The 110,712-nt window shown below is 69.9% G+C and carries 112 protein-coding genes and 1 tRNA gene (2 of these 113 running past the window's edge); 41 read left to right on the forward strand and 72 right to left on the reverse strand.

What is annotated here, in order from left to right:
• From JOD31_RS09890 to JOD31_RS09915, 6 genes are all read left to right on the forward strand, one after another.
• On the forward strand, positions 1-92 hold the final stretch of the coding sequence (locus JOD31_RS09890; protein ID WP_204950154.1) for a CpaE/TadZ family protein. 1,186 nt of this gene lie to the left of the window's left edge; the window shows 92 of its 1,278 coding nt (coding positions 1,187-1,278); its start codon lies beyond the left edge, outside the window; the stop codon is at positions 90-92.
• A gap of 32 nt (positions 93-124) precedes the next feature.
• The gene (locus JOD31_RS09895) at positions 125-1,600 is read left to right on the forward strand and encodes a TadA family conjugal transfer-associated ATPase (RefSeq protein ID WP_204950155.1); all 1,476 of its coding nucleotides are present in this window, start codon (positions 125-127) and stop codon (positions 1,598-1,600) included.
• A gap of 22 nt (positions 1,601-1,622) precedes the next feature.
• Positions 1,623-2,606, forward strand: coding sequence for a type II secretion system F family protein (locus tag JOD31_RS09900; RefSeq protein ID WP_204950156.1), 984 nt, complete (start codon positions 1,623-1,625; stop codon positions 2,604-2,606).
• A 15-nt stretch (positions 2,607-2,621) separates the two neighbouring features.
• Positions 2,622-3,596, forward strand: coding sequence for a type II secretion system F family protein (locus tag JOD31_RS09905; RefSeq protein ID WP_204950157.1), 975 nt, complete (start codon positions 2,622-2,624; stop codon positions 3,594-3,596).
• A 98-nt stretch (positions 3,597-3,694) separates the two neighbouring features.
• Positions 3,695-4,861 (forward strand): homoserine O-acetyltransferase MetX, encoded by a 1,167-nt coding sequence (metX, locus tag JOD31_RS09910; protein WP_204950158.1) that lies wholly within the window; start codon positions 3,695-3,697, stop codon positions 4,859-4,861.
• Positions 4,862-4,925: 64 nt separating this feature from the next.
• A complete protein-coding gene (locus JOD31_RS09915; RefSeq protein ID WP_204950159.1) occupies positions 4,926-5,513 on the forward strand; it encodes a septation protein A in 588 nt (195 codons plus the stop codon).
• A gap of 46 nt (positions 5,514-5,559) precedes the next feature.
• On the opposite strand, the gene mdoH is transcribed toward JOD31_RS09915, so the two are convergent.
• A complete protein-coding gene (gene mdoH / locus JOD31_RS09920; RefSeq protein ID WP_204950160.1) occupies positions 5,560-7,488 on the reverse strand; it encodes a glucans biosynthesis glucosyltransferase MdoH in 1,929 nt (642 codons plus the stop codon).
• Between the two features lie 121 nt (positions 7,489-7,609).
• Between mdoH and JOD31_RS09925 the strand changes: the two genes are divergently transcribed.
• From JOD31_RS09925 to JOD31_RS09940, 4 genes are read left to right on the forward strand one after another with little or no spacing between them, the layout of a single operon-like run.
• A complete protein-coding gene (locus JOD31_RS09925; protein WP_204950161.1) occupies positions 7,610-8,614 on the forward strand; it encodes a zinc-dependent alcohol dehydrogenase in 1,005 nt (334 codons plus the stop codon).
• Between the two features lie 22 nt (positions 8,615-8,636).
• Positions 8,637-9,038 (forward strand): 6-pyruvoyl trahydropterin synthase family protein, encoded by a 402-nt coding sequence (locus tag JOD31_RS09930; protein WP_204950162.1) that lies wholly within the window; start codon positions 8,637-8,639, stop codon positions 9,036-9,038.
• A complete protein-coding gene (locus tag JOD31_RS09935; protein ID WP_204950163.1) occupies positions 9,031-10,077 on the forward strand; it encodes a glycosyltransferase family 4 protein in 1,047 nt (348 codons plus the stop codon). Before JOD31_RS09930 ends, JOD31_RS09935 begins: the two co-directional genes overlap by 8 nt.
• Positions 10,074-10,919: a class I SAM-dependent methyltransferase gene (locus tag JOD31_RS09940; protein WP_204950164.1), complete on the forward strand. Its 846-nt coding sequence runs from the start codon at positions 10,074-10,076 to the stop codon at positions 10,917-10,919. The genes JOD31_RS09935 and JOD31_RS09940 overlap by 4 nt, the downstream gene beginning before the upstream one ends.
• 178 nt (positions 10,920-11,097) lie before the next feature.
• On the opposite strand, the gene JOD31_RS09945 is transcribed toward JOD31_RS09940, so the two are convergent.
• The 9 genes from JOD31_RS09945 to JOD31_RS09985 all read right to left on the reverse strand — a co-directional run bounded on the left by JOD31_RS09945 (position 11,098) and on the right by JOD31_RS09985 (position 19,488).
• Positions 11,098-11,700, reverse strand: coding sequence for a LemA family protein (locus JOD31_RS09945; protein WP_204950165.1), 603 nt, complete (start codon positions 11,698-11,700; stop codon positions 11,098-11,100).
• Positions 11,701-11,813: 113 nt separating this feature from the next.
• Complete coding sequence (locus JOD31_RS09950; protein WP_204950166.1) at positions 11,814-12,008, reverse strand: hypothetical protein; 195 nt, start codon at positions 12,006-12,008, stop codon at positions 11,814-11,816.
• Positions 12,009-12,089: 81 nt separating this feature from the next.
• The gene (locus JOD31_RS09955; protein WP_204950167.1) at positions 12,090-12,971 is read right to left on the reverse strand and encodes a 3-hydroxybutyryl-CoA dehydrogenase; all 882 of its coding nucleotides are present in this window, start codon (positions 12,969-12,971) and stop codon (positions 12,090-12,092) included.
• A gap of 148 nt (positions 12,972-13,119) precedes the next feature.
• On the reverse strand, positions 13,120-14,061 hold the full coding sequence (locus JOD31_RS09960; protein ID WP_204950168.1) for an electron transfer flavoprotein subunit alpha/FixB family protein: 942 nt from the start codon (positions 14,059-14,061) through the stop codon (positions 13,120-13,122).
• Between the two features lie 2 nt (positions 14,062-14,063).
• On the reverse strand, positions 14,064-14,813 hold the full coding sequence (locus JOD31_RS09965; protein WP_204950169.1) for an electron transfer flavoprotein subunit beta/FixA family protein: 750 nt from the start codon (positions 14,811-14,813) through the stop codon (positions 14,064-14,066).
• A gap of 218 nt (positions 14,814-15,031) precedes the next feature.
• Positions 15,032-16,462 (reverse strand): chromosomal replication initiator protein DnaA, encoded by a 1,431-nt coding sequence (gene dnaA, locus JOD31_RS09970; protein WP_204950170.1) that lies wholly within the window; start codon positions 16,460-16,462, stop codon positions 15,032-15,034.
• A gap of 109 nt (positions 16,463-16,571) precedes the next feature.
• Positions 16,572-17,018, reverse strand: coding sequence for a rhodanese-like domain-containing protein (locus JOD31_RS09975; RefSeq protein WP_204950171.1), 447 nt, complete (start codon positions 17,016-17,018; stop codon positions 16,572-16,574).
• Between the two features lie 675 nt (positions 17,019-17,693).
• A complete protein-coding gene (gene rpsT / locus JOD31_RS09980; RefSeq protein WP_204950172.1) occupies positions 17,694-17,960 on the reverse strand; it encodes a 30S ribosomal protein S20 in 267 nt (88 codons plus the stop codon).
• 154 nt (positions 17,961-18,114) lie between these two features.
• On the reverse strand, positions 18,115-19,488 hold the full coding sequence (locus JOD31_RS09985; protein WP_246482411.1) for an ActS/PrrB/RegB family redox-sensitive histidine kinase: 1,374 nt from the start codon (positions 19,486-19,488) through the stop codon (positions 18,115-18,117).
• 78 nt (positions 19,489-19,566) lie between these two features.
• Between JOD31_RS09985 and phaZ the strand changes: the two genes are divergently transcribed.
• From phaZ to JOD31_RS10000, 3 genes are all read left to right on the forward strand, one after another.
• Entirely contained in the window at positions 19,567-21,261 is a 1,695-nt protein-coding gene (gene phaZ, locus JOD31_RS09990) for a polyhydroxyalkanoate depolymerase (protein ID WP_204950174.1), read from the forward strand.
• Positions 21,262-21,412: 151 nt separating this feature from the next.
• A complete protein-coding gene (locus tag JOD31_RS09995) occupies positions 21,413-21,832 on the forward strand; it encodes a CREC-EF hand family protein (protein WP_204950175.1) in 420 nt (139 codons plus the stop codon).
• 165 nt (positions 21,833-21,997) lie between these two features.
• Complete coding sequence (locus JOD31_RS10000; protein ID WP_204950176.1) at positions 21,998-22,744, forward strand: metallophosphoesterase; 747 nt, start codon at positions 21,998-22,000, stop codon at positions 22,742-22,744.
• 58 nt (positions 22,745-22,802) lie between these two features.
• Here the strand turns inward: JOD31_RS10000 and typA are convergent, their stop codons facing one another.
• The 14 genes from typA to JOD31_RS10065 all read right to left on the reverse strand — a co-directional run bounded on the left by typA (position 22,803) and on the right by JOD31_RS10065 (position 40,993).
• Positions 22,803-24,632, reverse strand: a complete 1,830-nt coding sequence (typA, locus tag JOD31_RS10005; protein WP_204950177.1) for a translational GTPase TypA — start codon at positions 24,630-24,632, stop codon at positions 22,803-22,805.
• A gap of 203 nt (positions 24,633-24,835) precedes the next feature.
• A complete protein-coding gene (locus JOD31_RS10010) occupies positions 24,836-26,071 on the reverse strand; it encodes an argininosuccinate synthase (protein WP_204950178.1) in 1,236 nt (411 codons plus the stop codon).
• A 117-nt stretch (positions 26,072-26,188) separates the two neighbouring features.
• Positions 26,189-27,556: an MFS transporter gene (locus JOD31_RS10015; RefSeq protein WP_204950179.1), complete on the reverse strand. Its 1,368-nt coding sequence runs from the start codon at positions 27,554-27,556 to the stop codon at positions 26,189-26,191.
• 37 nt (positions 27,557-27,593) lie between these two features.
• Complete coding sequence (locus JOD31_RS10020) at positions 27,594-32,408, reverse strand: NAD-glutamate dehydrogenase (protein ID WP_204950180.1); 4,815 nt, start codon at positions 32,406-32,408, stop codon at positions 27,594-27,596.
• A gap of 105 nt (positions 32,409-32,513) precedes the next feature.
• A complete protein-coding gene (gene gluQRS, locus JOD31_RS10025) occupies positions 32,514-33,332 on the reverse strand; it encodes a tRNA glutamyl-Q(34) synthetase GluQRS (RefSeq protein ID WP_204950181.1) in 819 nt (272 codons plus the stop codon).
• A 71-nt stretch (positions 33,333-33,403) separates the two neighbouring features.
• On the reverse strand, positions 33,404-34,390 hold the full coding sequence (gene cysK / locus JOD31_RS10030; protein WP_204950182.1) for a cysteine synthase A: 987 nt from the start codon (positions 34,388-34,390) through the stop codon (positions 33,404-33,406).
• Between the two features lie 117 nt (positions 34,391-34,507).
• Positions 34,508-34,975, reverse strand: a complete 468-nt coding sequence (locus JOD31_RS10035; protein WP_204950183.1) for an RrF2 family transcriptional regulator — start codon at positions 34,973-34,975, stop codon at positions 34,508-34,510.
• A gap of 17 nt (positions 34,976-34,992) precedes the next feature.
• A complete protein-coding gene (gene dut / locus JOD31_RS10040; protein ID WP_204950184.1) occupies positions 34,993-35,442 on the reverse strand; it encodes a dUTP diphosphatase in 450 nt (149 codons plus the stop codon).
• On the reverse strand, positions 35,439-36,650 hold the full coding sequence (gene coaBC, locus JOD31_RS10045; protein WP_204950185.1) for a bifunctional phosphopantothenoylcysteine decarboxylase/phosphopantothenate--cysteine ligase CoaBC: 1,212 nt from the start codon (positions 36,648-36,650) through the stop codon (positions 35,439-35,441). The genes dut and coaBC overlap by 4 nt, the downstream gene beginning before the upstream one ends.
• A complete protein-coding gene (locus tag JOD31_RS10050) occupies positions 36,647-37,081 on the reverse strand; it encodes a type II toxin-antitoxin system VapC family toxin (protein WP_204950186.1) in 435 nt (144 codons plus the stop codon). Before JOD31_RS10050 ends, coaBC begins: the two co-directional genes overlap by 4 nt.
• The gene (locus tag JOD31_RS19495) at positions 37,050-37,346 is read right to left on the reverse strand and encodes a FitA-like ribbon-helix-helix domain-containing protein (RefSeq protein ID WP_246482412.1); all 297 of its coding nucleotides are present in this window, start codon (positions 37,344-37,346) and stop codon (positions 37,050-37,052) included. Before JOD31_RS19495 ends, JOD31_RS10050 begins: the two co-directional genes overlap by 32 nt.
• A gap of 73 nt (positions 37,347-37,419) precedes the next feature.
• Positions 37,420-38,991, reverse strand: coding sequence for a 2-polyprenylphenol 6-hydroxylase (ubiB, locus tag JOD31_RS10055; RefSeq protein WP_204950187.1), 1,572 nt, complete (start codon positions 38,989-38,991; stop codon positions 37,420-37,422).
• Positions 38,992-39,055: 64 nt separating this feature from the next.
• A complete protein-coding gene (gene ubiE / locus JOD31_RS10060) occupies positions 39,056-39,829 on the reverse strand; it encodes a bifunctional demethylmenaquinone methyltransferase/2-methoxy-6-polyprenyl-1,4-benzoquinol methylase UbiE (protein WP_204950188.1) in 774 nt (257 codons plus the stop codon).
• A gap of 72 nt (positions 39,830-39,901) precedes the next feature.
• Positions 39,902-40,993 carry a DUF2125 domain-containing protein gene (locus JOD31_RS10065; protein ID WP_204950189.1) on the reverse strand — a complete coding sequence of 364 codons (1,092 nt, stop codon included), beginning with the start codon at positions 40,991-40,993 and terminating at the stop codon, positions 39,902-39,904.
• 130 nt (positions 40,994-41,123) lie between these two features.
• Here JOD31_RS10065 and JOD31_RS10070 point away from each other — a divergent pair, with 130 nt between their 5' ends.
• Positions 41,124-41,666 carry a gamma-glutamylcyclotransferase gene (locus JOD31_RS10070; protein ID WP_204950190.1) on the forward strand — a complete coding sequence of 181 codons (543 nt, stop codon included), beginning with the start codon at positions 41,124-41,126 and terminating at the stop codon, positions 41,664-41,666.
• On the opposite strand, the gene JOD31_RS10075 is transcribed toward JOD31_RS10070, so the two are convergent.
• The 5 genes from JOD31_RS10075 to ftsE all read right to left on the reverse strand — a co-directional run bounded on the left by JOD31_RS10075 (position 41,567) and on the right by ftsE (position 45,382).
• On the reverse strand, positions 41,567-42,070 hold the full coding sequence (locus JOD31_RS10075) for a hypothetical protein (protein ID WP_204950191.1): 504 nt from the start codon (positions 42,068-42,070) through the stop codon (positions 41,567-41,569). The two genes, JOD31_RS10070 and JOD31_RS10075, sit on opposite strands and share 100 nt — an antisense overlap.
• A 60-nt stretch (positions 42,071-42,130) precedes the next feature.
• Entirely contained in the window at positions 42,131-42,907 is a 777-nt protein-coding gene (locus JOD31_RS10080) for a lysophospholipid acyltransferase family protein (RefSeq protein ID WP_271206124.1), read from the reverse strand.
• 58 nt (positions 42,908-42,965) lie between these two features.
• Positions 42,966-43,667 (reverse strand): YdcF family protein, encoded by a 702-nt coding sequence (locus tag JOD31_RS10085; protein ID WP_246482463.1) that lies wholly within the window; start codon positions 43,665-43,667, stop codon positions 42,966-42,968.
• A gap of 63 nt (positions 43,668-43,730) precedes the next feature.
• Positions 43,731-44,726 carry a cell division protein FtsX gene (locus JOD31_RS10090; protein WP_204950194.1) on the reverse strand — a complete coding sequence of 332 codons (996 nt, stop codon included), beginning with the start codon at positions 44,724-44,726 and terminating at the stop codon, positions 43,731-43,733.
• Positions 44,723-45,382, reverse strand: coding sequence for a cell division ATP-binding protein FtsE (ftsE, locus tag JOD31_RS10095; RefSeq protein ID WP_020187318.1), 660 nt, complete (start codon positions 45,380-45,382; stop codon positions 44,723-44,725). The genes JOD31_RS10090 and ftsE overlap by 4 nt, the downstream gene beginning before the upstream one ends.
• Positions 45,383-45,552: 170 nt before the next feature.
• Here ftsE and JOD31_RS10100 point away from each other — a divergent pair, with 170 nt between their 5' ends.
• The 3 genes from JOD31_RS10100 to JOD31_RS10110 are packed head-to-tail and all read left to right on the forward strand — an operon-like array spanning position 45,553 to position 47,419.
• Positions 45,553-46,440: an MJ0042-type zinc finger domain-containing protein gene (locus JOD31_RS10100; RefSeq protein WP_204950195.1), complete on the forward strand. Its 888-nt coding sequence runs from the start codon at positions 45,553-45,555 to the stop codon at positions 46,438-46,440.
• Positions 46,441-46,469: 29 nt separating this feature from the next.
• On the forward strand, positions 46,470-47,018 hold the full coding sequence (gene hpt / locus JOD31_RS10105; protein ID WP_204950196.1) for a hypoxanthine phosphoribosyltransferase: 549 nt from the start codon (positions 46,470-46,472) through the stop codon (positions 47,016-47,018).
• An 11-nt stretch (positions 47,019-47,029) separates the two neighbouring features.
• Positions 47,030-47,419, forward strand: coding sequence for a response regulator (locus JOD31_RS10110; protein ID WP_204950197.1), 390 nt, complete (start codon positions 47,030-47,032; stop codon positions 47,417-47,419).
• Positions 47,420-47,423: 4 nt separating this feature from the next.
• Here JOD31_RS10110 and JOD31_RS10115 read toward each other — a convergent pair whose 3' ends face one another.
• Positions 47,424-48,044, reverse strand: coding sequence for a 2-dehydro-3-deoxy-6-phosphogalactonate aldolase (locus tag JOD31_RS10115; RefSeq protein ID WP_204950198.1), 621 nt, complete (start codon positions 48,042-48,044; stop codon positions 47,424-47,426).
• Complete coding sequence (locus tag JOD31_RS10120; RefSeq protein ID WP_204950199.1) at positions 48,041-48,982, reverse strand: 2-dehydro-3-deoxygalactonokinase; 942 nt, start codon at positions 48,980-48,982, stop codon at positions 48,041-48,043. The genes JOD31_RS10115 and JOD31_RS10120 overlap by 4 nt, the downstream gene beginning before the upstream one ends.
• A gap of 96 nt (positions 48,983-49,078) precedes the next feature.
• Between JOD31_RS10120 and JOD31_RS10125 the strand changes: the two genes are divergently transcribed.
• The 3 genes from JOD31_RS10125 (at position 49,079) to JOD31_RS10135 (ending at position 54,083) form a co-directional block, all read left to right on the forward strand.
• Complete coding sequence (locus JOD31_RS10125; protein ID WP_246482413.1) at positions 49,079-50,329, forward strand: acyl-CoA dehydrogenase; 1,251 nt, start codon at positions 49,079-49,081, stop codon at positions 50,327-50,329.
• Between the two features lie 100 nt (positions 50,330-50,429).
• A complete protein-coding gene (locus JOD31_RS10130) occupies positions 50,430-51,497 on the forward strand; it encodes a polysaccharide pyruvyl transferase family protein (RefSeq protein WP_246482414.1) in 1,068 nt (355 codons plus the stop codon).
• A 24-nt stretch (positions 51,498-51,521) separates the two neighbouring features.
• Entirely contained in the window at positions 51,522-54,083 is a 2,562-nt protein-coding gene (locus JOD31_RS10135; RefSeq protein WP_204950201.1) for a hypothetical protein, read from the forward strand.
• A gap of 197 nt (positions 54,084-54,280) precedes the next feature.
• Here the strand turns inward: JOD31_RS10135 and JOD31_RS10140 are convergent.
• Positions 54,281-54,367: transfer RNA gene (locus JOD31_RS10140), tRNA-Leu, on the reverse strand.
• A gap of 156 nt (positions 54,368-54,523) precedes the next feature.
• Here JOD31_RS10140 and JOD31_RS10145 point away from each other — a divergent pair.
• Positions 54,524-55,105, forward strand: a complete 582-nt coding sequence (locus JOD31_RS10145) for a YqaA family protein (RefSeq protein WP_020187309.1) — start codon at positions 54,524-54,526, stop codon at positions 55,103-55,105.
• 5 nt (positions 55,106-55,110) lie between these two features.
• Positions 55,111-55,653 (forward strand): disulfide bond formation protein B, encoded by a 543-nt coding sequence (locus JOD31_RS10150; RefSeq protein ID WP_204950202.1) that lies wholly within the window; start codon positions 55,111-55,113, stop codon positions 55,651-55,653.
• On the opposite strand, the gene JOD31_RS10155 is transcribed toward JOD31_RS10150, so the two are convergent.
• From JOD31_RS10155 to hisB, 14 genes are all read right to left on the reverse strand, one after another.
• Positions 55,617-56,381 carry a L,D-transpeptidase gene (locus tag JOD31_RS10155; RefSeq protein WP_204950203.1) on the reverse strand — a complete coding sequence of 255 codons (765 nt, stop codon included), beginning with the start codon at positions 56,379-56,381 and terminating at the stop codon, positions 55,617-55,619. The genes JOD31_RS10150 and JOD31_RS10155 overlap by 37 nt on opposite strands.
• A gap of 261 nt (positions 56,382-56,642) precedes the next feature.
• Positions 56,643-57,200, reverse strand: a complete 558-nt coding sequence (locus tag JOD31_RS10160; RefSeq protein WP_024816549.1) for an HNH endonuclease — start codon at positions 57,198-57,200, stop codon at positions 56,643-56,645.
• 65 nt (positions 57,201-57,265) lie between these two features.
• Positions 57,266-57,949 (reverse strand): alpha/beta hydrolase, encoded by a 684-nt coding sequence (locus JOD31_RS10165; RefSeq protein ID WP_204950204.1) that lies wholly within the window; start codon positions 57,947-57,949, stop codon positions 57,266-57,268.
• Positions 57,946-58,506 carry a DNA-3-methyladenine glycosylase family protein gene (locus JOD31_RS10170; RefSeq protein WP_246482415.1) on the reverse strand — a complete coding sequence of 187 codons (561 nt, stop codon included), beginning with the start codon at positions 58,504-58,506 and terminating at the stop codon, positions 57,946-57,948. The genes JOD31_RS10165 and JOD31_RS10170 overlap by 4 nt, the downstream gene beginning before the upstream one ends.
• 119 nt (positions 58,507-58,625) lie before the next feature.
• Positions 58,626-59,582 carry a type I pantothenate kinase gene (gene coaA / locus JOD31_RS10175; protein WP_204950205.1) on the reverse strand — a complete coding sequence of 319 codons (957 nt, stop codon included), beginning with the start codon at positions 59,580-59,582 and terminating at the stop codon, positions 58,626-58,628.
• Positions 59,582-59,905 carry a phosphoribosyl-ATP diphosphatase gene (locus JOD31_RS10180; protein WP_204950206.1) on the reverse strand — a complete coding sequence of 108 codons (324 nt, stop codon included), beginning with the start codon at positions 59,903-59,905 and terminating at the stop codon, positions 59,582-59,584. Before JOD31_RS10180 ends, coaA begins: the two co-directional genes overlap by 1 nt.
• Before the next feature lie 7 nt (positions 59,906-59,912).
• The gene (hisF, locus tag JOD31_RS10185) at positions 59,913-60,695 is read right to left on the reverse strand and encodes an imidazole glycerol phosphate synthase subunit HisF (protein WP_204950207.1); all 783 of its coding nucleotides are present in this window, start codon (positions 60,693-60,695) and stop codon (positions 59,913-59,915) included.
• Positions 60,696-60,780: 85 nt separating this feature from the next.
• On the reverse strand, positions 60,781-61,209 hold the full coding sequence (locus tag JOD31_RS10190; protein WP_204950208.1) for a TA system VapC family ribonuclease toxin: 429 nt from the start codon (positions 61,207-61,209) through the stop codon (positions 60,781-60,783).
• A complete protein-coding gene (locus JOD31_RS10195; protein ID WP_204950209.1) occupies positions 61,206-61,433 on the reverse strand; it encodes a ribbon-helix-helix protein, CopG family in 228 nt (75 codons plus the stop codon). Before JOD31_RS10195 ends, JOD31_RS10190 begins: the two co-directional genes overlap by 4 nt.
• 116 nt (positions 61,434-61,549) lie before the next feature.
• Complete coding sequence (locus JOD31_RS10200) at positions 61,550-62,494, reverse strand: PAS domain-containing sensor histidine kinase (RefSeq protein WP_204950210.1); 945 nt, start codon at positions 62,492-62,494, stop codon at positions 61,550-61,552.
• Between the two features lie 137 nt (positions 62,495-62,631).
• Positions 62,632-63,372, reverse strand: coding sequence for a 1-(5-phosphoribosyl)-5-[(5-phosphoribosylamino)methylideneamino]imidazole-4-carboxamide isomerase (gene hisA / locus JOD31_RS10205; RefSeq protein ID WP_204950211.1), 741 nt, complete (start codon positions 63,370-63,372; stop codon positions 62,632-62,634).
• Positions 63,369-64,004 (reverse strand): imidazole glycerol phosphate synthase subunit HisH, encoded by a 636-nt coding sequence (hisH, locus tag JOD31_RS10210; protein ID WP_204950212.1) that lies wholly within the window; start codon positions 64,002-64,004, stop codon positions 63,369-63,371. The genes hisA and hisH overlap by 4 nt, the downstream gene beginning before the upstream one ends.
• A complete protein-coding gene (locus tag JOD31_RS10215; RefSeq protein ID WP_204950213.1) occupies positions 64,001-64,483 on the reverse strand; it encodes a DUF2628 domain-containing protein in 483 nt (160 codons plus the stop codon). Before JOD31_RS10215 ends, hisH begins: the two co-directional genes overlap by 4 nt.
• 22 nt (positions 64,484-64,505) lie before the next feature.
• Positions 64,506-65,099, reverse strand: a complete 594-nt coding sequence (gene hisB / locus JOD31_RS10220; RefSeq protein WP_204950214.1) for an imidazoleglycerol-phosphate dehydratase HisB — start codon at positions 65,097-65,099, stop codon at positions 64,506-64,508.
• 211 nt (positions 65,100-65,310) lie between these two features.
• Here hisB and JOD31_RS10225 point away from each other — a divergent pair, with 211 nt between their 5' ends.
• The 4 genes from JOD31_RS10225 (at position 65,311) to hslU (ending at position 68,822) form a co-directional block, all read left to right on the forward strand.
• Complete coding sequence (locus JOD31_RS10225) at positions 65,311-65,835, forward strand: Dps family protein (RefSeq protein ID WP_204950215.1); 525 nt, start codon at positions 65,311-65,313, stop codon at positions 65,833-65,835.
• 89 nt (positions 65,836-65,924) lie between these two features.
• Entirely contained in the window at positions 65,925-66,473 is a 549-nt protein-coding gene (gene hslV / locus JOD31_RS10230) for an ATP-dependent protease subunit HslV (RefSeq protein WP_020187291.1), read from the forward strand.
• Entirely contained in the window at positions 66,457-67,509 is a 1,053-nt protein-coding gene (locus tag JOD31_RS10235; RefSeq protein ID WP_204950216.1) for a hypothetical protein, read from the forward strand. The genes hslV and JOD31_RS10235 overlap by 17 nt, the downstream gene beginning before the upstream one ends.
• A 17-nt stretch (positions 67,510-67,526) precedes the next feature.
• A complete protein-coding gene (gene hslU, locus JOD31_RS10240) occupies positions 67,527-68,822 on the forward strand; it encodes an ATP-dependent protease ATPase subunit HslU (protein ID WP_204950217.1) in 1,296 nt (431 codons plus the stop codon).
• 303 nt (positions 68,823-69,125) lie between these two features.
• Here the strand turns inward: hslU and JOD31_RS10245 are convergent, their stop codons facing one another.
• The 3 genes from JOD31_RS10245 to JOD31_RS10255 all read right to left on the reverse strand — a co-directional run bounded on the left by JOD31_RS10245 (position 69,126) and on the right by JOD31_RS10255 (position 71,719).
• Entirely contained in the window at positions 69,126-69,695 is a 570-nt protein-coding gene (locus JOD31_RS10245; RefSeq protein WP_146035717.1) for an ActR/PrrA/RegA family redox response regulator transcription factor, read from the reverse strand.
• Between the two features lie 172 nt (positions 69,696-69,867).
• Entirely contained in the window at positions 69,868-70,407 is a 540-nt protein-coding gene (gene infC / locus JOD31_RS10250) for a translation initiation factor IF-3 (RefSeq protein ID WP_197027221.1), read from the reverse strand.
• A 139-nt stretch (positions 70,408-70,546) separates the two neighbouring features.
• Complete coding sequence (locus JOD31_RS10255) at positions 70,547-71,719, reverse strand: glycosyltransferase (protein WP_204950218.1); 1,173 nt, start codon at positions 71,717-71,719, stop codon at positions 70,547-70,549.
• A gap of 76 nt (positions 71,720-71,795) precedes the next feature.
• Between JOD31_RS10255 and JOD31_RS10260 the strand changes: the two genes are divergently transcribed.
• Complete coding sequence (locus tag JOD31_RS10260) at positions 71,796-72,290, forward strand: YaiI/YqxD family protein (RefSeq protein WP_204950219.1); 495 nt, start codon at positions 71,796-71,798, stop codon at positions 72,288-72,290.
• Positions 72,287-73,357, forward strand: a complete 1,071-nt coding sequence (locus JOD31_RS10265) for an MBL fold metallo-hydrolase (RefSeq protein WP_204950220.1) — start codon at positions 72,287-72,289, stop codon at positions 73,355-73,357. The genes JOD31_RS10260 and JOD31_RS10265 overlap by 4 nt, the downstream gene beginning before the upstream one ends.
• Before the next feature lie 4 nt (positions 73,358-73,361).
• Here JOD31_RS10265 and JOD31_RS10270 read toward each other — a convergent pair whose 3' ends face one another.
• Positions 73,362-74,144, reverse strand: coding sequence for a lipo-like protein (locus JOD31_RS10270; protein ID WP_204950221.1), 783 nt, complete (start codon positions 74,142-74,144; stop codon positions 73,362-73,364).
• Positions 74,145-74,567: 423 nt separating this feature from the next.
• Here JOD31_RS10270 and JOD31_RS10275 point away from each other — a divergent pair, with 423 nt between their 5' ends.
• On the forward strand, positions 74,568-75,800 hold the full coding sequence (locus tag JOD31_RS10275) for a L,D-transpeptidase family protein (RefSeq protein ID WP_204950222.1): 1,233 nt from the start codon (positions 74,568-74,570) through the stop codon (positions 75,798-75,800).
• A gap of 188 nt (positions 75,801-75,988) precedes the next feature.
• Positions 75,989-77,020 (forward strand): DNA polymerase III subunit delta, encoded by a 1,032-nt coding sequence (gene holA / locus JOD31_RS10280; protein WP_210341394.1) that lies wholly within the window; start codon positions 75,989-75,991, stop codon positions 77,018-77,020.
• Positions 77,021-77,331: 311 nt separating this feature from the next.
• On the opposite strand, the gene JOD31_RS10285 is transcribed toward holA, so the two are convergent.
• The 5 genes from JOD31_RS10285 to mnmE all read right to left on the reverse strand — a co-directional run bounded on the left by JOD31_RS10285 (position 77,332) and on the right by mnmE (position 83,110).
• Positions 77,332-78,204 (reverse strand): ParB/RepB/Spo0J family partition protein, encoded by an 873-nt coding sequence (locus JOD31_RS10285; RefSeq protein ID WP_204950223.1) that lies wholly within the window; start codon positions 78,202-78,204, stop codon positions 77,332-77,334.
• A 22-nt stretch (positions 78,205-78,226) separates the two neighbouring features.
• Positions 78,227-79,051 (reverse strand): ParA family protein, encoded by an 825-nt coding sequence (locus tag JOD31_RS10290; RefSeq protein WP_020187280.1) that lies wholly within the window; start codon positions 79,049-79,051, stop codon positions 78,227-78,229.
• 32 nt (positions 79,052-79,083) lie between these two features.
• Positions 79,084-79,641 (reverse strand): 16S rRNA (guanine(527)-N(7))-methyltransferase RsmG, encoded by a 558-nt coding sequence (gene rsmG / locus JOD31_RS10295; protein WP_246482466.1) that lies wholly within the window; start codon positions 79,639-79,641, stop codon positions 79,084-79,086.
• A gap of 162 nt (positions 79,642-79,803) precedes the next feature.
• Complete coding sequence (gene mnmG / locus JOD31_RS10300) at positions 79,804-81,654, reverse strand: tRNA uridine-5-carboxymethylaminomethyl(34) synthesis enzyme MnmG (protein ID WP_204950225.1); 1,851 nt, start codon at positions 81,652-81,654, stop codon at positions 79,804-79,806.
• Positions 81,655-81,769: 115 nt separating this feature from the next.
• A complete protein-coding gene (mnmE, locus tag JOD31_RS10305) occupies positions 81,770-83,110 on the reverse strand; it encodes a tRNA uridine-5-carboxymethylaminomethyl(34) synthesis GTPase MnmE (protein ID WP_271206125.1) in 1,341 nt (446 codons plus the stop codon).
• A gap of 32 nt (positions 83,111-83,142) precedes the next feature.
• Between mnmE and JOD31_RS10310 the strand changes: the two genes are divergently transcribed.
• Positions 83,143-85,146: a thioredoxin domain-containing protein gene (locus tag JOD31_RS10310; protein ID WP_204950226.1), complete on the forward strand. Its 2,004-nt coding sequence runs from the start codon at positions 83,143-83,145 to the stop codon at positions 85,144-85,146.
• A 275-nt stretch (positions 85,147-85,421) separates the two neighbouring features.
• On the opposite strand, the gene JOD31_RS10315 is transcribed toward JOD31_RS10310, so the two are convergent.
• Positions 85,422-85,868 carry an aspartate 1-decarboxylase gene (locus JOD31_RS10315; RefSeq protein WP_204950227.1) on the reverse strand — a complete coding sequence of 149 codons (447 nt, stop codon included), beginning with the start codon at positions 85,866-85,868 and terminating at the stop codon, positions 85,422-85,424.
• 97 nt (positions 85,869-85,965) lie between these two features.
• On the reverse strand, positions 85,966-87,246 hold the full coding sequence (gene ccrA, locus JOD31_RS10320) for a crotonyl-CoA carboxylase/reductase (RefSeq protein WP_204950228.1): 1,281 nt from the start codon (positions 87,244-87,246) through the stop codon (positions 85,966-85,968).
• A 179-nt stretch (positions 87,247-87,425) separates the two neighbouring features.
• Between ccrA and JOD31_RS10325 the strand changes: the two genes are divergently transcribed.
• From JOD31_RS10325 to JOD31_RS10335, 3 genes are all read left to right on the forward strand, one after another.
• Positions 87,426-87,689 carry a GlsB/YeaQ/YmgE family stress response membrane protein gene (locus JOD31_RS10325; RefSeq protein ID WP_020187273.1) on the forward strand — a complete coding sequence of 88 codons (264 nt, stop codon included), beginning with the start codon at positions 87,426-87,428 and terminating at the stop codon, positions 87,687-87,689.
• Between the two features lie 225 nt (positions 87,690-87,914).
• The gene (locus JOD31_RS10330) at positions 87,915-89,885 is read left to right on the forward strand and encodes a protein meaA (protein WP_204950229.1); all 1,971 of its coding nucleotides are present in this window, start codon (positions 87,915-87,917) and stop codon (positions 89,883-89,885) included.
• 2 nt (positions 89,886-89,887) lie between these two features.
• Positions 89,888-90,307 carry a hypothetical protein gene (locus JOD31_RS10335; RefSeq protein WP_204950230.1) on the forward strand — a complete coding sequence of 140 codons (420 nt, stop codon included), beginning with the start codon at positions 89,888-89,890 and terminating at the stop codon, positions 90,305-90,307.
• A gap of 5 nt (positions 90,308-90,312) precedes the next feature.
• Here the strand turns inward: JOD31_RS10335 and JOD31_RS10340 are convergent, their stop codons facing one another.
• The 4 genes from JOD31_RS10340 to JOD31_RS10355 form a co-directional block, all read right to left on the reverse strand.
• On the reverse strand, positions 90,313-90,699 hold the full coding sequence (locus JOD31_RS10340; RefSeq protein WP_204950231.1) for an acyl-CoA thioesterase: 387 nt from the start codon (positions 90,697-90,699) through the stop codon (positions 90,313-90,315).
• A gap of 68 nt (positions 90,700-90,767) precedes the next feature.
• Positions 90,768-91,367, reverse strand: a complete 600-nt coding sequence (locus JOD31_RS10345; protein WP_204950232.1) for a Smr/MutS family protein — start codon at positions 91,365-91,367, stop codon at positions 90,768-90,770.
• Positions 91,364-92,539: a murein transglycosylase A gene (gene mltA / locus JOD31_RS10350; protein ID WP_246482416.1), complete on the reverse strand. Its 1,176-nt coding sequence runs from the start codon at positions 92,537-92,539 to the stop codon at positions 91,364-91,366. Before mltA ends, JOD31_RS10345 begins: the two co-directional genes overlap by 4 nt.
• Positions 92,540-92,557: 18 nt before the next feature.
• Complete coding sequence (locus JOD31_RS10355) at positions 92,558-93,283, reverse strand: Tim44/TimA family putative adaptor protein (RefSeq protein WP_204950234.1); 726 nt, start codon at positions 93,281-93,283, stop codon at positions 92,558-92,560.
• Positions 93,284-93,530: 247 nt separating this feature from the next.
• Here JOD31_RS10355 and JOD31_RS10360 point away from each other — a divergent pair, with 247 nt between their 5' ends.
• The 4 genes from JOD31_RS10360 (at position 93,531) to lptE (ending at position 98,070) form a co-directional block, all read left to right on the forward strand.
• On the forward strand, positions 93,531-93,983 hold the full coding sequence (locus JOD31_RS10360) for an FxsA family protein (RefSeq protein ID WP_204950235.1): 453 nt from the start codon (positions 93,531-93,533) through the stop codon (positions 93,981-93,983).
• Positions 93,984-94,114: 131 nt separating this feature from the next.
• Positions 94,115-94,594 (forward strand): protein-export chaperone SecB, encoded by a 480-nt coding sequence (gene secB, locus JOD31_RS10365; protein ID WP_103121717.1) that lies wholly within the window; start codon positions 94,115-94,117, stop codon positions 94,592-94,594.
• Between the two features lie 301 nt (positions 94,595-94,895).
• A complete protein-coding gene (gene leuS / locus JOD31_RS10370) occupies positions 94,896-97,520 on the forward strand; it encodes a leucine--tRNA ligase (RefSeq protein WP_204950236.1) in 2,625 nt (874 codons plus the stop codon).
• A complete protein-coding gene (lptE, locus tag JOD31_RS10375; RefSeq protein WP_204950237.1) occupies positions 97,507-98,070 on the forward strand; it encodes an LPS assembly lipoprotein LptE in 564 nt (187 codons plus the stop codon). The genes leuS and lptE overlap by 14 nt, the downstream gene beginning before the upstream one ends.
• 179 nt (positions 98,071-98,249) lie before the next feature.
• Here the strand turns inward: lptE and JOD31_RS10380 are convergent, their stop codons facing one another.
• The 5 genes from JOD31_RS10380 to def all read right to left on the reverse strand — a co-directional run bounded on the left by JOD31_RS10380 (position 98,250) and on the right by def (position 101,710).
• Positions 98,250-98,951 carry an orotate phosphoribosyltransferase gene (locus JOD31_RS10380; RefSeq protein ID WP_020187262.1) on the reverse strand — a complete coding sequence of 234 codons (702 nt, stop codon included), beginning with the start codon at positions 98,949-98,951 and terminating at the stop codon, positions 98,250-98,252.
• A gap of 111 nt (positions 98,952-99,062) precedes the next feature.
• Positions 99,063-99,392: a heme-degrading protein HmuQ gene (gene hmuQ / locus JOD31_RS10385; RefSeq protein WP_204950238.1), complete on the reverse strand. Its 330-nt coding sequence runs from the start codon at positions 99,390-99,392 to the stop codon at positions 99,063-99,065.
• Between the two features lie 35 nt (positions 99,393-99,427).
• Positions 99,428-100,180: a tRNA pseudouridine(38-40) synthase TruA gene (gene truA, locus JOD31_RS10390; RefSeq protein WP_204950239.1), complete on the reverse strand. Its 753-nt coding sequence runs from the start codon at positions 100,178-100,180 to the stop codon at positions 99,428-99,430.
• A gap of 1 nt (position 100,181) precedes the next feature.
• Complete coding sequence (gene fmt / locus JOD31_RS10395) at positions 100,182-101,114, reverse strand: methionyl-tRNA formyltransferase (protein WP_204950240.1); 933 nt, start codon at positions 101,112-101,114, stop codon at positions 100,182-100,184.
• Positions 101,115-101,137: 23 nt separating this feature from the next.
• Positions 101,138-101,710 (reverse strand): peptide deformylase, encoded by a 573-nt coding sequence (def, locus tag JOD31_RS10400; protein ID WP_204950241.1) that lies wholly within the window; start codon positions 101,708-101,710, stop codon positions 101,138-101,140.
• A 133-nt stretch (positions 101,711-101,843) separates the two neighbouring features.
• Between def and JOD31_RS10405 the strand changes: the two genes are divergently transcribed.
• Positions 101,844-103,019 (forward strand): DNA recombination protein RmuC, encoded by a 1,176-nt coding sequence (locus JOD31_RS10405; protein ID WP_204950242.1) that lies wholly within the window; start codon positions 101,844-101,846, stop codon positions 103,017-103,019.
• A 277-nt stretch (positions 103,020-103,296) separates the two neighbouring features.
• On the opposite strand, the gene JOD31_RS10410 is transcribed toward JOD31_RS10405, so the two are convergent.
• Positions 103,297-104,400 (reverse strand): response regulator, encoded by a 1,104-nt coding sequence (locus tag JOD31_RS10410; RefSeq protein ID WP_204950243.1) that lies wholly within the window; start codon positions 104,398-104,400, stop codon positions 103,297-103,299.
• Between the two features lie 150 nt (positions 104,401-104,550).
• On the opposite strand from JOD31_RS10410, the gene JOD31_RS10415 reads away from it, so the two are divergent.
• Positions 104,551-105,486, forward strand: a complete 936-nt coding sequence (locus JOD31_RS10415) for an AEC family transporter (RefSeq protein WP_204950244.1) — start codon at positions 104,551-104,553, stop codon at positions 105,484-105,486.
• Between the two features lie 4 nt (positions 105,487-105,490).
• On the opposite strand, the gene JOD31_RS10420 is transcribed toward JOD31_RS10415, so the two are convergent.
• The 5 genes from JOD31_RS10420 to hemE form a co-directional block, all read right to left on the reverse strand.
• Positions 105,491-106,099, reverse strand: a complete 609-nt coding sequence (locus JOD31_RS10420) for a TPM domain-containing protein (protein ID WP_204950245.1) — start codon at positions 106,097-106,099, stop codon at positions 105,491-105,493.
• Between the two features lie 20 nt (positions 106,100-106,119).
• The gene (locus tag JOD31_RS10425; protein WP_204950246.1) at positions 106,120-106,887 is read right to left on the reverse strand and encodes a TPM domain-containing protein; all 768 of its coding nucleotides are present in this window, start codon (positions 106,885-106,887) and stop codon (positions 106,120-106,122) included.
• A 97-nt stretch (positions 106,888-106,984) separates the two neighbouring features.
• On the reverse strand, positions 106,985-108,250 hold the full coding sequence (gene rho, locus JOD31_RS10430) for a transcription termination factor Rho (protein ID WP_020187252.1): 1,266 nt from the start codon (positions 108,248-108,250) through the stop codon (positions 106,985-106,987).
• A 286-nt stretch (positions 108,251-108,536) separates the two neighbouring features.
• Positions 108,537-108,965 (reverse strand): protoporphyrinogen oxidase HemJ, encoded by a 429-nt coding sequence (gene hemJ / locus JOD31_RS10435; protein ID WP_204950247.1) that lies wholly within the window; start codon positions 108,963-108,965, stop codon positions 108,537-108,539.
• Positions 108,966-109,024: 59 nt separating this feature from the next.
• On the reverse strand, positions 109,025-110,068 hold the full coding sequence (gene hemE, locus JOD31_RS10440; RefSeq protein ID WP_204950442.1) for a uroporphyrinogen decarboxylase: 1,044 nt from the start codon (positions 110,066-110,068) through the stop codon (positions 109,025-109,027).
• 427 nt (positions 110,069-110,495) lie between these two features.
• Here hemE and JOD31_RS10445 point away from each other — a divergent pair, with 427 nt between their 5' ends.
• Positions 110,496-110,712 carry the beginning of a pyruvate, water dikinase regulatory protein gene (locus tag JOD31_RS10445; protein WP_204950248.1) on the forward strand. The gene runs 650 nt beyond the window's last position, so only the first 217 of its 867 coding nucleotides appear in the window; the start codon lies at positions 110,496-110,498; its stop codon lies off the right edge, out of view.

Genomic DNA, 110,712 nt, shown 5'->3' on the forward strand with positions numbered 1-110,712 from the left:
AGCGCCTGACGGGCAGGACGGAGGCCCGCAAGGTCAACCGCTCGCTGCTGGAGCCGCTGATGGCCCGGATCAATCGGAAGAAAGCCGGCTGAGCCGGGGGGATCGGACGGGGAGAAGCGCCACGATGTTCGGAAAACGCGGAACGCCGGCCACGCCGGCCACGACGGCCGGTTTCGCGCGCCGCTCCACGGCCGCGAGCGAGTTCGGCGCGCCGCTGATCACCGTGGCGCCGATCGGCGCCCCTGCGGCGTCGCCGCAGTCCGACCCTCGCCCGGTCGCGCCGCCGCCGATCGACACCCGCCGCAACGACGAGTATTTCCAGACCAAGAGCCGGATCTTCGGCGCCCTGATCGAGGCGATCGACCTCGCGCAGCTCGCCCGCCTCGACACCGAGAGCGCGCGCGAGGAAATCCGCGACATCGTCAACGAGATCATCGCGATCCGGAACGTCGTGATGTCGATCGCCGAGCAGGAGGAGCTGCTCGACGACATCTGCAACGACGTGCTCGGCTACGGCCCGCTCGAGCCGCTGCTCGCGCGGGATGACATTTCCGACATCATGGTCAACGGCGCCGAGCGGACCTACATCGAGGTCGCCGGCAAGGTGCAGCAGACCCCGATCCGCTTCCGGGACAACGCGCAGCTCCTCAACATCTGCCAGCGCATCGTCAGCCAGGTCGGCCGCCGCGTCGACGAGAGCTCGCCGATCTGCGACGCGCGCCTTCCCGACGGCTCGCGCGTCAACGTCATCGTCGCGCCGCTGGCGCTCGACGGCCCGACGCTGACTATCCGCAAGTTCAAGAAGGACAAGCTGACGCTCGACCAGCTGGTCCGGTTCGGCTCGATCAGCCCGGAGGGCGCCGAGATCCTCAAGATCATCGGCCGCGTCCGCTGCAACGTCCTGATCTCCGGCGGCACGGGCTCGGGCAAGACGACGCTGCTCAACTGCCTCACGCGCTACATCGACGAGGACGAGCGCATCATCACCTGCGAGGACGCGGCCGAACTGCAGCTGCAGCAGCCGCACGTCGTGCGCCTCGAGACGCGTCCGCCGAACCTCGAAGGCGAGGGCACGGTGACCATGCGCGACCTGGTCAAGAACTGCCTGCGCATGCGCCCCGAGCGGATCATCGTCGGCGAGGTCCGCGGACCGGAGGCCTTCGACCTGCTCCAGGCGATGAACACCGGCCACGACGGCTCGATGGGCACGCTGCACGCGAACTCGCCGCGCGAGGCCCTGTCCCGTCTGGAGTCGATGATCACGATGGGCGGCTTCACCCTGCCGTCGAAGACCATCAAGGAGATGGTCTGCACCTCGGTCGACGTCATCGTGCAGGCGTCGCGCCTGCGCGACGGCTCCCGCCGCATCACCCACATCACCGAGGTGATGGGGATGGAGGGCGACGTCGTCATCACCCAGGACATCTTCCTCTACGACATCCTCGGGGAGGACGCGAACAAGCGCCTGATCGGACGCCACCGCTCGACGGGCATCGGCCGCCCCCGCTTCTGGGAGCGGGCCCGCTACTTCGGCGAGGAGAACCGGCTCGCGGCCGCGCTCGACGCCGCGGAGAGCAACAACGAAAGCCGCGTCGCGTGACCCCGGCGAGCGGAGACCGCGCATGATCGACATGGACCGGCTTCCCGTCATCCTGCTCGCGACCGTCGCGGCCGGCGGCGCGGCCTATGCGCTGCTCTACCCGTTGCTGTCCGGCGAAAAGCGCGTGGAGGAGCGGAAAAAGCTCGCCGGCGTGGGCCTCGATCGCCGACGCGTGGTCACCCAGGCGACGCAGGAGACCCTGAGGCGCGGGCATGTCGCCGACAGCCTGAAGGCGCTCGACGAGCGGCAGAAGCGCATCAACCGCCCGTCGCTCAGCATGCGGATCGAACAGGCCGGGCTGAGCTGGTCGAAAGACCGATTCTACGCGATCAGCGCGGCCGTCGCGGCCGCCCTCGGCTTCGCCGCGCTCGTCCTGAGCGGCGACATGCGCATCAGCCTGCTCGCGGCGTTCGTCGGCGGCCTCGGCCTGCCGCGCTGGGCGCTCGCCTTCCTGCGGAAGCGCCGCATCGCCCGATTCCTCAACGAGCTTCCGAACGCCGTGGAAGTCATCCTCCGCGGCCTCAAGGCCGGTCTTCCACTCGGCGACTGCATCCGCATCGTCGCCAATGAGACCCAGGAGCCGGTGAAGTCGGAGTTCCGCACGATCGTAGAGGAGCAGGCCATCGGCATTCCGCTCGCCGAAGCGGTCGCCAAGCTCTACGAGCGGATGCCGGTGACCGAGGCGAACTTCCTCGGCATCGTCATCGCGATCCAGTCCAAGGCCGGCGGCAGCCTGTCCGACGCCCTCGGCAACCTCGCCCGGGTGCTGCGCGACCGCAAGAAGATGAAGGCGAAGATCCAGGCGATGAGCATGGAGGCCAAGGCTTCGGCCGCCATCATCGGCTCGCTTCCGATCCTCACGATCGCGATCATCTCGGTGACAAGTCCCGACTACATGTCGCTGATGTGGACGACGGACCTCGGCCGCGTCCTCCTCGTCGGCGGCGGATGTCTGATGCTGACGGGCGTGCTGGTCATGAAGAAGATGATCAGCTTCGACTTCTAAAGACGGGAACGTCGCGTGATCGACCAGATCTTTCGCACCATCAACGATCCGCACGCCATGGCGATGCTGCTCGCCGCGATCGCGGCCGTCGCGACCGTCGTGACCTTCGCCATGCCGCTGCTGGCGGGCGATCAGCTCGAGAAGCGCATGAAGTCGGTCGCGATCGAGCGGTCGCGCATTCGCGCCCGCGAGCGCGAGCGGCTCGCGCGCAACGACCGGAGAGGCCTGAAGCGCGAGCCCAAGGCCTACATGCAGAACATCGTCAGCCAGTTCAATCTGGCCAAGCATCTCGGCACCGCCGACGCCAAGGAGCGCCTGCTGATGGCGGGCTACCGCGGGCCGGGAGCCATGACGGCGTTTCTGTTTTTCCGGCTCGTCGCGCCGCTCGCCTTCATGGCGGTTTCGCTCAGCTACCTCTTCCTGATCAACGATTTCGGCAAGCCGCCGCTCATGCGGTTCGCCGCCGTAGTGTTCGCCACCTACCTCGGCATCAAGGCTCCGGAGCTGTTCCTCCGGAACCAGACGCAGAAGAGGCAGCTCTCGATGAAGCGCGCGTTTCCCGACGCGCTCGATCTGATGCTGATCTGCGTCGAGGCCGGCATGTCGGTCGAGGCCGCCTTCCGCAAGGTCGCGGACGAGATCGGCTCCCAATCGATCCCCCTCGCCGAAGAGCTGACGCTCACCATGGCGGAGATGTCCTACCTGCAGGACCGCCGCCTGGCCTATGAGAACTTCGGCATGCGCACCGGGCTGGAATCGGTGAAGTCGGTGGCGACCGCGCTGATCCAGGCCGACAAGTACGGTACGCCCGTGAGCCAGGCGCTGCGCGTGCTCGGGCAGGAAAGCCGCGACATGCGGATGGCGGACGCCGAGAAGAAGGCCGCCGCCCTGCCCCCGAAGCTGACGGTGCCAATGATCGTGTTCTTCCTGCCGGTGATCTTCATCGTGATCCTCGGCCCGGCCGTCATCCAGGTGATGGCCGTCAAATAGCGTTCGGCGACGCGGCCATTGACACGAGGCGGCGTCGGCGCTTCACCTCGCCGCCGGACAAAACGCCTACGCCTCGAGAGGATCGCTTGGGCGGAATCATGGAGCGGACGACGAACGAGGCGGCGCGGTCGGAAGCCGACGCGCCCCATAGCCTCGTCGCGCGCATCGCCTCTCCCCTGACGCTCGAGTCCGGCAAGGCGCTGGCGCCGCTCAACATCGCCTACCAGACCTACGGCGAACTGAACGCCGACCGGTCCAACGCCGTGCTCGTCTGCCATGCGCTGACGGGCGACCAGCACGTCGCCAACGCGCATCCCGTCACGGGCAAGCCCGGCTGGTGGTCGACCATGGTCGGCCCCGGCCGGCCGGTCGACACCGATCGCTTCTTCGTCATCTGCTCGAACGTCGTCGGCGGCTGCCTCGGCACCACCGGCCCGGCCTCGACCAACCCGGCGACCGGCGAGCCCTACGGCCTCGACCTCCCGCTCGTCACGATCCGCGACATGGTGGCGGCTCAGGCCATGCTGATCGACCATCTCGGAATTCCCGACCTGTTCGCCGTGGTCGGCGGCTCCATGGGCGGCATGCAGGTGCTGGAATGGGCCGCGAGCTATCCCGACCGGGTGTTCGCCGCGCTGCCGATCGCGACCGCGGCCAAGCATTCGGCCCAGAACATCGCCTTCCACGAGGTCGGCCGACAGGCCATCACCGCCGATCCCGACTGGCGGAACGGGCGCTACCTGATGGAGGGCGCGGTTCCCCGCAAGGGGCTCGCGGTCGCGCGCATGGCCGCGCACATCACCTATCTGTCGGAGCCCGCGCTCCAGACCAAGTTCGGCCGCAATCTGCAGGACCGCGACGCGCGGACCTTCGGCTTCGACGCCGATTTCCAGATCGAGAGCTACCTCCGCCACCAGGGCGCGAGCTTCGTCGAGCGCTTCGACGCCAACAGCTACCTCTACGTCACGCGCGCCATGGACTATTTCGACCTGGCGGCCGACCACGGCGGCGTGCTTGCGAAAGCGTTCCAGGGCACCCGGACCCGGTTTTGCGTCGCTTCCTTCACGTCGGACTGGCTGTTTCCGACCGAAGGCGCGCGCCAGATCGTGCATGCGCTGAACGCCGCGGCGGCGAACGTCAGCTTCGTGGAGATCGCGACCGACAAGGGCCACGACGCCTTCCTGCTCGACGTGCCGGAGCTGTTCGCGACCACGTGGGGCTTCATCGACGCCGCCGCGAAGGTGCGTGGGCTGCCGTCTCCTTAAAACGCAGACGGAAGGCGTTTCTTTCGCCTTGATCCCGCCGCGGGGCGGAGGCAGAGCTTGAGCCATGACGACGCAACCGCCGAAATCGGCCCCCAAGGCCGTCAATCCCTTCCTTAAGCTCGGGCTCGAGCTCGGGCCGCTCGTGGTGTTCTTCATCGCGAACAACCGGACCGACCTGTTCACCGCCACCGCCGCCTTCATGGTCGCGACGGTCGTGTCTCTGGTCCTGTCATGGACGCTGATGCGCCGGCTGCCGATCATGCCGCTGGTGTCGGGCGCCGTGGTGCTGATCTTCGGCGGGCTGACGCTCTTCCTCCAGGACGAGCTGTTCATCAAGCTGAAGCCGACGATCGTGAACCTGCTGTTCGCCGGCGCGCTGTTTGCAGGTCTCGCCATGGGCAAGCCGCTGCTCGCCATCGTGTTCGATCAGGCCTTCCGCCTGACGCACGAGGGCTGGACCAAGCTGACCTGGCGCTGGGCGTTCTTCTTCGTGGTCCTCGCGGTGATCAACGAGGTGGTGTGGCGGACCCAGACGACGGATTTCTGGGTGGCCTTCAAGGTCTGGGGCGTCATGCCGCTGACCATGGTCTTCGCCGTCGCCCAGACGCCGCTGCTCCAGCGCTACGCCACGACCGACGCGCCGGCGGAATAAAAAAGGGCGCCGCAAACGACGCCCTTTTCGTCTCGATCAGCAGCCCTCAGCCCGCCGCCTTCTCCGCAGCGCGGAGCGCCGCCGCTTCGCCGCCGTCCAGGCGGAATGGCGACATCGGGAGAGCGTAGCGCGCGGCGACGAGGTCGTCGCTGACGGCGCGCACCTCCAACGGCGGGCGCACCTCCTCCGGCGTCGCGCCGAGGCCCGCGCGGGCGGTGAGCGCGCCGAGCGTCTCCGTCGAGGTTAGCACCGTGAAGGGAATGGCCAGCAGGAAGCTCGCGAGAACCGGCGCCGCCCAGAACAGCACGTAGGGGGCGGAGACGGCGAAGGCGACGGTGAGCGCCGCGCCGAACAGGGTGGCCGGCCAGAGCTTGCGCGTCGCCTCGCCCCAGCCGATGCGGTGAGCGTCGCGGTCCTGCGCCTCCCAGCCGACCGACTTGCCGAAGACGAACAGCACGAACAGGAAGGTCGTGACCGAGAAGCTGATGAGCGGCGCCAGAAGGAAGCCGAACAGCACCTCGGCCAGCGCGCCGAGAGTGAAGAGCTGCGGCCCGCCGTAGCGGTCCATCTCGTTCCGCTGCAGCGCCACGTCGAGGTAGCCCATCAGCTTCGGCGTGAAGGTGATGGTCAGCATCGTCATGAGCAGGCCGATGGAGAGCCCGACGGGGAAGGAGCCGGGCGGGTCGAGCTCGCCGATGACGGACGGCGGCATGAAGGCCTGCGCCGCGCCGGCGATCATGAAGCCGATCCAGGCGGGCGCGCCGACATACATCAGGATCGCGAGCAGCAGCTGCACCCGGCTGATGAGCTTGAGGCCGGGCATGCCGAGCAGCTTCACGTACTGCATGTTGCCCTGGCACCAGCGCAGGTTGCGCCGCATGAACTCCGGCAGCGACGGCGGGTTGTCCTCCCACGAGCCGCCTTCTTCCGGCAGCACGCAGACCTCGTAACCGGCGCGTCGGACCAGCACCGCCTCGACCTGGTCGTGGCTGAGGATGACCCCGCCGAGCGGGGGCTTGCCCGACAGCGTCGGCAGTTCGGCGTGATCGCGGAAGGGCGCCACGCGGATCGCGGCGTTGTGGCCCCAGTACGGCCCGCAGTCGCCGCTCCACCAGGCCGCGCCCATGGTGTAGCTGCGCATGCCGGCGCGCATGCCGAACTGGAAGATGCGCGCGAAGGCCGTGCGGGCGGGAAGCCCGACCACGAGGCTCTGCAGGATGCCGAGCTTCGGATTCGCCTGCATGACGCGGACGAGGCGCAGGATGGTCTCGCCGGACATCACGCTGTCGGCGTCGAGCGTGATCATCAGCTCGTAGTCGTCGCCGCGCTCCAGCAGGAACTCGCGGATGTTGCCCGCCTTGAAGCCGGCGTTGACGGCGCGGCGGCGGTAGACGACGCGGTCCGGGTCCGCGAGGCGCGCGCGCCAGGTCTCGATCGTCGCGCGCTCCTCGGCCGCCAGGTCGTCCTGCGTCGAGTCGCTCAGGATGAAGAGGTCGAACGCCCGGCCCTCGCGGGTGGCGTCGACGCTGCGCAGGATGGCGTCGAGGCGCCGCACGACGCGCTCGGGATTCTCATGGCGGATGCACATGACGATCGCGGTGCGCGCCGTGATCGGATCGGTCGCGCCGGCGTAGGCCGCGCAGGGGGTCACGATGTCGAGCGGGTCGCGCGCGAGGCGCAGCAGCAGCAGGCCGATCACCCCGTTCCAGAATCCGATCACGATCCACGGCAGCGAGACGACGAAGCAGACGTACATGACCATCTCGGGGATCGACCAGCCGTCGACCGCCATCACCGTCCAGAAGGCCCAGCTGAGCCCCACCATCGTGCCCAGCACGAGACCCGCCATCGTCAGCCGTCGGGCGGCGAGCGCGGCGGTCGACTGGGCGCCGGTCGGCGTGGTCCCCCGGAACAGGCCCCGCAGCCAGGAGGGACGGGAGGCGGCGACCGGGGAGCTGTCGATCGTGGAACTCATCTGACGCTTTCGATGGCGAGGACGCGGCGGCGGGCTGGTCGTTCGCGCGCAGCCGGATATAACCTCCGTCGCGGGCGAGCGTCCGCATCCTCTGGAACGAACTGGCGGGCAATTAGGGTCGATGCGGCGAGCCGACAACTCCCCCGCCGCGGACCGGCCGAGAGCGCTGTGGTATCTCGGCGACAGCCGGATCGAGATTCGCGAAGCCGCAGCGCCGCCTCCCCCGCGTAGCGGAGAGGCGCTGGTGCGCGCAAGCTTCTCCGGCGTCAGCCGCGGCACCGAGCGACTGGTTTTCCAGGGCCGCGTGCCCGAAAGCGAATGGGAGAGGATGCGCGCCCCGCGCCAGGAGGGCGGCTTTCCCGGTCCGGTGAAGTACGGCTACTGCGCGGTCGGGGCGGTGCTCGAGGGCCCGTCGGACCTGATCGGCCGGGCGGTGTTTTGCCTGAACCCCCACGAAAGTCTGTTCCTCGCGCCGGTCGGGATGCTCACGCCCTTGCCCGCCGCGCTGCCGCCGAAGCGCGCGACCTTGGCGGCCAACATGGAGACGGCGCTGAACGCCCTCTGGGATTCCGGCGCGGGCCCCTGCGACCGGATCGTGGTGGTGGGCGCAGGCGTGGTCGGCCTGCTGGTCGCCGCCCTCGCCGCGCGGCTGCCGGGGGCCGAGGTCACGGCGGTGGACGTCGACCCCAGGCGCCGGCCCGTCGCGGAGGCGCTCGGAGCCCGATTTGCGACGCCGAACGACGCGCCGGGCGAGGCCGACGTCGTGCTCCACGCCAGCGCGACCGCCGCCGGCCTCAACCTCGCGCTGTCGCTCGCCGGCGACGAGGCGACCGTGGTGGAGATGAGCTGGCACGGCGCGGGCGAGACGCCGGTCGCGCTCGGCGGCGCATTCCATGTGCGGCGGCTGAAGCTGGTCTCCTCGCAGGTGGGTCAGGTCTCGCCGGGGCGGCGGCCGCGCTGGAGCCACGCGCGCCGGCTGGCTGCGGCGTTGGAGCTGCTTGCGCACGATGAGCGGTTCGACCTCCTGATCGGCCGCGAGATCGCGTTCGAGGACGCGCCCCGGCTGCTGCCGGACATCTTCGCGCCCGGCGCGGACGCCCTCGGCGTCGCGCTGGCTTACGCCTGACCCCGCTTCTGGAGCGCCCCGCATGTACGCCGTCGAAGTCCGCGACCACATCATGATCGCCCACAGCCTGAAGGGCGAGACCTTCGGCCCCGCCCAGGCGCTGCACGGGGCGACCTTCGTGGTCGACGTCGCCTTCTTCCGCGAGGAGCTCGACGCCGACGACATCGTGGTCGACATCGGCCGGGCGACGGACGCGCTGAAGGCCGCGCTCGCGCCGATCAACTACGCCAACCTCGACGAAACGCTGCCGGGCAAGCGCACCACCACGGAGTTTCTGGCGAAGCACATCTTCGACGCCATGGCGGAGGCTGCGCGGACCGGCGCGCTCGGGCCGAACGCCGCCGGCCTGACCCGTATCCGCGTCACGCTGAACGAGAGCCACGTGGCCCGCGCCTGGTACGAAGGCGCGCTCGGCCATGGCTGACATCGTCCTCGCGGTTCCGGGCGATCTGCAGATCCGCACCGGCGGTTACGTCTACGACTCCCATGTGCTGGCGGAACTCGCCGGTCGGCGGCGGGGCGCGGTCGCGCTCGGCCTGCCGGCTGCGCTTCCCTTCGGCACGGACGGCGATCTCACGGAGGCCCTGCGCCGCCTGGCGGCCGTGCCGAAGGAGTCGGCGCTGTTCGTGGACGGGCTCGCCTACGCCGTGCTGCCGCCGGAACGCATCCGCGCGCTCGGCCGGCCGGTGATCGCGCTCTGTCACCACCCGCTGGCGCTCGAGGGCAATCTGGCGTTCAACGTCGCGGCCCGGCTCGAAGCGTCCGAGCGCGCTGCGCTGACCGCCGTGGCCCATGTCGTCGCGACCAGCGAGACCACAGCCGCGACCCTGCGCGAGCGCTTCGGCGTCTCGCCCGAGAGACTTTCGGTCGCCGAGCCCGGCGTCGCCCCAGCGGAGCGCGCGCGCGGAGCGGACAACGGGCCGCCGACGCTGCTCACGGTCGCGACCGTCACCCCCCGCAAGAACCACATCGCCGTCGCCCGCGCGCTCGCGCGCATGACCGATCTCGACTGGCGTTGGCGGATCGCCGGGAGCGTCGCGCGGGACGCCGCGACGGTCGAGGCGCTGACGGCCGAGATCGCGGCCGCCGGGATCGGCCACCGCGTCGAGCTGCTGGGCGAGCTGTCGCATGAGGCGATCGAGCAGGAGTACGCGGGCGCGGACGTCTTCGTGCTGGCCTCGCGCTACGAGGGCTACGGCATGGCCTACACCGAAGCGCTGGCGCGCGGCCTGCCGGTGATCGCCGGCCGCGGCGGGGCCTCGGAGACGACCGTGCCGGCGGACGCCGGCGCGATCGTCGATCCCGAGGACGTGGCGGGCCTCGAGGCCGCGCTCCGCCGGCTCGTCGGCGACGCCGATGCGCGCGGGGCCGCCGCCGACGCGGCCTGGGCCCATGCCGAGCGCCTGCCGCGCTGGTCGGATACGGCGGACGTGTTCGAGCGCGTCGCGGCGCTCGTGCGATGAGCGGCTTCGATCCCGCCTGGCTCGACCTGCGCGAGCCCGCCGACCATGCCGCCCGCTCGGCCGAGGTTCTGGCGGCCGTCGCCTCGGATTTCGCTGGCTCGGAGGAGGTCGTCGTCGCCGATCTCGGCTGCGGATCCGGCTCGACGCTGCGCGCGGTCGCGCCACATCTGGGGCCGCGGCAGCGCTGGCGGCTGATCGATCACGACCCCGCCCTGCTGGCGCACGCCCGCGCCCGGCTGTCCGCCTGGGCGGACGCGGCGACGGACGACGGCGGCGTGCTGCGCCTGGTCCGTGAGGGACAGGAGATCGCGGTCGAGACCTTCGCTCTCGATCTCTCCACCGACCCGCTGCCGGAGGCCGCGCGCTCCGCCGACCTCGTCACGGCGTCCGCCCTGTTCGATCTGGTCGGCGAGGACTGGCTCCGAGGGTTCGTCGACGCGCTGGCTGCGGCGCGACGGCCGCTCTACGCCGCGCTGAGCTATGACGGCGCAACGCGGTTCACGCCCGCGCATCCGAGCGACCTCGCCGTCGTCGCGGCCTTCAATCGCCACCAGCAGACCGACAAGGGTTTCGGGCCGGGGCTCGGGCCCGCCGCCGCCGAGACGCTGACGCGGCTTTTGCAGGCGCAGGGGCGGCAAACCGTGGCCGCGGCGAGCCCGTGGCGGCTCGGCTGGGCCGAGACCGAGCTCACGAGTGAGCTTGTGGCGGGCATGGCCCGCGCGGTCGCCGAACGTCCCGACGCGCCGGCCGGCCTCGATGGATGGCTCGCGTTCCGGACCGAGTTCGCGGGCGTCCGCGCTGAGGTCGGACACCTCGACCTCTACGCACGGCCGCCTCGGTGAGGGCGATCAGCGAAGTCGCCGGGCGGCGGCCGTGTGAGGCTCTCAGACAAAAGCCTGATCGTTGAAGTTGGAGCGCCTACAGTCCCGAAAGTTCACCGTCGCCGAGCCGCGCTCTCTCCCCTCCCCCTTGCGGGGAGGGGGACAAAAGTGGGCGCGTCTGTTTGAAACGATCAGCCGCTCAGAACGACACCTTCGGCGGCGCCTGGTTTTCCGGCGTCGCGGTGAAGGCCGCCATGGGCTTGGCGTCGGGATAGAGCCAGCCGGCGATCCAGCGGCCGGGCACGGTGCGCAACTCGGTGTTGTAGGCCTGGACGGACTCGATGTAGTCGCGCCGCGCGACGGCGATGCGGTTCTCGGTGCCTTCAAGCTGGGATTGCAGCGCGAGGAAGTTCTGGTTGGATTTGAGGTCGGGGTAGCGCTCGGACACCGCGAGCAGCCGGCCGAGGGCGCCCGACAGCTGGGCCTGCGCGTCCTGGAAGGCTTTCACGGCCGCGGGATCGGTGAGCTTGCTGGCGTCGATCGTGACCTGCGTCGCCTTGGCGCGCGCCTCGACGACCGCGGTCAGCACCTCCTGCTCCTGCCGCGCGAAACCCTTCACTGTCTCCACGAGATTGGGAATCAGATCGGCGCGGCGCTGGTACTGGTTCTGCACCTCGCTCCAGCTGGCCTTGGCCTTCTCCTCGAGCGTCGGCACATTGTTCACGCCGCAGCCGACGAGCGTGACGGCGAGCGCGAGAACGGCGGCGGCGCGGCCGATGGCGGCGACAAGCGTGCGGGCCATCGCGGGCTCCTTCGAATGTGGGTCCTGCGAGCACGAAGTCGCGACGGCGCGGCCCGAGTCAAGCCGGCGTACGACGGCGAACGCCGAGGAGGTGTTTGGGTATGGATCGATGGTCAGGCGGAAACGTCGAGCGTCGTTCCCACGCCGGCTTCGGTCAGCGCCTTGCTGTCTGCGGCCGTCTGCGCGACGAGGTCGGCCATCGCCTGCTGCTGCTCGTTCGCGATCTTGAGCGCGGCAACGGTGAAGCCGTCCCGGGTCTGCTGCGCCTGAGTGGCCACGGCGCCCGCCGCTAGCGAACCGATGTCCATGGGCGATCTCCCCGCATGGTGCAAAAATCCACCATGGCGGAGCGGCTTTAACGAGCGATTAAACCGCCCGGGACAGATCGGTCAGCGCGTCGGGACCGGGTGTTCGCCGCGGTAGTCGTAGAAGCCGCGCTGGGTCTTGCGGCCGAGCCAGCCCGCTTCGACGTACTTCACAAGCAGCGGGCACGGGCGGTACTTCGAGTCCGCCAGGCCCTCGTAGAGCACCTGCATGATGGACAGGCAGGTGTCGAGGCCGATGAAGTCCGCGAGCTGCAGCGGCCCCATGGGGTGGTTGGCGCCGAGCTTCATGGCGGTGTCGATGGCGTCGACCGAGCCCACGCCCTCGTACAGCGTGTAGATCGCCTCGTTGATCATCGGCAGCAGGATGCGGTTGACCATGAAGGCGGGGAAGTCCTCGGAGACCGCGACGGTCTTACCGAGCCGGTCGATCAGCGCCTTGGAGCTTTCGAAGGTCTCGTCTTCGGTGGCGATGCCGCGGATCAGCTCCACGAGCTGCATCAACGGCACCGGATTCATGAAATGAATGCCGATGAACCGCTCCGGCCGATCGGTCGAGGCGGCGAGCCGCGTGATCGAGATCGACGAGGTGTTGCTCGCCACCATCGTGCCCGGCTGCAGCTGCGGGCAGAGCTCCGAAAAGATCTTGCGCTTGACCTGCTCGTCCTCGGTCGCGGCTTCGATCACGAGATCGCAGTCGGCGAGGCCGGCGTAGCTGTCGACCGGCCGGATGCGCGACAGGCCCTCGGTCCGCTCGGTCTCCGCGATGGCGCCCTTGGCGACCTGGCGCTGCATGTTGCCGTCGATGCGGCCGATCGCGGCCGCCAGCCGGTCGGACGAGATGTCGTTGAAGGCGACGTCCAGTCCGGCGAGCGCGCAGACGTGAGCGATGCCGCTGCCCATCTGGCCTGCGCCGATCACGCCGATCTTGCGAATGTCCACCGCCATCGAACCTGCCTGGCCAGTCTGCTGCGCCGCCGCCCCGGGAGAGGCACTGTCGCGGCGGACTATAATTGGTGCGCCGCACAATGCCAGCGCCGCACGCTCATTTTAAGCAGAATGGCGCGCCGGCGACCATCGCCTGCGCGCCAAAGCGTCATTTCGACTTGGCGAGTTCCGCCTGAAGCTCCGGCGCCGCGACGAACAGGTCCGCGACGAGGCCGTAGTCCGCGACCTGGAAGATTGGCGCCTCGTCGTCCTTGTTGATCGCGACGATGACCTTCGAGTCCTTCATGCCGGCGAGATGCTGGATCGCGCCGGAGATGCCGAGGGCGACGTAGAGGTCCGGCGCCACGATCTTGCCGGTCTGTCCGACCTGCTGGTCGTTCGGGGCGTAGCCGGCGTCGACCGCGGCGCGGCTCGCGCCGATCGCGGCCCCGAAGGCGTCGGCCAGCGGCTCGATCACCTGCTCGAACTTCTCCTTGGAGCCAAGCGCGCGGCCGCCGGAGACGATGATCTTGGCGGAGCCGAGCTCCGGTCGGTCGGACTGGGTGAGGTCCTCGCCGACGAAGCTCGACAGCGCCGGGTCGGAGGCCGCGGCGACATCCTCGATCGCGGCGGAGCCGCCCTCGCCGGTCGCGGCGAAGGCCGCCGTGCGCACCGTGATGACCTTCTTCGGGTCCGAGCTCGTCACCGTCTGCAGCGCGTTGCCGGCGTAGATCGGCCGCTCGAAGGTGTCCGGGCTTTCGACCTTCACGATGTCGGAGATCTGCATGACGTCGAGCTTGGCGGCGACGCGGGGCAGCACGTTCTTGCCCGTGGTGGACGACGAGGCGACCAGCGCGTCGTAGTTCGCCATCAGGCCGACGATGAGCTCCGCGAAGGGCTCGGCCAGGCCGTGGGCGTAGATCTCGGCGCTCGCGACGAGCACCTTCTCGACGCCGTCGAGCTTGGCCGCGGCTTCGGCCGCGCCCTTCGGCGACTGGCCGGCGACGAGCACGTGCACCGGAGCGCCAAGCGCCTTGGCGGCGGTGAGCGCCTTGGCCGTGGCGTCGCCGAGGCTGTCTTCGTGGTGGTCGGCGAGAAGCAGGGTCGCCATGATCAGATCACTCCCGCTTCGGTCTTGAGCTTCTGGACGAGCTCCGCGACGGAGCCGACCTTCACGCCAGCCTGACGCTTCGGCGGCTCGGAGGTCTTCAGCACCTGGAGTCGCGGCGCGACGTCGACGCCGAGATCGGCCGCCGACGTCTCGTCGATCGGCTTCTTCTTCGCCTTCATGATGTTCGGCAGCGAGGCGTAGCGCGGCTCGTTGAGGCGCAGGTCCGTCGTCACGATCGCCGGAAGCTTCAGCTTCACCGTCTGGAGGCCGCCGTCGACCTCCCGGGTGACGGAGACGCCGTCGGCGTCGGGGGCGACCTTGGAGGCGAAGGTGCCCTGGGGCCAGCCGAGCAGCGCGGCCAGCATCTGGCCGGTCTGGTTGCAGTCGTCGTCGATGGCCTGCTTGCCCATGATCACAAGGCCGGGCTGCTCCTTCTCGACGAGCTTGACCAGGATCTTCGCGACGGCGAGCGGCTCGACCGGGCCGTCGACCTTCACGAGGATGCCGCGGTCGCCGCCCATGGCGAGGCCGGTGCGGATCGTCTCGGCGGCCTGAGCGGGTCCGATCGACACCACCACGACCTCGGTCGCGGTCCCGGCTTCCTTGAGGCGAAGCGCTTCCTCGACCGCGATCTCGTCGAAGGGGTTCATCGACATCTTGACGTTGGCGAGCTCGACGCCCGACCCATCCGGTTTCACCCGGATCTTCACGTTGTAGTCGACCACTCTCTTGACGGGAACGAGAACCTTCATCGCGGCGGTCACCTCAAGGGTTCGCCGCGGGCCCGGGCGATCGCCTCGGGCCGAGCGGCGCGGCAGGACTTGGCGCGCCGGCAGGCAGATCCGGTCGCGAGCGGGGCGGACAGTAGGGTTGCCGCAGGTGCGAAGTCAACGCTCGCAGGGGCCGCTCGCGCCCTTCAAAAGTCTAGGGGCGGACCCCTGCGCCGCATGGGCTCCGGACCCGCTCCCGGTCACTCCAGGAGCATGCGCCGGATCAGTTCGATCTCGTCGGAGAGGGTCTGGTCGCGCTTCGCCAGATCGTCGATCTTGCGCACCGCGTGCAGCACCGTGGTGTGGTCCCGCCCCCCGAAGCGGCGGCCGATCTCGGGAAGCGACCGCAGGGTCATCTGCTTCGACAGATACATCGCCACCTGGCGCGGGCGGACCACCGTCTGGGTGCGGCGGGACGACAGCACGTCCGCGCGGCTGACGTTGTAGTGCTTGGCGACGATGCGCTGAATGTCCTCGATCTTGACGCGTTTCGGCTCGACCTGGCGCACGAGGTCGCGCAGCGCCGTCTCCGCCATCTCGACCGTAATCGGCGCGCCCGTCAGCGTGTTGTGCGCAAGCAGGCGGTTCACCGCGCCGTCGAGATCGCGGCCGTTCGCCGTGATGATCTTCGCCACATAGGCGATCACCTCGGACGGCACGTCGAACTTCGCGTGCACGGCGCGGGCGGCGGCGACGCGCTCCACCAGGATCTTGGCGCGCAGCTCCTCGTCGAGCGAGCCCATCTCGAGCGTCAGGCCGCCGGCGAGACGCGAGCGCAGCCGCTCGTCGACGCCCTCGAGTTCGGACGGCGCGCGGTCGGCGGCGACGATCACCTGCTGGCGCCCGTCGAGCAGCGCGTTCAGCGTGTGGCCGAACTCCTGCTGCACCACCTTGCCCTGCAGGAACTGCAGGTCGTCGATCACCAGCAGGTCGATCGCCCGCAGCTTCTCCTTGAAGGCGAGCGCGGTCTGGCCCTTCAGCGACGCCACGAAGTCGAACATGAACTTCTCGGCGGTGAGGTACATGACGCGCCGGCCGGAGGCCTCGACGGCGTGCGCCGTCGCCTGCAGCAGGTGGGTCTTCCCGAGCCCGACGGCGGCGTGGATCACCAGCGGGTTGAAAGTCACGGGGTCGCCGGCCTTGGCGTTCGCCACCTGAAGCGCCGCCGCGTAGGCGAGCTGGTTGGCGCGGCCGACGAGGAAGGTGTCGAAGGTCAGCCGCCGGTCGAGCGGCGAGCCGGGAAGGCGCTGATGGTCAGACGTACGGTTGGAGCCGGAATGCGACGCAGGGGCCGCCCCCGCCTGGGCGGCGCGGTCCAGGAAGGGCTCGCGCGGGGCGGGCGACGTCACCACGTCGCCGCCGTTGGTCGCAAGCTTCGGCGCCGCGACCCGCAGGCCGAGAGCGATGCGGGTGACGTCCGAGCGCTCCTCGCCGAACACCGCCGCGATGCGATCGGCGTAGTGCGACTGGATCCAGCTCTTGAGGAAGCGCGTCGGCACCGTCAGGTGCGCCACGCCGTCCTCGATCCGGTCGAGCACCAGACGCGCGAACCAGCTGGCGTAGACGTCGTCCCCGAATTCGGCGCGCAGCCTTTCGCTGGCCTTCCGCCACGCGGCCTCCCCCTCGGTCATCTCGCCGGCCGCCGGAGTCGCGGGGAAAAGTCGTTCGGGTTGCGCTGAAGGCATAGGGACCACTCCGGGGAAAGCTGATGCGGCGGTCGAAAGGATGGGCGGAGACGGATCAGCTCTGGATCCAGGGAAGGCCTTCGGCCTTCCAGCCCGCGGCGGCGCCGCGGTGGCGGTCCTGATCGAGGGGACCCTCGAAGCCGCCGGCCACATTGTAGCAGCGGGTCCAGCCCGCCGCGGCCATCGCGGCCGCCGCAGCCTGGCTCCGCGCGCCGCTGCGGCAGAGAAAGAACACGGGAGCGTCCTTGGTCGCGCCGGCCGCGGCGAGCGCGCCTTCGACCTTCGCGGGGAAATCGGGCTCGACCTGCATGGTCGGGAACGTCTGCCACTCCTGAAGCACCGCGCGCTTCGACAGCGGCGAGAGATCGGGAACGCCGACGAAGGTCCACTCGACGCTGGTGCGCACATCCACCATCGCCGCCGCCCCGTCGCTCTCGAGCGCCGCCCAAGCCTCGGTGGGCGTCACGTCGCCAGCGTAGGGATGCCCTTTCGTCTGAGACATAGACTAGCCTTCGCCGGGCTCGCCCGACGCTCCCATTTGACGTTGTCACGACTCGCCGCACAGCGAGGCTCCCTAGTCGGGAACGTCTCGCCGGCTCACGGCTTTAAATATCCTGGAACACTAACTCAGGTGATAAGCAGCCAGCGCACACAAAAAATACTTTGGAGGACTGGAGGTTATCTCCGGATGATCCGCTTTTATGTTTCTGTGGAAGAAAGATATTTGCGGCGTCTCCATGGGGTCAGACGATACACAGCGGCCTAAAACGGCGCAATGCCGACTCCCAAACGAATCGATTCATATCGCCGCAGCGCCTTACGGCCGAGACGCCTCCAAATCCGCAAAACCTTGGGTAGCCAGCAAAATCGCTGCGCGGCGGGAGGTCGTCCAAAAACGACTCCGGCGAGTCGAATCTTGGTCTTCGCCCCTGTGCGACTCCCCCATGACGGGGCGGATTCCGGGTCCCCCCTGGGGTCCTGCTTCTAAGGCATTGAAATACATCTATTTTTCGTGCTCGCCTACGGCGGATGGACTCTATCTGTTGCGAATCCTTCACAAATCCGAGTCAAGCGCTGAATTCCGGCAGCCGCACGTTCACGGAGCCCGTCGCGCAGGCGCCACAAACGAAAAAACCCGGCCGCGAGGCCGGGTTTCGATGCGTCTTGAAACCGTCGTTCAGGCGCTGAGGGCGCGCACGCGAGCGGCGAGGCGCGAGACCTTCCGGGAGGCGGTGTTCTTGTGCAGCACGCCCTTCTGGGCGGCGCGCATGATCTCCGGCTCGGCGGCGCGGAGCGCGCTGCGGGCGTCGTCCGCCTGACCGGAGGCGAGCGCCTCTTCGACCTTGCGCAGGAAGGTGCGCACGCGGCTGCGACGAGCGCCGTTCACGAGCGTGCGGCGAGCGATCTTACGGGCGGCCTTTTTGGCCGACGGCGTGTTGGCCATGGGCGTCTCGTTCCTTGATCCGATGCGCCGCGAGCGTCGAGCGCAGGGGCGGCGATAAAACGACGAGCGGCGAGCTCAGGCCCGCCGCGAGTGGCGGTCTCCTAGCAACGAAGCGGCCGCGCGTCAACGCCGGAGCGCATGCCCACGACGCGGATCAGCCGAACAGGCCGCGTTCCTGAGCTTCGAAACGCCCGCGCGGCCAGGCGACGCGCACCACCGCGCCCTCCTCCGGCGCCGCGGCGTTGCCGATCTCGATCGTCGCCCCCGACCGCTCCAGCAGGGTCTTGGCGATGAAGACGCCGAGACCGAGACCGCCGGCCTCCTGGTCGTGGCCGCGGTCGTCCGAGCGGGTGGAGACATAGGGTTCGCCCACCTTGGCGAGGATCTCGGGCGCGAAGCCCGGGCCGTCGTCAGCGATCTCCAGGGTCACGCGCGCCGCGTCCCACCCGGCTGTCACGCGCACGCTCGACCGGGCGAAGTCGACCGCGTTCTCCACGATGTTGCCGAGGCCATAGAGAACGCTCGGGTTGCGGCGCCAGTGGGGCTCGGTCGCCCGGTCGCCGATCAGCGCCACCTGCAGCGCCACGCCAAAGTTGCGGTGCGGCTCCACGACGTCCTCGATCAGGTGGCCCATGGCCATGATGTCGAAGGGCGCGCCGTGCTCGTCGAGCGAGGTCAGCTTCTTGAGAATGTCGCGGCAGCGGTCGACCTGCTCGCGCAGCAGCACGATGTCGTCGCGCTGGGGGCCCGCCTCCATCCCCCGCTCGAGCTCCTTGGCCACGAGCGCGATGGTGGCGAGCGGCGTACCAAGTTCGTGGGCGGCCGCGGCCGCCAGTCCGTCGAGCGCGGACAGGTGCTGCTCGCGGGCGAGCACCAGCTCGGTCGCGGCCAGCGCCTGGCCGAGCTCCCGGCTCTCGGCCGCGACGCGCCACGCGTAGACGCCGATGAAGCAGAGCGCCAGCAGCAGGGCGCACCAGATGCCCGCCACATAAAGGAACGGCATGTCGACGGGCTCGGCCCCCGACCAGGGCAGCGGGCGATGGGCCAGGCCGAGCAGGGTCGCGCAGGTGACGACGAGGGCTGCGAGCGACAACGTGGCCTTCGGCGGCAGCGCTGTCGCCGAGATCATGACCGGCGCGAGGAACAGCACGGAGAAGGGGTTCTCCAGCCCGCCCGTCAGATAGAGCAGCGCCGCAAGCTGCAGCACGTCGTAGCCGAGCAGGGCGGCGGCGGCCTGCGGCGCGAGCCGGTGCGTCACCGGAAACCGCAGGCGCAGCAGGACGTTCAACCCGGCGGAGAGCGCGATGACCAGGAAGCAGGCGGCGAGCGGCAGGGGAAAGCCAAGCGCCGCGTGCACCAGCACCACCGCCGCGCTCTGCCCCGCGACCGCGAGCCACCGCAAGCGGACGAGCGTGTCGAGCCGCAGGCGGTGCTGGACGAAGAACAGGCGCTCGCGGGCGTGGGAGATGTCGAGGGTCACGGCGACCACCTTACACGCGCTTCGCCCGCGGCGGAGAGCCGGCGCCATCGGATGGATTGACGCCGCGGCGGAAGCGCGGAATCGTCTGGCGAGTTGTGCGACGCAGCATATCCGGAAGGATGAGCGATGCCGAGAGACATCAAGAGCGCGGGTATCGGCGAGTTTGGCGGGGCGCCCGCCACCGCCGATTGGGGCGGCTCTCTGACGACGATGCCCTTGTACTGGATGTACGAGGCGGCGCAATCCTCGCTCGGACCGGCCCGCGCGTTGGCGGACGCCGGTCGGCTCTATTTCAAGAACCCCGCGAACCCCGCCTCCCACACCGACTGGGGCCGGAAGATGGGGGCGATGTGCGAGGTGTTCGAGCGCGCGACGCGCCGCTACGGCAAGCCCGAGTTCGGCCTCGCCACCACGCTCGTGAACGGCGAGCGGCTGGCGGTGACCGAAAAAGTGGTCTGGAGCCGACCGTTCTGCGACCTCATCCATTTCCAGCGCGCGATGCGGCCCGGCGCCCGCAAGCAGCCCAAGCTGCTGATCGTGGCCCCGATGTCCGGCCACTACGCCACGCTGCTGCGCGGCACCGTCGAGGCCATGCTGCCGGACCACGACCTCTTCATCACCGACTGGACCGACGCCCGTCTTGTCCCGGTCACGGACGGCTCCTTCGACCTCGACGACTACATCGACTACCTCATCTCGATCTTCCGCTTCATGAAGGGCGACGTGCACGTGATGGCGGTGTGCCAGCCCGCCGTGCCGGTGCTCGCCGCGGTCGCGCGCATGGAAGCGGAGGACGACCCCTTCGTGCCGCACTCCATGACCCTGATGGGCGGCCCGATCGACACGCGCGAGAACCCGACCGCCGTCAACCAGGTCGCCATCGACCGCGGCACCGAGTGGTTCCAGCGCAACGTGGTGACCATGGTGCCGTGGCCGCACCCCGGCGCGATGCGTCAGGTCTACCCCGGCTTCCTGCAGCTGACCGGCTTCGTGTCGATGAACCTCGACCGGCACGTCGAGGCCCACAAGGAGTTCTTCAATCACCTCGTGGACGGCGACGGCGACAGCGCCGAGAAGCACCGCGAGTTCTACGACGAGTACCTCGCGGTGATGGACCTGACCGCGGAGTTCTACCTCCAGACGGTCGACACCGTGTTCGTGCGCCAGTCGCTGCCGAAGGGCGAGATGACCCATCGCGGCAAGCCGGTGGACTGCTCGAAGATCACCCGCTGCGCGCTGATGACGGTGGAGGGCGAGCGCGACGACATCTCGGGCGTCGGCCAGACCAAGGCCGCGCACACGCTCTGCTCGAACCTCTCGGACGACAAGCGCGTGCACTATCTGCAGGACAAGGTCGGCCACTACGGCGTGTTCAACGGGTCGCGGTTCCGGTCGCAGATCGCCCCGCGCATCCATGATTTCATCCTGTCGAACCAGCCGCGCGCCGCAGCGGCGTCGAAGCCCTCCGCTCCCGCCGAGGCCCCACGGAAGGCGGAGCCCGCCGAAGTCGGCGCCGAGCCGAAGACCGCAGCGGGCGCGGAGGCCGCCGTCAGGGCTCCCGCCACAGGCAAGCGCGCGAAGTCGAACGGCGCGACCCGTCTGGCCGAGCCGCAGGGCCCGGCCGACGACCTCACCCGGATCACGGGCGTCGGGCCGAAGCTGCAGGCCGTGCTCAACGAGGCGGGGATCTTCCATTATTGGCAGATCGCCCGGATGACCGAGGACGAGCGGAAGTCGCTGGACGCCAAGATGACGCCGCCCGGCCGGATCGCGCGCGACAAGTGGGTGGAACAGGCGGCCCGCCTCGTCGACGCGGGCTGAGTTTGGCGGTTTTTGCGCACTCGGCTCTGGTCGGCGCTTATAAAACGCTTATAAGGAGCCAACGCAGCGTAGTTCCGCAGGGTTTGTTGTCGAACGCGGAGCCGCCGCTGCCGATTGCTCCGTTTAAACTTATTATTATCAGGAAAACACCATGAGCGTGTTCACTCATCGTCTTGGCGCCGCCGCGGCGGCGCTTGTCCTCGTGGCGGCTCCGCTCGTGGCGCAGGCCGCGACGACCATGACCGGCGCCGAAGTTCTGGCGAAGTACAACAAGGACGGCGATCAGACCATCGAGCTGCCCGAGGCTCTGATGCTGGCCGCCGACACCTACCAGGCGATCAATCCGGACGGCGACAAGACCCTCGAGCCGAACGAGACCGAAGGCCGCCTGACGGCGAAGGACTGGGAGCGCGCCAACAAGGACGGCGACAAGACGCTCGAGCTCGACGAGTGGCTGAGCATCGCGCGCAAGCGCTTCAAGGGCGCCGACGCCGACAAGGACGGCAAGCTGACCGCCGCCGAGCTCGACTCCAAGCGCGGCCAGCTGTTCGTCGCGATGATCGCGCACTGATCCAGCGGATGGACGGGCCGCGTTCGCCGGCCTGTTCGTGACGTTTCTGACGGCCCGCGGGGGACACCCCTCGCGGGCCGTCCGCGTTTTCGCCCCGGCGCGTCCCGAACCGCGCGCGGCGCGCTATGTCACGGATCGCGTCCGCTCCCCAATCATCGAGCCGCCATGACCGCCGTCACCGTTCTGCGCCATGAGTGGCGTCCCGCCATCCGCCCCGCGCCGCCCGGCGTCGCGATCGCGGCCGTCGGCGACGTCCATGGCCAGATCGACCTGTTCGCGGCCCTGCGCGACGCGCTGGCGGAGGAGATCGCGTCGGCGCCGGAGCGGATCTTCGTCAGCGTCGGCGACCTGGTGGACCGTGGGCCGGGGAGCCTCGCCGCGCTACGGCTCGCGCGCGCCGCCCCGCAGGGCGCGACCGCGATCACCTTGCGGGGCAATCACGAGGACGTCCTGCTCGACGTGCTGGCCGAGCCTCGACCCGAGGTCGTCGCGCACTGGCTGGAGTTCGGCGGCGGGGACGTGGCGGGCGAGGCGGGCGTGCGCGTCGGCGAGAGCGGCTGGACGGACGCCCTGAAGGCGGCGATCGGCCCGGACCTGCTGGAATGGCTCGACGCGCGGCCGACGCTGTGGCGGATCGGCGATCTTGTCTTCGTCCACGCCGGGCTGGACCCGCAGACGTCGCTCGCGGCGCAGACCGACCGGACCCTGATGTGGATCCGCCGGCCCTGGCTGGAGAGCGCGGGCCCCTACGCCGAGAACGTCGCCGTGATCCACGGCCACACGCCCCAGCGCGGCGTGGATCTCGACCATCCGCACCGGATCAACCTGGACACCGGCGCCTACCGCTCGGGCCTGTTGTCGGGGCTCGTGATCCTCGGAGACAGGATGCGCCTGGTGCAGGCGGCGCGATGAAAAAAGGGCGGCTCGCCCGGCTCATGGAGCCCGGACGACGCCGCCCTTTCGTCAAGCCTTACGCGACTTCGGCTTCGCCCTTGCGGCTGTCGCGCTTGCGGGCGTTCGGGTCGAGCAGGCGCTTGCGCAGTCGGATCGACTTCGGGGTCACCTCGACGAGTTCGTCGTCCTGGATCCACGCCAGCGAGCGCTCGAGCGTCATCCGGATCGGAGGCGTGAGGCGAACGGCCTCGTCCTTCGACTGGGTGCGGATGTTGGTGAGCTTCTTGCCCTTGAGGACGTTGACCTCAAGGTCGTTGTCCCGGCTGTGGATGCCGATCAGCATGCCCTGATAGACCTTCCAGCCCGGCTCGATGATCATCGGGCCGCGGTCTTCGAGGTTCCAGAGCGCGTAGGCCACCGCCTCGCCGGCCTCGTTCGCGATCAGCACTCCGTTGTTGCGGCCGGCGATCTCGCCCTTGAAGGGGCCGTAGGCGTGGAACAGGCGGTTCATGATCGCCGTGCCCTTGGTGTCCGTCAGCAGCTCGCCCTGGTAGCCGATGAGGCCGCGGGTCGGCGCGTGGAACATCAGCCGCAGACGATTGCCGCCGGACGGGCGCATCTCGAGCATGTCGGCCTTGCGCTCCGACATCTTCTGCACGACGACGCCGGAATGCTCCTCGTCGACGTCGATCACGACCTCTTCGATCGGCTCGACGATCTCGCCGGTCGCCTCGTCGCGCTGCAGCACGACGCGCGGACGCGACACGCCGATCTCGAAGCCCTCACGGCGCATCTGCTCGATCAGGATCGCAAGCTGCAGTTCGCCGCGGCCGGACACGATGAACGAGTCCTTGTCGGCGGCTTCCTCGACCTTGAGCGCGACGTTACCCTCGGCCTCCTTCAGCAGCCGGTCGCGGATGACGCGGCTCGTGACCTTGTCGCCTTCGGTGCCGGCGAGCGGGCTGTCGTTGACTAGGAAGCTCATCGACACGGTGGGGGGGTCGATCGGCTGCGCCTGGATCGGCTCGGTCACCTGCGGATCGCAGAACGTGTCAGCGACGGACGCCTTCACCAGACCTGCGATCGAGACGATGTCGCCGGCCTCGCCGACGTCGATCGCCGTGCGCTCGATGCCGCGGAAGGCCAGGATCTTGGAGACGCGGCCGTTCTCGACCAGCTGGCCGTCGCGCGACAGCACCTTGACGGTCTGGTTCGGCCGAACCTGGCCGGAGATGACCCGGCCGGTGATGATGCGACCGAGGAACTGGTTCGCCTCGAGCAGCGTCCCGAGCATGCGGAACGGGCCGGGCTCGGTCTTGGCCTCAGGCACATGCTTGAGGATCAGGTCGAACAGCGGCGCCAGGCCCTCGTCCTTGGGGCCTTCGGGCGAGGGCGCGAGCCAGCCGTCGCGGCCGGATCCGTAGAGGATCGGGAAGTCGAGCTGCTCGTCGGTCGCGTCGAGCGCCGCGAACAGGTCGAACACCTCGTTGATGACTTCCGAGGCGCGGGCGTCGGGGCGGTCGACCTTGTTGATCGCGACGATCGGGCGAAGGCCGATCTTCAGCGCCTTCGACACCACGAACTTGGTCTGCGGCATCGGGCCTTCGGCCGCGTCCACCAGCACGATCACGCCGTCGACCATCGACAGGATGCGCTCGACCTCGCCGCCGAAGTCGGCGTGGCCCGGCGTGTCGACGATGTTGATGCGGGTGTCCTTCCACACGATCGACGTCGCCTTGGCGAGAATCGTGATGCCGCGTTCCTTCTCGAGGTCGTTCGAGTCCATCACGCGCTCGGCGACGCGCTGGTTCTCGCGGAACGATCCGGACTGGGACAGCATCTTGTCGACCAGCGTGGTCTTGCCGTGGTCGACGTGCGCGATGATCGCGACATTGTGGAGTATCATGGGCTCTCGCTTCAGGGCCGCCCGCGCGGCCCCGCCTGTTCGCTTCTTCTATCTCGTGTGCGGCGCACACATGCGCGAAATGCGCTCGAAACGCAAGGGCGGGCCGGCCGCGCGACCGCGCGCGCTCGCGGACGAGCCTCAGTCCCGGCCTAAAACGCGCGCCGAAACGCGCTCATGCTCGCGCGGCCCGAGGAGCCGGTCGCTCAGTTTTCCGCGCGGTTCTTCCGGGCGGCGAGCGTCCGCAGGCGCAGGGCGTTGAGCTTGATGAAGCCCGCCGCGTCGCGGTGGTCGTAGGCGACCGCGCCGTCCTCGAAGGTGACGAGCTCCTGATTGTAGAGCGAGTTCGGGCTCTCGCGGCCGGTGACGATGACGTTGCCCTTGTAGAGCTTCAGCCGCACGCGGCCGGACACCTCCTTCTGGGACAGGTCGATCGCCGCCTGCAGCATCTCGCGCTCCGGCGAGAACCAGAAGCCGTTGTAGATGAGCTCCGCATAGCGCGGCATCAGCTCGTCCTTGAGATGCGCGGCGCCGCGGTCGAGCGTGATCGACTCGATCGCGCGGTGGGCGGCGAGCAGGATCGTGCCGCCCGGCGTCTCGTAGACGCCGCGGGACTTCATGCCCACGAAGCGGTTCTCGACCAGGTCGAGGCGGCCGATGCCGTTGGCCTTGCCCAGCTCGTTGAGCCTGGTCAGGATCGACGCCGGCGACAGCGCCTCGCCGTCGATCGCGACCGCGTCGCCCTTCTCAAAGTCGATCGACATCAGCGTCGGCTGGTCCGGCGCCTCTTCGGGCGAGATCGTGCGCATGTGCACGTCCTCGGGGGCCGCGAGGCTCGGGTCCTCGAGCACCTTGCCCTCGGACGAGGAGTGCAGAAGGTTGGCGTCGACCGAGAACGGGGCCTCGCCGCGCTTGTCCTTCGAGATCGGGATCTGGTGCGCTTCCGCGAACTCGATCAGCCGGGTGCGGGAGGTCAGGTCCCACTCCCGCCACGGCGCGATGACCTTCACTTCCGGCTCCAGCGCGTAGTAGGCGAGCTCGAAGCGGACCTGATCGTTGCCCTTGCCGGTGGCGCCGTGGCAGACGGCGTCGGCCCCGGTCGCGCGCAGAATGTCGATCTGGCGCTTGGCGATCAGCGGCCGCGCGATCGAGGTGCCGAGCAGGTACTGCCCCTCGTAAACCGCGTTCGCCCGGAACATCGGGAACACGAAGTCCCGGACGAACTCCTCGCGCAGGTCCTCGATGAAGATGTTGTCGGGCTTGATGCCGAGCAGCTCCGCCTTCTTGCGCGCGGGCTCCAGCTCCTCGCCCTGGCCGAGGTCGGCGGTGAAGGTCACCACTTCGCACTGGTAAGTGGTCTGCAGCCACTTGAGGATCACGGAGGTGTCGAGGCCGCCGGAGTAGGCGAGAACGACCTTCTTCACGGAGGCGGCGTCTGACATGCGAGAGGGTCCTGAGGGTCTTGGAGCGCAAGGGTCTTGGAGCGCGGCGCACTCTAGCCATCGCCGCGCGCGGCGCAACCCGTGAGCGGCAAGGCCGCACCCTGAGGCGGGAGGCCGCTAGTCCCGCGCGTCGGGCACGCGGACGGCGCCGAGCAGAGCGGCCCCGCCCAGGAAGAAGGCGATCAGCACCGAGACGCCAACCCGCTGGCTGTCGGTCAGCGCGGTCACGGCCGCCACCGCGAACGGCCCGAGGAAGGACGTGACCTTCCCCGACAGCGCGAACAGGCCGAAGGCCTGCGTGAGCTTTTCCTTCGGCGCGAGGCGCACCAACAGCGAGCGCGAGGACGCCTGGAGTGGCCCTGAGGCCGCGCCGAGCACCAGGGCGAGGCCGATGAACAGCCGCTCGGGAGCGGATGAGAACAGGGCGTCATCGGGCACCGGCGGCGTCACCGGCACCACGAACAGGATGCGCGCGCGGTCGATCGAGGCGATCGCCACCGCGGCGGCGGTCAGAAGTCCAAGCGACCACGCGACCACGCGCTCGGGGCCCACGCGGTCGTCGAGCCAGCCGCCGACCAGCGATCCGACGATCCCGGAGACGATGACGAGCACGCCGAAGACGCCGGTTTCGATCGGCCCCCAGCCGAGAGCGCCCGCCCCGTAGATGCCGCCGAAGGCGAACAGCGCCGTCAGCCCGTCCACGTAGAGCATGTGAGCCGCGAGGAAGAGCGCGAGGTCCGGCGAACGTCGCAGGCTCTTCAGCGTCCGCCAGAGGTCCCTTAAACCCGCCGTGACCGCGCCGCGCGGAGATCCGGCCGTCACGTCCGGCGTGAACAGGAACAGCGGGGCGGCGAAGACGAGGTACCACAGCGCCGAGAAGGGTCCCGCCGCGCGATCCCCCTCGGAGGTCGCGGGATCGAGCCCGAGGATCGGCGCGATCCCGGCGAGCGTCAGCCCGTCCTCCGGATCGGCGGAGAACAGCAGCAGCGCGATCGCCAGGGCGATCAGGCCGCCGACGTAGCCGGTCGCCCAGCCCAGGCCGGACAGGCGGCCGATCCGCTCCGGCGGCGCCAGCGTCGGCATCATGGCGTTGGTGAAGGCCGTGGCGCATTCCGCCCCCACGGTCGCGACCACAAACCCGCCGAGCGCGATCGGAACCGCGTAGGCCGACCCGGGGACCGCGAACCACAGGGCCGAGGCGCCAAGGACGATCAGGAGCGAGAACCCCGCGATCCAAAGCTTGCGGCCGCCGGTCCGGTCCGCGATCGCGCCGAGCGGGGGCGTGGCGAGGCCGACGATCAGTCCCGCGGTTCCCGCCGCGACGCCCCACAGCGCCTGCCCTTCCGCGGGATCGTCCATCAGCCGCGAGACGAAGAACGGCGCGAACACGAAGGTCGCGAGCAAGGTGAACACGGGCTGCGTCGCCGCGTCGTAGAGCGCCCACGCGGCGACCGCGCGGCGGGAGACGGTTCGGTGCTGCGGCATGGGGCTCGCGTAACGCAGGCGTGGCGGGACGCGCAGTCTACGCCACGTCCCGCGCCAAATCTCCGAGCAGGCTGGAGGCCACCGTCAGCCGCGCGAGCGTGAGCCCGCCGCCGGCTATCTCGCCGACCGCGCGGCGCACGCGGGCGACGTCCGCCGCGTTCTCCGACCAGGCGGACACCGCCGGCCACCCGTCGAGGCCGGGCTCGGCGACAAGCGCCGCGACCGCCATAGCCCGCGCGGCGACGCCGATCTGATCCAGCGCGCGGTCGAGCGCGAGGCGGTCGTAATAGTCCGCCACGCCGATCGCCTGCGCCGACCGCACCATGCGGGCGAGCTGGAACTCGTCGGCGACCGCGAACAGCGCCGCCGCGGCGACGTCGATCGGACGGCCGGTCTTCTCGGCGATCAGCACCGCGTCGGTCGCGCCCTCCATGGCGAGAAGCGCCGAGAACCGCACCGCGAGCGGCCCCGGCAGGCCGGCGCGCACGAGCTCCGTCGCGCGGGCGGAGCGGCGGCCCGCCGCGTCGGGCCCGAGCGCCTCGTCGAGCCCGGCGGCGACCGCGTCCACGCCGGTCTGGAACCGTGCGACGACGCCGTCGAGCCCTCCGTCAAGATCGACGTTGCGCAGGAACCAGACCATGCGGTGGAGCAACAACTCGCGCATGCCGGCGTAGAGATCGAGCTGGAGGGCGCCGGGAATCTTCGTATCCAGCGCGTCGATCTCGTCGTGCACCTCGTCCATGCGGAAGGCGTCGCGCGCCACCGCGAAGGCGGCCGCGATGCGGGACGGCGGCGCTCCGGTCTGGTCCATCAGCCGGACCACGAGCGCCGGCCCGCCGCGGTTGATCATGGCGTTCGCGAGCATGGTCGCGATAATCTCCCGCCGCAGCCGGTGGCCGGCGATCGCCTCCGCGAAGCGCTCGCGCATCAGCGTCGGGAAATAGCGGACCAGCTCCTTCGCGAGGTAAGGATCGTCCGGCGTGCCGGAGGCCAGCAGGTCGTCGTAGAGCGCGATCTTGGACCAGGCCAGCAGCACGGCGATCTCGGGCCGCTCCAGCGGATCGCCGACGCGCACGCGTTCGGCGAGCGTGGCGTCGTCCGGCAGGGTCTCGACCGCGCGGTCGAGCAGGCCGCGGACCTCGAGCGCCTGCATCAGCCGCGACAGGAAGCCCGCCTCGTCGACGCCCGCACGCTGGCTGAGCGAGATCGCGAGGGTCTGGTCGTAGTTGTTGGCGAGCACGAGGCGACCGACCTCGTCTGTCATTTCGCTCAGGATGCGGTTGCGCTCGTCGAGCGCGAGCGTCCCGTCGCGCACCGGGCCGGCGAAGGCGATCTTGATGTTCACCTCGACGTCCGAGGTGTTGACGCCCGCGGAATTGTCGATGGCGTCGGAGTTGATGCGCACGCCCCTGGCCGCCGCCTCGATGCGGGCCTTCTGGGTGACGCCGAGGTTGGCGCCCTCGCCCACCACCTTCACCCGGAGATCCGGCGCGGCGACGCGGATCGCGTCGTTGGCGCGGTCGCCGGCCTGCTCGTCGGTCTCGCTCGTGGCCCGCACATAGGTGCCGATGCCGCCGAACCAGAGCAGGTCCGCCGGCGTCTTCAGGATCGCGCTCATCAGCTCCTGCGGCGTCGCGCTGGCCTTGTCGAAGCCGAGAGCGGCGCGCACGGGCTCAGAGAGCGGGATCGTCTTCAGGCTGCGCGCGAACACGCCGCCTCCCGCCGAGATCTTGGCGGCGTCGTAGTCCTTCCAACTCGAGCGCGGCACGGCGAACAGACGCTTGCGCTCCTCGAACGAGACGGCGGGGTCCGGATCGGGATCGAGGAAGATGTCACGATGATCGAAGGCCGCGAGGAGCTTGATCGCAGGCGACAGCAGCATGCCGTTGCCGAAGACGTCGCCCGACATGTCGCCGACGCCCACCACCGTGAAGGGCGTGGTCTGGATGTCGACGTCCATCTCGCGGAAATGCCGCTTCACCGCCTCCCACGCTCCCCGCGCGGTGATGCCCATGGCCTTGTGGTCGTAGCCGACGGAGCCGCCCGAGGCGAAGGCGTCGCCTAGCCAGAAGCCGCGGCCCTCGGCGATGCCGTTCGCGGTGTCGGAGAAGGTGGCGGTGCCCTTGTCCGCCGCGACCACCAGATAGGGGTCGTCGCCGTCGTGGCGGACAACCGCCTCGGGCGGGACAAGGTCGTCGCCCTTCAGGTCGTCGGTCACGTCCAGCAGGGCGTTGATGAAGATCTTGTAGGCCTCGGTTCCTTCCGCGAACCAGGCGTCGCGGGGCCCCGCGGGCAGCTGCTTCGGCACGAAGCCGCCCTTGGCGCCCACCGGCACGATGACCGCGTTCTTCACCTGCTGTGCCTTCACCAGGCCCAGCACCTCGGTGCGGAAATCCTGCGGCCGATCGGACCAGCGCAGACCGCCGCGCGCGACCTTGCCGAAGCGGAGATGCACGCCCTCCACGCGGGGCGAATAGACCGAGATTTCGTAGAGCGGCCGCGGGGCGGGCAGGCCGTCGACCTTCGCGCTCTCCAGCTTGAAGGCGAAGGTGCGCTTGAGCCCTCCCGCCGCGTCGTCCTGGAAGAAGTTGGTGCGCTGGCAGGCCTGCACGAAGTTCTCGAACCGGCGCAGGATGCGGTCTTCGTCGAGGCTGTCGACGGCGACGAGCGCCTCCTCGATGCGGGCGACGATCCCCGCCTCGCGCTCGACGCGGTCGCCGGACCCGCCCGGCGCAAAGCGGACGTGGAACAGCTCGACGATCATCGCGGCGACGCCCGCATGCTTCGTCAGCGTGGTCCACATGTAGTCCTGGTCATAGGGAACCCGCGCCTGCCGGAGGTAGCGCGAGAGCGCGCGCACCAGCGCGATGTCGCGCCAGCCGAGACCGCCTTCGAGCGTGAGCGCGTTGTACCCGTCGCTCTCCGCGTCGCCGTTCAGCACCGCGATGAGCAGCGCCTCGAGCTGGGCGTCGAGCGCGTGCGTCAGCTCGAACGCGCCGCCGCTGGCGCGCTCAAGCGCCATGTCGTGGATGAAGACATGGGCCTCCGCCCCGAGACCCGCGGGCTCCGCGCGGTAGCTGCGCTCCTCGATCACCCGGAATCCCATGTTCTCGAGCATGGGGACGCGGCGCGACAGCGGGATCGGCGCCCCGCGCGAGAACACCTTCAGGCGGATCTCCGGCTCGCCGGCGCGGCGGAAGAAGTCGATCGCGAAGCTCGCCTCGGCGGAGAGCCGCTCGATGTGGCCGAGGTCGACCACCGCCTCCGCCGGCGAGGTGCGCGACTCGTAGGCGCGACCGAACGCCTGGCCGTAGCGCTGCGCCAGCCGGCGGGCCTCGGCGCCCGTGCGGCTGGTCGAAAGCTCGGTCCGGAGCAGATCGCCCCAGGTCGCCGCCTGCTGAGCGATCTCCTCGTCGAGCGCCGCAGGGTCGACCTCCGGCGCGGGTCCGTCGAGGCCGATGACGAACTGCACCCGGGCGAGCGGGCCCTCGGGGAAGGCGGGATAGTAGGCGCTTACGCGGCCGCCGAGCCGTTGCGCGAGCCGCTGGCCGATGCGCGTGCGCACGGCGGAATCGTAGCGCTCGCGCGGAACGTAGACGAGCGCCGAGGCGAAACGCTCGAACCGGTCGAGGCGCAGCAGGACCTTCACGCGCGGGCGTTCGTAGAGCGCGAGGATCTCCATCGCGGTGTCGAACAGCGCGTCGGCGTCGACCTGGAACAGCTCGTCGCGCGGGTGGGTCTCCAGCACGGTCGCAAGCGCCTTGCCGGAGTGGCTGTCCGGATCGAAGCCCGCGCGCCGGATGACCTGATCGATCTTGCGGCGGACCACCGGAAGGCTGCGGGCCGGCCGGGTGTAGGCCGAGGCGGTGAACAGGCCCACGATGCGGAGTTCGCCGACGAGGCGGCCGTCGCCATCGAACCGCTTCACGCCGACGTAGTCCATGTGCCGCCGCCGAAAGACCTTTGCGTGGACGCTGGCCTTGGTGACGATCAGCGGCTTCGGCTCGTGCAGGAAGGCCCGGATCTCAGGCGTAAGATTGACCAGCTGGCCGCCGCGACGCAGCACGCGTGCGGCGGGATCGCGCAACGCGCCGAGGCCCGTCTCGGACAGCTGCTCCAGCCGCTCGTCGTCGCCCTCCCCCTTCAAGGCGTACTCGCGGGCGCCGAGGAAGATGAACTCGTCGCCGTCGAGCCATTGCAGGAACTGGATCGCCTCGGCGATCTCGGCGACCTCGAGCGGCGGCGGCGTCTCCTTGAACGCCGCGACCTGCGCCTGCACGAGGGACCGCATGGCTTCGTAGTCTTCGGTCGTCTTCCGGACCTCGGCCAGCACGTCCTCGAGCGCCGCGACCAGGTCGGCGCGGGCCGCCTCGTCGTCGATCCGGTCGACATGCAGATGGATCAGGCTCTCGCGCGGCGTGTCCTCCACCTCCGCGCGGTTTGCGTCGCCGAGGAAGCGGGCGAGCCTGCCGTCGGCGTCCCGCTCCACGGCGATGATGGGATGGGCCACGAGCCCTGCCGTCATCGCGCGCTCGCCGAGCTCAGCCAGCACGCTGTCGAGCAGGAACGGCATGTCGTCGTTGACGATCTCGATCACGGTCGTCTCGGCCCGGCCCCCAAGCTCGGGGTCGATCAGCCGAATGTCGGCCTTCCCCGGCGCCCGGCGCGCCAGATGCCGCCACGCGTCGCTGGCGAGGGTCGCGAGCGCCGCCGGCTGAAGAGGTTCGAGATCGTCCAGCGCGGTGCGCGCGAACAGCGCCTCGACGAAGGCCGCCGGCGGTCCGCCCGCCCGCCCGGCCCGCTCCGCGGCGTCGTCGATGAGCCTGGTGCGGATGGCGTCGCCCTGCAGCATGATCGTCTCCTGGCATGCGCGGCGGCGGCCTCGACGGCCGGCCGTCGAGGTGAACCTAGGTCGCAAAGCGCGACGGGTCGATAACGCTTATGCGACGAGGCCCGCTCAGGCCGCCCCGACCGCGCGCAGGACGTCCTCCCGCGACCACCCCTCCGCCCGCAGTGACCGCAGCGACGGCGAGCCGCGGCGCTTCGCCAGCTTCTCGCCGTCGGGCGCGAGCAGGAGCGGGTGGTGGCGGTAAGCGGGTTCCGGCAGATCGAGCAGGCGCTGGAGCAGCCGGTGGACGGCCGTCGCATCATAGAGGTCGCGCCCGCGCACCACGTGGGTGACGCCCTGCGCCGCGTCGTCCACGACAACGGCGAGGTGGTAGCTCGTCGGCGTCTCCTTGCGCGCGAGCACGACGTCGCCCCAGAGCTCGGGCCGGGCCTCGATCGCGCCGACGCCCTCCTCCCGCCAGGTCAGCGGATCGCCGCCGAGCGTCGCGAGCGCCTTCGCCATGCGCAGGCGACGCGCAGGGGGGCCGTCGGGATCCGAGGGCCGGGCCCCCGCGAGCGGCAGACGCACGGCGCCGTCCGGATCGCGCGCGGCGTCCGGCGCCGCGGCGGCGGCGATATCCGTCCGCGACAGGCGGCAGGGATAAAGCAGGCCTTGCGCATCCAGCTTCGCGATGGCTGCAGCGTAGAGATCGAGGCGTTCGGACTGGCGAACGACGGGGCCGTCCCAGCGGAAGCCCAGCCAGGCGAGGTCCTCTTCGATCGCGGCGGCGAACTCCGGCTTCGACCGGACCGGATCGATGTCCTCGATCCGCAGCAGGACGCGCCCGCCGGCGGCCTCCGCCCCGCGCCAGACCGCAGCGGCCGACGCGGCGTGCCCGAGATGGAGCAGCCCGGTCGGCGACGGTGCGAAGCGGAAGACGGAGGTCATGTCAGATGGTCATGCCGGACCGACGTCGGCATGACCATCCCGACGTCGGCGAGATACGGAAGCGACGGCCCTCAGAGGCCCTCGAACAGGGCGGTCGAGAGATAGCGCTCGGCGAAGCTCGGGATGATGATCACGATGTTCTTGCCCGCCGCCTCCGGCCGGGCGCCGATCTCGAGAGCTGCGGCGATCGCGGCGCCCGAGGAGATGCCGACCGGAACGCCCTCGAGCCGGGCGACGAGCCGCGCCGTCTCGAACGAGGTCTGGTTGCCGACGGTCACGACCTCGTCGATGACCGAGCGGTCGAGCACGCCCGGCACGAAACCGGCGCCGATGCCCTGGATCTTGTGCGGACCGGGCTGACCGCCGGACAGCACGGGCGAGTCTTCGGGCTCCACCGCGACGACCTTCAGCGTGCTCTTGCGCGGCTTCAGCGCGGAGCCGACGCCGGTAATGGTGCCCCCCGTTCCGACGCCGGACACCAGATAGTCCACCTCGCCGTTGGTGTCGTTCCAGATCTCCTCCGCCGTGGTGCGGCGGTGGATCTCCGGGTTCGCCGGGTTCTCGAACTGCTGCGGGATGATCGCGTTCGGGATCTCCTGCACCAGCTCCTGGGCGCGGGCGACGGCGCCCTTCATGCCCTTCGGCCCCTCGGTGAGCACCAGCTCCGCGCCGAGCAGCGCCAGCATCTTGCGGCGCTCGATCGACATGGTCTCGGGCATCACGAGGATGAGGCGGTAGCCGCGGGCGGCGGCCGTGAAGGCGAGCGCGATGCCGGTGTTTCCGGAGGTCGGCTCCACGAGCACGCTGTCGGGCTTCAGCACGCCGTCGCGCTCCAGCGCGTCGATCATGGCGACGCCGATGCGGTCCTTCACGCTCGAGATCGGATTGAAGAACTCCAGCTTCGCCAGCAGGTTGGCCTTCACGCCCTTGTGCTTGGCGAGACGGTCCAACCGCACGAGCGGGGTGTCGCCGATCGTATCGGTGATGCTGTCGTAGATGCGGCCCCGGCCCGGGGCGCGCTCGGGGGCCGCTTCAGTCTTGAACGCGGGCTGGCTCATGGGACCTCTCCTAGGAGACCTGTTTCTCAGGCCCTCGCCGCTGCGCGCAGGGCCATTTTCTCACCGGAGACTACCAAACCCACAGACCATTGTCGATAAAATCGATATTATGCGTCTTTATATTGTGAAATCGTAGGTCTGCCGGCTGTCGCCGAACACGCGACGGCGTTCGGCCTCCTGACACAGGTCCTCGACGTTGATCTCGTCGAGCCGTTCGAGAAAGCTCTCGGACGCCGAACGGATCATCGGCTTCACCACCTCGGCCACCAAGGCGGAGCCGCCCTCGCGGACCTCGCGCGCGGCGAGCGCGTCGACGTCCTCCTCCTCGCCCATGGCGGCGCGGACGATGTCCCCGATCGAGATGCGCCGGCGCTCGCGCGCAAGCTCGTATCCGCCGCGCGGTCCGCGCACGCCCTTGAGGATGCCGGTGCGCACGAGCACCTGCAGCAGCGTTTCGAGATGCCGCGGGGGCAGGCCATGGCGGGCGGCGAGAGTCTTGGCGGCGATCGGCGTGGGACGCGCGTGGTAGGCGATGTCCACGACCGCCGCCACGGCGAGCAGGCTGCGGCGCGGCAGCAAATTCATGACCTCTCCTTCCGACCTCACCGTCCCGTGGAGCCGAAGCCGCCCTCCCCGCGCCCGCTGGGATCGACCGCCTCCGCTTCGACGACCGTGGCGCGCGCGACCGACGCCAGCACCAGCTGGGCGATCCGCGCTCCACGAGCCACCGCAAAGGGTTCGTCCCCGTGATTCACGAGAAGAACCTTCAGCTCGCCGCGATAGTCCGCGTCGATCGTCCCCGGCGCGTTCAGCACCGTCACCCCGTGACGAAGCGCGAGGCCCGAACGCGGCCTGACTTGGGCTTCGAACCCCGTGGGCAATTGGAGCACCAGACCTGTCGGGACAAGAGCGCGAGCGCCGGGCGCGATCACGATCGGCGCATCCTCGGGCACGGCCGCCGGCAGATCGAGGCCGGCGGCCGCCGAGGTCTCATAGGCCGGGGTCGGAAGCCCCTCGCCGTGAGGGAGGCGCAGGATCCGGAGTTCGGTCACGGCCGTGGCCTCAGGGCGGCTGCGAAGCGCGCCACAAGCGCCTCCGCGACGGCTTCCTTGGTCATCGTCTCCCAGGATTCGACGCCGCCGCTGCCGACGAGATGCACGGTGTTGCGCGCGCCACCCATCACCCCGCCGCCCCCGGGCGAGACGTCGTTCGCCACGATCAGGTCGCAGCCCTTGCGGGCCAGCTTGGCGCGCGCGTTGTCGAGCACGTTCTCGGTCTCCGCCGCGAAGCCCACCACCAGCTCCGGCCGCCCCTCCGTCCTGCGGGCGACGCTCGCCAGGATGTCGGGGTTCTCGACCAGCGTCAGGACCGGAGGGCCGCCTGCGCCCTTCTTGATCTTCTGGACGGCGTCCTCGGCCACCCGCCAGTCGGCCACCGCGGCGGCGAACACCGCCACGTCGGCCGGCGGCGCGGCCTCCACGGCGGCGAGCATCTCCCGAGCGCTCTCCACATGGACCGTCGTCACGCCGGCGGGATCGGGCAGGGCCACGGGGCCGGACACGAGCGTAACCTCCGCGCCCGCCCGAGCCGCGGCGGCGGCGATGGCGTGGCCCTGCCGGCCCGACGAGCGGTTCGCCAGCACGCGCACGGGATCGATCGGCTCATGTGTGGGACCCGACGTCACCAGCACCCGCCGCCCCGCCAGCGCGCCGGAGGCAGGCTGCAGCCGCGCTTCGACGGCGGCCACGATCGCGAGCGGCTCGCTCATCCGCCCGAGCCCGCTCTCGCCGCGCTCGGCCATGAGGCCCTCCTCGGGGCCGACGAAGGCGACGCCCTGCGCCTCGAGCCAGGCCACGTTCCGACGCGTCGCGGGATGCGCCCACATCGTCGGGTTCATGGCCGGGGCCGCGAGCACCGGCGCGGTGGTGGCCAACAGCGCGGTCGAGGCGAGGTCGTTGGCGAGGCCGTTCGCCATCTTGGCGAGCAGGTCGGCCGTCGCCGGCGCCACCACCACCAGATCGGCGTCGCGGGCGAGCCGGATGTGGCCCACGTCCTGCTCCTGCGTCAGGTCGAACAGCTCCTGGAACACCGGCTCGGCCGTGAGCGTCCCGACCGACAGCGGCGTCACGAACTCCGCCGCGGCCTTGGTGAGGATCGCGCGGACGGAGAAGCCGCGCTCCTTCAGACGGCGGATCAGGTCGAGCGTCTTGTAGGCGGCGATGCCGCCGCCGATGACGAGCAGGATGCGGGAGGAGCTCACGGGGCGGGGTGGTTCCAGGGGTTGATCAACTTGACGCCCACGTCGTCGAAATCACCCATGTTTCGGGTCGCGATCGCGTATCGCCGGCTCGCGGCTATCGCAAGGATCTGGAAGTCGAATGTGTGAAAGTGTCGGCCTTTCTGACGTCGCTCCGCCAGCAAAGGACCGAAGTGTTCTGCTGCGAGAACATCGAATGGAAGTATCCGATCCACGAACAGCGTCGTGAACAGACGTCGGGCGCCGTCCTCAAGATCGCGGCGTCGGCGACCTATGGGCATTTTGTGCACGCCTACGGCGATCTCGGCCACCGATATCGATGTCGTCATGAGGTTGGCTGGGTCCTGCGAGCGGAGCCAGCCGTAGACAACGGTAGACCGGTCGGCGGCCGGTCTCATGATTTCAGACAGAACGTTCGTGTCGAGGATGATCATAGGCGTCGGAGTCTGGCCCGCTGAAATCGGGAGGCTCCCTCATGGGCTCGCGCGGCGGAATATCGAGTTCAACGCCGCCAAGTGGGTCGAAGATTGCTGCGATTGCATCCGCAAGGTTGCCCTGCCGTGGGGCGATGTCCCCGGAGAGCGATGAGTTGAGGATGCGACGCGCTTCGTCCTCCATCGATCGTCCGTGTGTCGCGGCTCGAACGCGGAGCGCCGCTTTGGTCGCCTCGTCCAAATTCCTGATCGTCAAGCTGGCCATGAGCGGTGACCTCCCATCGGCGCAAGTGTCCTTGAAGGATGGCGCCAAAGTGATTGCGTTGCAATCAACGCAATCACCGGAACAGGTAGACCACCAGACCCACCGCGATCGCGCCGAGCGCCAGATTGCTCCACAGCGCCGCGCGGCGGACGCCGCCGACGATCGCCTGGATGCTTTCGTCGGAATAGCTCAAGCCGCCACGGACGACCTCCTCCAGCTCGATCGAGGTGCGCTCGATCCGCAGCAGAAGCTCCGGCACGGCGCCGAGGCCCCGCACGAGCTGGCGGAGCTCCTCGACGGCCGTCTCGGCGATCCCGATCGGCCCAAGGTTGCGCTCGAGCCATTCGCGGACCACGGGGGCCGCCGTCGCCCACATGTCGAGCTTTGGGTCGAGCGACCGCGCGACGCCCTCCACAACCACCATGGTCTTCTGCAGCATCAGCAGCTCGGGCCGCGTCTGCATCTGGAACAGCTCCGTCACCTCGAACAGCAGCGTGAGCAGCTTGGCCATCGAGATCTGGTCGGCGGTGCGGGAATGGATCGGCTCGCCGATGGCGCGGAGCGCGCGGGCGAACTCGTCGACCGACTGGTCGGCCGGAACATAGCCGGCTTCAAAATGCACCTCGGCGATCCGCTTGTAGTCGCGGGTGATGAAGCCGTGAAGGATCTCGGCGAGGAAGCGGCGCTCCTTCTTGCCGAGCCGGCCGGTCAGGCCGAAGTCGACCGCGATCAGGCCGCCGCCCGCGTCCACGAACAGGTTTCCGGGATGCATGTCGGCGTGGAAGAAGCCGTCGCGCATGGCGTGACGCAGGAAGGTCTGCATCACCAGCTGGCCGAGCGCCGGCAGGTCGAGCCCCGCCGCGATCAAGCCCTCGCGGTCCGAGAGCTTGATCGCCTCGATCCACTCCATGGTGAGCACGCCGCGCGCGGTGCGCTCCCAGTCGACCTCCGGCACGCGGAAACCGGGATCCGCAGCGGTGTTCTCGGCGATCTCCGACAGGGCGGCCGCCTCGAGCCGCAGGTCCATCTCGATCGCGACCGAGCGCGCCAGCGTCTCCACCACCACGACGGGCTTCAGGCGCCGGGCCTTCGGGACCCAGCGCTCGATCATGCGCGCGATCGCGAGGAAGGCATCGAGATCCCGCCCGATCCGATGCGCGACGCCGGGGCGCAGCACCTTGACCGCGACCACGCGCTCGCCGAAGGCGTCGCGCACGGTCGCCTGATGCACCTGGGCGATCGAGGCTGCCGCGACCGCAGGCCCGAGCGCGACGAAACGGGCCGCGAGCGGCGCCGCCAGTGCCTCCTCGATCGCGGCTTCGGCCTGGTCTTGGGGGAAGGGGTCGACGCGGTCCTGCAGGCGTTCGAGGTCGCGCGCGGTCCGCAGGCCTACCACGTCGGGCCGGGTGGCGAGGAACTGGCCGAGCTTGACGTAGGACGGCCCAAGGCGCTGGAGCGCACGAGCGAGGCCGTCGGCGCCGTCGGTCGCGCCGCGGCGCTCGATCAGGCGGCCGAGCCGGATCAGCGTGCGGACATGGGGGGGCAGGTCGATCGGGTCCGCGAGCCGAAGCGCGCCCTCGCGCGCCATCACGAAGCCGCCGCGCGCGAGACGCAGCAGGTTCGGCGCGACGCTCAGGACGGACATGACGCCGCCCGCGCAGGTCGGCCGTGGGCGGGCCCAGCGTGGGCGCGCGGGATCGACGCTCCGCTCAAATCCGGAAGCCCAGGTGCAGCGCGGCGACGCCGCCGGTCATGGGCGTCGCGGTCACCTGCTCGAAGCCCGCCTCGCGCATCATTTCGGCGAAGGTCGCCGCGTCGGGGAAGCGGCGGATCGACTCGACCAGATACTGGTAGGGCTCGGCGTCGCCGGCCACGAGCTTGCCGAGCTGGGGGATCACCCGGAACGAGAACGCGTCGTAGACCTTGTCGAGACCCGGCACGTCGACGGTCGAGAACTCCAGCACCAGCGCCCGCCCTCCCGGCTTAAGCACGCGCTGCATCTCCAGCAGCGCCTTGGGGATGCGCGGAACGTTGCGGATGCCGAAGGCGATCGTGACCGCGTCGAACGAGCGGTCCGGGAACGGCAGCTCCTCGGCGTTGCCCTGCACGAACTCGACCCGTTGGCCGAGCCGGCGCGCGGCCGCGCGCTCCTTGCCGACGGCCAGCATGGCGCCGTTGATGTCGAGCACAGTGACGTCGACGCCGGCGCCGCCCTGCTTCAGCGCGCGGAAGGCGATGTCGCCGGTGCCGCCGGCCACGTCCAGCATCCTGAACGGCCGCGCCGCTTTCGGGAGGGCGATCGCCGTCACCATCGCGGCTTTCCAGGCGCGGTGCAGGCCGCAGGACATCAGGTCGTTCATTAGGTCGTAGCGCGAGGCGACCTTGTGGAAGACGTCGTCGACCAGCCCCTGCTTCTCCGTCGTGCGCACCTCGGAAAAGCCGAAATGCGTGTCTTCGTCGTGCGTTGGGTCAGGTCGGTCCATGGCGTCCTCGGGAGGCGGAACGCTCCGCCTCGGGCGGCTGGACCCTACCGCGGCGGCCCGCGCCGCGCCAGATCAGAACAGGGGCGGCGACCGCCAGAGCTTCACGGGACCGACGGAAAGCCGCCCGTTCGCGATCCGGACAGGGTAGGCGGTGGCGGGCCGGTCGTCGAGGGTGGCCGGCGATCCCAGCATCTTGGCGCCGGCGCCGAGCAGCGACGACAGCAGGTCCTTCTTGCCATTGCCCTCTTCGCCTGCCCCGAACAGGCTCTGCACGAGCTGATCGACGCCGCGGGCGGTGAGGGTGAGCTTTCCCTCGGGCCGGCCCTCGATGTTGAGCGCGAGGTCGCCCTTGGCCTCGGCCGCCACGTCGCCGCGGGTGACGCGCGCCAGCGCGACATGCAGGCGTCCGCCGGCCTCGGCGAAGGCCCGCAGCCGCTCGGAGGTCGGCTGCGGCGCGAGGTCGCCGACCCCGCGCGCCTCGATCTGCAGTTCGCCCGACAGCGGGCCGGCGCCGACCGGCACCAGCGCGAGCGCCGGCGAGGTCGCCTCCTCGACGCGCGCGGCCAGATCGTAAACGCCGTCGGAGCCGTCCGGCGCCCGGCGCAGGTGAAGCTCCAGATGCTTCGCTGCGCCGATCTCGTCGGCGCCCGCCACCAGACGCGGCGCCGTCAGCGCGATCGAGGTGCGGTCGAACCGGCGATCCGACGAGACCGCGACGCTCGCCTGCGCGGTGGCGAACGACAGGGTGGCCTTGCGGCCGCTGGCGTCCGTCACCTCGATCGGCCCGCGGACGTCGCCGATCAGCCGGCGCGGATCGTAGATCTGGGCGACCGCGACAAAGCGCGGCGCGGTCGCGACGATCGGGCCGCCGTCCGCCGGCAGGCTCGCCGTGGCGCCGGTGCAGGACAGCTCGATCCGGAACGGAAAACCGGACGTGTCGCGTTCGGCGCAGGCGTAGGTTCGCCCGCGCTTGGCCTCGCGCGCGATCCAGGCGTCGGCCGCTTCGGTCGCCTTGCCCGCCGCCACGAACCAGAAGACGGACCAGCCGGCCGCCAGCACGACGAGAAGGATCACGGGCAGGAACACGCCCCAGCGCGACAGGCCGCGGGAGGGTGGCGGCGTCTCGGGGGAGCGGCTCGGGAGCGGCGACATCGGGGGCGTCATGGGCGGTCTCATTCTCTGCGCAGGCAGGACGCGACGCGCCGTCGTCTTGCCGCGGCGGCGCAGGGCTGGTACCCGAAACGGACGCCGCCTCTCCTGTCAATCGCTAGGGCCGGTCCTCGACCGCGACGGGATGATTCCGACCGACGTCGACCTATGGGTGTTCGCCTACGGCTCCCTCATGTGGCGGCCGGGGTTCACGTTCGTCGAGCAATCGCCGGCGACCGTCGACGGCTATCATCGCGCGCTCTGCATCGCCTCCCATCGCCACCGCGGCACGCCCGAGCGGCCGGGGCTCGTGCTCGGGCTCGACGAGGGCGGCTCGTGCCAGGGCATCGCCTTCCGGGTCGACGCCGCGCATGTGCCGGACGCTCTCGCCTATCTGCGCGAGCGCGAACTCGTGACCCACGTCTACCGCGAGACGCTGCTGCCGACGCGGCTCGACGGCGACCGCACCGTGCAGGCGCTCGCCTATGTCGTGGACCAGGAGCATCCCCAGTACGTGGGACTGCTGCCTCCGGAAGAGACCCTGGCGCGCGTCCGCTGCAGCGTCGGCGCGGCGGGCCCGAATCCGGATTACGTCCTGAACACCGTGCGGGAGTTGGAGCGGCTCGGCGTGACCGACCCGACGCTCGCCTGGCTCGCATCCGCGCTCACGCTCAGCACCGACGAGTAGGACTGCGCGCCATCCGCGAGGTCGTCGATCGCCGCCTGGCGCTTCTTCGCGCTGAGCGCGATCAGATGCACGTGAGCTTCGACGCGCAGACCCGGTTCGAGACGCAGGCCCGGAAGTCCCGCGCCGCTCTCGCCGGCCCACACGACGCGGCGCGAGCCGTCCGCTTCGACCGCAACCACGAGGACGACGCCGTTTTCGATGCGGATCGCCTCTCCGAGCGGCATCACGGTGACAAGGTAACGCGCGCCGGACCGCCCGCGCCACACCCGGTAGCGGTCGTCGAACGAGCCTTCCTGCGCAACGCGCGCCAGCCCTTGGTCGGCGGCGTTGGCCGTCGCCTCCGACGACATGGCCGCTGCGATTTGTGCAATGACGTCCGCAGCGCGTTCGGCCGAATCAGTCATGAAGCCCTCCGCCGCAACCCTACCATGGTAAGGGTTTCGGCGGAGGGTCAGGCAGACTCGTCAATCGATGATTTGCGCGCCGAGAGGATTTCCCCCGGAATCCACAGGAGACGAGGGCTCCACGCCGAGCGACTCCGCCGCAAGCGCCGCGCTTCGCCCTTCGATGCGTTCCTGCAGCATTCGTTCGAAGGTCGCGCGATCGAGACCGGGGGGAATCGGCTCGAGAAACTCGATGACCGTCCGGCCGGGACGTCTCCGCCACGTGCTGCGTGGCCAGAACGCGCCGGTGTCCATCGCGACCGGCGTCACCGGAAGGTCGAGCTCGCGATAGAGATGCGACACCCCGTGCTTGTAGCGCGGGGGGGCGCCGATCGGGCGACGGGTGCCTTCGGGAAAGATGATGATCTGCCGATCTTCGGCGGCGACGATCTTCGCCTGCGCGAGTATCTGCGCCAGGGCGTCGGAGCCCGCCGACCGGTTGATCGCGATCATGCGCAGCCGCATCAGGAACCAGCCGAAGAACGGGATCCAGGTGAGTTCGCGCTTCAGCACGAACAGGGGATCGCGGATCGCCGGCACCATGGCGAAGGTCTCGAGCTCAGACTGGTGCTTCGCGGCGACGATGGCGGCGCCGGTGGGGATGTGCTCGTGGCCGCGGATTTCGACCTCGATGCCCAGGATCCCGCGGGTGAGGGCGACGCTGCGCCGGCACCAGAATTTCGCGACGGCGAGGACGTGGCGCCGCGGCAGGAACAGCACGATCGGAAGGCTCGCTGCCGCGATCGCGACTGTCTGCAGCGCGAAGGCGACCGTGAAGCCGATGGAGCGCCAGAACACGGCAACGCCGGCGCGGCGCGGGAGATGTGTCTCTGTCACGGGCAGGCTGTCGCGGACGTCAGGAGCAGCAGGCCGCGGGCGACGGGCGCCCCTTGGCGGCCGTCTCGGTCTCGGCGAGGCGCGGCGCGAGGCGGACGCGCACCAGGGCCGCGACGTATTTCACGTACTCGCCGGCCAGCAGCTTCGCCGTCGCCCAATCGCCCCACCACGGCTCTTCGCGCAGGCGCTCGGTGACGACGGCGTAGGGGATCAGTTCGATGTTCGGCATCTGCCGCGCAAGCTCCATCATCGTGCGTGGCATGTGATAGCCCGAGGTGACGACGACGAGCGAGCGAAACCCGTGGCGTTCGGCCCACCGCCGCGTCTCGATCGCGTTGCCCGCGGTGTTGAGCGCGCGGCGGCCGAGATCGACGCAGCAGCGCGCGAACTGGGCGTAGTCCGGCTGCGCGCGGGCGAGCTCCTGCTCGGTGGTCGAAGGATGCACGCCGGAAATGAGCAGACGTCGGCCGCTCCCGGACGACAGCAGACGAAGCGCGTCCGCCAGGCGCTCGGCGCCGCCGGTGAGCGCCACGATGCCGTCGCCGTGGACGCAGACCGGCGGCTCGGCCCGCGGCACGCGCGTGAGGAAGACCGCGAACCCGGCCCCGCCCAGGGCGCCCGCCGCCAGGGCGACGACGAGCAGCAACCGGGCCGCGCGCCAGAACGCGCCGCCCGGCGGCGTCGCCGCTCCGCTGGTTCGCACCTGCGCCTGCCCGTCCATGCTGGTCACGCCGTCCTCATCATCCAAAGTGCGCCTCGGCGCGCGCCCTCGCAAGCCGCCCCGTCAATCCAGGGCGCGCAGCGTCCGGAACACGGTGACGCGCGAAGTCACGGCGGTGAGGACCGAGATCAGCACGACGATGGCCACGACGCCCGCGTAGGCGGTGGGCCCGACCTGAAACCTGCCGAACAGGGCGTCCATCTGGTCGACGGCGGCGCTGCCGACGCCCTGCTCGGCCGTCAGTTCGGCGAGCAGGAAGGTCGCGATCGCGGCGAGGCCGCCCGCAAGCCCTCCCTTGAGGCCGAGCCTCAGGAAGCGGCGCTGGAACTGGCCGGCGATGTAGCCGTCCTTGGCGCCGACGAAGTGCAGCACCTGGACGATGTCGCGATTCCCGGCCATCGCCCCGCGCGTGGCGAAGACGACCGACAGCACGGTCGCGGCCAGCACCAGCGCCAGCACGCCGAGGCCGAGCGCGACCAGCGTGCGCGCCATGGCGACGAGGCGGTCGAGGAAGCGCCGGTGATCGTCGAGCGAGGCGCCCGGCGCCTCCCGCTCGAGCGCCGCCTTCAAGGCGGCGGGATCGAAGCGTCCGTCGTCCGACAGGCGCAGCACCACCAGCCGCGGGATCGGCAGATCCGAGAACGACAGGCCAGCGCCGAGCCAGGGCTCCAGCAGGCGGGCGGTCTCGGCCTCGCTGTAGGGGCGCACCTCGACGACGCCGGGCGCGGCGCGGGCGATCTCGGCGACGCGCGCGACCGCCGCGTTCATGTCGCGGCCGTCGGCGGGGCGGATCTGGACGGTCGTCTCGCGCACGATGTCTCGCTCCCACCCCGCCGCGGTGGCGCGCACGAGGTCGACCCCGCCCGCGGTCAGGGCGGCGAGATAGGTCATGATCGCGATGACCATCACGAGGGTGTGGCCCGAGACCGAGGAGGCGGGAACGATCGGCCCCTGCCGGCGCGCCCTGGGGGCTCCGGAGGTCTTCGGCTTCGGCTTGGAGCCGGTCTTCGGGGCCGGACGACCCTTGGGCTCCGGGGCTGCGGCGGCGTTGGCGCTCATTCGTAGATGTGCAGCCGGCCGTCGTGCAGCACGAGGCGGCGCGCGTCGTAGAGATCCATGAGGGCGATGTCGTGGGTGGCGATCACGACCGAGGTTCCGGATTTGTGAAGCTCAACGAAGAGCCGGAGGATGCGGCGCGCGAGCTGCGGGTCGACGTTGCCGGTGGGCTCGTCGGCGAGCAGCAGCTCGGGCCGCGCGACCAGCGCCCGGGCGATGGCCGCGCGCTGCTTTTCGCCGCCCGAGAGCACGGGCGGCAGGGCGTCGAGACGCTCTCCGAGTCCGACCCAGCCGAGCAGCTCGACGACTTCGGCACGATACGAACTCTCGTCGCGCCCCGCCACCCTGAGCGGCAGCGCGACGTTCTCATAGGTCGTCATGTGGTCCAGCAGCCGGAAGTCCTGGAACACGACGCCGATCCGCCGGCGCAGGCCCGGCAGGTCCTTCTTCGGCAGCGTGGCCATGTCCCGGCCGAAGATATTGACGAGGCCGCGCGTGGGCTTCAGCGCCAGGAACAGGAGGCGCAGCAGTGAGGTCTTGCCCGCCCCCGACGGACCCGTCAGGAACTGGAACGAATTGGATTCGATCTCGAACGTCAGGTCGCGCAGCACCTCGGGCCCGGGCCCGTAGCGCAGACCGACGTTTTCGAAACGCAGCATAGGCGGGAAATCCTGGTCCTTCGGGGGCGCAATTCGGAGCCGGCCCCCGTTGTCGCGCCGCACGTTTTAACGATCCATTAACGATAAAGTGGCGAGGTCGTGGTGAGACCCGGCGCCTCGACGCCGCGCCCGGTGCGCGGCCGCGGGCGGCCTGGGCGTCTGGACCCGCGATGCTGATCGTCTGCCCCGCCTGCTCAGCTTCCTATCGGCTCGCTCCGCAAGCGCTGGGCGCCGGCCGCAAGGTGCGATGCGCGCGCTGTCGGACGGAGTGGTACGCCGACGCGCCGCTGGACGCCAACCCCCTCCTCGAAGGCGAAGGCCTTCCCCGAGCCGGCGACCCCTTCGCCGCGTCAAACGCCCGGCGGAACCCCGAACCGCAGCCGGCGGACGAACCGGATTGGACTCTGGGGGCGGACGAGCTCGAGCGCGCGAAATCGTCCGAGCTCCCGTCGATCGCCGGCTTCGACGAGGTCGACCCCGTCGACATGATGGGCCAAGCGCAGGACGAGCTGGACCCCGACGCGCTCGCCGGCCGACGCCGCGCAGGCGCGCGGCAGCCGCGCGCCGCCCGCAATGGAGCGCCGCCGCGGCGCCGGGCGCTCGTCAACGCCCTTGCGAAGCGCCCCGCCCTCGCCGCCGCGGCGTTGGGCGTGGCCGCCCTGTTCGTGGCGATCCTCATGCGCGCCGATCTGGTCGAGGCGGCGCCGTCGCTGGCCTCGCTCTACGCCCGGATCGGGATGCCGGTGAACGTACGCGGTCTCGAGATCTCCGGCGTGCGCTCCGTCGAGGAGATCGAAGAGGGCGCGCCCATGCTGCTCGTGACCGGCACGATCGCGAACGTCGCGCAGGGACCGCGCGACGTTCCCCGCCTGCGGCTAGCCGTCGTCGCCGACGACGGGCGCGAGGTCTACTCCTGGACGACCGTCGCCGGGCGCACGAAGATCGGCGTCGGAGAGACCACCCAGTTCAAGGCGCGCCTGGCCTCCCCGCCCGCCGAGGGGCGGCGGATCGTCGTGCGCTTCCTCGCTCGGCAAGACCTCGCGACGCACCCGCGCTAGACATCCGGGCGCCTCTCGAAAGGAACGACATGATCCGTCGCCTGAACGTCCTGTTCGACGCCTCCACGATCGCCGAGCGCAACGCGGAGCTGGCCGCCGCCATCGCTGCGGCCGGAACGGAGCGGCTGCTCGTGATCGCCGTGCTGAAGGGCAGCTTCGTCTTCGCGGCGGATCTGATCCGCGCCCTGCACGCGGCGGGTCTCTCGCCCGAGGTCGAGTTTATCTCGCTCTCGAGCTACCGCGAGGCCACCGTGTCGTCCGGAGCGGTGAAGATCGTCCACGACATCGAAAGCGAGGTCGCCGGCCGCGACGTGCTGCTGGTGGACGACATCCTGGAATCAGGCCGCACCCTCGCCTACGCCAAGGACCTGATGGCGGCGCGCGGCGCGCGGCGGGTGCTCACCTGCGTGCTGCTCGAGAAGCCGCACAAGCGCGCGGTGGTGATCGACGCCGATTTCGTCGGCTTCAAATGTCCCGACCATTTCGTGGTGGGCTACGGCATGGACGTGGCCCACGCCTACCGCGAGCTTCCATTCGTCGGCGTCGTCGAGGTCGACGCCGACGACGGTCCGACCTGAGGAGACCCGTCATGGCCCGCATCCTGCTGACCGACGACGAAGAGGCCGTGCGCGGCTTCGTGCAGCGCGCGCTCGAGATGGACGGCCACCACGTGGCGCAGGCCTTCGACGGCGCCGACGCGCTGGAGAAGCTCGGCGCCGCGTCCGAGGGCTTCGACCTGCTGCTGACCGACATCCGGATGCCGATGATGGACGGCATCGCCCTCGCGCTCGCGGCTGCGCGCGACCATCCCGACACCATGATCCTGCTGATGACCGGCTACGCCGACCAGCGCGAGCGGGCGACCGGCCTCGAGGCGCTGATCCACGACGTCGTCACGAAGCCGTTCTCGCTGGCGCAGATCCGCTCCGTCGTGGCCGACGCCTTGGCGGCCCGCGACGCGCAGCGCCTGTCGGCCTGACGTCTCAGCCGAGCGCGGCCACGGCCGCACGGAAGGCGGCCGCGTTGACGGCCACGCGCTCCGCCGACATGCCGGGCGCATAGAGCGCCGAGCCGAGGCCGAATCCCCGCGCTCCCGCGGCCCAGTAGCCCGCGAGGCTCTGGGGCGTGACGCCACCGACAGGAAGGAGCGTCGCCGCCGGCGGCAGCACCGCGCGCCAGGCCTTGACCACGGCCGGCGGCATCATCTCGGCCGGGAATAGCTTGAGCGCCGTCGCGCCGTTCGCGAGCGCCGCGAAGCCCTCTGTGGGCGTCGCCACCCCCGGCACGCAGGCGAGCCCGAGCGAGGCCGCTCGACGCACGACCGCCGGATCGCTGTGCGGCATCAGGATGAGGTCGCCCCCGGCGTCGCGAACGCGGTCGACGTCGGCGGGATCGAGCACGGTGCCCGCGCCGATCATGACGTCCGGGAAGCGCCGCGCCAGCCGCGCCACGCTGTCGAGCGGCTCCGGCGAGTTCATCGGAATCTCGACGATCCCGAAGCCGGCCTCGACCAGCGCCCCGGCGAGGCTCTCGACCTCGTCCGGCCGGACCCCGCGCAAGATCGCGATCAGCGGAAACGCCGTCAGGCGGTCGTGGAAGCTCATCGCTCGTCCTCCATGCGCGTCAGCTCCCCGGCGAGGGCGTGCAGCCCCCGGAAGGCCAGATCCTCGCCCGCGGAGACCGTCTCGATCCCGAACAGGCCGAGCGCCAGGGCGTACCGCTCCGCGAGATCGCCTCGGCCGACGAGCCGCGCGGGCCCGCAGGGCGCGCCCATCAGCGCGAGCGCCTCGCGCGCCTCCTCGCCGATCAGCAGACCCGACATGTAGCTCGGCAGGGCCGCGGCCGCGAGCCGGTCGAACAGGCCATGGGTGCGGACCGCGAACAGCTCGTGCAGCGGCGCGCCAGAGCGCTGCGCCGCCGCGCAGCCCTGTGCGAAGGCGTCGGCGTCGAGCGCCTCCTCCTCGCCCTCCTCGGGCATCAGCCGCCCGAGGATCGAATGGCGGCGCAGCACGCCGTAGAGCTCCCCGGTCATGAAGGTATGGAAGCCGACGATCCGACCGCCGACGACGCGCGCCCATTTGCTGTGGGTGCCGGGCAGCACGAACACGGCGTCCGAGACGTCGGCGGACGCGATCGCGCCGAAGATCTCGACCTCCTCCCCGCGCATGACGTCCGCCGTCCCATGGGCGTGCTCAGCCCGGACGCCGGGCGCGAAGCCCACGCGGACGCCGCGCGCCGTGGTCGTCCAGGCCATCGCCCGGGCGAGGTCGGCGAAGCCCGCCGGGCAGGCAGCGTAGGGCGCCTCGACCCAACCCTGCCGGCTGCCGATCATGCCCGATGCAAGCACGCGGGGCGGCGGCCGTCGCGCGAGCCAGGGCGAGATCAGCGTCTCGAAGATGCTGTCGAAGCTGCGGCCATTGGCGAACATGATCCCGTCCGGCGACGACAGCCGATCCTCGATCGTTCCGTCCGGCGCAATCAGCGCGGCGCGGAGGGAGGAGGTGCCCCAGTCGAGGGCGATGAGGTCGCGATCGGCGGTCATGCGGCGTTCCGGATCCGGCGCGTGCGCGCCGTTCCGAGCTAGACGAGCCGAGTGAAGAAGGACAGGCCTTTCTGACGCCGCATGGGCTGCCTATGGATGGGCGCGACCAAGATCGCCGGAGACAGTCCCTTGACCGACGCCCCCGCCCGCGACGTCCACGCGCCCTCGAGCGCCGCCTTCGACTGGTCCGATCCGTTCGACCTCGAGTCTCAGCTCTCGGAGGAGGAACGGCTCGTGCGGGACACCGCGCGGGATTACGCCCAGGAGCGGCTGTTTCCCCGCGTCCGCGACGCCTACCGCACCGAGACCTTCGATCCCGCGATCATGGCGGAGATGGGCGCGCTCGGGCTTCTGGGCCCGACCCTGCCGGAGACCTATGGCGGCGCGGGTCTCGGCTACGTCGCCTATGGGCTTGCGGCGCGCGAGATCGAGCGGGTGGACTCCGGCTACCGCTCGGCGATGAGCGTCCAGTCGTCGCTCGTGATGTATCCGATCTGGGCCTACGGTTCGGAGGAGCAGCGCCGGCGCTTCCTCCCGCGCCTCGCCCGCGGCGAAGCCATCGGCTGCTTCGGGTTGACCGAACCGGACGCGGGCTCCGACCCCGCCGCGATGCGGACGCGCGCGGCACGGATCGACGGCGGCTACCGGCTCTCGGGCGCGAAGACCTGGATCACCAACGCGCCGATCGCCGACCTCTTCGTGGTCTGGGCCAAATCCGACGCGCACGACGGCGCGATCCGCGGCTTCCTGCTCGAGAAGGGCGCCAGGGGCCTGTCCGCGCCGAAGATCGAGGGCAAGCTCTCGCTTCGCGCCTCCGTCACCGGCGAGATCGTGATGGACGGCGTCGAGGTCTGGGAGGACGCGCTTCTGCCGAACGTCTCGGGCCTCAAGGGCCCGTTCGGCTGCCTCAACCGCGCGCGCTACGGGATCGCCTGGGGGGCGATCGGCGCGGCCGAGTTCTGCTGGCATGCGGCGCGCCGCTACGCTCTCGACCGCATCCAGTTCGGCCGCCCGCTCGCCCAGACGCAGCTCGTGCAGAAGAAGCTCGCCGACATGCAGACCGAGATCGCGCTGGGCCTCCAGATCGCGCTGCGCGCCGGCCGCCTGTTCGACGAGGGCGGGCTCGCGCCGGAGGCGATCTCGCTGATCAAGCGCAACGCCTGCGGCAAAGCGCTCGAGATCGCCCGGATGGCGCGCGACATCCATGGCGGAAACGGCATATCGGACGAGTACCACGTCATGCGCGTGTCCCAGAACCTCGAGGCGGTGAACACCTACGAGGGCGCCCACGACGTCCACGCTCTCATTCTGGGACGCGCCCAGACCGGGCTGCAGGCGTTTTTTTGAGAAAGGGCCGTTCGTCTTGAACCTTTGGCGTGGGCATGCGACCGTTCGCGCCGGGAACAATCAAAAAACAAGAATGCCTGCGTCAAAGGAGCTCGCGTCGATGGCACGCGCGCGATCATTGGTTGTTCGAGGTTACTATGGCAACGGCAACTGCGGCGATGAGGCGCTGCTTGCGACGCTACTCCAGTACTTCTCACCGGCTTACAAGTTCATCGTTTCAGTCAACGACGCTGGCCGCGTCGCCGCAAACCTGAAGAAGAAAAAGATCGGCGTCTACGCCGACGTCAAAGTGGTGTGGAGCTTGGACCGCGGCGTCGTGACGAGGCGCGACGTGGCGGGCTTCCTGCTCGGGGGCGGAGGGCTTGGATTGGGTTTCGGATGGGACCAGTACATGTTCGCCTGGCGCAAGGGAAAGAAGATCATTCACACGGGCGTTCACGTCACGGAAGAGTACGTCTCGCCGACGCCGGACGCTTTCAACGACGTGACCCGCGCGTTGCTGGGGTCGGCGCATTTCTTCAGCGTGAGGCATCGTCTCTCGGTTGAGACCGCCGCGCGGCTCGGCGTCCGAGCCGCCTACGTTCCCGATTGGGCGTTCGCGCTCCATGCGGAGCCAGGCCCCACCCCCGCCCGTGACTACGTCGTCGTCACGATCCGGGCCGACGCCCACCAGCGCAATCCCCACACGCTTCGCTGCCTGCAGAGCATCGCCGCCTTCGCCGAAGCGGAAGGCCTCGACGTCGTGCTGCTGCCCTTCGACATCAGTGATCAGCGGCTGACCAGGCGGTTGAAGGTCGCGGGCCAGATGCTCGGCGGACTGTTCTATCGACCCGCCTACGTGAAACACCTGATTGCGCACGCAAAGGTCGCCTTCTCTCTTGGCCGCTATCATCCGATCGTCTTCGCCATGGCGTCGGATGTTCCAGTCTTCAGCGTGGACGCAGTGCGACGCGGCCGTTCGGACGACAAGACATGCCTGCAGCTTGTCGAGGAAGGTCTCGACGATTTCCATTTCCCGATTGACCGTCTCGACGCTTTCACGCCTGCGGAGATCAGTCGCCTCGTGCGCCGCTACGCCGTCTCCGGAACGTATTCAAAGAGCTTTATGAACAACGCCGCTCTCGTGGACGCCGCAGCTGGGCGGATCCACGAGATTCTCAAATCCTGATCGAAGTCTTGGTACGGTGGCACGATGAACGTCATTCAGCTCTGCGGTTCGTTCGGCGAACGGTGCGGCATCGCGCGGTACACGCAGTATGTCGCGGACACCCTGTCGCTCCTCGGCGTCAACAACCGCATCGTCCGGTCGTGCGGGCAACTCGACGCGCTGCTGCGCGCCGACGAGGCGGCAGGGCAGGCTGAGCCGACGCTCGTGCTCGTTCAGCACGAGTACGGCATCTACGACATGCTGGGCGAGCTCTCCTCGGGCGACTCGACCGGCAACATCATCGCGACGCTGACCGAGCTTTCGACGCGCGGCCGCATCCGCGCCGCGGCCTTCATCATGCACACCATCGTCGCGCGCGATCATGTGCTGAGCTTCGCGAACAAGCAGCTGTTCACCAGCCGGTTCCCGGTGTTCCACCTGAACCGCCTCGGCGCGGCCCAGGGCGGCGTCGAGTTTCTGGAGCACGGCGTCTACCGCATGCCCGGCTCCAACCTCGATCGGATGCTCAAGGGCGAGATGGACATCGACGCCTTCGCCGAGCGCCAGCTCGCGACGAAGTCGGTCGGCACCTTCGGCCTGCTGTCTCCCAACAAGATGCCGCGGCGGATCATCGAGCTTGCCGGCGCCCACAACCTCGAGCTCAAGGCCAACTTCGCGAGCCGCTCCAAGGTCGACCCCAAGCGGCTGCTCCGGTTCCTCGACGAGGCGCACGTCACCGGCACGATCGGCTTCGACTTCCTCTCGGAGGAGGACCTTCTCAGGACGATCGAGACGGCCAGCTTCGTCGGCAGCTTCCAGGAGGACTTCAACCACTACGCGACCAGTGGCTCCACCCGTTTCCTGCTGAACTCAGGCGTGCCGCTGATCGTGAACAGCGTCACCTGTTTCATGGATCTCAGCGAAGTCGCGGTGTTCGTGGATGACTCCCGAAGCGAACTGCTCGCACGGATGATGGTCGACCGCGATCTCTACAAGTCGAAGATCGACGACGTGGTGCGCTTCAGCCGCGACAACACCATGGAGCGGGTCTACGAGCGCCTGCTGAACGATGCCGTGTATCACTTCGACCAGAAGAAAGACGGGAAGCAACGCTACGTCTACTACCATCAGAACCTCATGAGCACGCCGTCGCTGAAGGACGCCGTGCGCTATTTCGGCATCGATGAGCCGGACATGACGGCGACAGGCATCGTGAGCGCCGTCAACCGGCGGTTCAGCGCCGTCGCGCCGAAGGCGGTCTGGGAGAGTTACCTCGACACGTCCAAGAGCATCTCGGATCCCGAACTGCTCGACGAATTCGATCCCAAGTTCGACCCGAAGGCGCAACCGGTCTGGGAGCGGGAGAGCGACGAGCCGCGGCCGGCCGACGCCACAGCCGCCCTCCGCGCCGCGAACAGCGCCCTGATCGCCTGGACGCCGCCGACGCTCAGCCGTCTCGCCATGATCCCGCCCTCGCGCTGGCGCGACTACCTGAGCCGAGCGGGTGGAATCGCCGACCAGAACGCCCTCCAGACCATCGGCTCGATCGACCCGGCCGCGACGGTCGGCGAGCGTCTGCGCATCGCGACGGACGCCCTTGGCGGGCACCAGATGCGGACCCTGGGCCACGGCGCGCACCTCATCGACGACGCGCTCGCACGCACCGTGTTCTACTCCTCCGAAATCGACTCGCTGCCGAGCGCCGAGCGCGCCTACTGCGTCGCTCTTCTGCTCGACCGGCAGCCGCCGGACGAAGGCCGCTTGAAGCTCTTCAAGCACCTGTTCGACAACGGCGCCTCGATCGCCGATTTCGTCGGGACCTCGGAGTTTGAGAACTCCCTGATCGACCTCGCCGACGGCGGCGCCAGCACGCGCTTCGGCAAGGCGACCTTCGGGCCGGCCTTTACCACCACGCTCGAAGGCAGATCCTCACGCGTGGCGTTCTGGCGGCAGTTCATCCGGCGCCGCTTCAACCTCCCGGCTTCGGCGGGCGAGTTCGACATCCACAACGCGGGCGACATCCTGGACGTGCGTCCGGGCGAGCCCGACCGCGCGGGCTGGACCGAGTTCGCGACGACGATGCGCAACCAGCGGTTCCGTTTCCCCGTCGCCGCCATGGAGCCCTTCGCCGGACTCGCCGGCGATCGTCCGTGGTTCGAGATCGCGCTCTACGCGCTCTCGCTCAAGAACGCCCGCATCGTGACCTCGCACAAGGAGTTCATATCCCCCTGGACCCGGGCGCAGCAGGTGTTCAGCCAGGACGAGGAGCTTCCCGACTTCGACTTCTTCCTCCTGCACAAGGACGCCGCCCGCGCCTTCATTCCTCTGCTCGAGCGCCGGCAACCGACGCCCTGCCTCGCCTTCGCGAACGAGGTGTTCTTCGTGGTCTCCGACCTCAGCAAGATCGCGCGCTATTACGACGGCGTCCACGGCGGCGGCTTCATCGCCCCGCCGACTGATCCGATCCCGGCGCCCGCGCCCGCCGCCGCGGCGCCCACGGCTGCGGCTGCGGCTCTGCCGACCGTGGCTGCGCCTCCGCCCTCGGCCGAAGTCGACCCGGCCACCGCCGCTGCGGTGGCGGCCCATCCCCAGCCTTGGGAGGTGTGAAGGGCCAGCGCCTGACGCGGTTCGACGACAGCGGAAGCGAGTTGCGGAGGGACGGGTCACTGAGCCGGCTCTCCGCAGCCCTCCCCCGCCGCAACTGCGGCGGCTGACGCGCCCGGCGGCGGGACGATCTCGAAAGGCGTGAAGCCGCCTGAGGCGAGGGCGGCCTTTGGCTCTGCCGAACGGGCCGAGCGAGGCCGTGGTGCGGGTGGTCGGACTCGAACCGACACTCTGTCGCCAGAAACGGATTTTGAGTCCGTCGCGTCTACCGGTTCCGCCACACCCGCACGAGGGCCTTCGCCGAAGCGGCGCCACGATGTCGACAGAGCGTCGCACTGTCAATTCATCCTGTTACGCCGATAAAGCCCTTCCGCTCTTGCGGCCGTAGCCGACAGCTTCTACGGGAAATGCATCCGCCGACGCACCGGCGCCAAAGGCCCCCCATGCTGAGACGCCTCTACGACTGGATGCTCTCCCTCGCCGCCGGTCCCCGCGCAAAGCTCGCACTGTTCGGGGTCTCATTCGCCGAAGCCTCGTTCTTCCCGCTGCCGCCGGACATCCTGCTGGTGCCGATGACGATCGCGCGCCCGCACGACGCCTACAGGCTGGCGCTGCTGACGGGCCTCGGCTCGACGCTCGGCGGCGCGCTCGGCTACGCCATCGGCTCGCTGCTCTACGACAGCGTCGGGCTCTGGATCATCCATCTCTATGGCTACGGCGATAAGATGGACGCCTTCCGGGAAACCTACGCCCATTACGGGTTGTGGATCATCCTGCTGAAGGGCCTGACGCCGATCCCCTACAAGCTGGTGACCATCACCTCTGGCTTCGCAGGCTACAATTTCTTCCTCTTCATGCTCCTGACCGTCATCTCGCGCACGCTGCGATTCCTGGCGGTGGCCTGGATCCTCAAGCGCTATGGCGAGCCGGTACGCGAGTTTATCGAGCGGAAGCTGGCGCTGTCCGCCTTTATCCTCCTGTTCTTCGTCGTCGGCGGCTTCGTTCTGGTGAAGTACGTGGTGTGACGGCTATGGCGACCTCCCCTCTCCGCTCACCCGCAGCCGCCGGCCTCGCGATCGCGATCGTCGCCGCGGCGACCGTCGGCGGCGCGCTCGTGTTCGAGCACGGCTTCGGCTACGTGCCCTGCATGCTGTGCCTGTGGGAGCGCTGGCCCTATTACCTCGGCGCGCCGCTGGCGCTCCTCGCCGGCCTGCTCGCGCTGCGCGGCCACGCCGCGTCGAAGCTCCTGTTCGCCGGCCTCGCCGTGCTGTTCCTCGGCGGAGCCGTTCTCGGCGCCTACCACGCCGGCGTCGAGTGGGGGTTCTGGCCGGGCCCGACGAGTTGCGCCGGCGCGAACGCCGCGCCGACCTCGGCCGGCGGGCTGCTCGCCCAGATGAAGACGACGCGGATCGTCCCCTGCGACCGGGCGGCCTGGCGCCTCTTGGGCGTTTCCCTGGCCGGCTACAGCGCCCTGATCTCGTTGGGTCTCGCGGCGGTCGCGGCTCTGGCGACGCGGCGGCCGAGCCGCGCCGCCGCTCACCACCGCGCCGGCTCGGCTTCCCAGCGGTCATAGTCGCCGCCTGCGCGCGCCGGATAGGGCGCCGCGGCGATCTCCGGCGCCGGCCGCTGATCGATCTCGCCGTCCTGGATCACGACCACCGGCGTGTCGGTCGGCACGCGATCGTAAAGGTCGATGATGTCCTGGCTGAACAGGCGGATGCAGCCGCTCGACACCGCGCGGCCGATCGTGTGTGGCTCGGTGGTGCCGTGAATGCGGAACAGCGTGTCGCGATTCCCCTGGAAGAGGTACAGCGCGCGCGGACCAAGCGGGTTGTCCAAGCCCGGCGCCATGCCGCCGGCGTAGGGGCCGTACCGCTCGGGCTCGCGGGCGATCATGTCGGGCGTCGGCGTCCAGCGCGGCCACTTCGCTTTGCGGCCGACGCGCGCGGAGCCCTCGAAGGCGAGCCCCTCCTTGCCCACGCCGACGCCGTAGCGCAACGCCGCCCCACCTTCCTGCACCAGGTAGAGGAACCGCGCCTGGGTGTCGATGACGATGGTTCCCGGCGTCTCGTATCCGTCATAGGCGACCGCCTGCCGGAGCCATTTCCGGTTCACGCGCGAAATGTCGGTGGCGGGCAGCGGATAGAGTTCGTCCGGCCGCGCGCCGTACCGCGCGACGTCCGCCGGATGATGCCCGCCGCCGACGTCGAGCGCCGGTGTTTTGATCGATCCGCAGCCCGCGAGCGCGCCCGCGCCCAGCAGGACGCCGCAGAACGATCGGCGGTTGATGTTCGACGTCATTTGATTTCACCCCACAAGGACCTGCGCCAGCGCGGCGCGGGAGTCCGTCCGGTCTCCGGGCAGGGGATGGCGCCCGTCAGGGTAAAATCGAGCGAAAAAAGGGCGGCCGCGGGATGTCGCCCATCGGCCACAGTCGGAGGCGCGGCTTGAAAACCAAGCGCTTCGCCTCTCGCCCGCGGCCCGGAAACGCTGGCCGTCACGGGCTTTTGAGTGCCCATTGCGCGACTCAGGCCACGCTCAAGCTGCCGCCGTCCGCTGGCGCTACGGCTCGAGCTCGCTGTCCCAGTAGAGGTAATCGAGCCAGCTGTCGTGGAGGTAGTTCGGCGGAAAGGCGCGGCCGTTCTGGTGCAGGTCGTGCACCGAGGGCTGGAACGGGGTCTGCGCCGGGTACATCCCGCAGTCGGCCGGCATCTGACCGCCCTTCCGAAGGTTGCAGGGCGAGCAGGCCGCGCAGACGTTCTCCCAGGTGGTCTGGCCGCCGCGGGAGCGCGGTATGACGTGATCGAAGGTCAGGTCTTCGCGCGTCCCGCAGTACTGGCAGGAGAAGCGGTCGCGCAGGAACACGTTGAACCGGGTGAACGCAGGGTTGCGCGCCGGCTTCACGTAGGTTTTCAGGCACACCACCGAAGGCAGCTTCATCTCGAAGCTGGGGCTGTGCACTTCGCGGTCGTAGTGGGAGATCACGTTCACGCGGTCCAGAAAGATCGCCTTGATGGCGTCCTGCCAGGACCACAGCGACAACGGATAGTAGCTGAGCGGACGGTAGTCCGCGTTCAACACCAAGGCCGGGCACGCGTCAGGTGAAACGGCGACCGTCACCGAGCACTCCTTGCATGAGCGCCGGCGCGCCGGCCGACGCTTGGTGATACTCTACATGTCGTGTGTCAGCCTTGTGAAGCCATACGAGCGAATGTTTTTCGAGGGGCGAAGGCGCTCGCCAGGAAGGCCGCGCCCTGGCGCAGACCCTCCCCGTCGATGCCGTGCCCGAGGCCGGGCGAGAGGTGCCATTCGCAGGGAATCTCCGCCGCTCCGAGGCCGTCCGTCGCGGCGAACAGCGCGTCGATCGGAATGACCTCGTCGCGGTCGCCGTGGATCAGCAGGATCGGCGGCTTTCCCGTCGCCTCGTCCTTCAGGACCTCCGGCGACACCAGCATGCCGGAGTAGCCGAGGATCGCCGCGGGCGGGACCTTGCGGCGCAGGCCGACGTGCAGCGCCATCATCGTGCCCTGGCTGAAACCGATCAGCGCCAGCCTGTCAGGCGCGACGCCGGTGCGCACGAGTTCGGCGTCGAGGAAAGCGTCGAGGTCGGGACGGGCGGCGATCACGCCTCGGCGGCGCTCGTCGGGGTCGCGGAACGTCAGCGGAAACCACTGCCGGCCCATGGGCGAGCCCGGAAGCAGGGAGGGCGCGTGCGGCGCGACGAAGGCCGCGTCCGGCAGCAGCAGCTGCCACTCCCGGCCGATCGCGATCAGGTCGTTTCCGTCCGCCCCGTAGCCGTGCAGGAAAACGACGAGCGCTTTGGCTTGGCCGGACGCGGGGGCGAGGCGGGGTCCGTCGATCGCGGTCATCGAAGCTCCTCGGCAGTCTCGGGTCGGTGCGGGGTCGGCGCGCCGTCGCGGCCGCCGCGGCGCTTCAGGTAATAGGCCCAGAGCAGCTGCGCCGCCACTCCCCGCAGCGGCCGCCAGCCCTCGGCCAACGCTTCGGCGGCCCGCCGGTCCGGCCGCGCCGGCAGGCCGAACGCCTCCTTCAGCGCGGCCTGCACCGCGATGTCCCCGCCGGGGAAGGCGTCGGGGCGGCCGTGGGCGAACAGCAGAAAGACGTCCGCCGTCCAGGGGCCGACGCCGGACACGCGCAGCAGCGCCGCGCGCGCTTCCGCCTCCTCCATCTGCTTCAAGGCCTCGAGGTCGAGGCCGTTCTCAACCGCGTCGCAAAGGGCCCGAACCGTCCTCAGCTTCGGGCGCGAAAGGCCTGCGGCCCGAAAGACCCCGTCCGGCGCGGCGGTGAGCGTCGCGAGGTCGAGCCGCCCCAGCGCCGCTTCCAGCCGGCCGTGGATCGCCTTCGCGGCCGCGACGGAGATGAGCTGCGAGTTGACGATCCACACCAGCCCCGCGAGATCGGGCGTCAACGTCCGGAGCGACGGCGGGTCGCAGACCGCGCGGACGGCGTCCAGCCGCGGGTCGAGCGCGCAGAGCCGGTCCAGCGCGGCGTCGAGCTGCGGCCGCGTGAGGATGCGGTCCGAGGCGATCAGATCTTCCGCAGCCGGACCTCGTCGATCCGGTGGCTGCGGCCCTTCTTCAGGATCAGGTCGGCGCGCGGCCGGGTGGGGCGGATGTTCTCGCGCAGGTTCGGTAGGTTGATGTCGGCCCAGAGCTTTTCCGCCTGCTCCATCGCCTCGGTCTTCGACACCTGGGCGTATTTGCGGAAGTAGGACTGCGGGTCGCGGAACGCGGTTTCGCGCAGCCGCATGAAGCGCTCCACGTACCAGCGGTGGAGCAGCGGCTCGTCTGCGTCGAGGAAGATGCCGAAGTCGATGAAGTCCGACACGAAGGGCGTGACGCGGCCGTTCTGGGGCTTGTCCCCGGTCTGGAGGACGTTCAGCCCCTCGATGATGACGATGTCCGGGCGGTCGATGACCAGCTGCTCACCGCGCACCACGTCGTAGACCAGATGACTGTAGACCGGAGCGGTGACCTCGCGCTTGCCGGCCTTGATGTCGGAGATGAAGCGGATCAGCGCCTGGACGTCGTAGCTTTCCGGAAAGCCCTTGCGGTTCATCAGGCCTTCGCGCTGGAGCACCGCGTTGGGCAGCAAGAAGCCGTCGGTGGTGACGAGGTCGACCTTCGGGGTCGCCGGCCAGCGGGCGAGCAGCGCGCGCAGCACGCGTGCGGTGGTGGACTTGCCGACCGCGACCGACCCCGCCACCGCGATCACATAGGGCACCCGCGTCTCGCCGTGGCCCAGGAAGCGCTGGGTGGCGCGGAACAGCTGCTGGCGCGCGGTGACGTAGAACGCGAGCAGGCGCGAGATCGGCAGATAGATCTGCTCGACCTCGTTCACGTCGATCGGGTCGTTGAGAGAGCTCAGGCGATCGAGATCGGCGGCGTCGAGGGTCAGCGGGGTGTCGGCGCGGAGCTTCGCCCAGTCCTGCCGGGTGAAGGTGGCGTAAGGCGAGGGATTTCGGATCCGCGGCCGGTCGTCCATCAGCGCTCCCGGGAGGCCTTTTCCGCGTGGCCCGACTGCACGGTGCGGCGCTCGAGTTCGGCCATGACCTCGACGAGGTCGACCTCTCGTACCCGGAGAGCCACCAACAGGTGGTAAAGCACGTCCGCGGCCTCGGCCACGAGCTCGACCTTCGTTCCCGAGGCGGTGGCGAGCGCGGCCTCGACGCCCTCCTCCCCCAGCTTCTTGGCGCAGCGGGCGGGGCCAGCCTCCACAAGCGAGCGGGTGTAGGACTTTTCGGCCGTGGAGGCGTCGGCGCGCTGGGCGACGATGCGGGCGAGGTCGTCGAGGGTGAAGCCGGTCATCGCGCCCTCACGCCGCCGGGTCGAGCCGGACCGGCAGGCCGGCGGCGGCCATGGCGGCCTTGGTCTCGCCGATCGTGTATTCGCCGAAGTGGAAGATCGACGCGGCGAGCACCGCGCTCGCCCCGCCCTTGGTGACGCCTTCGACCATGTGGGCCGGCGTGCCGACGCCGCCGGAGGCCACCACCGGCACCGGCACCGCGTCCACCACCGCGCGCACCAGCGCCAGGTCGTAGCCGTGCTTGGCCCCGTCCTGGTCCATGGAGGTCAGCAGGATCTCGCCCGCGCCGAGGCTCGCGACCTCGGCGGCGTAGGCCACGGCGTCGAGGCCGGTCGGGCGGCGGCCGCCGTGGGTGAAGACCTCCCAGCGGTCGGGTTCGCCGGGCTGCGAGACCTTCTTGGCGTCGACCGCGACCACGATCGCCTGCGCGCCGAACTTTTCGGCCGCCCGCGCGACGACGGACCGGTCGTTCACCGCGGCCGACATGATGGAGACCTTGTCGGCGCCGGCGAGCATCAGCGCGCGCACGTCCGCCACCGAGCGCACGCCGCCGCCGACCGTCACCGGCATGAAGCAGTTTTCCGCCGTACGGGCGACCACGTCGAGCAGGATCGCCCGCTCCTCGTGGCTCGCGGTGATGTCGAGGAAGCAGAGCTCGTCGGCGCCCGCGGCGTCGTAGGCGATCGCGGCCTCCACCGGATCGCCGGCGTCGCGCAGGTCGACGAACTGGACGCCCTTGACCACGCGGCCGTCCTTGACGTCGAGGCAGGGGATGACGCGAATCTTCAGCATGCTTCAACGCCTTGTCGGTTCGCGCCCGCTCTGTCGCTCGCCTCGACGGCGCCGCGCTGACCGCCGCACACGGCTCCTTGCGCTGTCATAACACGACCAAAGCCTCGCGCCCGCCGGATACGGCGTCCGTCGCGAGGCGGCGATCGAGGGTCGCCAGACGGCCGCCGTGCTTGACCGCGAGCGCTAAGAGATAGGTGTCGGTGATCTGCTTCGACCTGAGGAGCCGTCTGCGATCGATGCCCGCGTCCGTCAGCAGGCTGACGTCGTCCGGCCAGAATTCATGTCCCGGCCAGCGCAGCGCGGCGGCCACGGTCTCGGCGACGATCGCGGGCGCGCCGGGCGAGTTCGGGTAGCTGGAATGTCCGACGATCCGGATCACGCCGTTCTGCGTCAAAGGGCAGGTCGCCCAACCGTCGGACGAGACATGGTCGAACCAGTCGTGGGCCATGGCGTGATCGACATGCTTGGTGTCGATCAGCGCGATCAGCACGTTGACGTCGAGCAGATGGATCACTCGAGCTCTTCACGCAGTTGGTTCACGATCTCGGTCGTGACCACCGCGTCAGGATTGCTGACCGGCAACACCGGAAACCCCGTCCGAGCGGGTGTCTGCGGTCGGTTCGTCAGGGAGCGCCGCGCGAGATCGGACAGCACCTCCCCGAGGCTCCGCCGCTCCCGTTCCGCAAGCGCTCTCACTGCGGAGAGAATGTCGTCGTCGATGGTCAACGTGGTGCGCATGCGGGGACCTCTAACGCATCATGCATCACGCATCAACTGAGCGGCATGTTTCGCCGGAGTCTCTGCCCGACGCACATCTCGCGTCCACGCGCGCGGCGACTGACGAACCCCGCCGCTCAGTTGCCGGCGAGCAGGGCGCACACCGGCGCGGCCAGCGTGACCACCACCCCTTCGGGCCGATAGTCGATCTTGGCCTCGCCGCTGAGGTAGCCCGACAGCGCCCGCTCGATGACGTGCGATCCGAAGCCGCGGCGTGTGGGCGGCGAGACCGGAGGTCCGCCCGACTCGCGCCATTCGAACCGCAGCAGACCGTCTTCGAACCTCCACGTGATCTCCACGCGTCCGGACTCGGTCGACAGGGCGCCGTATTTGGTGGCGTTCGTGGCCAGTTCATGAACCGCGAGGGCGAAAGCCATCGCCGCGCGGTCGGCGAGCCGCACAGGCGGTCCCTCCACGCGGACGCGCTCCTCCAGGCCATGGGGCATCAGCACGCTGCGCGCCAGCGCGTCGAGGTCGGCCTCGGCGGACGTCGTCTTCATCAGGCTGTCCTGCGCCTTGGCGAGCGCGACGAGCCGTTCTGAAATCTGCGCGTGGAAGGCCCGGGCGGCGTCGCCGCCCGCGCGCAGGGTCTGGCCGACAATCGCCTGGACGAGCGTGAGCAGGTTCTTGATGCGATGGTTGAGCTCGGCCGCGAGCAGCTTGTGCCGCTCCTCGCTGTCCTTGAGCGCCGTGATGTCGCGCGACACCGACAGGATCGACTCCGGGCGGCCGTCGCGGCCGATGATCGGGCTGACCTGCACGTCCCAGTGCCGGGAATTCCCCTTGGCGGTGTTCGCAATCTCCTGAAAGCGATAGCTGCGGCCGGCCTGCGCGGCGGCGATCGCGGCCCTGGCGTGGTCGTTGCCGCCCCCGGTCCACATGTCCGGCCAGTTGCAGCCCGCCAGCTTGCTGAAATCCTCGACCTCCATGACGCGCTGTCCGCCCTCGCTCATGAAGACGAGCCGGCCGTCGAGATCGATGATCTTGATGCAGTCGTCGGAGGCGGCGAGGACGCTGCGCATGAAGCGCGCATCCCGATCGGCTGGCGTGGTCATCGGGTTGCAATTCCGGCAGGCGCAACACGCGCCGCGCCCCTTCTACAAGAGCGTCAGGCCCTGCGCTGCACTTAAAAGATCCGCGCGGACCCCCGCCGCCCCTCTCAGAGGGGCGCCTTCGCCCCCTGCACGAGCGCCAGCGCCTCCCGGCCGTTCAGCCGGCCGTCGTAGAGCGCCCTGCCGGTGATGGCGCCGGCGATGGCGGCGTTCTCGGGCGCGAGCAGGCGGCGGACGTCCTCGATGTCGGCGAGGCCGCCGGAGGCGATCACAGGGATCGCGACGGCCTGGGCCAATTCGCGGGTGGACTCGAGGTTGAGACCGCCGAGCAGACCGTCGCGCGCGATGTCGGTGTAGATGATCGCGGCGACGCCGGCGTCCTCGAACCGGCGGGCGAGGTCGAGCGCCGTGGTGTCCGACAGTTCGGCCCAGCCCTGTACCGCCACGCGCCCGTCGCGGGCGTCGACGCCGACCGCGACCTTGCCCGGATGGGCCTTGGCGGCCGCCTTCACGAACTCGGGGTCGCGCACCGCCGCTGTGCCGATGATCACGCGGGCGACGCCGCGCTTCAGCCAGGCGTCGACCGCCTTCATGTCTCGGATGCCGCCGCCAAGCTGCACGGGGACATGCGCCTGGTCGAGGATGGAGTCGACGGCCGCGGCGTTGACGCTGGCGCCGGCGAAGGCCCCGTCGAGATCGACCACATGGATCCACTCGAAACCCTCGGCCGCGAAGGTCGCGGCCTGCGCGCCGGGATCGCGGCCGTAGACGGTCGCCTGGTCCATGTCGCCCTGGCGCAGCCGGACGACCGAGCCGCCCTTGAGGTCGATCGCGGGGTAAAGGATCACGGACGCCACCTGACGAAGTTCGCGAGCAGAGCGAGGCCGAGGGTCTGGCTCTTCTCGGGATGGAACTGGACGCCGGCGACGTTGCCGCGCGCCACCACCGCCGTCACCTCGCCGCCGTAGGTCGCGGAGGCGACGACGTCGTCCGGGTCGTTCGGCGTGAGGTGGTAGGCGTGCAGGAAATAGGCGTGCAGACCGCCCTGCCCCAGCGCCAGCCCGTCGAGCAGGGCGTGATCGCGGTGCGGGTTGAGCGTGTTCCAGCCCATGTGCGGCACCTTCAGCCGTGCGTCGCCGGGCTCGATCCGGCGGACCCGGCCGGGAATCCAGTCGAGGCCCGGCGTCTCCTCATACTCTTCGCCTGTGGTGGCGAGCAGCTGCATGCCGATGCAGATGCCGAGAAAAGGCCGCCCGCGGCGCGTCACGACCTCATCCAGCGCCTCGCCGAGGCCGGAGGCCTGGCCGAGCGCCGTGCGGCAGTCCGGGAAGGCGCCGTCGCCGGGCAGGACCACGCGGTCGGCGGAGGCCACCTGCGCGGGATCGCTCGTCACGACCACGCCCACGCCGCCGGCCCGTACCAGAGCCTTCTCGACCGAGCGGAGATTGCCGGCGCCGTAGTCGACGACCGCGATTGTCACCGCGCCGCTCCGGGCTGCGGAAAGAAGCTGAACGCCGGCTGCGCCGGGCGATAGGGCGCCGCGGACGGCTGCGGGCGCGCCGTCTCGCGCGGCTGGTCGGCGAGCCAGTCGGTGAAGAAGTGCGCCTCCGCCTCCTCCCGGCCGCGGGCGAAGACGCTGGCGGCATAGGAATAGCCGCGCCGCTCCAGAGCGCGGGCGCGCAGCCACGACGCCTCGAAGCCGACCGCGAGGTTCGGCAGCAGCGCGAAGACGAGCGCCGATCCGCCGCGAAGCTCCAGCCCCTGCGCGATCAGCGCGAGGACGATCTCCGCCGCGATGTAGAGAGCCAGCGCCATCCAGCAGCGGCGGTAGATCAGCCAGATCGCGGGCGCGAGGAAGGCGAGCTTATGAAAACCTTCGCGCAGCACGACGAAGCGTTCGGCGTCGTCGAGCGTGCGCGCGGCGCCGCCGGGAGGTTCGTAGATCAGCCAGGTCTGCAAAGTGGTCAGCCTTTGAAAGACGTCAGTCGCCGATGCGGCCCTTGGTCGAGGGCAGCCGGTCGCCGGCGCGCGGATCGAGCGCGAACGCCGTCTTCAGGACGCGCGCGAGCCCCTTGAAGCAGGACTCGGCGATGTGATGGGAGTTCGCGCCGTAGAGCGTCTCCACGTGCAGCGTCACCGCCGCGTGGGTCGCGAACGCCTGGAAGAACTCCCGCACCAGCTCGGTGTCGAACTCGCCGACCTTCTGGGTCGGAAACGCCGTGCGCCAGACCAGGAACGGCCGGCCCGAAACGTCGATCGCGACGCGGGTCAGGGTCTCGTCCATCGGCATGTGCACGTCAGCGTAGCGGGTGAGGCCCTTCATCTCGCCGAGCGCCTTGCGCACGGCCTGCCCCAACGCGATGCCGACGTCTTCCGTGACGTGGTGGAAGTCGACATGCACGTCGCCCTTCGCCCTGATCTCCATGTCGATCATGGCGTGGCGCGACAGCAGCTCCAGCATGTGGTCCAGGAAGCCGACGCCGGTCGAGATCGTCGACGCGCCCGAGCCGTCGAGGGCGACGGAGAGCGCGATGTCGGTTTCGGCGGTCGTCCGGGTCACCTCGGCGCGGCGCATGAAAGCCTCTTGAACGCCGCGAACGCAGTCGCGGATCTGTCATGGGAACGCGGGGTCGATAGCACGGCGGCGCGCCCAAGGCCAACGGGCCTCTCCCACAAGACGGCATAGCGCATGTGCGGCGCCCGCGGACGCATATCGACGGCGTCGACTTGCCCTCTACTTGGGTCCTCACCGGCGCTTCGTCCGGTTTCATCCCGAGGTGACTGCCATGGCCAAGAAACCCACCGAAGAGGTCCGGGCGCGCAAGAAGGCGGCGCTCGCAACCCCGACCGACCTCGGATCGAACGCGATCCGCGATCTCGAGGGGGCGCTGAACGCCATCCTCGCCGACACCTACGCGCTCTACCTGAAGACCAAGAATTTCCACTGGCACATGAGCGGGCCGCATTTCCGCGACTACCACCTGCTGCTCGACGAGCAGGCCGCCGAGATTCTGGCGACGACCGACGACATCGCCGAGCGCGTGCGGAAGATCGGCGGCACGACGCTGCGCTCGATCGGACACATCTCGCGCCTGCAGCGCGTCAAGGACAACAACGCCGACTTCGTGACGCCTCAGGACATGCTGGCCGAGCTCCGGGAGGACAACCGCGACCACGTCAAACGGCTGCGCGAAGTCCACGACCTCGCCGACGAACACGAGGACGTCGCGACCGCGAGCCTGATCGAGAACTGGATCGACGAGACGGAGAAACGCGCCTGGTTCCTGTTCGAGACCAGCCGCGGCGGCTGACGCCGGCGCAAGCAGCGGCGGCGACGCCCTTTTCGCCGCCGCGAGGAATGCCTACCTGTGCTCCCACGACAGTCCCTGCGGGAGCCTCCATGTCCGAGATCATTCTTCACGGGACGACGATCGTGCTCGTCCGCAAGGGCGGGCGCGTCGTCATCGGGGGCGACGGCCAGGTCAGCCTCGGCCAGACGGTGATGAAGGCGACCGCCAAGAAGGTCCGGCGTATCGCCAAGGGGCAGGTCATCGCCGGCTTCGCGGGCGCGACCGCCGACGCCTTCACGCTGTTCGAGCGGCTCGAGGCCAAGCTCGAGCAACATCCCGGCCAGCTGCTGCGCGCGGCGGTGGAGCTCGCCAAGGACTGGCGCCTCGATCGTTACCTCCGCCGGCTCGAGGCGATGATGCTGGTCGCCGACAAGAACGTGGCGCTCGTCATCACGGGGACCGGCGACGTGCTGGAGCCGGAGGACGGGATCGCCGCGATCGGCTCCGGCGGCAACTACGCGCTCGCAGCGGCGCGCGCGCTGTCGGACACCGACGCGGACGCCGAGGCGATCGTGCGCAAGGCGATGAAGATCGCGGCCGAGATCTGCGTCTACACCAACGGCAACGTGACGGTTGAGAGTCTTGAGACCGTCGGCTGACGACCTCGCCGCGGCGGTCGCGGCGGGCGTCATCGACCAGGCCGCGGCCGACCGGCTGCGCGCCTTCCTGACGCGCGACGACGAGGGGCCCTCCCCGCTCGGCGCGGCCGACCGCGAGGACGTGCGCTTCGTGCGCGGCTTCCACGACGTGTTCATGAGCTTCGGGCTGGCGGCCCTTCTGATCGGCTTCCGGCTGGCCGTCATGGCCGTGATCCCGGGAAGCGCGCACGCCGCCGCCTTCGCGCTCGGCGCGAGCGCGATCTGGGCGCTGGCCGAAATCTTCGCCCGCCGCCAGCGGCTGGTGCTCCCGAGCATCGTGCTCGCGCTCGGCTTCGTCACCTATGTCGCGACGGCGGCGACGTTCGTGTTCGGGGCGTTCGAATACGCTCCCGGCACGGCGCCGGACGCGGCTCCGTTCTTTGCGGTGGCCGGCGCCGCCCTCGCCGCCGCGATTGCGTTCAGGCTGCGCTTCCGCCTGCCGTTCTCGAGCCTGCTGATCGCGGGTGGTGTGATCGGCCTCGGGCTCGCCGCTCTCGAGACCGTCGCGCCCGGGGCTGTGGAAGCCCATTGGGACGGGGTGCTGCTCGGGCTGGGGCTTGCGGTGTTCGCCGTCGCCATGCGGTACGACCTGAAGGACCCCGGACGGGTGACCCTCGCCGCGGACCACGCCTTCTGGCTGCACCTGCTCGCCGCGCCGATGATCGTGCACGCGCTGCTCGCCTTCGCGGTCGCGAAGCCGGACGCGCCGACCGGCCCCGAGGCGGGTCTGGTCGTCGCGATCATGCTTGCGCTCGCCCTGATCGCGCTCGCGATCGACCGGCGCGCCCTGCTGATGTCCGGGCTGATCTACTTCGGCGCAGCCATCGGCGTTCTCGTCGCACAGACCGACATCGACCCCGGCGCGATCTTCGCGCTGACGCTGGTGCTGCTTGGCGGCTTCGTCGTCACGCTCGGGGCGGGCTGGCGGCCGGCGCGCCGCCTCGTGCTCGCGGGCGTTCCCTCCGCCGCCCGCCGCGCCCTTCCTCCCGTTCGGTAGAGTTTCCGAGGCCCGCCATGACCGACCTCTCCCCCCGCGAAATCGTTTCCGAGCTCGATCGGCACATCGTCGGCCAGCGCGACGCCAAGCGCGCGGTCGCGATCGCGCTTCGGAACCGTTGGCGCCGCCTGCAGCTCACCGGCCACCTGCGCGAGGAGGTGCAGCCGAAGAACATCCTGATGATCGGGCCGACCGGCGTGGGCAAGACCGAGATCTCACGCCGGCTGGCGCGGCTCGCCAACGCCCCGTTCCTGAAGGTCGAGGCGACCAAGTTCACCGAGGTCGGCTACGTCGGCCGCGACGTGGAGCAGATCATCCGCGACCTGGTCGAGGTCGCGATCGGCCTGACGCGCGAGACCAAGCGCAAGGACGTCTCCGCCAAGGCCCACATGGCGGCGGAGGAGCGGGTGGTCACCGCGCTGGTCGGCGCGACCGCGAGCCCGGCGACCCGCGAGAGCTTCCGCAAGAAGCTGCGCGACGGCGAAATGGATGAGAAGGAGATCGAAATCGAGGTCGCCTCGTCGGGCGCGCCGATGATGGAGATTCCGGGCATGCCGGGCCAGGTCGGCATGATCTCGCTCGGAGACATCTTCGGGAAGGGCATGCCCGGCCAGAAGAAGACCCGCCGCGTGCTGGTGAAGGACAGCCACGAGGCGTTGATCGCGGAGGAGTCCGACAAGCTGCTCGACCAGGAGCAGCTCGTCGCCGAGGCCATCAAGGCGGTCGAGAACGCCGGCATCGTGTTCCTGGACGAGATCGACAAGATCTGCGCCCGCGAGGGCCGCGCCGGCGACGTCTCCCGCGAGGGCGTGCAGCGCGACCTGCTGCCGCTGATCGAGGGCACCACCGTCGCGACCAAGCACGGGCCGGTGAAGACCGACCACATCCTGTTCATCGCCTCGGGCGCGTTCCATGTGGCGAAGCCCTCGGACCTCCTGCCGGAGCTGCAAGGCCGCCTCCCGATCCGCGTCGAGCTTTCGGCGCTCGATCGGGAGGACTTCGTGCGCATCCTCACCGACACCGAAGCCAGTCTCGTCAAGCAGTACGTGGCGCTGCTTGCGACCGAGAACGTGACCCTCGACATCACCGCGGACGGCGTCGACGCGCTGGCGGACATCGCCGTCGAGGTGAACTCCAGCGTCGAGAACATCGGCGCGCGGCGGCTGCAGACGGTGATGGAGCGGGTGCTCGACGAGATCAGCTTCACCGCCGCCGACCGCAGCGGCGAGACGGTGACGGTCGACGGCGACTACGTGCGCAAGTACGTCGGCGACCTCGCGAAGAACGCGGACCTGAGCCAGTTCATTCTGTAAGGCGCGCGCTTTACAGCTGTCTCAGGAGATGACGCGGGACATCCCTCCTCACGCGAAGCCTGGGGAGGGTGCCCTCGGCGCAGCCGAGGTCGGAATGGGGGTCTTGGGCGTCGAGCGCAAGGGCGTGGCGTCCGGCCCGTTCGGCGAGCCTCGTCAGGCCCGCACCCCACCCCGGCCGGGCTACGCCCGTCCACCCTCCCCTCTATCGAGGGAGGGATACCCGCGCTTCGTTCTCTCGACCGCGGGCTTATGGGCCCCGGGACAAGCCCGGGGCGACCACGGAGCGTGGGACGTCCCCAGACCTCAGCGCGGAGCGCGCTTGGCGAGGATCCGCTGAAGCGTGCGACGGTGCATGTTCAGCCGGCGCGCGGTCTCGGAGACGTTCCGGCCGCAGAGCTCGTAGACCCGCTGGATGTGCTCCCAACGCACCCGGTCCGCCGACATCGGGTTCTCGGGCGGCTCCGGCTTGTGGTCGCCGGCGCTCAGCGCGCTGTGGATCTCGTCGGCGTCGGCGGGCTTCGCGAGGTAGTCGACCGCGCCCATCTTCACCGCGGTGACCGCGGTCGCGATGTTGCCGTAGCCGGTGAGCACGACGCCCCGGGCGTCCGCCCGACGCGACTTCAGCGCCGAGATCACGTCGAGACCGGACCCGTCGCCGAGCCGCATATCGACCACCGCGAAAGCGGGGGGTGCGCGTTCGACGGCGTCGAGACCTTCGCGGACGCTCTCCGCGACCGTGACGGCGTAGCCGCGGGCTTCCATGGCGCGGCCGAGCCGCTGCACGAAGGACTTGTCGTCGTCCACGATGAGCAGCGTCATCTCGGACGCAGCTCCCACGCGAGCGTCCGCTCCGCTCGCGGCTTCGGCCGTCATCTGCATCGACATTCCAGACTTGCTCACATCGCCGCGACCTCTGCCGCGACCGATCGAAGCACTATAGGCGATGACACGGCTCCGCAACCACCGTTCACGTCAGACGGCGATCGTTCATCTTTGCTGAACGTTGAGCACAGAACGGCTATGGCGCCCGGAGCGCCGCGCGGGATCAGCGCGGCGCGAGCACCATCGTCATCTGCCGGCCTTCGAGCGACGGATCGCTCTCGACCTTGGCGATCGGGGAAACCTCCTCGCGCACCTTGATCAGCAGCTTCAGGCCCAGGTCCTGATGCGCCATCTCGCGGCCGCGGAACCGCAGGGTCACCTTGACCTTGTCGCCCTCTTCGAAGAACCGGCGCATCGCCTTCATCTTCACTTCGTAGTCATGATCATCGATGTTGGGACGCATCTTGATTTCTTTGACTTCGACGATCTTCTGATTCTTGCGAGCCTCGGCGGCCTTCTTCTGCGACTGGTACTTGTACTTGCCGTAGTCAAGAAGCTTACAGACAGGCGGAACAGAGTTCGGCGCGATCTCGACGAGATCGAGCCCCGAATCCTCCGCGGCCTGGAGCGCGTCATTGATCTTCGTAGGGCCGAGATTCTGCCCGCTCGCGTCGATGAGCTGAACCTCGAGGACGCGGATCTCCTTGTTGACGCGAGGTCCGTCTTTTTGAACCGGCGCGACTGGCCTCATGGGACGACGAATGGCTGCAATCTCCTCTTAACATTGCGGTGCGCCGAGATCTGCTCCAACGCGGAAAGCCCCGTGTTCTGACACGAGGCGCGCGCCAAAGCGGCGAACGTCGCCGACGGCGAGCCAAAGATCGTGACAAAGGGCCGGGAAGTCAACGCCCGGCTTCGTCGAGCAGCCGAACGTAGGCCTCCAGCGTCGCGCGCGTCATCGCCTCGAGGCCGTAATGCGCCGTCACTCGCCCCCTTGCGCGGGAGGCGAGGGCGGCGCGGTCGTCGGGACCGAGCGCAAGCGCCGCCGTCAAACCCTCGGCCAGCGCCTCGGGATCTCCGGGCGCCACGAGCCATCCGGTGCGGGCGTCGTCCGTAACCGCCGGCGGCGCGATCACCGTCTCCGCCACCGCGCCGTGGGCGGAGGCGACGACCGGTACGCCCATGGCCTGCGCCTCCGTCGCGCCGCGTCCGAAGGCCTCGGGCTCGGTCGAGGGCACAGCCGCAACGTCCGCCGCGACGAGCGCCGCCGGCACGTCCGCGACGTGGCCGGGCAGACGCAGACGGTCGGCGAGCCCGAGCGCTTCGGCCTGCGCGACCAGCCCGTCGCGGTAGCGGTCCCGCCCCTGCGCGTCGCCGGCGAGGACGACGACGACGTCCGCGCGCCCGAGCCTGGCGACGGCGTCGAGCAGAACGGACTGCCCCTTCCACGAGGTCAGCCGCGCAGCGAGCAGCACCACTTTCGCGGCCGCGGGAACCGCCCAGGCCGCGCGCACGGCGGCCACGCGCGCGGGGTCCACCGCCGCCGGATCGAAGGCCGCGAGATCGACGCCGCGGGGGATCACCACGAGCCGGCCCTTCGGCGCGCCGTGCTGTCGCGTGATGTGCGCCGCGGTGAAGCCGGAGTTCGCAATCACCAGATCGCCGCGCGCCATCACCGAATTGTAGAACCGCTTCGCCGCCGAGGCCCCGGAATGGATGCCGGCGGCGGTGGTGACGAAGGGAACGCCCGCCAGCCGGGCCGCGCCGAACGCGCTCCAGGCCGGAGCGCGGGAGCGGGCGTGGAGGATGTCGGCCCCCTCGGCGCGCACGAGCCGCGCGAGCCGTCCGACGTTCGCCGCCATCGTCAGCGGGTTCTTGCTGGCCGCGGGAAAGGCCACGTGGCGCGCGCCGGCCGCCTCGAGCGCCGCGACCCCGCGGCCGCCTTCGCTCGCGACCACCGCTCGCGCGCCGACGGCGACCAGCGCCTGCGCGACGTCGACGGCCGTGCGCTCCACGCCGCCGGCGTCCAGCGCGGGCAGGATCTGGAGCACGGTGCGGCCGGCGAGGGGATGCACGGGAGAGGGACAGCCTTGCGCGAGGGGGACGGCGCGGCTCTCCCGCGCGGGCTCGCGCCGTGGTACCTCAACGGCGATGACGTCGCCAGAGAGCCACCCGCGTCCCGCCGTCTTCATCGACGCCGACGCCTGCCCCGTCAAAGACGAGATCTACAAGGTCGCCGCCCGTCACGGGCTGGACGTCACCGTCGTCGCGAACCGCTTCATGGTCACGCCGCGGGAGGCCTTCGTCCGCCTGCAGGTCGTGCCCGAAGGCCCGGACGTCGCCGACGACTGGATCGCGGAGCACTGCGTCGCCCACGACATCGTGGTGACGGCGGACATCCCGCTCGCCGCCCGCTGCCTCGCCAAGGGCGCGGCCGCCATCGGCACCACCGGCAAGCCTTTCACCGAGAGCTCGATCGGCTCGGCGCTCGCGACCCGCGAGCTGATGAGCCACCTCCGCGAGATCGGCGAGATCACCGGCGGCCCCCGTCCCTTCGCGGCGCGGGACCGCTCGAATTTCCTTCAGGCGCTGGAGCTCGCCGTGACCCGTTCGAAACGCGCGCTCGCCGAGGCGGCCCGGCCGTGACGCGCCGCGGCGTGATCAGGCTCGGCGCCCTGCTTGCTGCGAGCGCCGCGGCCGGCGGCTGGTCCTGGCTGGCGTCCGTCCGGGACAAGAACCCCTATTACGCCGGCGCGCCGACCGACCATTTCGACGGCGTCCGCTTCTTCAACCCCGATCATCAGTGGTCGAAGTCGTTCGGCGACGCCCTGCGCGGCGTCTGGTTCGCGGACAAGGCGAAGTGGCCGGACAGCTTCCCGAGCCCGTTCGACGCGCAACCGCCCGCCAAGGTCGAGGGCGACCGGCTGCGCGTCACCCTCGTCGGCCACGCCTCGCACCTGATCCAGACGCAGGGCTTGAACATCCTGATCGATCCGGTGTGGTCCGAGCGGTGCTCGCCGGTCTCCTTCGCCGGGCCGAAGCGGGTCAACCCGCCGGGGATCGCCTTCGACGCGCTGCCGAAGATCGACGCGGTGCTGATCACCCACAACCACTACGACCATCTCGATCTCGACACCCTGTCGCGCCTCGCCGCCCGGGACCGGCCGCGGGTGATCGTGCCGCTCGGCAACGACGCGATCCTCAAGGCGCACGACCCGGCGATCCGGCGGGAGGCCTACGACTGGGGCGCGCGCGTGCCGCTGTCGGAGACGGTCGTCGTCAACATCGTGCCGTCCTACCACTGGTCGGCTCGCGGGGTGTTCGACCGGCGCAAGGCGCTGTGGTGCGGCTTCGCGATCGACGCGGGCGGGGCCGGCAAGCTCTACGCCGCGGGCGACACGGCGCTTGGGCCCCGCAACATCTTCCGGGCGATCCGCGCCGCACACGGCCCGTTCAAGCTCGCGATCCTGCCGATCGGCGCCTACGAGCCGCGCTGGTTCATGAAGGACCAGCACGTCAACGCGGCCGAAGCGGTCGAGATCATGGGTCTGGTCGGCGCCGAGAACGCCGTGGGCTGCCACTGGGGCACGTTCCAGCTGACGGCCGAGGCGATCGAAGCCCCGGCCGAGGCGCTGGCCGCCGCGCTGGCGGAACAGACGATCCCCGCGGATCGCTTCCGGGCGCTGCGCCCCGGCGAGGTGTGGGAAGGCTGACGCCTCACTCCGCCGGCTGCGATTGGGCGCCCCGCGCCTGGGCGCGGCGCTCGGCCCACTCCACCTTGCGATAGTCGAAGCCGCGGACCAGCGCCGGCTTCACGATCTCGAAGTAGGGCGAGATGTCGAAGTCCCGCGGCATGTAGAGCGAGTCGTGGCGGATGTGCAGGATCTCATGCCGTTCGCCACGATCGGCGATGGTCTCGACCCGCGGCAGGATCGGATAGCGCACTCGCTCGAAGGCGCGGGCAATCAGGGACGAACAGATCGCGCGCGTCGGCAGGCCCGAACCAAGCGACAGCATCCGCCGACGCAGGCGCGCCGACACCAGCGGGATCGGCGTGCAGTAGCGGAGCAGGTCGAGCACGTTCTTGACGTCGTACTCGTAGCCAAGACGCAGGATGCAGAACCGCGCGACCTGCTCGCGTTCGCACAGGTCGAGGTCGAACGGGCGGCAGATGCGAATATGCTCCATCGCGTATTTCGACAGCGGCGCCGAGGCGCAGCCAATGCCGAGCTCCATCTCCACCAGCGTGTGGCGCTCGCCGTCGGGCCCATGGACGTCGAGCATGTCGCCGACATAGAGCACCGCGTGCGACCACACTGACGAGGTCATGCGGCGGATCACTCCGGAGACGCGGCTTCGGCCGGCGATCAGGATCACGTCGCCGACCTCCAGCGTCTCCCGCAGGCGCGCCGGATCGTAGGCCGTCTCGGGCCGGTCCCGGATCTCCTCCGTGAGATAGGTCACCAGACGCCGGCCGACGGCGTTGCCGATCCAATCCATGACGCGGCCCCCCCGTCGACGACGCCACCGCTTTCCGCGCGGCCCTCTGGAACCTCCAGTGTCGTCGCAGACGCTGGCCTAAGACTGAAAGGCTCCGGTTCCTGAAGCGGTTTTGATTTTTATAGTTAATGAAATCTTGCCGTTCTCGGTAATTGGTCAGAGACCATCGGAACGAATCAGGAAGCTGGCGCAAGTCATCGATTCGTTCTCCGTGAACGAATCGCGATTTACTGGCAAATCCTGATTCGTTCTTTTGACCGACGATCATCCTTCCGCAGTATTATGCTTAACCAAACGTTTCCAACGACCGTCTTGATCGCATAATTGCTGCTCTCTGGCGGTAGCGAGCGACGATTTGTTTACCCTAACGGAGGATCGTAACGACGCGCCGGCGTGTCCGGCGACTTACGAAGAGAGGGCCCCGTGGCTCACACCTCGCTTAAGGCGGCGACCGTCATCGCCCTCGCGCTCGTGGCGACCGCCACGCAGGCGACGGAGCGCGACGCCATCGCCGGCATGATCGCGCAAAACTCCGCGTTCGAGCCGCCGCTTGCGGCTCCGCCTCCTGTCATGGAGCCCTCGGCTCCCGCCGTCGCGCCTGCGCCGCGCGCCGCGCGGCCCGCCGCTCCCCGCGCCGCCGCGACCCCGATCGACAGCTACCCCGTGGACCTGCTGATCGCGCTCGCGAACGATGCGGTGTTCACCAGCGATCCCTACCCGCGGGGACAGCACTCCGATCCGCGGATGATCAAGCTGCAGGTGCTGCTCGACCGCGCGCACGCCTCCCCCGGCGTCATCGACGGCATCAACGGCGGCAACGTCGCCAAGGCGATCGCGGCCTTCGAGATGATGGTGGGCCATCCCATCGACGGGGTGATGGACGCCGAGCTCTGGGCGAAGCTCGAGGCCACCTCGACCGAACCGGTGCTGGTCCCCTATGTCATCACCGACAAGGACGTCGCCGGCCCCTTCGTGCCGGTAATGCCGGACGACTACGCCGAGCAGGCGCTGCTCCCAGGCTCGTCCTATCGCGATCCGGCCGAGATGCTCGCTGAGCGCTTCCACATGGACGAAAACTTCCTTCGCCGGCTAAATCCGGGCGTCGACTTCTTCGCCGTAGGCTCGGAGATCATGGTCGCCAACCCCGGCCGCAAGCAGACCGTGAAGGTCGCGAGCATCGTCGCCGACAAGGGCCGCAAGCAGCTCTTCGGCTTCGACGCCGACGGCAAGATCGTCGTGGCCTACCCCGCCACGATCGGCAGCTCGGATCTGCCGTCGCCGACTGGCGTTCACGCCGTGAAGGCGATCGCGATCAATCCCGAGTACTGGTACCGCCCGAAAGTGAACTTCCAGCAGGGCAACAACACCAAAGCGCTGCGCCTGCCGCCCGGCCCTAACGCGCCTGTCGGCGCGGTCTGGATCGGCCTGGACAAGCCGACCTACGGCCTGCATGGCACGCCGGAGCCCTCGCGCATCGACAAGACCAACAGCCATGGCTGCGTGCGCCTGACCAACTGGGACGCCGACGAGCTGGCGCATCTGGTCGCGCCGGGCGTGGTGGTGGACTTCCGAGAGCCCGAACTTGCGCCGGCCCAGACGGCGGAGTCGGAGCCGCTGACCACGGGGACGACGCCGGCAAGGACCGTGCCGTACTGAGCGAGCGCTTGTCCCGGCCTTGAGCCGGGACCCATAACCACCATGCTTGCCCCAGAAGACGCGACGACCGACGCGCCAAGCTTCCAACGCGCGAGGTTCTAGGTCCCGGCTCGAGGCCGGGACAAGAAGGTCGCGTCCGACCCCCGATCGACGTTGACCCCGCGCGCGCCTCCCGCGACAACTCCGGGATGGTCGCCATCAAAGCCTCGGGCGTCGACGCCTTTCTCGCAAAACCGCACGCGGACGTGTTCGCCGTGCTGATCTACGGCCCCGACGCCGGCCTCGTGGCCGAACGGGCGGAGCGACTGGCCGCGAAGGTGCTCGAGGGCTCCGACGACCCCTTCGGCCTGGTGCGCCTCGACGGCGACGAGCTCGCCTCCGATCCCGGCCGGCTGGCGGACGAGGCGCGCACCATCGCGCTGTTCGGCGGCCAGCGGGCGATTCGCGTGAAGGTCGGGGGCAGGGCGATCGTGACCGCGGTCGAGGCCCTGCTCGGCGGTCCTATTCCTGAATCCCTCACCGTGATCGAGGCCGGCGACCTCAAGAAGAACGCGCCGTTGCGGACGCTCTGCGAGAAAAGCCCCCGCGCCGCGGCGTTGCCCTGCTACCCCGACGAGGCCGGCGCCCGCGATCGTCTGATCGACGAGGAGACCCGCCTGTCCGGCCTTTCGATCACGCCGGACGCGCGGGCGCTGCTAAGCGCGTCGCTCGGACCGGATCGGCTCGCCGCCCGGGGCGAGGTGCAGAAGCTCTGCCTCTACGCCCATGGGCGCGGCCGCATCGACGTCGACGACGTGACCGCCGTGATCGCGGACGCCGGCGACGTCGGCATGGACGTCGCGGTCGATGCGGCCTTTGCCGGCAAAGCAGGGGAGGCGGCCTCCGCGCTTCGGTCCCTGCGTTCCAGCGGCACGCCGGCGTCCGTCGTCGTCGGCGCCGCGCTCCGCCACGCCATTACGCTGCATCGCCTGCGCGGCGACGTCGACTCCGGTCGCAGCGCGCGCGCCGTGATGGAAGCCAACGGCTTCCTCTTCCACTTCCGCCGGAAGGACTCCGTCGAACGCGCGCTCGGCGCCTGGAGCGGTCCGCGGCTCACAGAGATCGTGGCGAAGCTCGCCGAGGCAGTCGCGACCGGGCGCAAGGCCGCGGGCGTGGGAGAGGCGGTCGCCGAGCGCGCCCTGCTCGCCATTGCGATCGAGGCGGCCCGACGGGCTCGCTGAGCTCGCATTCGCGTCTCGGTTGCACAGAGCCGTCAGATTCGCGACTCAATAGGAGAGTCGCTGGCGGCGATTTCATGGGCGGCCGGGGTGATTGGACGTCTGGAGCGCGCCGGCCGCCAGCGGGCTTCTAATAGGCGGGGACGGTCTCGGGGGCAATTTCGGACCCGGCGGCGCTCAAAAACCTCGGGTCATGCCCCGAGCACCGTCATCCTCCGGCTTGACCGGAGGACCCATCGCAGACGGCGTGCTCGACGCGAGACATGGATGGTCCGGTCGAAGCCGGGCCATAGCGCCTGGAGCGCCACCCCATTTCACCCCTTCAGCCGCGCCGCGACCATATCCAGCTGCTCGAGATCCGTGTAGCGGATGACGAGCTCGCCGCCCTGGCCCTTGGGCTTCAGCGTCACGGCGAGACCTAGCGCTTCGGAGAGCGCCTCCTCCAGCGCGCGGGCGTCGGCGTCTTTCTCAGGTCTCGCGCGACGGGCGCCGTCGACCGACTTGGTCTCGGGCGCGCGCGCCATGGCCTCGACCTCGCGGACCGACAGACCCTTGGCCACCGCCTTTTCCGCCGCGGAGGAGGGGTCGTCGAGCGCGAGCAGCGCGCGGGCGTGACCGGCGGTGAGCGCGCCGTTCAGCACATGGGTCTTCACGCTCTCCGGCAGCTTGGTCAGCCGCAGCGTGTTGGCGATGTGGCTGCGGCTCTTGCCGATAACGCGGGCGAGGTCCTCCTGCCGATAGGAGAACTGCGTCATCAGCTGCTCGTAGCCGACCGCCTCGTCGATGGCGTTGAGGTCCGCGCGCTGGACGTTCTCGACGATCGCGATCTCCAGCGCCTCGCGCTCGGTGACGTCGAGGATGACGATCGGCGCGTCATGGACCCCGGCGCGCTGCGCCGCGCGCCAGCGCCGCTCGCCCGCGATGATCTCGAACTGCTCCGTTCCGCTCGCAGCCCGCCGCACGAGGATCGGCTGCAGCACGCCCTTCTCGCGCACCGAAGCCGCGAGATCGTCGAGGTCGGCTTCGTTGAAATGGCGGCGCGGGTTGGCCGGGTTCGGCCTGAGGTGTGCGATCGGCGCGCGACGCTGGCCGCGGGACCGCTCGATCACCGCGCCTTCGTCGGCGACGTCGCCGATCAGCGCCGCGAGGCCGCGACCGAGACGCGACCGGGAGGGCTCGTCCGCCATGCTCATCCTTTCAAAGGCTCCGTCAGGCCGCGCGCAGCGTGCGTTCGCGCTGGATCACCTCGGAGGCGAGGCGCAGATAGGCCTGCGAGCCGTTGCACTTCAGGTCGTAGAGCAGCACCGGCTTGCCGTGGGAGGGCGCCTCGGAGACGCGCACGTTCCGCGGGATCATGGTGTCGTAGACCTTGTCGCCCATGAACTGGCGCACGTCCGCCACCACCTGGCCGGACAGGTTGTTGCGCGGGTCGAACATGGTGAGCACGACCCCATGGATCGACAGGTTCGGGTTCAGCGAGCCTCGCACCTGTTCGACCGTCTTCAGCAACTGGCTCAAGCCTTCCAGGGCGAAGAACTCGCACTGCAGCGGCACCACGATCGCGTTGGCCGCGGTCATGGCGTTGATGGTGAGCAGGTTGAGCGAGGGCGGGCAGTCGACCAGCACATAGGTGTAGCGCCGGTCGGCCGTCGCGCCCTCGTGCAGCGCGCGCACCGCGTCGCGCAGCCGGAAGGCGCGGTCGCGCTCGGAGGCGATCTCCAGCTCGACGCCCAGCAGGTCCATGGTGGACGGCGCGAGGTGCAGCCGCGGCACGGCGGTCTCGTGGATGGTTTCCGCAAGCGTCGCCTCGCCGACAAGCACGTCGTAGGTCGACAGCCGGCGCGCCCGGTGGTCGATGCCGAGCCCGGTGGAGGCGTTGCCCTGCGGATCGAGGTCGACGATCAGCACGCTTTCGCCGATGGCGGCGAGCGCCGTGCCCAGGTTGATCGCCGTCGTCGTCTTGCCGACGCCGCCCTTCTGGTTCGCGAGCGTCAGCACGCGAGGCGCGCCGGCAGGGAAATGCGAGGACAACATCTGGGCGGCTCCGGCGTCGAACGCGCGTGGCTCTAGGCGTTCGACCGGAGCTCCTGAAGACCTTCGATGCGCACGATGCGCGCGGCGGGGTCGGTGCGGCTCGGGTGAAACGATGTCTTAACTTTCCAGGATTCCGAGGCCTGGGTCAATTCAAGCTCGGCCTTCTCCCCCTTGGGAAACAGTCCGATCGCCCCGCTTTTCAACAGCGGCGCCGCCAGCGTGAGAAGTTCGGTCAACGAGGCCAGGGCGCGGGCGCTAACGACGTCGGCCTGCGGGACGACGGAGCCCACCACCGCCTCCGCCCGAACGGCGTGGACGGTGACCGCCACGCCCATGGCGCGAGCTGTCTCGCGCAGGAACGCCGCCTTCTTCAGATTGCTTTCGACGAGATGGACATGGGCCTTGCCTGCCAGCAACGCGGCGACGACGAGGCCGGGAAAGCCCGCGCCCGACCCGAGATCGACCCAGACCTTCACGTCCTTCGGGGCCAGCGCGACGAGCTGCGCGCCATCGGCCACATGGCGCGTCCACACCTCGGCGAGAGTGTTCGGAGCGACGAGGTTCATCGTGCCCTGCCACCGGTCGAGCATCGACACCAACTGGCCCAGACGCGCCCATGTTTCACGTGAAACATCGACGAGGGCTTGGGCGTTCGCCCGGTCCGCGGCGCGGACCTTGGGATCAACGGGCGGCATGACGAAACTCCGGTGGAATGACGCCGGCGCCGCCCGGCACGGCGACGCGCGCCATGGTCACGCCGCCCGCCGGGCGCGCGCCGCGATCAGCGTAAGCGCCGCGGGGGTCATGCCTTCGATGCGCCCCGCCTGACCCAGCGTTCTCGGGGCGACGGCCACAAGCTTGTCGCGCAGCTCCGCCGACAGGCCGGGGAGGGCGGCGTAGTCGATGTCGCCCGGGATCGCCGCCTGCTCCTCCGCGCGGAAGCGGCGAATGTCGGCCTCCTGACGGTCGAGGTACACCGCGTAAGACGCCTCGATCTCGAGCTGGGCGAAGGTCGTGGGCTCGATCGCCGCGATTTCCGGCCACAGCCGCGTCAGCTCCTCATGCCCGACCTCGGGAAGCGACAGCAGCTCGAAGGCAGTGCGGCGACGGCCGTCATGGTTCACGTGCACGCCATGGCGCGCGGCTTCCGTGGGCGTTATGGCGAGCCCCCGGGTCAGCGCCTCGGCGGCGGCGAGAGCGCCGGCCTTCGCGGCGAACGCGCTGGAGCGCGCCGCGCCCACGCAGCCCAGCGCCTCGCCCCGCGCGGTCAGCCGCAGGTCAGCGTTGTCGGCGCGCAGGCTCAGGCGATACTCGGCGCGCGAGGTGAACATGCGGTAGGGCTCGGTCACGCCGCGGGTGACGAGGTCATCCACCATGACGCCGAGATAGGCCTCGGACCGGTCGAAGGTGACGCCGTCCTGCCCACCCGCGACACGCGCAGCGTTGAGGCCTGCCAGCAGGCCCTGCGCCGCCGCCTCCTCATAGCCCGTAGTGCCGTTGATCTGACCCGCGAGATAGAGGCCGGGAAGCCGCTTGACCTCCAGCGTCGGATCGAGCTCACGCGGGTCGACGTGGTCGTACTCGATCGCGTAGCCCGGCCGCAGGATCTCGACCCGCTCCAGCCCCGGGATCGAACGCACCAGCGCCAACTGCACGTCCTCCGGCAGCGAGGTCGAGATGCCGTTGGGATAGACCATCGGGTCGTCGAGGCCTTCCGGCTCCAAGAAGATCTGGTGGCTCTCCCGGTCGCCGAAGCGCACCACCTTGTCCTCGATCGAGGGGCAGTAGCGCGGGCCGCGGCTCTCGATCTGGCCGGAGTACATCGGCGACCGCGCGATGTTGGCGCGGATGATCGCATGGGTCTCCGCCGTGGTGCGGGTGACATGGCACACGGTCTGCGGCGTGGTGATCGCCGACGTCAGCGTGGAAAACGGCTCGGGCGGGGCGTCGCCGGGCTGCTCCTCAAGCGCCGCGAAATCGATGGTGCGGCCATCCAGACGGGGAGGGGTGCCGGTCTTCAACCGGCCGAGCGCGAGACCCGCTGCGGCCAGCCGCTTCGACAATCCAAGCGCCGGCGCCTCGCCGACGCGGCCCGCCGGGATCGTGCGCTCGCCGATGTGGATCAGGCCGCGGAGAAACGTGCCCGTGGTCAGCACCACGGCGCCAGCGGCGATCCGCCGGCCGTCGCCCGTGACGACGCCGGCGACGCGGCCGCCTTCCACCATCAGGTCGTCGACTTCGGCCTCGACGATGGTCAGGTTCGGTTGCGCTGCAAGCGCCGCCTGCATGGCGGCGGCGTAGAGCTTGCGGTCGGCCTGGGCGCGAGGTCCGCGGACGGCGGGCCCCTTCCGCCGGTTCAGCACGCGGAACTGGATGCCGCCAGCGTCGGCCACACGGCCCATCAGGCCGTCGAGTGCGTCGATCTCGCGGACGAGATGGCCCTTGCCAAGCCCGCCGATCGCCGGATTGCACGACATGGCGCCGATGGTGTCGGCGCGATGGGTCACTAGCGCGGTCGCCGCCCCGAGGCGTGCCGAAGCCGCCGCCGCCTCGCAGCCGGCGTGGCCGCCGCCCACCACGATGACGTCGAGGGACGTCCGCATGTCTTCCGATCCCGCCGTTGTGACTGCTCGCCCGACGCATAGCCCTGTGAGCCCTCGGCCGCAACGACGCTCAATGTTTCACGTGAAACATTCATCCTGCCCGAGACCCCAACCCTCACTTCCCGATGCAGAAGCTCGCGAAAAGGCGGTCGAGCACGTCCTCGACGCCGACCCGGCCTGCGATGCGGCCAAGTTCGGTCGCCGCGCGGCGGAGACGTTCCGCAAGAAACTCGTCGGGCAGCGCCTCCCACTGGTCGAGCGCAGCTCGCAGTTCAACCCCGGCCGCCCGGATGGCGTCGCGATGGCGCGCGCGCGTAAGCCCCACGTGGTCATCGTCGCCAAGGCCGCTCCGCGCCGCCTCGCCCAAGGCCGCGACGAGATCGTCGAGGCCGGCGCCCGTGCGGGTCGAGATCGACCGATCCGCCCACTCCAGCAAGGCGGGCGTAAGGTCCGCCTTGCTGGCGATCGTCCAGAGCGCGCCGCCTGTCAAAGGCGCGGCCATGCCGTCCGGTGAGGCCGGATCCCGCAGCCACAGCACCAGGTCGGCGTCCGCGGCCTGGGCGGTCGCGCGACGCACGCCCTCGCGCTCCACCGCGTCGTCGGTGGCGCGCAGGCCGGCGGTGTCGGCGACGATCGCGGGGTAGCCGTCGAGATCGAGATGGACCTCGACGACGTCCCGCGTCGTGCCGGGGCCGTCGGCGACGATCGCGGCCTCCCGGCGGGCGAGCGCGTTCAGCAGCGACGACTTGCCGGCGTTCGGCGCGCCGACGATGGCGATCCGAAAGCCCTCGCGCAGCCGCTCGGCGCGGGTGTCCGCCAGCGCGGCGTCGAGATCTCGCGCGAGCAGCGCGATCTCGCTCCTGGCCTGCGCCCGCGCGGCCGCCGGCACGTCGTCCTCGTCGGAAAAGTCGATGCCGGCCTCCACCAGCGCCATGGCCGCGATCAGCCGGTCGCGCCAGCCGTCGACGATCGCGGAAAGCGCCCCTTCGCTCTGGCGAATGGCCTGACGGCGCTGGGCCTGGGTCTCGGCGTCGATCAGGTCGGCGAGGCCTTCGGTTTCGGCGAGGTCGAGCTTGCCCGCGAGAAACGCACGCCGCGTGAACTCGCCCGGCTCGGCAGCCCGTACGCCCTCCACCGCGAGCACGGCCTCGAGCACGGCGGCGACGACCGCGCGCCCGCCGTGAAGGTGCAGCTCCGCGGCGTCCTCGCCGGTGGCGCTGGCGGGGCCGGGGAACCACAGCGCAAGCCCGCGATCGAGCAGCTCGCCGGTCTCAGGGTAGCGCAGGGCGCGAAAGGAGGCGACGCGCGGCTCCGGGCGGCCGCCTGCGATACGGTCCAGCACGGCGCCAGCGGCCGATCCCGAAATGCGCAGCACCGCGATCGCCGCCCGCCCCGGCGCGGTGCTGATGGCCGCGATGGTGTCGCGCGCCTCAAGAGCCCTAGGTTCGTTAATCACGCCGCGCCTCTCGCGATGCCTGGGATCTTCATGTGACCAACCGTCTCTCAGACTCCGCCAGCCCCTATCTTCTCCAGCACGCGGACAACCCCGTCCACTGGTGGGAATGGAGCCCCGAAGCCTTTGCGGAAGCGAGGCGCACCAACCGGCCGGTGCTGCTGTCGATCGGCTACGCCGCCTGCCACTGGTGCCACGTCATGGCGCACGAGAGCTTCGAGGACGAGGCCGTCGCCGCGGTGATGAACGAGCATGTGGTCGCGATCAAGGTCGACCGCGAAGAGCGGCCGGACGTCGACCAGATCTACATGTCCGCCCTGCACGCGCTCGGACAGCAGGGCGGCTGGCCGCTAACCATGTTCCTCACGGCGGACGGCGACCCGTTCTGGGGCGGCACCTATTTTCCGAAGCAGGCGGCTTATGGCCGTCCTGGCTTTCCCGACGTGGTGCGGACGCTCGCCACCGTTTACCGCGAGGATCCGGACCGCGTGTCCCAGAACGTCGCCGGCATCGCGGAGAAGCTGAAGCCCAAGGCGGCGCCAGCCGGCGACTTCGGTCCGGCGCAGCTCGACGAGGTCGCGACGCGGGTCGTGCGGATCTACGACCCTGGCGACGGCGGCTTCCACGGCGCCCCGAAGTTCCCGCAGACCGGGGTGCTCGAGGGACTGCTGCGCAGCGCGCGACGCACCGGCGACGCCGGCTTCTCAGCGCCGGCCGAACTGACTCTGCGACAGATGACGAAGGGCGGGATCCACGACCATGTCGGCGGCGGCTTCGCCCGTTACTCCACAGACGCCCGCTGGCTCGCGCCGCACTTCGAGAAGATGCTCTACGACAACGCCCAGCTGCTGCCATTGCTCGCGAGCGTCGGGCGCGAGACCGAGCACGCGCGGCTGACCGCCGCGGCGCACGGGATCGTCGACTGGCTGGCGCGCGAGATGGTTACGGAGGAGGGAGCCTTCGCCGCGAGCCTCGACGCCGACACCGAAGGCGTGGAGGGCCGGTTCTACGTCTGGCGGCGCTCAGAACTGGACGCGGTGCTCGGCCCGGACGACGCGGCCTTCGCGGCGGACGCGCTCGACATTTCGGAGGCGGGCAACTGGGAAGGGCTCTCGATTCCGAACCGGCTCGACGAGCGGGGCCCGATCGACGAGGCGCGGCTGGCGGCGGTCTGCGCCCGGTTGCTTGCGGCGCGCGGGCTGCGGGTCCGGCCGGGCCGCGACGACAAGGTTCTCGCGGACTGGAACGGGCTAATAATCGCGGCGCTGGCCGACACTGCGGCGTTGCTCGGTCGGCCCGACGCTCTGGCGCTGGCGGAGCGCGCCTTCGCGTTCATCGCAGGCAAGATGACGAGGGGCGACCGCCTCGGGCACGCCTTCCGCGCCGGCCGGCTGATCTATCCCGGCTTTGCGACCGACTATGGGGCGATGGCGTCGGCCGCCCTGGCGCTCGCCGGCGCGACCGGGGAGATCGCCTACCGCGACCATGCGGCGACCTGGCTTGCGGCGGCGGAGGCGCATCATCGCAATCCGCACGGCCCCGGCTTCGCCGTGGACGCCGACGACGCGGACCGGCTGGTGGTGCGTCCCGAGGCGCTGACCGACGAGGCTCTCCCAAGCGGCACGGCGCTGATCCTCGCGGCCGAGTTGAAGCTCGCCGTCTTCGACGCGGACGCACGGCGGCTGGCGCGGCTCGATGGCGAGCTCACCGCACTGATGGGGCTGATGGCGTCTAACGTCATCGGCCACGGCGGGCTGCTGAACGTGCTCGATGGGCGGATGCGTCTGGCCTCGGTGGTCGTGGTTGGAACGGGGGACGCGGCGGACGCGCTCCACGTCGAGGCTCTTGCGGCGCCGGCCTGGGAGCGGGTGGTGCGGCGCGTGCCGACGCTCGGCGTGTTGCCGGAGGATCACCCCGCACGCTCGGGACATGTCGACGGCGCCGCAGCCTTCGTCTGCGCCGGCCAGCGTTGCTCGCTGCCGGTCACGGAGCCGGCGGCGCTCCGACGGACGATCGTGGAGATGGCGCGGCTGGGATGAGGCGCGGCGTGGAGCTGCACGCCTGGCGTCATCGACCTCGCGAGGCGCCGCCGGTCCAGGAAGAGACGCGGGGATCCCTCCCTCGATAGAGGGGAGGGTAGGCGGGCGAAGCCCGGCGGAGTGGGGTGGCCGCCTGATGAGGCTCAACCCTCCTCGCTAAGTCTACGTCCAAGGACCCCACCCGACCCTTTGCTACGCAAACGGCCACCCTCCCCACGCCTTCGGCTCGAGGAGGGATCCCCCGCGGCCAATCTCAAACGCCTCAAACGCCGCGCTCACCCCACCAGGTCGCGCACATCGAGCGGCGCGCCGGCGTCGGTCTCGATCGCCATGTCGAGCTCGCCCGCGGCGTTGCGGAACACGCGGTAGACGATGCGCTCGTCGATCTGGTTGCCCGGCTTGAAGGTCAGCACCTTCGGGCGGCGGGCGATGACGTCGGCGGCCGAGCCCCACTCAGAGGAGGCGATGATGACCTCGTCGCCGACCTGGCAGGTGCGGGCGGCGGCGCCATTCAGAATGCAGCAGCGCGAGCCCGGCACGCCGTAGAGCACATAAGTCGAGATCCGCGCGCCGGACATCTTGTTCCAGATCTCGACGAACTCGAGCGGCTCCAGCCCCGCCTCCCGGCAGAGCTCGGCGTCGATGGTGATGGAGCCGTGGTAGTTCAGGTCCGCGCCGGTGACGCGGATGCCGTGGAGCTTCGCCCGGACGTACTGCTGCATGGGGGCACTCCGTTGAGCCGAGGTCTCATTACGACAAGAGCGCCGGAGGGACGCCCCGGCGCTCTCAACTGCCTTCGATGACGTCGCCGATCAAGCGTCAGGCGGCGACCGAGGATGGGGTCAGGCCGGCCTCGGCGACGTCGTCCACGGTCCGCAGCCCTGCGCGCGGCGAGTTGACCAGCACCGCCATGTTGCCCGGGGCGTGCTGGTTCTTCCACATCTTGGTATGGGCCTTCGGGATGTCGGCGAAGGTGAACACCTCCGACATGCAAGGATCGACGCGTCGGTCGATGACGAACTTGTTCGCGGCCGAGGCCTGCTTCAGATGGGCGAAGTGCGAGCCCTGGATGCGCTTCTGCCGCATCCAGACGTAGCGCGCGTCGAAGGTGATGTTGAAGCCGGAGGTGCCGGCGCAGAACACCACCATGCCGCCGCGCTTCACCACGAGGCAGGAGACGGGGAACGTCGCCTCGCCGGGATGCTCGAACACCATGTCGACGTCGACGCCCTTGCCGGTGATCTCCCAGATCGCCTTGCCGAACGCCCGGGCGGACTTCACCCAGGTGTTGTACTCAGGGCTGTTGACCGTGGGCATCTGCCCCCAGCAGTCGAAGTCCTTCCGATTGATCACGCCCTTGGCGCCGAGGCTCATGACGTAGTCGCGCTTCGACTCGTCCGAGATCACGCCGATGGCGTTGCCGCCGGAGGCCGCGATCAGCTGGACCGCGAACACGCCAAGGCCGCCGGAGGCGCCCCACACCAGCACGTTGTCCGAGGGCTTCAGCGCGTGCGGCGGGTGGCCGAACAGCATGCGGTAGGCGGTGGCGAGGGTCAGCGTGTAGCAGGACGCCTCTTCCCAGGTCAGGTGCTTCGGCCGCTGCATGAGCTGGCGCGACTGGACCCGGCAGAACTGCGCGAAGGACCCGTCGGGCGTCTCGTAGCCCCAGATGCGCTGGGAGGACGAGAACATCGGGTCGCCGCCGTTGCACTCCTCGTCGTCGCCGTCGTCCTGGTTGCAGTGGACGATGACCTCGTCGCCCACCTTCCAGCGCTTCACCTTGCGGCCGACCGCCCAGACGATGCCGGAGGCGTCCGAGCCGCCGATGTGGATCGGGTTCTTGTGCACGTCGATCGGCGAGATCGGCTCGCCCAGCGACGCCCAGACCTGATTGTAGTTCACGCCCGCGGCCATGACGTAGACGAGGACCTCGTCGTCGCCGATGTCCCACACGGGCACCACCTCGAGCTGCATCGCGCTCTCGGGCGGCCCATGCCGCTCCTTGCGCACGACCCAGGCGTGCATGTTCGCCGGCACATGGCCGAGCGGGGGCATCTCGCCCATGTCGTAGAGGTCTTTGCGCTCGGTCGATGCGGCCATGGCGAAAGCTTTCGTCAGTATCCGGGTCCGAGCGGCAATATGACGTCGGGTCGGATACGCGCAATGCGACGTTGGCCTCATGTTGCGATGCGATATGGTCGTTTGCGGACAGCGCTCCATGTCTAAAGACGCAATCGGCGGGAACGGTCCCGCCCTTTAAGTCGAAGGACGTAGACGCCATGGAACCGTTCGCAGGATTTGGAATTCTCGCCGTGCTGCTGATCGGCGCGATCGCGGGCTGGCTCGCCGGCCAGATCGTCCGGGGCTACGGCTTCGGCATCATCGGGAACATCATCGTCGGCATTATCGGCGCCGTGATCGGCACCTGGCTGCTCGGCCAGCTCGGCGTCTCCACCGGCGGCGGCGTGCTGGGCGCGATCATCGGCTCGACCATCGGCGCGATCGTGCTGCTGCTGATCATCGGCCTGTTCCGAAGGGCGTAGCCGCAACGGTGGTCATCCCGGACGGCGCCGCGCGCCGATCCGGGATCGCCGGCCAGTTCCATCGAGATCCCACGACGATCCCGGCTCTCCGCTTCGCTCCGGCCGGGATGACGAGGCCCTCCTGAGAGCCTCTCCAACCAACGCCTCATTGCGGCGCAGCACGCGGGCGCTAAACCTGAGCCGCGCGGCGCATGTCCGCGGCGAGCGGTCGGTGGAGCGATATTTATGGCGGACAAACCCTGGCTGATCAGGACCTACGCGGGCCATTCCACGCCTGCGGAGTCCAACCGGCTCTACAAGTCCAACCTCGCCAAGGGCCAGACCGGCCTCTCCGTCGCCTTCGACCTGCCGACCCAGACCGGCTACGACCCCGATCACATCCTCTCGCGCGGCGAAGTCGGCAAGGTCGGCGTGCCGGTCTCCCATCTCGGCGACATGCGGGCGCTGTTCGACGGCATCCCGCTCGGCCAGATGAACACCTCGATGACGATCAACGCGACGGCGGCCTGGCTGCTGGCGCTCTACGTCGCCCAGGCCGAAGAGCAGGGCGGCGACCGCGCCGCGCTGAACGGCACGACGCAGAACGACATCATCAAGGAGTACCTGTCGCGCGGCACCTACGTGTTCCCGCCGGCGCCCTCGCTTCGGCTGATCCGTGACGTCATCACCTTCACCACGAAGGAGATGCCGAAGTGGAACCCCATGAACGTCTGCTCCTACCACCTGCAGGAAGCCGGGGCGACGCCGGTGCAGGAGCTCGCCTACGCGCTCGCGACCGGCATCGCCGTGCTGGACGAGGTCAAGGCGACCAACCCGAGCGAAGAGGTCTTCGCCCAGACCGTGCAGCGCATCTCGTTCTTCGTGAACGCCGGGATGAAGTTCATCACCGAGATCGCGAAGATGCGCGCTTTCGTCGACCTGTGGGACGAGATCACCCGTGACCGTTACGGCGTGACCGACGCCAAGAGCCGCCGCTTCCGCTACGGCGTGCAGGTCAACTCGCTCGGCCTCACCGAGCCGCAGCCCGAGAACAACGTCTACCGCATCCTGATCCAGACGCTCGCCGTGACGCTGTCGCGAGACGCCCGCGCCCGCGCCGTGCAGCTCCCCGCCTGGAACGAGGCGCTCGGCCTGCCGCGCCCGTGGGACCAGCAGTGGTCGCTGCGCGCCCAGCAGATCCTGGCCTACGAGACCGACATCCTCGAATACGCCGACATCTTCAACGGCTCCGAGGTGATGAACGCCAAGGTCGAGGCGCTGAAGGACGAAGCCCGCGCCGAGCTTGCGCGCATCGACGAGATGGGCGGCGCGATCGCGGCCGTGCAGTCGGGCTACATGAAGGGCCGGCTGGTCGAATCCAACGCCCGTCGCCTCGCGGCGATCGAGAGCGGCGAGCAGGTCGTGGTCGGCGTGAACCGCTGGAAGGAAACCGAGCCCTCGCCGCTGTCGACCGGCGCCGGTTCGATCCAGGTGGTGCCCGAAAGCGTCGGGCAGGAGGCGATCGAGCGGCTCAACGCCTGGCGCGCTCAGCGCGATCCCAAGGCGGTCGAGACGGCGCTGGCCGAGGTCGCCGCCGCCGCGCGTGAGGACCGCAACATCATGGAGCCGTCGATCGCGGCCGCGAAGGCGGGCGTCACCACCGGCGAGTGGGGCCAGACCCTGCGCGACATCTTCGGCGAGTTCCGCGCCCCGACCGGCGTCGGCCGCGCCGTGCGCGCGGACGCCGGCGGCGCCGAAATCGAGGAGGTGCGCGCCCAGGTCGAAGCCGCCTCCGGCCGCCTCGGCCGCCGGCTGAAGCTGCTGGTGGGCAAGCCCGGCCTCGACGGGCACTCCAACGGCGCCGAGCAGATTGCGGTCCGCGCCCGCGACTGCGGCTTCGAGGTCGTCTACGAGGGCATCCGGCTGACGCCGTCGGAGATCGTCAACGCCGCGCTCGAGGAGGGCGTCCACGTGGTCGGCCTGTCGATCCTGTCCGGGTCCCACGTGCCTCTGGTGCGCGACGTGATCGAGCGCATGCGCAAGGTCGGCCTCGACGACGTGCCGCTGATCGTCGGCGGCATCATCCCGCCCGAGGACGAGCTTCAGCTCAAGGCGATGGGCGTGGCCGAGGTCTACACCCCGAAGAACTTCGACCTGACCAAGATCATGGCGGACATCGTCCGGATCGCCGAAATCGCCCACAAGGAAGCGGCGTAGACTTGGTCGATGCGGAGAAAGAGGGGCGGCGGGCGCGGCGTCTTTTCTCGCACGCTCATATGTCGGACACGAAATGGCGAAAGCTGTTCCTAGCGGTGGCGGACGCGGGACTTAACGCCCGCCAAGCCATCGTGAAATTCATCGACGTCGACGAGCCGCGGCCTATGGCGTTCCCCACGGCGGGCGCGCTGCACCCTCCCCGTCCCTACATCGACACGATGGAGTTCGGGCCCATCGAACTGCGCGCAATCGAATGGCTGGAGATACTGGCGGAAGCCGTGACCGAGCGTAGGACGCCCGGAACGCCGCCCAGGCGCGAGCCTCAAGACTTGGACGGCGCCCGCGCGGTGATTGAAAAACTGGGGTTGTTCCTGCTCGACGATACGCCGGGCGGCCTCCGCGTCATCGGCTACAGCCGCTGAGGAGATCAGTCCGCCGGCAGCGGCCGCGGCTTCCGGTCCTCGTCGATCGCGACGAAGGTGAAGGTCGCCTCGGTCACCCGCTGCATCTCGTCGCCCTCCCGCGGGCGGCGCCAGGCTTCGATGCGGATGCGGATCGAGGTGCGGCCACGCTTTACGATCTCGGAATAGAAGCTGACCTCGTCGCCCACAAACACCGGGCTCACGAAGGTCATCTGGTCGACGGCGATCGTCGCGCACCTACCGCGCGCGATGCGCGCCGCCACATTGCCCGCCGCGAGGTCCATCTGCGCCATCAACCAGCCGCCGAAGATGTCGCCGGCGGGGTTGGTGTCCGCCGGCATGGCGATGGTGCGAATGACCGGAACGCTCGTCGGCAAGCCTGTCGTGTCCATCGCCGCCCCGGCGGTTTGCACTATACTTTCGTCTAATTACAGGATTGCGGCCGAAGAAACGAGCGGTTTCAGCGCCAGACGCCGCCGCGCCGGATGCGCACATAGAGCGCGCCGGAACCGCCATGATGGATCTGCGCGGTCTCGAAGCCCACCACCAACCCGCGCGCGGCGGGCGAGGACAGCCAGATCGGCACCGACCGACGCAGCACGCCGCGCTCCGGCCCGAACAGGTCGCCCTCCGCGGGTCCCGGACGGCCCTTGCCGGTGATGACCAGCACGACCTTGCAGCCCGAGGCCTGCGCGCCCGCGAGAAAGGCGCCCAGTCTGCGGTGGGCCTCGTCCTGCCGGAGGCCGTGCAGGTCGATGCGGGCGTCGACGGCGACAACGCCGCGGGAGATCCGCCGCCGGAGTTTCGGTTCGAGCGGCGCCAGCGGCGGCGGGGCGGGGATCTGCGGCTTCGGAGGAGGCGGAGACGGAAGCGTCTTCGCGCGCTTCGGCATCTTACCCGGCGGCGGTGGCGGTCCTGGAGGCGGCGGCGTCTCGGCAGGCGGAGGCGCAGCCTGGGGCTCCTCCGGCTTGCGGGCGGCAAGCGGCGTCACGCTTTCGACGACCTTGCTCCAGAGCTCACGTTCCGTCAGCGACAGAGTCCGTTTGCGGCGGCCCGTCATGGCCGCGGCCCTGCGCCCGGCAGCGCCGCGGCGTCGGCCTTCGGCAGCAGCACCACGAACTCGGTCTGCTCCCGCATGCCGCCCGCGACCTTGCCGGCTTCATCTCCTGAGCCGGCGAAATAGTCCCCTCGCGCCTGCCCTAATATGGCGGAGCCGGTGTCCTGCGCGATGACGAGACGCTTGAGCGCGGCTCCGCCGACCGTGGTCGGCAATCGGCCCTCGATCCAGACGGGCATCCCGTAGGACCAGCGCGTCCGGTCGACGGCGAGGCTGCGCCCGGCCTTGAGCGGCACGGCCTGCGCCCCCCGAGGACCGTCGTCCGGGGTGAGGCTCTCGTCGATGCGGAAGAAGATGTACGACGCGTTCTCGCGCATGATCGCGCGGCCCTCCGCGGGACGCGCTCCAAGCCAGGCCCGGAGCGCCTGCATCGACGCGACGTCCTTCGCCATCTCGCCGCGCTGGACCAGCAGGCGTCCGATCGGCGTGAAGGGGCGCCCGTTGCGCCCGTCGTAGGCGATCCGCACGACCCGACCGTCGGCAAGGCGCACGCGGGTCGAGCCCTGCACATGCACGAAGAAGGCGTCGATCCGCGTCAGCCAGACCAGCGGCTTCGCCCGCGGCCCGAGCGCGCCGTCCTCGATCTCGGCGCGCGTGGGGTAGGGCGCGTGGCCCTCGGCGGTCTTGCGCGCCGCCGTCAGCGCATCCGGCACTCCCTCGGGCCGCGCGGCGCCATCCGCAAGGTCCACCAGGTCGTCGGGGCGGGCGAGCAGCGGCGTGTCGTAGGTCGCGTCGGGCGCGACGCGGCCGTCGACCTCGGGCTCATAATAGCCGGTGAGGATTCCGCGTCCCGCCCGGACCGGCGTGAACCGCTCTTCGAAGAAACCGCGGGCGGCCGCGTCGTCCTCGACGGGCGCGTCGAGCGCCGCGCGGCAGGTCGCCTGCAGCGCCTGCGACGGCGGCAGGGCCGCGCGCAACGGCGGCAGGCGATCGATGATCGCGCGGCACGAGAGGCGGAAAGCGTCGAACGCGGCGAGGTGGTCGTCGGCGGCCCAGCCGTCAAGCGCGGCGTAGGAGACGGGCGCAAGCGGCGCGTCCGCCGCCCGTCCCGTATCGGGGAGAAGGGTCGCTCCAAGAAGGCCTGCGGCGAGCGCCGCCGCGGCGCGCGCAGCCATCGTCATGGTCCTTCGGCGTCAGACCGCCTCGGTCGAGATCAGGCGCCAGTTCGGGTCGCGGGCGTTCAGCTCGCGCGCGAAGGTCCAGACGTCGACGAGGTCGGCGATCTCGGTGGGACTTCCGTCGATCACGGCGCCGGTCTTGTCGCGGGTGGCGCTGATGATCTGCGAGACGAAGCGCACGGTGAGCTGCGCGGTCTTGCCCACAACCTCGACCTCCGTGAGCTCGGCCTTCTCGATCGCGACGAACCGCGACTCCACCGTCTCGCCGCGGCTCTCGCGCTCGGCGATGGCGGCGCTGAAGCCTTCGAACACCTCCTTCGCCAGAAGCGGCTTGAGCGTCTTGCGGTCGCCGGCGGCGAAGGCGCCGACGATCATTTCATAGGCCGCGCGAGCGCCGCCGATGAAACCGCGGGCGTCGAAGCCGTTCTCGGCGGCCGCGATCTCGTCTAGGCCGAGCGCCACCGGGGTGCCCGGCGCGGCGATCCCCTTCCAGCGCTCGCCGACAGGCTCATCGTCGAGCGGCCCATGGTCCGGGCGCGTCCCGTCGGAGGCGCGCGTCGGCAGGGGAACGACCTTGTCGTTCGCAGGCGTCGGCTCCGGCCCCGCGGGCGGCGCGCGAAACGCGTCGTTCGGACGCCGCTCGTTGCCCGTGCGCGTGCCCAGCACCGACCGCAGCCGGATGAAGATGAACACGGCCAGCACGAGGATGATGATCGTGTAGATGTCGAAGCCGTCGCTCATCGGGTCTCGCAATCGTGTGGCCAGAGCGCGCGCCACGCCGCGGAGGGCTGCGCACGCTCGGATGTATATGTGACGTCCGGCCCCGTCGATCCAGTCGCGGCGCCGTTACCCGTCGTCGCGGGCCGGCTCCCGGCGTCGTGACCGGCGGCGCCATGCGCCATCTCCCTTGCGGAACTTGGCGGAACGGCGCGTCGTTCCCACATGAAGCGCGCCGGCTTCTCGGCGCAAGGACCTTCACGGACACGTCATGCCACGGCTGCTCACTCTCTTTCTGGCCCTTCCGATCCTCGAGATCGTCGCCTTCGCTCTCGTCGCGGCGACCATCGGCGTCGGCAAGGCCATTTTACTGCAGGTGGCGATCTCGGCCATCGGCATCGCCATGCTCGGCTCGCTGGTGTCCGAAGCCAAGACGGAGTCGCGCCGCCGGGGCGGGCTGGTGTCCTTCGCGATGGACGGCTCGAAGGGCCTGCGCGGCGTCGCGGGTCTCCTGTTCGCGATCCCGGGCTTCATCACCGACGTGATCGGCGTGCTGGCGCTGGTGCCCGAGTTCCGGACGCGCATCCGGCGCTTCCTTGGCTGGGCCGAGGTCGCGCCTGCGACGGTCCATCCGCAGACCGCGCGCCCGGCCCGGAAGGAGATGCTCGACCTCGACCAGGCCGAGTGGCGCGAGGTCGAGCCTGCGCGCCGTCCGGAGCGCTGATCGTCCCCGCTTGAACCTTGGCCATGGTCGGCTTGCGGGCGCGCGCGGGGGCGTGGTAACCCGCGGGCCGCCGATCGCGGCTTCGTCGCGCGCGCGGCCGATCCGTCCTCCGACGCCGAAAGTCGACAAAAATGGCAAACACCCACGGCGCATCCGAGTCCGCCGCGCCCGCGATCAACGTCCTCGCCCAGTACGCGAAGGACCTCTCGTTCGAAAACCCCAACGCCCCGCGCTCGCTCGCGCCGCGCCAGACCTCGCCGAACATCGAGATCAAGGTCAACGTCAACGCCCGCAAGGTGGGCGAGACGGACTTCGAGGTCGAGCTGGCGATCGAGGGCCAGGCCAAGGACGGCGACTCGCTGCTGTTCCGCGTCGACCTGTCCTACGGCGGCGTGTTCCGCGTCGTGAACATTCCTGAGGAGCAGCTCCACCCGGTCGTCATGATCGAGTGCCCGCGCCTGCTGTTCCCCTTCGCGCGCCAGATCGTCGCCGAGGCGGTGCGCAACGGCGGCTTCCCGCCGCTGATGATCGACCCGGTCGACTTCGCGGCGCTCTACCGCGCCCGCGCCGAAGAGGCCCTCGCCCAGCAGGCGACCGGCGCTCCGAACTGAGGGTTCCGCCCAAGCCGCTGCAGGCTCGACCTCGTGTCCCGGCCCCAAGCCGGGACACAGAACCTAAGGGGTCCGAGAGCGTGCGCGCCAGCCATGGCGGGTGATGACGAGCGCGGCGTCTCCTGGTCCCGGCTCAAGAGCGGGGGACGAGCGTCGCGTGTCCGTCCCTTTCTTTGAAGGATCGGTAGAGGCTCTTAGTCCCGCTTCGGTTGACCCCTGTCGGCGTTCGGGCGAATGTCCGCGCGCTTCGCGCGCTCGCGCGCCGCGTCCCCTTTGACCTGAAGTCTGGCGTACCCATCCGATGACGACCGAGCGCTACAACGCGCGAGAGGCCGAGCCCCGCTGGCAGGCGAGCTGGAACGAGCGCAAGCTGTTCCAGACCGACGCTGGGGATGCGCGGCCGAACTACTACGTGCTCGAGATGTTCCCCTATCCGTCGGGGCGCATCCACATGGGGCATGTGCGCAACTACGCGATGGGCGACGTCGTCGCGCGCTACAAGCGCGCCAAGGGCTTCGCGGTGATGCATCCGATGGGCTGGGACGCCTTCGGCCTGCCGGCCGAGAACGCCGCCATCGAGAAGAAGGTCCATCCCAAAGCCTGGACCTACGACAACATCGCGACCATGCGCGACCAGTTGAAGGCGATCGGCCTGTCGCTGGACTGGAGCCGCGAGATCGCGACCTGCGATCCGGAGTACTACGCGCAGCAGCAGAAGCTGTTCCTGGACTTCCTGAAGGCCGGCCTCGCCTACCGCCGCCAGTCCAAGGTGAACTGGGACCCGGTCGACAACACCGTGCTCGCCAACGAGCAGGTGATCGACGGCCGCGGCTGGCGCTCGGGCGCGCTGGTGGAGCAGCGCGAGCTGACCCAGTGGTTCCTGAAAATCACCGACTTTTCTGAGGACCTGCTGTCCGCGCTCGACGGGCTGACGCGCTGGCCGGAGAAGGTCCGGACCATGCAGAAGAACTGGATCGGCCGTTCGGAAGGGCTGCTGGTGCGCTGGCCGCTCGCGGACGCGCCCGGCGTCAACGCGCCGGCCGGCGAGGTCGAGGTCTACACCACGCGCCCCGACACGCTGTTCGGCGCGAGCTTCCTGGCGCTCTCCGCGGACCACCCCATCGCCAAGGCGATGGGCGAGGGAAACCCCGCGCTGTCCGCCTTCCTCGACGAGTGCCGCCGCGCGGGCACCAGCGTCGCGGCGCTCGAGACCGCCGAGAAGAAGGGCTTTGATACGGGGCTGAAGGCGAAGCACCCGTTCGACCCGTCCTGGGAGCTGCCGGTCTACGTCGCGAACTTCGTGCTGATGGACTACGGCACGGGCGCGATCTTCGGCTGCCCGGCGCACGACCAGCGCGACCTGGACTTCGCGCGGGCCTATGGCCTGCCGGTGACGCCGGTCGTCGCCCCCGAGGGCGCCGACCCCGCCTCGGTGACGATCGAGAACGTCGCCTTCGACGGCGACGGCGTGATGATCAACTCCCGCTTCCTCGACGGGCTGAGCCCGTCCGACGCGTTCCAGGAGGTCGCGCGCCGGCTCGAAGCGGACGAGCTGGACGGCCGGCCGGTCGCCGCCCGCAAGGTCAACTGGCGCCTGCGCGACTGGGGGATCTCCCGCCAGCGCTACTGGGGCTGCCCAATCCCGATCATCCATTGCGAGGCCTGCGGCGTCGTGCCCGTGCCGGACGACCAGCTGCCGGTCCGCCTGCCCGACGACGTGACCTTCGACCAGCCGGGCAACCCGCTGGACCGGCACGACGCCTGGCGCAACGTGGCCTGCCCGCAGTGCGACGGTCCGGCGCGGCGCGAGACCGACACCATGGACACCTTCGTGGACTCGTCCTGGTACTACGCCCGCTTCACGTCCCCCCGCGCCGCCTCGCCCACGGTGAAGGCGACCGCGGACCGCTGGCTGCCGGTCGACCAGTACATCGGCGGCGTCGAGCACGCGATCCTGCACCTGCTGTACTCGCGGTTCTTCACCCGCGCGATGAAGGCGACCGGGCATGTCGGCCTCGACGAGCCCTTCGCCGGCCTGTTCACGCAAGGGATGGTCGTCCACGAGACCTACAAGGACGCCAGCGGCCAATGGGTCGCGCCGGCCGACATCCGGATCGCGGAGGAGGGCGGCGCGCGCCGCGCCACGCGTCTCGACGACGGCGCCCCGATCGAGATCGGCTCGATCGAGAAGATGTCGAAGTCGAAGAAGAACGTCGTCGACCCCAACGACATCCTCGGAACCTACGGCGCGGACACCGCCCGCTGGTTCATGCTGTCCGACAGCCCGCCCGAGCGCGACGTGATCTGGACCGAGTCCGGCGTCGAGGGCGCGAGTCGTTTCGTGCAGCGCGTGTGGCGGCTGGTGAACGACGCGGCCGCGAAGGGCACCCCAACCGGGACCGCCGCGCCGGCGAGCGTCGGCCCGGCCGCGGAGAGCCTGCGCCGCGCGGCCCACGGCGCGCTCGCCCGCGTCGAGGACGACATCGAGCGCCTGCGCTTCAACCGCTGCGTCGCGGCCTCCTACGAGCTCGCCAACGCGCTCGGACAGGCGCTGCAGGCGGAGGCGGCGCCCGCGGACGACATGGCCTTCGCGCTGCGCGAGGCGGCCGAAATCCTTGTGCAGATCCTCGCGCCCTTCATGCCGCATCTGGCTGAGGAGTCGTGGTCGGCGCTCGGACATGCCACTCTGGTGGCCGAGACGCCCTGGCCGAAGGCCGACCCGGCGCTGCTCGCTTCCGACGTCGTGACCCTGCCGGTGCAGGTGAACGGCAAGAAGCGGGACGAGATCACGGTCGCCCGCGACGCCGACGCCAAGGCGATCGAAGCGCTCGTGCGCGAGTTGGACGTCGTCGTGAAGGCGATCGGCGACAAGCCGATCCGGAAGATCATCGTCGTGCCGCAGAGGATCGTGAATGTCGTCGTCTGACATCGAGTTCCGGCCCGTGCGCCGCACCCTGATCCGCCTCGGCCTCGCCGCCGGCGCCTCGCTCGCGCTGGCGGGCTGCTTCCGCCCGCTCTACAGCGAGCAGAGCTACGCGACAGGGCCGTCGGCCAAGGGCGAAGCGCCGGTGCTCACGAACCTGCGCCGGATCGACGTGCGCCCGATCGAAGGCCGTATCGGCAACACGCTGCGCAACGAGCTGATCTTCCAGCTTCGGGGCGGCGAGGCGGCGGACGCGACCGCCTACCGGCTCGACATCTCGATCGCAAACCGGGCGCAGTCGCCGATCGTGGACCCGTTCACCGGCCAGCCTGAGACCCGCACCGTGTCGCTGAGCGTCGACTACGCGCTGAAGCCTGCGGGCCAGATCGATCCGGTGATCTCGGGCCAGGAGTTCGCCTCGGCGTCGTACTCCTACACGCTGCAGCGCTTCGCCGACATCCGCGCCGAGCGCGACGCCCAGAACCGCGCCGCCGTGCAGATCGCCGGCAAGCTGCGCAATCGCCTGCAGGGCTATTTCGCGACGGGGAAGTAGTCTGAAGGCCGCATTTCGGGAGGCTCGCAGGTCGAGCCACCCTCTCCGTCGTCCTCCGGCTTGACCGAAGGACCCATCTCGGGCGTCAGGCGCTGCGGCGAAGGTGGATGGTCCGGTCAAGCCGGACCATGACGGCGAGGGTGGGGCTAAGCCCCCGCGACCGCCGCCCGCCGCGCTCCTCAGTCGCCGAAGCTCGCCTTGCCGCCATGGGCGGCGGACCACGCCGCCGGCGCGTTGAGGAAGGCCTCGACGTCCGCGAGCTTGCCGGCGTCGAGCTTGCCGTCCTCCTTCGCCACCGCCAGCACGTCCCAGAACGTCGCGAGCTCGTGCAGCTTGACGCCGATGCGGTCCATGGTCTCGCGGCTCTGCGGGAAGATGCCGTAGTGGAACAGCACGAAGGCGTGCTCCACCACCTGGCCCGCCTCGCGCAGCGCCTCGCAGAAGGCGACCTTGGAGCCGCCATCGGTGGTGAGGTCCTCGATCAGGATGGTGCGGTGGCCTTCCGTGACCGCGCCTTCGATGCGAGCGTTGCGGCCAAAACCCTTCGGCTTCTTGCGCACGTAGAGCATCGGCAGCATCAGCCGCTCGGCGATCCAGGCGGCGAAGGGGATGCCGGCGGTCTCGCCGCCCGCCACCGCGTCGAGGCTCTCGTAGCCGACCTCCCGCAGGATCGTCGCCGCGGCGTCGTCCATGAGCTGGGCGCGGAGGCGCGGGTAGGAGATGAGCTTGCGGCAGTCGGTGTAGACCGGGCTCGCCCAGCCTGAGGTGAAGATGAACGGCTCTTCCGGGCGGATGTGGATCGCGCCCACCTCGAGCATCATGCGCGCCACGCGGCGGCCCACGGCGTCGCGGGAGGAGAGGGCGGGGGCGATCTCGGTCATGGCTGTCTCCAACGGCGCGGCCATTCAGCGGGCCACGGTCGGAGCGCAGCGTTAGCCCATGCGGCGGCGGACGTCACGACCTCCGACGCCCCACGGCGGGTTTTCCAACCCTCAGGCGGCCGCGGCCGGCGCCTTCTCCAGCAGCACGGCCTCAAAACCCTCGAACTGCGGGTGGCCGGCGTACATCGGCTTGTTCTGCCCGGCGTTGCGATGGGCGGCGCGGAACGCCTCCGACTTCGTCCAGGCCTCGAAGGCGTCGCGCGAGCTCCAGATGGTGTGCGAGGCGTAGAGCACGGTCTCCTCGTCCGCCGGGCCCTTCAGCAGGCTGAACTCGACGAAGCCGGGGACCTCGGCCAGATGCCGGTCGCGCTCGCGCCACACGGTCTCGAAAGCTTGCGCTTCGGCGGCAAACACCTTGAAGCGGTTCATGGCGACGAACATCGGCGGCTCCCTGAAAGCGGACATGTGCGGGAGGTCTAGCGCGCCGTCTCGGGGTAGTCGACCTGCGTCAGCGTGAGCCCTTCCGGGGGCGCGACCGGGCCGCAGGCCGCGCGGTCGGCCTCGGCGAGAGCCTGGGCGAGATCATCGGCGCTCCAGCGGCCGATCCCGACCTCCACCAGCGAACCCGCCATGGAGCGCACCTGGTTGTGCAGAAACGAGCGCGCGTCGGTGCGGATCAGAACGGCGTGACCCTCCCTCGCCACGTCCAGCCGGTCGAGCGTGCGCAAGGGGCTGTTCGCCTGGCAGTGGGCGGAGCGGAAGGTGGTGAAGTCGTGCCGGCCGAGCAGGCGTTTCGCCGCCGCGTCCATGGCGGCGACGTCCAGCGGCTTCGGCACGCGCCAGGCGCGGCCGGCGTCCAGCGCCAGCGGCGGCCGGCGGTCGATGACGCGGTAGACGTAGTGTCGGCGGACCGCCGAGAACCGCGCGTCGAAGTCGTCGGACACCCGCTCCGCCTCCAGCACCGCGACGGGCAGCGGGCGGAGATGGGCGTTGACCGCGTCGCGCACCGTGTCGGTCCGCCAGTCGCGGGCGAGGTCGACGTGGGCGACCTGACCGCTGGCGTGCACGCCGGCGTCGGTGCGGCCGGCCCCCTTCACCACCACGGCCTCATTGGCAAAGGCGCGGAACGCGTCCTCGAGCGCGCCTTGCACGGAGGCGCCGTTGGCCTGCCGTTGCCAGCCGGCGAACGGCGCGCCATCGTACTCCACCAGAAGCCGGAAACGGGGCATGTCAGAGCAGGCGGGCGCCCGGCGTGAGCCGCGCCCCGTTGAGGAAGGCGCCGGCGTCCACCGGCCCCTTGCCGGCGCGCTGCAGCGTCAGCAGACGGAGGGCGCCTTCGCCGCAGGCGACCGTCAGCCGGTCGTCCAGCAGCTCGCCTGGGGCGCCGGAGCCGTCCACGCGGGTGGAGCGCAGCGCCTTGACCCGTTCGGGGCCGCGCGCGCCCTCGATCTCGAACCAGGCGCCCGGAAACGGCGACAGCCCGCGGATGTGATCGTGGACGGCGTGCGCGGGCTTCGCCCAGTCGATCCGCGATTCGGCCTTTTCGATCTTGGCGGCGTAGGTCACGCCCTCTTCGGCCTGCGCCCGGAACTGCAGACCGCCGCGGCCCATCGCGGCGACCGCGCGGCCCATGAGGTCGGCGCCGAGGCGCGACAGGCGGTCGTGCAACTCGCCCGCGGTTTCGTCCGCGCCGATCGCAAGCCGCTCCGCCATGCCGACCGGTCCGGTGTCGAGGCCTTCCTCCATGCGCATGGCCATCACGCCGGTCTCGGCGTCGCCGGCCATGATCGCGCGCTGGATCGGGGCGGCGCCGCGCCAGCGCGGCAGCAGCGAGGCGTGGCAGTTGAGGCAGCCGAGTTCGGGAGCCTCGAGCGCGGCCTTCGGCAGGATCAGCCCATAGGCGACGACGACCGCGAAATCCGCGCCGTGCTCCGCAAAGCGGGAGACGACCCCCTCGTCTCGAAACGTCCGGGGCGTCTCAACGGGAATTCCAAAACTGTCCGCCAGGCGATGCACCGGGCTTCTGGTCAGCTCCATGCCGCGGCCTGCGGGCTTCGGCGCGCGGGTGTAGACCGCGGCGACCTCGTGGCCCTGGCCGACGAGTTCCGACAGCACAGGCGCCGCGAAGTCCGGCGTGCCCATGAAGACGAGGCGAAGGGTCATGGATGGGGCGCGGACGAGGCCCCTCAGGCCTCGACCGTCTCCGGCGCGGCGCGGTCGCGCTTGTCGCGGCGGGGGAACGACGGCAGCTCGCCCACGGCGCGCGCCTTCTCGAACTTCTTCACCACCCGGTCGCGCTTCAGCCGCGAGATGTGGTCGATGAACAGCACGCCGTTGAGATGGTCGATCTCGTGCTGGACGCAGACCGCGAGCAAGCCGTCGGCCTCGATCTCCTTCGGGGCGCCGGTCTCGTCGAGGTAGCGCACGGTGACCTGCGCCGGCCTCTCGACCTCCTCGTAGTAGTCGGGGATCGACAGGCAGCCCTCGTCGTAGACCTGCCGCTCATCCGAGGCCTTGACGATCTCGGGGTTGATCAGCGTCAGCGGCTGCGGGGCCTCGTCCTTGCCGGCGAGGTCGATGGTCACCACGCGCTTCGCGACGCCGATCTGGATCGCCGCGAGCCCGATCCCGGCGGCGTCGTACATCGTCTCGTACATGGTCGCGACGAGCGCCTTGACCTCGTCGTCGACGCGTTCAACCGGCGCGCTGACGAGGCGGAGCTTGGAATCGGGAAGATAGACGAGAGGCGAGGCGGCCATGGCGCAGTTTCGACAGCTCTTGAAGATCCAAAGGATGCTCCGGCGATAAGCCCTTGCCGCGGGGGCGTCAACATGTTCTTTATTTGTTCGCGTTACTGCAGACGTATCTTGCGTGTTCGAGGCGACTGTCCCGATGTCCGAAACTCTCCTTGTGGTCGGCGGTCACGCCCTCAGCCTCGGCGAAACGCTGGCGGGGCTCGGCGCGGCTTTGCTGGGCGCGCTGCTCATCGTCATCGTCGCGCTGTTCCGCTCGGCCTCGATCCAGCGCGCCGCGAGCGCCGAGGCCACATGGCGGGCGCGGGAGGCGGAGGCGCGGCTCGCGGGGCTGGAGCGGCAGCAATCCGAGGCGAGCGGCCGCCTGCAGGCCTTCGCCTCGGCGCTCGGCGCGCGGCAGGCGGATCTCGCGCGCGGCGTCGCGGAGCGGCTCGACGCGGTCGGGGCCCGCGTCGGCGACGGGCTGGCCGCGAGCGGGCAGGCGACCTCGGAGCAGCTGTCGCGGCTCGAGGCGCGCCTCGCCGTGATCGACGCCGCCGGCGCCCAGATCGGCGCGCTCGCGGGCCAGGTGACGGACCTGAAGGCCATCCTGTCGAACAAGCCGGCCCGCGGCGCCTTCGGGCAGGGCCGGATGGAGGCGATTCTGAAGGACGCGCTGCCGCCCTCGGCCTACGCCTTCCAGGCGCGGCTCTCCACCGGCGTCAGGCCCGACGCGCTGATCCGGCTGCCCGGCGATCCGCGCGGCCTCGCGATCGACGCCAAGTTCCCGCTGGAGGGGTTCGAGCGCCTACGCGTTGCGGAAAGCCCGGAGGCCGTGAAGGCGGCGGAGGCCCGGGTGCGCGCGGACGTCGGCCGGCACATCGCGGACGTCGGCGACAAGTACCTGCTGGCCGGCGAGACCCAGGACGTGGCGCTGCTGTTCGTGCCCTCCGAGCAGATCCACGCCGAACTCGCCGAGCGCTTCGAGGACGTGACCGCGCGCGCCTACCGGGCGCGGGTGCTGATCGTCTCGCCCTCGCTGCTGATGCTTGCCGTACAGGTGGTGCAGGGCCTGACCCGCGACGCCGCGATGCGCGAGCAGGCGCATGTGCTGCAGGCCGAGATCGGCCGGCTGATGGAGGACGTCCGCCGCATCGGCGAGCGGGTGGAGAAGTTGAAGAGCCACTTCGGCCAGGCGACCGCCGACCTCGACCAGATCGCGATCTCGGCCGAGAAAATCGGCCGCCGCGGAGCCCGCATCGAGCAGATGGAGCTCGGGCCCATGGCCGAGCCCGAAGCCCTGCCGAACCCGCTGCGCCGAGACGCGGCGGAGTAGGACGTCAGATCAATCCGGCGACGACCCTCTGGCGGGAGGATAAAGCGCGGGTGTCCCTCCCTCGTAGAGGGGAGGGTGGACGGGCGAAGCCCGGCCGGGTGGGGTGGGCGCCGGATGAGGCTCAGCCTTTGATGTTGCGCACTACGCCCAAGGCCCCCACCCGACCTCGGCTCCGCCGAGGCCACCCTCCCCACGCCTCCGGCGCGAGGAGGGATCCCCGCGTTCCCTGCGTGGATCGAAGACGGCCCGGAACCGGAAGCGCGAGCAGGCGCCGTCCTCAGCCCGCTGCCTGCTCGGCCCCCGCTCCGAGGGCGCTCCAGAGATCCGCGACCGAGATCGGCTTGATGACGACATCGTCGACGCCCGCCGCCCGGAACGCCGCGATCTCCTCCGCGAAGGCGCGAGCCGTGACGCCGACGATGCGGATGTCCCCAACCGGCGCCGGCAGGGCGCGGATCGCGCGCGTGGCGTCGAGCCCGTCCATCTTCGGCATGGTCGCGTCCATCAGCACCAGATCGTAGCGACCTGTCGCGGCCGCCGCGATCGCGGCCTCTCCGTCCGATGCGATGTCGAACGCGAGCCCGAAATGCTCGAGCAGAGTGCCCAGCACGCGCTGGTTCACCGCATTGTCCTCCGCCACCAGCACGCGCCGAAGGCCACCGAGCGGCGACGGAGTCGGCGTCGTGCGATCGAGCCGCGCGGTGGCGGTCACCTCGGCGCCGCCCTCGGGCCGGTTCGTCGCCGTAGCGGCGCCGCCCATGTCGCGCGTCAGCGCCGCCACCAGCGACAGACCAAGGCCCGCGCCGCCCGGCGCGCCGTCGCCCTGCACGAAGGGCTCGAACAGCCGATCCGGACGCTGGCCGAGGCCCGGACCGGTGTCGCGCACGACGATGCGGAGCGTCACGGAAGCCTCGTCCTCGGCCGCCCATTCCAGCGCGAGTTCGATGCGCCCGCGCTCGGTTACCCGCAGCGCGTTGTCGGCGAGGTTTTCGACGATCTGCCGCAGCGCGCCTTCGTCGGCGAGGGCGCTCTCCGGCAGGCGCGGGTCCAGCGTCGCGGCGAAGGCGAGGCCCTTCAGGGCGGCGCGGGCGCTGAGCGCCGGCGCGACCCGGGCGAGAAACACCGCAAGGTCGAGCTCGCGTCGAGGCTGCGGCGCGCTTGCGCCCAGCAGCGTGCTGGCCACGCCGAACAGATGCTCGGCCGCCGTCTTCAGCGCCGCGGCATGGCCGCGGGCCGCCTCCGACAGGTCCTCCGCCAGCAGCAGGTCCGCCAGCGCCAGGATGCCGCCGAGCGGCGTGCGGATCTCGTGGGCGGCCACGGCGATGCGGCGGTCGGCGTTGGGCGCCTGGTCGTCGTCGACGTGGCTCGCGGTCGCGATCATGCGGCGGGCGGCTCCGGTTTGCGTTTGTCTGAGGGCGGGTCTTCGCTGGACCGTGGCGCCCTCGAGCTTAAAGATGGGCTAAACCGATTGCGGAAACCTGCGCTCCTCGCGCGCTATCCCCACCTTCCGCGTTCCCGATCCCGAGCCGCTATGTCGAACCTCCTCGCCATCGTCCTGCCGACCTTCGGCTTGATCGGACTCGGCTTTTTCGCGGGCAAGCTGAAGCTTCTCGGCGACCGCGCGGGCGACGGCCTGTCGGACTATGTGTTTCTGATCGCCGTGCCGGCGCTGATTTTCCGGACGCTCGCGACCGGCGCCGACGCCGACGCCAACCCCTGGGGCTACTGGGTCGCCTATTTCGGCGGCGTCGCCGTGGTCTGGAGCGTCGGCATGTGGCTGGCGATCCGGGTGTTCAAACGCGACCGCCGCGAGGCCGCGATCCACGGCTTCGCCTGCGGCCAGTCGAACACCGTGCTCGTCGGCGTTCCGCTGATCCTGCAGGCCTATGGCGACGCCGGGGCGGTGCCGCTGTTCCTGCTGCTGGCGATCCACCTTCCGATCATGATGTCGGTGGCGGCGCTGCTGATCGAATCCTCCGGGGCGGCGGGACGGCCGCTCGAGGTCGCGTGGCGGCTGGCGAAGACCATCGTCACCCATCCGATCATCCTGGCGCTGGCCGCCGGCGTCGCCGCGAAGAGCGCCGGCGTGGTCCCGACGGGGGCGGCGAGGTCGATCGTCGACCAGCTCGCGGCGACCGCCAGCCCCTGCGCGCTGGTCTCCATGGGCCTCGCGCTGAAGCGCTACGGGATCCTGAGCGACCGCGTTCCGGTGCTGACCATCACCGCGCTCAAGCTGATCTTGCATCCCTTCCTGGTGTGGGTGCTGGCGTTCTACGTGCTGCCGGTGCCGCCAGTGTGGGGCGGCGTCGCGGTGCTGTTCGCCGCCATGCCGAGCGGCATCAACGCCTACCTCGTCGCGGCCCGCTACAAGACCGGCGAGACGACGTCGTCCGCCGCCATCGCGGTCTCCACTGCGCTGTCGGTCGTCACGGTCTCGGGCTGGCTCTGGGTGCTCGGGATCGTCTGAGGCGTCAGCGGACGATCGGCGCGTTCGGGAGCTCGTTTCCGAGGCCGGGCTCCGGCGGCAGCGCCTGCGCCAGCGCGGCGCCGCAGGTCTCCACCGCCTGCACAAGCCCGTCGACCAGACGGCCCGCGCGCGCGGCGGAGACGACCATCTCCACCTCCTCCGCCCAGGTCTCCGGCGCGATCGCCGCATGGACGCCTTCGTCCGCCACGATCTCGACGCGGCGGTCCGCGATCGCGACGTGGATCATCACGCCCGTCCGCTCTTTGGTCCGCACGAGGCCGAGCTCCTCGAACGCCTGCAGCGCCGCCTGATGGGCGGCGTGCGAAGGCAACCGGCCCACGCCGAGCGCGCGCCGCACCCGAGATGAGGCGGCGAGAGCGGCCAAGCCCGCGAACAGCGCGGCCTGCGCGATCACCACGCCTTCGAGCCGAAGCCCGGTCCAGGACAGCAGACCGCCGACGGCGATCGCGAGGAATCCCGCCGCGACGAGCGCAACGGTGGCGTCGCCCTCTTCGCAGGGGTCGGTTTCCACCACCACGACGATTTCGGCGGAGGTCCGGGCCTCGGCTGCGGCCACGGCCGCCGCGATGCGCGCCCGGTCGTCGGCGGTCAAGGGCGGGCAGTTCGCGGCCGTCACCATCCGCCCGAGGCCCCGCCGCCGCCGGAGGACCCGCCGCCCCCGCCCGAAAAACCGCCTCCGCCGCCGGACCAGCCTCCGCCGCCCCCGCCGAAGCCGGGGCCGCCGATGATCCAGGGGCTCGACCGGCGGCGGGAAACGCCGCCGGAGCGCAGGCTGCGGACGAAGCTGTAGAGGAACAGCAGCAGGAACAGCCCCATGACGATCAGCACGATCGTCGGCGGCTCGTCGGCCTGCTGAGCGGCGGCGCGCGCCTTGTACTCGTCGGCCTGCCCCGAGAACACCGCCATGACGTCATCGGCGCCGCGCGCGATCCCGCCGCTGACATCGCCGGCGCGAAACCGCGGCAGGATGGCGTTCTCGATGATCAGGCGGGACACGGCGTCGGTGAGGTCGCCCTCAAGCCCGTAGCCGACCTCGATGCGCACCTTGCGCTCGGTCGGCGCGACCAGCAGCAGCGCGCCGTCGTTCCGGGTCGCGTCGCCGAGCTTCCAGGCGCGGAACAGACGGTTGCCGAAATCCTCGACCGACGTTCCCTGCAGCGAGGGCACGGTCGCGACCGCAAGCTGGCGGCCGGTGCGCTCCTGGAAGCTCTTAAGCTTCGCGACGAGCGCGCTTTCTTCGGCCGCGGGGATCACCCCCGCCTGGTCGACGACGTAGTTCGTGAAGGGAGGAAAGCTGAGCTCGGCCCGCACGGGCGCGGCGACGACGAGCGCGACCAGGATCGCGCCAAAAAGCCGAACAAGGGAGCGGGCCGCCGTCATGGCCGCATTGGGAGCATGGAGACGGCCGGCTCCGCAAGCGGGAACGAAGCCCGAGCGCGCGGCCTCGGCCGCCGCGCGCAGGCGCCGCGACCCCGGATCAGGTGTTCATCGAGTCGAAGAAGTCGCCGTTGGTCTTGGTGGAGCGCAGCTTGTCCAGCAGGAACTCCATCGCGTCGACGGTGCCCATCGGGTTCAGGATGCGGCGGAGCACATACATCTTCTTGAGGGTGTCGGCCGGAACGATGAGCTCTTCCTTGCGCGTGCCCGAGCGGGTGATGTCCATCGCCGGGAAGGTGCGCTTGTCCGAGACCTTGCGGTCCAGGATGATCTCGGAATTGCCGGTGCCCTTGAACTCTTCGAAGATCACCTCGTCCATGCGGCTGCCGGTGTCGATCAGCGCCGAGGCGATGATGGTCAGCGAGCCGCCTTCCTCGATGTTGCGCGCCGCGCCGAAGAAGCGCTTGGGGCGCTGCAGCGCGTTGGCGTCGACGCCGCCGGTCAGCACCTTGCCGGACGAGGGCACCACGGTGTTGTAGGCCCGGCCGAGGCGGGTGATCGAGTCCAGCAGGATGACGACGTCGCGGCCATGCTCGACGAGGCGCTTGGCCTTCTCGATCACCATCTCCGCGACCTGCACGTGGCGCTGGGCCGGCTCGTCGAAGGTGGAGGAGATGACCTCGCCCTTCACCGAGCGCTGCATGTCGGTGACCTCTTCCGGCCGCTCGTCGATCAGCAGCACGATGAGGTAGCATTCAGGATGGTTGGCGGCGATCGCGGTCGCGATGTTCTGCATCATGACCGTCTTGCCGGTACGCGGCGGGGCCACGATGAGGGCGCGCTGGCCTTTGCCGAGCGGCGCGACGATGTCGATCACGCGGGTCGACATGTCCTTCTTGGTCGGATTGTCGATCTCCATCTTCAGCCGCTCGTCCGGGTAGAGCGGCGTCAGATTGTCGAAATGGACCTTGTGCCGGACCTTCTCCGGGTCGTCGAAGTTGATCGTGTTGACCTTGAGCAGCGCGAAGTAGCGTTCGCCGTCCTTCGGCGACCGGATCTGGCCCTCGACCGTGTCGCCCGTGCGAAGCGAGAAGCGGCGGATCTGGGAGGGCGAGATGTAGATGTCGTCCGGGCCGGGCAGGTAGTTGGCGTCCGGCGAGCGCAAGAAGCCGAAGCCGTCCTGCAGCACCTCCACCACGCCGACCCCGATGATGTCGGTCTCGCGCGCGGCGAGCTGCTTCAGGATGGCGAACAGCAGCTCCTGCTTGCGCAGCGTGCTGGCGTTCTCGACCTCGAGCTCCTCCGCCTGGACGAGAATTTCGGTCGGCGACTTGGCCTTGAGATCGGAAAGCCTGACTTCGGGCATCGTGAGCCTTTGGGGAGATGGAGTCCGCTTGGAGCTGTGCGGAGAAGCGACCGGACGAAGGGAGATGATGAGGCTGGCGGCGCTCAGGACAGGCGCGCGACAGCGTCTCGGTCCTGTTGAAGGCGCCTAACGTCGCAAAGCGGATCGGGCGATCCGCGTGCCAGTGTCGGTTCAGCCGTTGTCCAAGCCGAACACGAGGGCGCTACGAAGGGAATACCCACTCATAGCTTATTCGCGCGAGGCCCTGCAAGTCTCCGCGGCGCGGTTTTTCGACAATCGCCCACACTTAGAACGGCTTTACGATCACGAGCGTGACAATGACGAGCATCAACACCGTCGGCGCTTCGTTGGCGATCCGGTAGAAGCGCTGCGACCGGGTGTTCCGATCCGCCGCAAAATCCCTGGTCCAGCGGCCCAGAACGCCGGTGAAGCCGGACAGCGCGACCACGAAAAGCAGCTTGGCGTGGAGCCAGCCTGACGCGCCCCAGCCGCCTTGCCAGATCAAGATCAGCCCCGCGATCCAGGCGACGCCCATGGCGGGCTTGGCGATCGCGTTCAGCAGCCGCCGCTCCATGACCTTGAAGGTCTCGGAGGTCTCCGAGCCCACGGTCGCGGCGGCGTGGTACACGAACAGCCGCGGCAGGTAGAGCAGCGCCGCCATCCACGAGATGATGGCGACGACATGCAGCGCCTTGATCCACGCGTAGAGGTCCATCGGGAAAGTCCTTGCCGTGGCGTCCTTGGGGGCCGGGCGGGGCGATCGCCGGGATCACCTCAGCCCGCGCGCCGCACCCGCGCAACCATTTGGGCGACGTGCTCGGGCGGCGTCTCCTGCCGTACGCCGTGTCCGAGATTCACGATCAGCGGCCGATCGCCGAGGTCGGCCAGCACGCCGTCGACGGCGGCGTCCAGGGCCGAGCCGCCGACCGTCAGCGCGATCGGATCGACGTTGCCCTGCAGCGCCACATGCGCGGGAACGGCCTCGCGGGCGGCACGGCGGTCTTCGGCGGTGGCGAGCCCGATCGCGTCAGCGGGCACCGCTTCGGCGAAGGCCTTCAGCTTCGCGCCGGCGCCGCGCGGGAACGCGAGGATCTTCGCGCCCGGCCGCTTCGCGCGCACCCTGGCGCAGATCGCCGCGATGGGCGCCGCCGACCAGGTCATGAACTCGGCCGGCGGCAGGTCGCCGCTCCAGCTGTCGAAGATCTGCACCGCGTTCGCGCCGGCCTCGAGCTGCGCCAGGAGATGCGCCGCGGAGGCCTCCACCAACAGGTCGATCAGCGCTTGGAAGGCCGCAGGATCGCTATAGGCGAGCTTGCGGGCGGGCGCCTGTTCCTCGCCGCCGCGGCCGCCGACCATGTAGGTCGCGACGGTATAGGGCGCGCCGCAGAAGCCGATCAGCGCCTTCGACGGGTCAAGCTCGGCGCGCACCCGCGCCACGGTCTCGTAGACCGGCGCGAGCATCCCGAGGTCGATCTCGGGTTTCAGCGTCGCGAACTCCGCGCGGCTCGCCAGCGGATCGAGCCGCGGACCCTCGCCTTCGACGAACCGCACCTCCTGGCCGAGCGCGTGCGGCACGACGAGGATGTCCGAAAACAGAATGGCGGCGTCGAGATCGAAGCGTCGGATCGGCTGCAGCGTCACCTCGGTCGCGAGGTCCGGCGTGTAGCAGAGATCGAGGAAGCCGCCGGCCTGGGCGCGCAGCTCGCGGTACTCCGGAAGGTAGCGCCCCGCCTGACGCATCAGCCAGACCGGAGGGACCGCCTGCGTCTCTCCGGAGAGCGCCTTCAGGAAGCGCGAGCCGCTCGTCTCAGGGGTCAGAGTCGCGAGGTTGTTCGCAGGACTTACCAACGGCGAAGGCCCTCTCTTAGAATCTGGAATGGAGTCTTCTGTTTCTTTTTCTAGAGGGGCGGATTACAGCCGTTCCTCGCCCTCCACAAGGCGTCCACACCTTGACCGGCGTTAACCATTTTTTAAGACCTGTGGCCAAACCATGAGTCTCAAGGCGTTAACGGGTTCTTCACCTTTTCGGACGCGGACCCTTGGATCGTTATCCCGCCGCGCGGCGGTGTTGATGATTTTCAGGGGCTCGGCGACAGTGTCGGACGCGAGGGCCGAGGTCGGCGAATTCGTCCACAGTCGTCCACCGGGTCGTCGACAGGTCGTCCCGTGCGTCCGCCGCTCGGATCGGCCTCGATAAACGCCGCCATCCGGCCGCGGTTCCACCGCTAGAGGCTCTCTGCTTTTCATGTCGTCGGACCGCCACTCCTTCCACGTCCACCTCGTCTCCGACGCAACCGGCGAGACGCTTGTCGCGGTGGCCCGCGCCGCCGCCTCGCAATACGCCGCGGCGTCGTCGATCGAGCATGTCTACCCGCTGGTGCGATCGGCCCGGCAGCTGGAACGGGTGCTTGACGAAATCGCCGACGAGCCCGGCATCGTGCTCTACACGCTGGTGGACGAGG

Source organism: Methylopila capsulata, assembly GCF_016907975.1.
In the GTDB taxonomy this organism is placed as follows: Bacteria; Pseudomonadota; Alphaproteobacteria; order Rhizobiales; family Methylopilaceae; genus Methylopila; species Methylopila capsulata.

Excerpts from the sequence above, each read along its gene's own strand:
- JOD31_RS09895 (WP_204950155.1), top strand. The coding sequence starts at position 125 with ATGTTCGGAAAACGCGGAACGCCGGCCACGCCGGCCACGACGGCCGGT.
- JOD31_RS09900 (WP_204950156.1), top strand. The coding sequence starts at position 1,623 with ATGATCGACATGGACCGGCTTCCCGTCATCCTGCTCGCGACCGTCGCG.
- metX (WP_204950158.1), top strand. The coding sequence starts at position 3,695 with ATGGAGCGGACGACGAACGAGGCGGCGCGGTCGGAAGCCGACGCGCCC.
- JOD31_RS09915 (WP_204950159.1), top strand. The coding sequence starts at position 4,926 with ATGACGACGCAACCGCCGAAATCGGCCCCCAAGGCCGTCAATCCCTTC.
- mdoH (WP_204950160.1), bottom strand. The coding sequence starts at position 7,488 with ATGAGTTCCACGATCGACAGCTCCCCGGTCGCCGCCTCCCGTCCCTCC.
- JOD31_RS09925 (WP_204950161.1), top strand. The coding sequence starts at position 7,610 with ATGCGGCGAGCCGACAACTCCCCCGCCGCGGACCGGCCGAGAGCGCTG.
- JOD31_RS09930 (WP_204950162.1), top strand. The coding sequence starts at position 8,637 with ATGTACGCCGTCGAAGTCCGCGACCACATCATGATCGCCCACAGCCTG.
- JOD31_RS09935 (WP_204950163.1), top strand. The coding sequence starts at position 9,031 with ATGGCTGACATCGTCCTCGCGGTTCCGGGCGATCTGCAGATCCGCACC.
- JOD31_RS09940 (WP_204950164.1), top strand. The coding sequence starts at position 10,074 with ATGAGCGGCTTCGATCCCGCCTGGCTCGACCTGCGCGAGCCCGCCGAC.
- JOD31_RS09945 (WP_204950165.1), bottom strand. The coding sequence starts at position 11,700 with ATGGCCCGCACGCTTGTCGCCGCCATCGGCCGCGCCGCCGCCGTTCTC.
- JOD31_RS09950 (WP_204950166.1), bottom strand. The coding sequence starts at position 12,008 with ATGGACATCGGTTCGCTAGCGGCGGGCGCCGTGGCCACTCAGGCGCAG.
- JOD31_RS09955 (WP_204950167.1), bottom strand. The coding sequence starts at position 12,971 with ATGGCGGTGGACATTCGCAAGATCGGCGTGATCGGCGCAGGCCAGATG.
- JOD31_RS09960 (WP_204950168.1), bottom strand. The coding sequence starts at position 14,061 with ATGGCGACCCTGCTTCTCGCCGACCACCACGAAGACAGCCTCGGCGAC.
- JOD31_RS09965 (WP_204950169.1), bottom strand. The coding sequence starts at position 14,813 with ATGAAGGTTCTCGTTCCCGTCAAGAGAGTGGTCGACTACAACGTGAAG.
- dnaA (WP_204950170.1), bottom strand. The coding sequence starts at position 16,462 with ATGACCGAGGGGGAGGCCGCGTGGCGGAAGGCCAGCGAAAGGCTGCGC.
- JOD31_RS09975 (WP_204950171.1), bottom strand. The coding sequence starts at position 17,018 with ATGTCTCAGACGAAAGGGCATCCCTACGCTGGCGACGTGACGCCCACC.
- rpsT (WP_204950172.1), bottom strand. The coding sequence starts at position 17,960 with ATGGCCAACACGCCGTCGGCCAAAAAGGCCGCCCGTAAGATCGCTCGC.
- JOD31_RS09985 (WP_246482411.1), bottom strand. The coding sequence starts at position 19,488 with ATGGCGCCGGCTCTCCGCCGCGGGCGAAGCGCGTGTAAGGTGGTCGCC.
- phaZ (WP_204950174.1), top strand. The coding sequence starts at position 19,567 with ATGCCGAGAGACATCAAGAGCGCGGGTATCGGCGAGTTTGGCGGGGCG.
- JOD31_RS09995 (WP_204950175.1), top strand. The coding sequence starts at position 21,413 with ATGAGCGTGTTCACTCATCGTCTTGGCGCCGCCGCGGCGGCGCTTGTC.
- JOD31_RS10000 (WP_204950176.1), top strand. The coding sequence starts at position 21,998 with ATGACCGCCGTCACCGTTCTGCGCCATGAGTGGCGTCCCGCCATCCGC.
- typA (WP_204950177.1), bottom strand. The coding sequence starts at position 24,632 with ATGATACTCCACAATGTCGCGATCATCGCGCACGTCGACCACGGCAAG.
- JOD31_RS10010 (WP_204950178.1), bottom strand. The coding sequence starts at position 26,071 with ATGTCAGACGCCGCCTCCGTGAAGAAGGTCGTTCTCGCCTACTCCGGC.
- JOD31_RS10015 (WP_204950179.1), bottom strand. The coding sequence starts at position 27,556 with ATGCCGCAGCACCGAACCGTCTCCCGCCGCGCGGTCGCCGCGTGGGCG.
- JOD31_RS10020 (WP_204950180.1), bottom strand. The coding sequence starts at position 32,408 with ATGCTGCAGGGCGACGCCATCCGCACCAGGCTCATCGACGACGCCGCG.
- gluQRS (WP_204950181.1), bottom strand. The coding sequence starts at position 33,332 with ATGACCTCCGTCTTCCGCTTCGCACCGTCGCCGACCGGGCTGCTCCAT.
- cysK (WP_204950182.1), bottom strand. The coding sequence starts at position 34,390 with ATGAGCCAGCCCGCGTTCAAGACTGAAGCGGCCCCCGAGCGCGCCCCG.
- JOD31_RS10035 (WP_204950183.1), bottom strand. The coding sequence starts at position 34,975 with ATGAATTTGCTGCCGCGCCGCAGCCTGCTCGCCGTGGCGGCGGTCGTG.
- JOD31_RS10050 (WP_204950186.1), bottom strand. The coding sequence starts at position 37,081 with ATGATCATCCTCGACACGAACGTTCTGTCTGAAATCATGAGACCGGCC.
- JOD31_RS19495 (WP_246482412.1), bottom strand. The coding sequence starts at position 37,346 with ATGGCCAGCTTGACGATCAGGAATTTGGACGAGGCGACCAAAGCGGCG.
- ubiB (WP_204950187.1), bottom strand. The coding sequence starts at position 38,991 with ATGTCCGTCCTGAGCGTCGCGCCGAACCTGCTGCGTCTCGCGCGCGGC.
- ubiE (WP_204950188.1), bottom strand. The coding sequence starts at position 39,829 with ATGGACCGACCTGACCCAACGCACGACGAAGACACGCATTTCGGCTTT.
- JOD31_RS10065 (WP_204950189.1), bottom strand. The coding sequence starts at position 40,993 with ATGACGCCCCCGATGTCGCCGCTCCCGAGCCGCTCCCCCGAGACGCCG.
- JOD31_RS10070 (WP_204950190.1), top strand. The coding sequence starts at position 41,124 with ATGATTCCGACCGACGTCGACCTATGGGTGTTCGCCTACGGCTCCCTC.
- JOD31_RS10075 (WP_204950191.1), bottom strand. The coding sequence starts at position 42,070 with ATGACTGATTCGGCCGAACGCGCTGCGGACGTCATTGCACAAATCGCA.
- JOD31_RS10085 (WP_246482463.1), bottom strand. The coding sequence starts at position 43,667 with ATGGACGGGCAGGCGCAGGTGCGAACCAGCGGAGCGGCGACGCCGCCG.
- JOD31_RS10090 (WP_204950194.1), bottom strand. The coding sequence starts at position 44,726 with ATGAGCGCCAACGCCGCCGCAGCCCCGGAGCCCAAGGGTCGTCCGGCC.
- ftsE (WP_020187318.1), bottom strand. The coding sequence starts at position 45,382 with ATGCTGCGTTTCGAAAACGTCGGTCTGCGCTACGGGCCCGGGCCCGAG.
- JOD31_RS10100 (WP_204950195.1), top strand. The coding sequence starts at position 45,553 with ATGCTGATCGTCTGCCCCGCCTGCTCAGCTTCCTATCGGCTCGCTCCG.
- hpt (WP_204950196.1), top strand. The coding sequence starts at position 46,470 with ATGATCCGTCGCCTGAACGTCCTGTTCGACGCCTCCACGATCGCCGAG.
- JOD31_RS10110 (WP_204950197.1), top strand. The coding sequence starts at position 47,030 with ATGGCCCGCATCCTGCTGACCGACGACGAAGAGGCCGTGCGCGGCTTC.
- JOD31_RS10115 (WP_204950198.1), bottom strand. The coding sequence starts at position 48,044 with ATGAGCTTCCACGACCGCCTGACGGCGTTTCCGCTGATCGCGATCTTG.
- JOD31_RS10120 (WP_204950199.1), bottom strand. The coding sequence starts at position 48,982 with ATGACCGCCGATCGCGACCTCATCGCCCTCGACTGGGGCACCTCCTCC.
- JOD31_RS10125 (WP_246482413.1), top strand. The coding sequence starts at position 49,079 with ATGGGCGCGACCAAGATCGCCGGAGACAGTCCCTTGACCGACGCCCCC.
- JOD31_RS10130 (WP_246482414.1), top strand. The coding sequence starts at position 50,430 with ATGGCACGCGCGCGATCATTGGTTGTTCGAGGTTACTATGGCAACGGC.
- JOD31_RS10135 (WP_204950201.1), top strand. The coding sequence starts at position 51,522 with ATGAACGTCATTCAGCTCTGCGGTTCGTTCGGCGAACGGTGCGGCATC.
- JOD31_RS10145 (WP_020187309.1), top strand. The coding sequence starts at position 54,524 with ATGCTGAGACGCCTCTACGACTGGATGCTCTCCCTCGCCGCCGGTCCC.
- JOD31_RS10150 (WP_204950202.1), top strand. The coding sequence starts at position 55,111 with ATGGCGACCTCCCCTCTCCGCTCACCCGCAGCCGCCGGCCTCGCGATC.
- JOD31_RS10155 (WP_204950203.1), bottom strand. The coding sequence starts at position 56,381 with ATGACGTCGAACATCAACCGCCGATCGTTCTGCGGCGTCCTGCTGGGC.
- JOD31_RS10165 (WP_204950204.1), bottom strand. The coding sequence starts at position 57,949 with ATGACCGCGATCGACGGACCCCGCCTCGCCCCCGCGTCCGGCCAAGCC.
- coaA (WP_204950205.1), bottom strand. The coding sequence starts at position 59,582 with ATGGACGACCGGCCGCGGATCCGAAATCCCTCGCCTTACGCCACCTTC.
- JOD31_RS10180 (WP_204950206.1), bottom strand. The coding sequence starts at position 59,905 with ATGACCGGCTTCACCCTCGACGACCTCGCCCGCATCGTCGCCCAGCGC.
- hisF (WP_204950207.1), bottom strand. The coding sequence starts at position 60,695 with ATGCTGAAGATTCGCGTCATCCCCTGCCTCGACGTCAAGGACGGCCGC.
- JOD31_RS10195 (WP_204950209.1), bottom strand. The coding sequence starts at position 61,433 with ATGCGCACCACGTTGACCATCGACGACGACATTCTCTCCGCAGTGAGA.
- JOD31_RS10200 (WP_204950210.1), bottom strand. The coding sequence starts at position 62,494 with ATGCGCAGCGTCCTCGCCGCCTCCGACGACTGCATCAAGATCATCGAT.
- hisB (WP_204950214.1), bottom strand. The coding sequence starts at position 65,099 with ATGCGCCGCGCCGAGGTGACCCGGACGACCGCCGAAACCGACATCGCG.
- JOD31_RS10225 (WP_204950215.1), top strand. The coding sequence starts at position 65,311 with ATGGCCAAGAAACCCACCGAAGAGGTCCGGGCGCGCAAGAAGGCGGCG.
- hslV (WP_020187291.1), top strand. The coding sequence starts at position 65,925 with ATGTCCGAGATCATTCTTCACGGGACGACGATCGTGCTCGTCCGCAAG.
- hslU (WP_204950217.1), top strand. The coding sequence starts at position 67,527 with ATGACCGACCTCTCCCCCCGCGAAATCGTTTCCGAGCTCGATCGGCAC.
- JOD31_RS10245 (WP_146035717.1), bottom strand. The coding sequence starts at position 69,695 with ATGACGGCCGAAGCCGCGAGCGGAGCGGACGCTCGCGTGGGAGCTGCG.
- JOD31_RS10260 (WP_204950219.1), top strand. The coding sequence starts at position 71,796 with ATGACGTCGCCAGAGAGCCACCCGCGTCCCGCCGTCTTCATCGACGCC.
- JOD31_RS10270 (WP_204950221.1), bottom strand. The coding sequence starts at position 74,144 with ATGGATTGGATCGGCAACGCCGTCGGCCGGCGTCTGGTGACCTATCTC.
- holA (WP_210341394.1), top strand. The coding sequence starts at position 75,989 with ATGGTCGCCATCAAAGCCTCGGGCGTCGACGCCTTTCTCGCAAAACCG.
- JOD31_RS10285 (WP_204950223.1), bottom strand. The coding sequence starts at position 78,204 with ATGGCGGACGAGCCCTCCCGGTCGCGTCTCGGTCGCGGCCTCGCGGCG.
- JOD31_RS10290 (WP_020187280.1), bottom strand. The coding sequence starts at position 79,051 with ATGTTGTCCTCGCATTTCCCTGCCGGCGCGCCTCGCGTGCTGACGCTC.
- rsmG (WP_246482466.1), bottom strand. The coding sequence starts at position 79,641 with ATGCTCGACCGGTGGCAGGGCACGATGAACCTCGTCGCTCCGAACACT.
- mnmG (WP_204950225.1), bottom strand. The coding sequence starts at position 81,654 with ATGCGGACGTCCCTCGACGTCATCGTGGTGGGCGGCGGCCACGCCGGC.
- JOD31_RS10315 (WP_204950227.1), bottom strand. The coding sequence starts at position 85,868 with ATGCAGCAGTACGTCCGGGCGAAGCTCCACGGCATCCGCGTCACCGGC.
- ccrA (WP_204950228.1), bottom strand. The coding sequence starts at position 87,246 with ATGGCCGCATCGACCGAGCGCAAAGACCTCTACGACATGGGCGAGATG.
- JOD31_RS10325 (WP_020187273.1), top strand. The coding sequence starts at position 87,426 with ATGGAACCGTTCGCAGGATTTGGAATTCTCGCCGTGCTGCTGATCGGC.
- JOD31_RS10330 (WP_204950229.1), top strand. The coding sequence starts at position 87,915 with ATGGCGGACAAACCCTGGCTGATCAGGACCTACGCGGGCCATTCCACG.
- JOD31_RS10340 (WP_204950231.1), bottom strand. The coding sequence starts at position 90,699 with ATGGACACGACAGGCTTGCCGACGAGCGTTCCGGTCATTCGCACCATC.
- JOD31_RS10345 (WP_204950232.1), bottom strand. The coding sequence starts at position 91,367 with ATGACGGGCCGCCGCAAACGGACTCTGTCGCTGACGGAACGTGAGCTC.
- mltA (WP_246482416.1), bottom strand. The coding sequence starts at position 92,539 with ATGGCTGCGCGCGCCGCGGCGGCGCTCGCCGCAGGCCTTCTTGGAGCG.
- JOD31_RS10355 (WP_204950234.1), bottom strand. The coding sequence starts at position 93,283 with ATGAGCGACGGCTTCGACATCTACACGATCATCATCCTCGTGCTGGCC.
- JOD31_RS10360 (WP_204950235.1), top strand. The coding sequence starts at position 93,531 with ATGCCACGGCTGCTCACTCTCTTTCTGGCCCTTCCGATCCTCGAGATC.
- secB (WP_103121717.1), top strand. The coding sequence starts at position 94,115 with ATGGCAAACACCCACGGCGCATCCGAGTCCGCCGCGCCCGCGATCAAC.
- leuS (WP_204950236.1), top strand. The coding sequence starts at position 94,896 with ATGACGACCGAGCGCTACAACGCGCGAGAGGCCGAGCCCCGCTGGCAG.
- lptE (WP_204950237.1), top strand. The coding sequence starts at position 97,507 with ATGTCGTCGTCTGACATCGAGTTCCGGCCCGTGCGCCGCACCCTGATC.
- JOD31_RS10380 (WP_020187262.1), bottom strand. The coding sequence starts at position 98,951 with ATGACCGAGATCGCCCCCGCCCTCTCCTCCCGCGACGCCGTGGGCCGC.
- hmuQ (WP_204950238.1), bottom strand. The coding sequence starts at position 99,392 with ATGTTCGTCGCCATGAACCGCTTCAAGGTGTTTGCCGCCGAAGCGCAA.
- truA (WP_204950239.1), bottom strand. The coding sequence starts at position 100,180 with ATGCCCCGTTTCCGGCTTCTGGTGGAGTACGATGGCGCGCCGTTCGCC.
- fmt (WP_204950240.1), bottom strand. The coding sequence starts at position 101,114 with ATGACCCTTCGCCTCGTCTTCATGGGCACGCCGGACTTCGCGGCGCCT.
- def (WP_204950241.1), bottom strand. The coding sequence starts at position 101,710 with ATGGCCGCCTCGCCTCTCGTCTATCTTCCCGATTCCAAGCTCCGCCTC.
- JOD31_RS10405 (WP_204950242.1), top strand. The coding sequence starts at position 101,844 with ATGTCCGAAACTCTCCTTGTGGTCGGCGGTCACGCCCTCAGCCTCGGC.
- JOD31_RS10410 (WP_204950243.1), bottom strand. The coding sequence starts at position 104,400 with ATGATCGCGACCGCGAGCCACGTCGACGACGACCAGGCGCCCAACGCC.
- JOD31_RS10415 (WP_204950244.1), top strand. The coding sequence starts at position 104,551 with ATGTCGAACCTCCTCGCCATCGTCCTGCCGACCTTCGGCTTGATCGGA.
- JOD31_RS10425 (WP_204950246.1), bottom strand. The coding sequence starts at position 106,887 with ATGACGGCGGCCCGCTCCCTTGTTCGGCTTTTTGGCGCGATCCTGGTC.
- rho (WP_020187252.1), bottom strand. The coding sequence starts at position 108,250 with ATGCCCGAAGTCAGGCTTTCCGATCTCAAGGCCAAGTCGCCGACCGAA.
- hemJ (WP_204950247.1), bottom strand. The coding sequence starts at position 108,965 with ATGGACCTCTACGCGTGGATCAAGGCGCTGCATGTCGTCGCCATCATC.